The following is a 114,369-nucleotide window of genomic DNA, read 5'->3' on the forward strand; positions in this document are numbered from 1 at the left end:
GCCGACCGGGTCGATGCTCAGGTGGCGGCGCCGGCGGGCGTTTCGGGCGCGGCGCACCGCTTCGGGGTCGACGTCGACGATCATCCAGTCGATCAGATCGGCGATCCGTTCATCCGACAGCGCGTTCCAGGACGGGGTCTTGGTGGCGAGTTGGGTGTCGAGGACGGTGATGATGTCGGGGTCGATGATCAGGGCGGTGCGGGTGAGGATGAGCCGCAGCACCCGCAGATCCACGGTTCCGGTGGCGAACACCTCGGCGACGGCGGGCAGTCGGGTGAGTAGGTCGCGGCCCTGGGTGATCAGGGTGGTGGCCCGGCCGCGGCTGATGCCCAGCTCGGCAGCGGCCAGTTCCCAGTCATCGACGATCAGATCGTCGAAGGCGTGGCCGAGCTGGGCCATCCGGGCCAGGGCGAACCGTCCGGCGGCCAGCACCTTGGCGGCCACCGCCGCTCGTTCGGCGCGCAGTTGGTCGCGCGCGGTATCGAGGTGGGTCCCCACATCTCGACCATCGGACATACCCTGATCTTACGGTGGCCCACCGACAAGTACTGCCCTGTACGGCAACGGTTTACCTGCCGAAATACTCAGAAGAACCCGGTGTCCGGTAGGGCGGCGCCGTTGACCGCGATATCGCCCAGCACCCGCGCCTTGTACACGGTCGGGTTGTGCGAGAACAGGGTCCGTAGATTTCGCCAGTGCCGGTCCAGATGTGTCGATGCCCGGATCGCCGATGCACCTCCGGCATCGAACAACCGGGATGCGGCCCGCAGGGCCGGCTCCTCGATGCCGACCTTGACCCGCGCCGCGGCAATGGACGCCTTCGCTTCCAGCTCCGCATCGATCCCGCCGACGCGGCCGGCCTCCAGCGCCCGGCTCAATTCGTCTGCCGCGCTGAGCACCACAGCCTCGGTGGTGTAACTGATCGCATCGATCTCACCGACGATCTCCAGCAGCTGGGGATCCGCCGCCGGGGTGTCCGCGGCGGCGAAGGTGTACGTCCGGTGCCTACCGCGGACCAGTGCGGCAGCGTCCGTGGTGACCGAGCGCAGGATGCCGGCGGCGATGGCATGCAGATACAGCTGCACCAGCGCACCGCGCGCACGATCGACACCGATGGTGGTGCCCAACCGGATCACCTCGTCCTCGGCCACCGCCACATCCTCGAAGATGGTTGTGCCGCTGCCGGTATGGCGCTGACCGATACCGTCCCAGTCATCGGCATGCACGATCCCGGCCCGGTCGACGGGCACGATCACGCCGACCGGCGCACCGTTCTGATCCTCCGCGCCGACGCGGATGTAATCGGAGAACTGCGCTCCGGTGCTGTAGAACTTGCGCCCGGTCAACCGAAGATCGCCGGCGTCGCCGGTCAGTTTGGTGTCGTACTTCTGCGCCCCGACCGTGGCGCTGGACAGCTCGGAGTTGGTGCCCCCGATGATCTTCCCCTCGGCGATCAGACTCAACCAGCGTCCGGCGCCGTTACGCTGGGTCACCCGCTGCAATTCCTCGGTCAACGCGAAATGCACGCGCAGGATGTGCGTCAGGTCGGGGTCGGCCTCGGCCAGAGCGATCGCGAACGCGAAGAACTCGGGCACGGTGTAGCCGGCGCCACCGAGCTCGGCGGCCAGCCGGACCGCGCCGAGGCGGTGCTCACGAATCAATTGCAGGCCCAACGTCGGCGGCACGAGCCCGCCCTCGGCGAGTCGGCGTCGATGGTCGGCGGCGATGGTGTCGAGCACGTCTCGCAGTTCTGCGCTGTGCACCGGTGGGATTCGATCGATCACGAATTCGGTGGTCATGGTGGTCATTCCTCTCCGGAGGCGGGCACCGCTGAGTTGTCTATCCAGGTGTTGTAGAACCACGGCACCGAGTTGGCGGCGTTGGCGAAGCCCTGTACGCGCGGTGCCACCGCGAATATCTGGGTGTCCTCCAGCAGCGGTACCGAGTACGCGTTGTCGATGATGTAGTTGTTGTACTCCTTCAGCAATTCCAGGCGCTGTTGCGGGTCGGTGGCGCTGATCTGGGCTCGCAGCAGCCGGTCGATGGTCGGATCGGCACCGTCGAGGGCGTACAGGTCACCACCTTCACTGTCGTAGTTCTGCCACAACCGCACTGGGTCCGCGGTCGGCCAACCATTGCGCCGCAATCCCACCGAGTCTTCGATGCTCGCGGTCGGATAGTTGGCGAAGTCGGTCTGTCGGATCACCAGCCGGATGCCGACCCGTCCGAGTTGGCGTTGGATCAGCTCGTACATCGGCTTCGCTGTGTGGTCATACACATCGACGTAGATCTTCACGGCCAACTGCTCACCGTTCTTGACGCGGTATCCCTGATCGTCGACCTCGGTCCAGCCGGACTCCTCCAGGAGTCGGACCGCCTCGGCAGGGTCATAGCGCACCGCATCGCTGCGATCGACATAACCGGGGAAGTTCCTGGTCACGATGTTCTGCGCCGGTTTCCAGTTCTCGGTGTAGAGCGTGCTCAGGATCTCGTTGCGGTCGATACCGAAGCCGATGGCGCGGCGGACGTTGACATCACGCAGGAACGGTGCGCTCTGCCGGATGTCGAGGGTGTTGGCCAGCCCCGGTGTCCGCAGTCCACGGACATCGAAACCCTCACGGGCCAGCAGCTTCTCGTCCGGGGGTTGGGAATAGCGGATGGCATCGGCCTGTCCGGCGCGCAGCGCGCCGACGCGCACACTGTCCTCGGTCACCGGGATGACGGTGATGGTGTCCAGATAAGCCTCGCCCTGATGCGGGGCGGTCGCCGGTGCCCAGTCGTACCCGCGCCGCTTGGCCAGCACGATCTCCTTGTCGGGAATCTGCGACTGCGCGACGAAGGGGCCGGACCCGATCAGGTTCGTGATGATCGACTGCTCCTCCTTGGTGGCGTCGATGGTGGCGTCGGCCACCAGACCGGCGGTGTTCAGCGTCAGCACGGCGATGAACGGTGCGTACGGCTTCTCCAGCGTGACCCGGACGGTGCGCCGGTCGTTGTCGGCCTCGATGGATTGCACCTTCGGAAAATAGGTGTTGCGGGTGATGCCCTTGTCCTTGTCCCCGTTCGCCTGCCATTCCAGGTTGCGGCGCACCGACTCGGCATCCACCGGCTGGCCGTCGCTGTAGCTCACGCCGTCGCGAATGGTGAACTCGTACACCAGGTGCGGATCGTCCACCGTCCAGCTCTCGGCGATCCACGGTACGAACTCGAATGTCTCCGGATCCTGGTAGACCAGCCGGTCGAGCAGTTGATCCTTGAGCAGACTGTTCTGCCAGTAACTGACCTGGATCTGCAATGAGGCCGGTGCCTCGGCATCCAGATACGTCAGGTGGCCGCCCTTGGCGTTGGTGTCCGACACCGGTGCCGGGTCTGCGGTGCCGCAGGCGCTCACCAGCACGGCCAGCGCGACGGCAGCGATGCGACGCACGCGCATCATGCGGCCCGCACCGGTGTGCCGGGCACCGCGTCCAGCAGGCGCTGGGTGTAGCTGGCCGACGGCGCCGTGAACACCTCTGACACCGGCCCGGTTTCGACCAGTCTGCCGTGTTCGAGCACGCTGACCTCATCGGCGATCTGGCGCACCAGACTCAGGTCGTGCGAGATGAAGAGGTAGGTCAACGCCAGCTCACGCTGCAACTCGATCAGCAGGTCGACCACCTGGGCCTGCACCGTGACATCGAGAGCGGATGTCGGCTCGTCGAGCACCAGAACCGGGGGATTGAGCACCAGGCCGCGGGCCAGCACCACCCGCTGGCGCTGCCCGCCGGAGATCTCGTGGGGCTTGCGGTCGGTCAAGGCCGCGGGCAGCCCCACCTGATCGAGCGCGCGCAGCACCTCGCGGCGTCGGTCGGCACGCGAGCCGATGCGGTTGATCCGCAACGGCTCGGCGACGGCGTCTTCGATGCTGAACCGTGGATCCAGTGCCGCGGTCGGGTTCTGCTGCACCATCTGCAGGACGCGCGCCTGGGCGCGTTGGCGTGCCCGGCTCAGGATGTGGTGCGCACGCCCGACGGCGCCGTCGACGCGTACCTGTCCGGCGTCGAAATCGGTCAGCCCGGCCAGGATTCGGGCCACCGTGGTCTTGCCGGATCCGGACTCGCCGACGAGCGCGTGGATGCTGCCGGTGTGCACGCGCAGGGACACCTCGTCGAGCACGGTGTGCGGGCCGTACCGCTTCACCAGATCGGTCAGCTGCAGTATCGGCTCTGCCGTACGCGGTGCCGTCTCGGACCGGGCGTACTTGTCCGGGGTCAGCGCGGGTGCGTCGGCGATGAGCCGGCGGGTGTAATCATCTCGGGGGTCGATCAGGACGGCACCGGTGCGGCCGGCCTCGCGCACCTGACCGTCGTGCAACACCAGCACGCTGTCACTGTGGTGCTCGGCGAGCGCGAGATCATGGGTGATGAACACAACTCCCAGGCCGCGCTCGGCACGCAGTTCGTCGAGCAGGTCCAGGATGCGTTGCTGCACGGTCACATCGAGGGCTGAGGTGGGTTCGTCGGCCACCAGCAGCTGTGGGTCGCCCGCGATGGCGATGGCGATCAGGACGCGTTGCAGCTGTCCGCCGGAGAGTTGATGTGGATAGTCCCCGGCCCGACGCTGCGGGTCCGGGATGCCGACGCGGTCGAGCAGTTCCACCGCGCGACGGCGGGCGTCCTGGCGGGCGGCGATACCGTGCACCAGTAGGACCTCGGCCACCTGGTCGCCGACCTTCTTCAGCGGATCCAGCGAACCGAGCGGATCCTGCGGGACGAAGCCGACGGAGGCGCCGCGCAGGTTGCGCCACTCGCGCTGGGGCAGTGCGGTCACGTCCCGTCCGGCGATCCGGATCTCCCCGGCGGTGATGTGGCCGTTCTCGGGCAGCAGACCCTGCACCGCGCGGGCGATGGTGGATTTTCCCGAGCCGGACTGGCCGACCACCGCGACCACCTCGCCCGGTGATACGTCCAGTGCGACGTCACGGACGACGGGGCGCACTCCCGAACGCGTGGTGTATTCGATGTGCAGTCCGGAAACCGACAGCAGCGCAGCAGAACTCATGTCAACCGACCTTCTTTCGGATGAGCTGGGCGAGCCGGGACAGGCTCATGACGGTCAGCACGATGGCAATGGCCGGGAAGTACACCAGTCCGGGCGCGGAGTTGATGTAGTTGCGGCCCTCGGAGATCAGCAGGCCCCATTCCGGGTCTGGCGGCTGCGCGCCGTAACCGAGGAAGCTCAGCGATGCGATCGCAAGAATGGCCGTGCCGAACTGCAGGGCCGCCAGCGACAGCACGGCCGAGTAGGAGTTGGGCAGCACGTGCCGGAACAGCAGGGTCAGATGTCCCGCGCCCAGGTGCTCGCTGGCCTCCACGAAGGGCAGGTGCCGGGTGGCCAGCACCTCGGACCGGGCCAGCCGGGCGAAGACCGCGATGGAGGACACCCCGACGGCGATGGCGGCATTCACGGTCCCGAACCCGAGGGCGACGATGATCGTGATGGACAGCAGCAGGGTCGGGATGGACAGCAGCACATCGATGATGCGGCTGATGATGCTATCGGTGGCCCGTCCGAAATACGCGGCCAGCAGCCCGAGGATGGTGCCGGCCACCAAGCCGATCACGACGGCGATGAAGGATCCGGCGATGGTCGCCGCGGTGCCGGCAACCACCCGGCTCAGCAGATCCCGGCCGATGTAGTCGGTACCGAACGGATGAGCCAGACTGGGGCCGGCCAGTGCCAGGTCGGGATTCTCCTGCAGTGGGTCGTACGGCGCGATCAGCGTGGGCGCGATGATCATCGCCGTCACCAGCAGGAGAAACAGCACCGGGGGTGCATCCCACAGAGTGAGCGTGCGGCGGCGGGGCGCCCGTGCGGTGGCCGCCGGGGTGGGAGCCGCGTCGATGACGGTCATGCCGGGACCACCTCGGTATCGGGCGTGCTGCGGATGCGTGGATCGATGAGCGGGTAGAGCACATCGACGAGCAAGTTGATCACCACGAAGGTCACCGACACCGTGATGACGACGGCCTGGATGATCGGGGTGTCCTGGTTGCGGACCGCGGTCTCGGTGAGATAACCGATGCCGGTGCGGTTGAAGATGGTCTCGGTGATGACCGATCCGGCGAGCAGTTCACCGACGGTGATCGCCACGATCGTGACGGTGGGGATGGATCCGTTCTTCAACAGGTGGCCGAAGATGATCCGGTTCTCGCTCAGCCCTTTGGCGCGCAACACTTCGACGTACGGCTGACCGGCGGCATTGCTCAGTCCCTGAATCAGTACCTGGGCGATTGGCGCGGCCACCGGTAATGCCAGCGGCACCGCGGCCAGCAGTGTCGACCGCAGACCCTCGTCGCGGACCGCGGAGACCCACCCCAGGTTGAACGAGAACAACTGCAGGACAATGAGACCCGTGACGAATACCGGCAGTGACAGGAATGCCGGGGGCAGCGACCGGGCGGCCTCGCGGACCGGTGGCCAGGGCGCGAACACCGCGGCCAGCGCGATCACCAGGCCCAGGGCGGCGGCCAGCACGAAGGCGACCCCGGCCAGTGCCAGCGTGGAGGGCAGTGCATGGGCCAGCAGTTCGGATACGGGCTGGCCGCTGTTGAGTGAGAATCCGAGATCGCCGGTGAACAGCCGCTGTACCGAGATGCCGAACTGGACTATTGCGGGCTCGCTGAGCCGGTAGTAGTCGCGCAGGATGTCGGCGTCGGCATCGGAGATGGGGTTCTCCGGATTTGATATCTGCTGTTCGATCGGGTCGCCCGGGAGCACGTTCAGCACGAAGAAGACGGCCGTGTAGGCCAGGACGATCACGACGATCGACTGGGCAACCCGGCGCAGTGTGGAACTCAACACCCGGGCAAAGCTAGCGACACATCGCGCGGGACATAATGATTCGGCCCTTAAGGACTTTTAAGCCGATACTTCAGCTCAGCTTAACTGTTGGGCCCGCGGTCATTTCGGGTTGCGGTGATCGCAACCGTTGTGGGGGGACGGACATTCCGTAGCGTCGTGCCCATGGCCAAGCCATTGTCGTTGGGGGTGGAGGTGGTCGGTGACGGGATCGCCGACCGCAGGACAGCTGTCGAACAACCGAGCCGGGTGATCGCCGACCTGGTGCGCCGTCTGGAGGCCGCCGGGGTGGACTACTGGGTGATCGGGGCCGAACGGGGTGAAGCCGCCCAGTCCGGCACGGTGGCCCTGGACCCGTCGCTGATCGCGACGTTCGCCGCCCGTGCGAGCCGTCGGCTGGGTCTGGTGGTGGCCGCGGCCGGTCACCGTGATCATCCCTACAACCTGGCCAGGCGGCTGATCTCGGTGGATCACGCCGCCCGCGGACGGGTGGGCTGGCTGGCGCTCGACTTCGATCACGGCACCGCGTTGAACGCCGTCACCGATACCTGGACCGGTGCCGATCTCACCGCCGATCACACCGCGGACGCGGTGACCGCGGTGCGGACACTTTGGCGCACTTGGCCGTTGGAGTCGGTGGTCGGTGACACCGACGCCGGGGTGTTCGCCGATGTCACACGGATCCGGCGGGCCGACATCGCCCACGGCTATGCCATCGCCGGACCGCTGAACGTCCCGGGCTCGGTGCAGGGTGACCTGCCGATCTGGCGGCATGCCGACGCGCTGGGTGCCGACCTCGCCGTGATCGAGGACGGCGATCCGGTTCCCGGCGGGGCGCCGGTCGTGGTCCGGGTGCGCGCCGCCGAAGTGATCGACGCCGCCCTGGACCGGGTCGCACGCATCCCGTCGGCGACCGGTGTCCTGTTGCGCATCGCACCCGGGATCCTGGAGCGGGTGCTCGATCTCGTGGTGCCGGCGGCCCGGGCCCGCGGCGTGCTCGGCGAACCGGGCACCGGCACACTGCGCGAGCGGCTGGGGTTGCCGGTGCCGGCAGTACCGGACCTGTCGGCGCACCGCGCCGTCTTCGATTCCGTCGCGACACCGGGAGGCCGGCTGTGACACGACCGCTGCGCCGGCACGTCATCCTCAACGTCAATGTCCTCAACGTCGGGATCCACACCGGGTCCTGGCGGTTGACCAGCGAGCCGCCCACCTCGTTCGCCGATCCCGAGTACTACGTGCGGATGGGCCGCATCGCCGAGCGCGGCAAGCTCGACGCGCTGTTCCTGGCCGACGGCCCCGCCCTGCGTGAGCATCCGGCACTACGCCCGTCGCAGGCGCTGGAGCCCAGCGTCATCCTGGCCTCGGTCGCGTCGGCCACCGAGCGGTTGGGTCTGATCGGCACGCTCTCCTCGACGTTCAACGATCCGGTGGAGCTCGCACACCGGTTGCTCAGCCTGGATCAACTTTCCGGCGGGCGGCTCGGCTGGAATGTGGTGACCACCTACTCGGTGCCGGCGGGCGGCAACTTCGGGTTGGCCGACTATCCGGACCGGCCTACCCGCTACCGGCGGGCCGCCGAGTTCGTGGACGTGGTGCAGGCGCTGTGGCGCGATGCGGCCGACAACGGTGGCCGGGGCATCGACCATCAGGGTGAGTTCTTCACGGTGGTGGGGGCGCTACCGCAGCGCCAGTCACCGCAGGGCTACCCGCTGCTGGTGCAGGCCGGTGGCTCCCCGCAGGGCCGCGAGCTGGCCGGCCGCGCCGCCGATGCCGTGTTCAGTGCCGAGTTGGATCTGGCTGCCGGTATCGAGCACTACCGGCACGTCAAGGACGTCGCGGTCGCGCACGGCCGGCGTCGCGATGCCGTCAAGATCCTGCCCGGGCTGATCACCACCATCGGCAACAGCCCGGCCGAGGCGCAGCAACGATACGAGCGCCAGAACGCATTGCTGCCCGCCGGGCACGACCTGGACCGGCTGTCGCAGACCCTGGGGGAGGACCTCTCGGGCCTCCCGCTGGACGAGCCGCTGCCCGCGCGTTTGCTCGGTGAGGTCAGCGACCCCACCACCTTCGGCGCGTCGCTGGGATTCCGGGAATCGGTGGTGCGGCTGGCCCGCAACCGGCGGCTGACACTGCGGCAGACGCTGGTCGAGTTCAGCGGTTCCGGGCATCGGGTGATCGTCGGTACCCCGGTCGAGGTCGCCGACACCATCGAGGGATGGTTCCGAGCCGGTGCCGCCGACGGTTTCAATCTGATGCCCGATGTCTTCCCCGACGGCTTGGAGATCTTCGTCGACGAGGTGGTGCCACTACTGCAGGCCCGCGGCCTGTTCCGCACCGATTACGCCGAATCCACGCTGCGCGAACGGTTCACCGGCCATCGGCTACCGACCCACCGGGTCAGTGCGCCAGCAGCAGGATGAGCTGCAGTTGTAGCTCACCGCACAGGAAACCCAGCGCCGAACCGAGCACCACGATGATCCACTCGTCGTCCTTGAACGCCGGGCGCAGCAGGTTCTCATAGGACTGTGAGTCCAGGCCGTCCATCTTCTCGATCATCACGTTCTCCAGATCGAGCCGGCTGGCCGCGTACTCCTCGATGTAGGAGGACGTTTCGGGCAGTCGCTCGATGATCGAGTTGGCGATCTGAACCTTCATCTCCTGGTACTGGCGGCCGCCGAGGACGTTGATGACCCGGCCGGCGAAACCCATCTGACTGTCGATGGTGCGGCCGATCTCGGCCTGGATGATGTCGAAGAACTTGTCCGACATCGGCCCGGTGAGCAGGCTCTCCATGATGGCCTTGGGAGTGAAGATCTCCCGTGCCATCAACGCGGCGTAGCCCCGGATGACCTCCTTGCGGTGCGCCTGGAACACTCCCTGCCACTTGATGCCGAAGAACACGTTCTTGCGTTCCAGCGGCCGGAAGATCATCTGCAGTGCCACCCAGTCGGTCAGACCGCCGGTGATCAGACCGAACAGCGGCAGCGCCAGATGCCAACCGGTGACCCCGAACACCAGCATCTGCACCACGCCGATGATGAATCCGAAGTACAGGCCGGATTTGATCAGGAACTTGAAGGCCGGCCGGCCGATGTCCTGGAACACCGCGTTCAGGGTGGCCTTGTCGCGCACCAAGTTCGTCACGACCATGTGTTTGATGTCGAAGATCTGGTCGACCTGGCCGCGGAACTCCTCGAACATCCCGCGGGCGGCAGCCGGGATGCGGCCTTCGACGTTGGCGACGATCAGTTGCTTCACCTGGTCCGGGGTGGCACGCCAGACCTGCGGCTGGAACGACATCATCATCGTGTCGACGAGTTCCTCGGCGGCCTCGCGCAACGGTTCGCCGAGTTCGGCGACCAATTCGTCGGGATCGATCTTGTCGAACAGTTCCTCGGGTTTGAGGATGCCGGAGGTCAGCGAATCCACCGCGACGGCAGCCATTTTCGGCGCCCGCTTCGGAATCTGGCCCTGCCAGCCGAGATAGGGCTTGATGCCCTTGAACTCGACGGGATAGAACATCATCTTCAAACACAGGATCTTGGTGATCCAGCCGACGAACGCCGCGCCGAACGGGATGGTGAAGTACACCCATACCGGGTAGGCGAAGGCGTTGGCCCAGAAATCGCTCATTTGGCTGCCTCCCACAGCTCTTGGCCGAGATCGCTGATGCGCACCGTGCGCCGCACGACGCGCGCGGCACGCACGCCACGGCGCGCGGTGGCCACCGCGATGTTGACCGCCGAATCGGTCAGCAGCATCTCGTATTCGTCGTACATCGATGATGCCTCCGGTCCGAGACGGACCAGTCCGAGGCGCAGCATCCGGGTCAGATAGAGCGGTGTGTAGCGGGGCAACGACACCCCGGCCGACCGCCCGATGGTCGAGGCGTTCTTCAAGGCGAACGCCGGGGCGCCCCCGGTGCCGGGTTCGGCGATGTGGATCACCGGATACGCCGACCCGTCGGACAGGGCGGCCAGGATGCGGGCCTCATCGGGCACCAGCGCATTCAGCAAATCGAGATAGAGCGCATCGCGGCTCTTGTCGGGGCTGGTGTACATCGACCGGTCGAGCAGGGCCCGCAGCACGGCGTTCGGGGAGGCCGGGTCGTCATCCGGTGTGGCGGTGACCGCGGGCGGTTCCAGGTCGCTCAGGTGCCGGCGTGCGACCCGCACCACTGCACGTTCGGCGTCGGCGAGCAATGGCAGCACGTCGCCGGCGAACGGGGCACGTCTGGCGACGCCGCCCAGCAGGGTCAGCCCGCCGCCGATCAGACCTTCGAGGTCCATCGACCCGCCCGCGTTGCCCCCACCGTTTTTGCCACGGCTAGCACACTAATTGCACGCCGGCCCGATGGCGCAAAATTGCCGAATCAGTAAGCCTGTGTGCGGAATGCGCACACGTGCACGAGCAGGTGTCGATGTTGAACGATCGCGTGGGCAAACTCGGCAAGAGCGGATGATCACGTGCCGAGGCGGGCGGATCGCCGCTGAATCCGCGTCGCGACCGACTACCTGTTGGCCAGCAGCAGCACAATGGCGGCGATCGTGAGCAAGACGGATGTGACGATCGGCACAAGTACCCAATTGCGCATGGCATCGGGTCGGGTCGAGTTGTTCTTTGCCGGTGTCGGCATCACGGTATTCCTTTCGGTCGACCGGATGCAGTATCGGGTACCCGTACGACGCGGGAAGAAAACGTCAGTCCAGCCGCTCCCACGTCCACCCGGTGATGGCGGGATCGTCCTCGCCGTGTTCGCGGGTGTAGAGCCGGGCGGCCAACCGCGCGTCGACCATCTCCTGGCGCAGCCCGGCGGCGTTGCTGCCGAGCCCGGCGACCCGGTCGATCACATCGATCACCAGATGGAACCTGTCGAGGTCGTTGAGCATCACCATGTCGAACGGGGTGGTGGTGGTGCCGCGCTCCTTGAACCCGCGCACATGCAGTTGGTCGTGATTGGCATGGCGATAGGCCAGCCGGTGGATCAGCCAGGGGTAGCCGTGGTAGGCGAAGATGATCGGCTTGTCGGTGGTGAACAGCGCATCGAACTCGTGATCGGCCATCCCGTGCGGGTGCTCGGACTCCGGTTGCAGCCGCATGATGTCCACCACGTTGACCACCCGCACGGCAAGCTCCGGTAGCCTTCGGCGCAGGATGTCCGCCGCGGCAAGGGTTTCCAGCGTCGGGATGTCGCCGGCGCAGGCAAGGACCACATCGGGCGCCCCGAGGCCACCTTCGGTGCCCGCCCACTCCCAGATCCCGGCGCCGCGGGTACAGTGCGCGACCGCCTCATCCATCGTCAGGTAGTTCAGCGCCGGTTGCTTCCCGGCGACGATGACGTTGATGTACTGGCGGCTGCGCAGACAGTGGTCAGCCACCGAGAGCAGGGTGTTGGCGTCCGGCGGCAGGTACACCCGCACCACCTCGGGCCGCTTGTTGGCGATGTGATCGATGAATCCGGGGTCCTGGTGGGACGCGCCGTTGTGGTCCTGGCGCCAGACGTGGGACGTCAGAAGGTAGTTCAATGAGGCGATGGGCCTGCGCCAGTCCAGATGGTTGCTGCTGGACAGCCACTTGGCGTGTTGATTGGCCATCGAATCGATGATGTGCACGAACGCTTCGTAGCAGCTGAAGAAGCCGTGCCGGCCGGTCAGCAGATACCCCTCCAGCCAGCCCTGGCACATGTGCTCCGACAGCACCTCCATGACCCGCCCGTCCGGCGACAGGTGCTCGTCATCGGCGGACTGTTCTGCCTGCCAGGCCTTGTCGGTCTTGTCGAATACCGCGGCGAGCCGGTTGGAGGCGGTCTCGTCGGGACCCATCAGACGGAAATTGTCGGCGTTGCGCGCGATCACATCGCGCAGGTAGGTGCCCAGGACCCGGGTGGCCTCACCGGTGGCGCTGGCCGGGGCGGGCACGTCCACGGCATAGTCGGCGATGGGCGGCAGATCCAGGTCACGCAGTAGTGCCCCGCCGTTGGCATGCGGGTTGGCACTCATCCGCCGCGTACCGGTGGGAGCGAGCGCGCGGAGTTCGGGGCGCAGTGCCCCGGTCTCGTCGAACAGCTCCTCGGGCCGGTAGCTCTGCAGCCATTCCCGCAGCGCCTCCAGATGCTCGGCGTTGGTGCGGGTCTCCGACAGCGGCACCTGGTGGGAGCGCCAGGTGCCCTCGACCTTCTTGCCATCGACCTCGCGCGGCCCGGTCCACCCCTTCGGGGTGCGCAGGATGATCATCGGCCACAATGGCCGACCTCTCTGGCCGTCCTCGCGGGCAGCACGCTGGATGGCCGCGATCTGGTCGAAGGCGTCGTCCAGTGCGGCCGCCAGCGTGCGGTGCACCTCGGCGGGGTCGTCGCCGGCGACGGTGATCGGGGTGTAGCCGTAGCCGCGCATCAGGGCGTCGAGTTCCTCGGCCGGGATGCGGGCCAGCACCGTCGGGTTGGCGATCTTGTATCCGTTGAGGTGCAGGATCGGCAGCACGGCGCCGTCCCGGACCGGGTCGAGGAACTTGTTGGAATGCCAGCTTGCGGCCAGCGGCCCGGTCTCGGCCTCACCGTCGCCGACGACGGCGGCCACCACCAGGTCGGGGTTGTCGAAGGCGGCGCCGTAGGCGTGCACCAGCGCGTAGCCGAGCTCCCCGCCTTCGTGGATGGACCCAGGCGTCTCGGCGGCCACGTGACTGGGGATACCGCCAGGGAAAGAGAACTGCCGGAACAGCTTTCGCAGTCCGTCGATGTCCTCGCCGATGCCGGTGTACACCTCGGAGTAGGTTCCCTCCAGATAGGCGTTGGCAACCAGTCCGGGCCCGCCGTGTCCCGGGCCGGTGATGTAGATGACGTCGGCATCCCGTTGCCGGATCACCCGGTTCAGATGGGTGTAGAGCAGGTTGAGCCCCGGTGTGGTGCCCCAGTGCCCCAGCAGACGGGGCTTGACGTGCTCGGGGGACAGGCCGTCCCGGAGCAGGGGGTTGTCCAGCAGGTAGATCTGTCCGACGGACAGATAGTTGGCGGCGCGCCAGTACGCGTCGAGGAGCGTGACTTCATCATCGGTCAAGGGGGTGGATGCAGTCATCCCTCAGGCCTACCACGCCGCGGTGAACATAAACACTCGCGTCATTTCCCGTTGGTCACGGTGACCGCGTGCACGCCCCAGATATCGTCGCAGTATTCGGCGATGGCGCGGTCGGAGGAGAACTTGCCGCTGCGCGCGGTATTGCGGATCGACATCCGGGACCAGGCGTCGCGATCCTGCCAGGCGGCGCTGACCCGGTCCTGGCACTGCACGTAGGACGCGTAGTCGGCCAGCACCAGGAACGGGTCGTCGTGGATCAGATTGTCGATCAGTGGCCGGAACACCTCGGTGTCGCCGTGTGAAAAATGGCCGCCGGCAATGAGATCGAGGACCGATCGCAGTTCCGGGTCGGCGGCCACATAGGTCGCCGGCCGGTAACCGCTCCGCTTGAGTTCCTCCACCTCGTCGACGGTGAGACCGAACAGGAAGAAGTTCTCCGCGCCGGCCTCCTCCCGGATCTCGACGTTGGCGCCGTCGAGGGTGCCGATGGTCAGTGCGCCGTTCATCATGAATTTCATGTTGCCGGTGCCGGAGGCCTCTTTGCCCGCGGTCGAGATCTGCTCCGACAGGTTGGCTGCCGGATAGATCAGATGCGCGTTCTGCACGTTGAAGTTCGGCAGGAACACCACCTTCATGAACCGGTTGACCTCGGGGTCGAAATTGATCATGTCGCCGACCGCGGTGATCAGCTTGATGATCCGCTTCGCCAGGAAGTAACCGGGTGCGGCCTTGCCGCCGAAGATGTAGGCCCGCGGTGCCATGTCGATACCGGGGTTGTGCTTGATCCGCAGGTACTGGGTGACGATGTTGAGCACGTTGAGGTGCTGACGCTTGTACTCGTGGATACGTTTGACCTGGATGTCGAACAGCCAGGTCGGGTCCAGTTCCACGCCGGTCTCGGCGTAGACGAAGTCGGCGAGCCGCGATTTGTTGGCGCGCTTGACACCCCGCCACTCGGCTCGGAAACCGTCATCATCGATGAAGGCCTCCAGGCCGCGCAACCGGTCCAGGTGGGTCAGCCAGCCGTCACCGACGGTACGGTCCAGCAGTTGGCGTAGCCCCGGATTGGACAGCGCGACGAAGCGGCGCGGGGTGACGCCGTTGGTCTTGTTGGAGAACCGCTCGGGCCACAGCTCGTAGAAGTCCTTGAGCACACTGTCCTTGAGCAACTCCGAGTGCAGTGCGGCGACCCCGTTGACGGCATGGCTGCCCACGGTGGCCAGGTGGGCCATCCGCACGGACTTGGCGCCGTCCTCGCCGATCAGTGACATCCGGCGGACCCGGTCCTCGTCGCCGGGGAAGCGGGCGCGGACCTCGTCGAGGAAACGGCTGTTGATCTCGTAGATGATCTCCAGGTGGCGCGGCAGGCTCTCGCCGAAGATGCTCAGCGGCCATTTCTCCAGCGCCTCGGGCAGCAGCGTGTGGTTGGTGTAACCGAAGGTGGCCACGGTGATGCCCCAGGCGGTGTTCCAGTCCAGTCGGCGTTCGTCGACGAGCAGACGCATCAGCTCGGCGACCCCGATGGAGGGGTGGGTGTCGTTGAGCTGTAGGGCGAATTTCTTCGGCAGGTCGTGCACCGAGGCCTCGGCCAGGTCGTCCATGATGTGCAGCACATGCTGTAGCGAGCAGGACACGAAGAAGAACTGCTGCAGCAGTCGCAGTCGCTTGCCGACCTCGGGCTCGTCGTTGGGGTAGAGCACCTTGGTGACGGTCTCCGAGGTGACCTCTTCCTCGACGGCCTTGTAGTAGTCGCCGGTGTTGAAGGCCTCCAGCGCAAAGGACTGCACCGCCCGGGCGCTCCACAGGGTGAGCACGTTGCAGGTCTTGACGCCGTATCCCTGGATCGGAGTGTCATAGGCGACGCCCTGGATGACGCGGTGCGGTATCCAGCGAACCCGCAGCACGCCGGCGTCGTCGTGGTAGCGCTCGGTGTGCCCACCCCAGAGCACCGGGTAGTGCACATCGGGTTTGGCGATCTCCCAGGGGTTTCCGTTGAGCAGCCAATTGTCGGTCTTCTCGACCTGCCAGCCGTCCTGCAGCTCCTGGTCGAAGATGCCGAACTCGTAGCGGATGCCGTATCCGATGGCCGGGCGCTCCAGGGTGGCCAGCGAGTCGAGATAGCAGGCGGCCAGCCGGCCGAGGCCGCCGTTGCCCAGACCCGGTTCCTCCTCGCAGTCCAGTATTTCCTCCAGGTCCTGGCCCAGCTCGGCGAGCGCGGCGCGGGCGGCCTGCTCGATGCCCAGGTTGAGCAGGTTGGCACCCAGCTGTGGGCCCATCAGGAACTCGGCGGACAGATAGCAGGTGACCTTGCTGCCCAGGTCCAGCGAGGTCTGGGTGGAGGCCACCCGGTTGTCCTGCATGCGATCGCGGACGGCCAGGGCCAGCGCCCGGTAGTAGTGCTCCGGGCGCAGCGCCGCGGCGGGCCGGCCGATCGAATACCGGATGTGGTCGATGATGGCCCGTCGCAGGGCGTCGGCCGACAGTCCGGTGCGGCTGGGTTCATACGCTGGCGTGGGCGCGACGAGATCGGTCATGATCGAAGTCTTGCAGGATGGCGTGCACGGCGCTCGCTCAATGAGCGTCGGCCCGGTTAACGGATGTGAGACGCTGCCGGGATGTCCGGTGTACCCGAACTCGTCGACGTCCTGCCCCAGCACCGATTCGACGAGGACGCCCTGGTGCGGTACCTGGCGGGACACGGCATCGACGGTCCGGTGCGGATCCGGCAGTTCCAGGGCGGTCAGAGTAATCCGACCTTCCACCTGCACACTGCGGCAGGCGAATTCGTTTTGCGCAAGAAGCCACCGGGGGAGTTGCTGCCCAAGGCCCACGATGTCGGCCGCGAGTACCGGGTGATGTCCGCGCTGGCCGACACCGAGGTGCCGGTGCCCCGGATGCGGGTGATGTGTACCGACGAGTCGGTGCTGGGCACCCCGTTCTTCGTGATGGACCACGTGCCGGGCCGGATCTTCCCCGACCGGGTGCTGCGCGACGGCACACCGGCCGAACGTGCCGCGGTCTACCGCGATCTGGCCCGCGTGCTGGCTGGGCTGCACACGGTGGACTGGCAAGCGGTGGGCCTGTCGGACTACGGCCGCCCGGACGGTTATCTGGCCCGGCAGGTGGCGCTGTGGACGCGGACCTGGGCGGCCGTCAAGGTCGAGGAGTGCGCCGAAATGGAAGCCTTGGCGGCCTGGCTGCCCGCGCACCTGCCCGCCGATGACGACGCCTGTATCGCCCATGGTGACTACCGGCTGGGAAATGTGCTGCTGCATCCCACCGAGCCGCGCATCGTGGCGGTACTGGACTGGGAACTGTCGACCATCGGCCATCCGCTGGCCGATCTGGGCTATGCGGCCATGACCTATCACCTGCCCGGTGACGGTGACCCGTCGACCGGCGTGGCGGGCGAGGATCTGTCCGGAACCGGCATGCCCGACGAGGCGGAGTTCGTCGCCGAGTACTGCCGCGCGGCCGGCCGCGACATTCCCGGCGACCTGCCGATCTTCGTGGTCTTCTCGATGTTCCGGCTGGCCGCCATTGTCGCCGGGGTATGGCGGCGCGGATTGGACGGCAACGCCTCGGACTCGAGGGCGGGCACCGCTCTGTTCCGCGACCGGTACCGCAACCTGGCCCGGCGAGCCTGGGAGCTGGCCGGCGGGCTGTGACAAAAGCCCATCTGGTAGTAAAGTTCTGGCCATATGAGAATCGGATTCTCCAGAAAGGATAGGCTCCTCTCATGGATGTTCGGCTGACCAGTGAGCAGCAGCAACTGCGGGACGCGGCCGCCAAGCTCGCCGATGACCTCGGCCCGGGCGCCGTCGTTGAGCTCGAGGACGGCCAGCGCGTCGCCCGACTGGAGAAGACGGTGGCCTCGACCGGATGGCGGTCGCTGCGCTCGGACGGCGCCTCGGGCGTGGAGGTGGCGATCGTCGCCGAGGAGTTCGGCCGCGGCCTGGTCGACGTGCCGTTCCTCGGACCCGTCCTGGCCGATGACATCGGGCACACCGGCGCGACGATCGTCGTCGGCGACATCGCGCCCGACGCCCGGGGCATCACCGAGGGTGTGGCGCTCGACGGGCCCACCGTCGGGACCGTCGCGCTCGGTCCGGCGGCCCCCGGCGTCGACCTGACCCGCTGGCAGGCCGCCGCCGGCGAGCTGACCCCGGCCGGCGCGCTCGACGACGAGAAGGTCCTGCGCGCACAGGCGCTCGCGCTGGTGGTCACCGCGGCCGATATCCTCGGCGCCGCGCGCGGCGCCTTCGACCTGGCGACCGACTACGCCAAGATGCGCGAGCAATACGGCAAGGCCATCGGCTCCTATCAGGCCATCGCGCATATGCTCGCCGAGAGCCTGGTGCTGATCGAGGGCTCGATCAGCATCCTGCGGTACGCGGCCTGGGCCGTCGACGAAGAAGAGCCCGCCGTCGCGCTGGAAGCGGCCCGGGTGGCCAAGGTGTACTGCGCACGGTCCGCGCACACCGTCTGCGAGACGTCGATCCAGGTGCACGGGGGCATCGGCAACACCTGGGAATGCGCGGCGCACGTCTACCTGCGCCGGGTACTGGTCTCCACCGGGCTGTGGCCGGTGGCGTTGAAGGAGATCTCCGTTGGACTTTCGTGACTCCGAAGCCGAACTCGCCTTCCGCGAACGGCTGCGTGGCTGGCTGACCGAACAGGCGCCCAACTTCCCCAAATCCACCGAGGAGTACTGGGCCCGACAGGGCGAGTGGCACCAATCTCTGCACGCGGCAGGATTTTTCGGGGCGACGTGGCCGAAGAAGTTCGGTGGCCTGGAACTGCCCGCGGTGTACGACGTTATCGTCGACGAGGAATTGGCGCGCGCCGGCGCTCCGCCGCGACCGAGCCTGGGGTATCTGGTCACCGGGCTGGGCCGGCACGGCAGCGAGGAGATCCAGCAGCGCTTCCTACCCGGCATGATCGACGGCACCGAACGCTGGTGCCAGGGGTTCTCCGAACCCGGCGCCGGGTCGGATCTGGCCTCGCTGACCACCACCGCCACCCTCGATGGCGACGAGTACGTGATCAACGGGCACAAGATCTGGACCAGCTACTCCGATGTCGCCGACTGGTGTCTGCTGCTGGCACGCACCGACAAGGACGTCAAGCGGCACAAGGGCATTTCGGCATTCCTGGTCGACATGCACCAGCCCGGTATCGAACAGCGACCGCTGAAGATGATCAACGGTGTCAGCAACGAGTTCGGCCAGGTGCTGTTCGACGGGGCCCGGGTACCCGCAAGCCAGATGGTCGGCAATCCCGGTGACGGATGGGCACTGGCGATGACGGTGGTCGGTCACGAACGCGAACCGTCCACACTGGGATACGCCGCCCGCTACGAAAAGACGGTCAACCAGTTGGCGCGCAAGAGCGAACCCAGCGACGAACTGGCCTGGGCCACCGTGCAGGTGCAGGTGTTGCGTCAGCACGTCCGCCGCCGGCTCTCCGAGCAACTCGACGGGATATCGCACGGCCCTGAGGGTTCCATCGACAAACTGTTGATGACCTGGGTGGAGCAGTCCGTCGGTCATGCGGTGCTGGCGCAGACCGGCACCAGTGACCCCGACCTGTTCAGCACCTACCTCTACAGCCGGTCCCAGAGCGTCATGGGCGGCACCTCGCAGATCCAGAAGAACATCATCGCGGGCCGAATCCTGAGAATGGCGGTGTGACATGTACGACATGCCCGACGAAATCCAGGTCGAGGCCGACGGCCCGCTGCGGATCATCACGCTGAACCGGCCCGACGAGCTCAATGCCGTCAACGACGATCTGCATGTCGGCCTGGCCCGCATCTGGAGCCGGCTCAGCCAGGACCGCACCGCCCGCGCGGCGGTGATCACCGGTGCAGGCAAGGCGTTCTCGGCCGGCGGCGACTTCAACTACATCCAGCAGATCAGCCAGGATGCCGACCTGCGCGCCAAGACCATCGCCGACGGTCGCGAGATCGTGATGGGCATGGCGCGCTGCCGCATCCCGGTGATCGCCGCGGTCAACGGGCCGGCCGTCGGGCTGGGGTGCAGCGTGGTGGCGTTGAGCGACATCGTCTACATGGGGGAGCGGGCATTCCTGGCCGACCCGCACGTGCAGGTCGGTCTGGTCGCCGCCGACGGCGGCCCGCTGGTGTGGCCGATGCAGATGAGCATCCTGCAGGCCAAGGAGTACGCCCTCACCGGTGCTCGCATCCCCGCGCAGAAGGCGGTCGAACTGGGGCTGGCCAACCATGTGGTGGCCGATCCACTGGCCGAGGCGCTGACCGCGGCCAGGAAGATTCTGGAGTTACCGCAGAAGGCCGTCGAATCCACCAAGCGCATCCTGAACATGCAGCTGGAGCGTCAGGTGGCGATCACCCTCGACTACGCCACCACCGCCGAGGAGCTCACCTTCGGCACCGACGACCTGAAGAACAATGTCGCGAAGCTGTTGCAGGGCAACAAATAACGTCATACCGCGGTCAGGTAACGGCGGGTGATCACCCGCTGCGCCAGCCGGGTCACCGGCCCGCCCAGCTTGCTCCACCACGTCGCGTGCCGGGCGAACGCGGTCACCTCGGCGTGTACCGAGCCGTCGGCCGGGTCATAGCGCACGGCGAAGAGCTCCTCACCGGTCTCGGGGTGTCCCGGCAAGGTGCCGTAGGCGAACCCGCGCCGGTCCGGTTCGTCGAGCAGGTACACGACCCGGCACGGCGCGCGCAGCGGCCAGAAGCCGACGGTCAGCTCGGCGCCGACGGCGGCGGATGCGGCATCGGCGTGCACCAGCACCCCGGCGCCGCGTTGCATGCCCCAGTGCAGCACCGCGTCGGCGGCCTCCTCGAAGCGGGCGCGGCCGTGCCCGATCACCGCCGAGACGTGGACGTGCTGATAGCCGGCCGGCAGCGGGCCGTTCGTCGCACCCACTTCCGGATAGGTCAGGTCCACCGCTCCACTATGGCAGCGTCATGCATCCGGCGCGGGCGGCCGTGCAATAACGTTGCTGCCGTGACGACCGGCACCGCGCATCCCGGCGGCGGATTCAACCCGCCCGAGCCCACCGACAACGGCGGACCCGATTACGGACGGTTCATCGAGGCCGTCCGGACGTTGCAGGACCACGCCCGGGCCGCCGACGCGCCCGACGAGGTGATCAGCGAGGCCGCCGATCTGGTCGAGAAGGTGTCGGCCCTGCTGGCGCCGTATGAGGCCGACGAATGGCATTCGCCGTCCGGGCGCCGCCTCGATCTGCCCAACCGCGGCAACATCATGTCGGTGCCGATGGATCTGCGCGTCACCGATGACCGGGTCAGCGGCACCGTGCAGTTCCGGCGCTACCACCTGGGCCGTAACAGCGCCGTGCACGGCGGCGTGCTGGGTCTGCTGTTCGACTCACTGCTCGGCTACACCACCGCGAAGCTGACGAAGAGCATGTACCAGCGCACCGCGCACCTGGGCATCGACTACCGCAAGATCGTGCCGATCGGCAAGGTGCTGCAGGTCGACGCGGGCATCGACCGCATCGACGGCCGCAAGATGTTCGTCAGTGGCCGGTTGTCCGATGACGGCACGGTGCTCACCGAGGCCGATGCCCTGTTCGTGCGACTGAAGCCGGGGCAGCCATGAGTATCGACAACCGCGACAACCGCGACAACCGGGGCAAGCGCGACAAGCGGGCCTGGGCGCGCTGGCGCGACAAGCTGCGCGACCGTCCGATGGCGGACCTGACCTACCGCACCATCGTCGGTGTCGTCGGCACCCTGGTGCTCATCATCGGCATCGTCACCATCCCGTACCCGGGCCCGGGCTGGGCGATCGTCTTCCTCGGGCTGGGCATCCTGGCCACCGAGTTCCGCGCCGCGCAGGTGGTGCTGCACTGGGTGCGGGTCCGCTACGACAAGGTGATGGACTGGTTCGGCCGCCAGCACATCGCGGTGAAGGCGCTCAGCGCGCTGTTCACCGCCGTCGTGGTCATCGTGACGCTGTGGCTGTTCGGGGCGGTGGGCCTGGTCGCGGGCTGGGTCGGTATCGACTGGCCCTGGTTGACGAGCCCGATCGGCATCGGGTCGTAGGTATTGCGCTGGGGCAACCCCGATAGCATGGTCGCGATTCACTCGAGCCGCTAGGAGAACCACCGATGACCGCCGCCGCCAGTTCCGCCCCCGCAGCCCCGATCCGGGTCGCTGCCGGGACCACCGCCGGCGCGGCGGTGCGGGCGGCCGGGCTGCCCGAGCGTGGTGCCGCCGACGCCATCGTCGTGGTGCGCGATGCCGACGGCAGGCTGCGCGACCTGAACTGGGTGCCCGACGCCGACGCGCACGTCGAACCGGTGGCCGCCGACACCGAGGACGGCCGCAGCGTCATCCGGCACTCGTGCGCGCACGTGCTGGCCCAGGCGGTGCAGGAGCTGTTCCCGCAGGCCAAGCTCGGCATCGGCCCGCCCATCACCGACGGCTTCTATTACGACTTCGACGTCGCCGAGCCCTTCACGCCCGAGGATCTGGTCAAGTTGGAGAAGCGGATGGCCAAGATCATCAAGGACGGCCAGCTGTTCTCACGCCGGGTCTACGAATCCAAAGAGCAAGCCCGCCAGGAGCTTTCCGGCGAGCCGTACAAGCTCGAACTGGTCGACGACAAGTCCGGTGATCCCGATGTCATGGAGGTCGGCGGGGATGAGCTCACCGCCTACGACAACCTGAACCCGCGCACCAAGGAACGCATCTGGGGCGATCTGTGCCGGGGACCGCACATCCCGACCACCCGCTACATCCCCGCGTTCAAGCTCACCCGCAGCAGTGCGGCCTACTGGCGCGGGAACCAGAACAACGCCAGCCTGCAGCGCATCTACGGCACGGCCTGGGAGTCCCAGGAGGCCCTGGACCGCCACCTCGAACTCATCGAGGAGGCCCAGCGCCGCGATCATCGCAAGCTCGGTGTCGAGCTCGACCTGTTCAGCTTCCCCGACGAGCTCGGGTCGGGCCTGCCGGTGTTCCACCCCAAGGGCGGCATCGTGCGCAAGGAACTGGAGGACTATTCGCGCCGCAAGCACGAACAGGCCGGCTACCAGTTCGTCAACACGCCGCACATCACCAAGGAGAACCTGTACATCACCTCCGGTCACCTGGAGTGGTACGCCGACGGCATGTTCCCGCCGATGCAGATCGATGCCGAATACAACGAGGACGGGACGGTCCGCAAGCCCGGTCAGGACTATTACCTGAAGCCGATGAACTGCCCGATGCACCATTTGATCTACCGCTCCCGCGGACGGTCCTACCGGGAACTGCCGCTGCGGCTCTTCGAATTCGGATCGGTCTACCGGTACGAGAAGTCCGGCGTGGTGCACGGGCTGACCCGGGTGCGCGGGATGACCCAGGACGACGCGCACATCTACACCACCCGCGAGCAGATGCGCGAGGAGCTGACCTCGCTGCTGCAGTTCGTGCTCGACCTGCTGTCCGACTACGGCCTCGACGACTTCTACCTCGAACTGTCGACCAGGGACCCGGAGAAGTCCGTCGGCTCCGACGAGCTGTGGGAGGAGGCCACCGACACGCTGCGGGAGGTCGCCGAAGCCTCGGGGTTGGCACTGGTGCCGGATCCGGGCGGCGCCGCCTTCTACGGGCCGAAGATCTCGGTGCAGGTCAAGGATGCGCTCGGCCGGCACTGGCAGATGTCGACCATCCAGTTGGACTTCAACATGCCCGACCGGTTCGAGCTGGAGTACACCGCCGCCGACGGCAGCAGGCGGCGTCCCGTGCTGATCCACCGGGCGCTGTTCGGGTCCATCGAGCGGTTCTTCGGCGTGCTCACCGAGCATTACGCGGGCGCGTTCCCGGCCTGGCTGGCACCGGTGCAGGTGGTCGGGGTGCCGGTCGCGGACGCGCACCTGCCCTACCTGGAAGAGGTTGCCGCCCAACTGCGCAGCCGCGGGGTCCGGGTCGAGGTGGACGGCAGCGACGACCGGATGGCCAAGAAGATCGTCAACCACACCAACCAGCGGGTGCCGTTCATGCTGTTGGCCGGCGACAAGGATATCGAGGCGGGCGCGGTGTCCTTCCGGTTCACCGATCGCACCCAGGTCAACGGCATCGCCCGCGACGCCGCGGTGGACGCGATCGTGGATTGGATCGCCCGGCGTGAGAATGCCACTCCCACAGCGGATCTGCTGACGGTATCGACATGAGCGAAGACGAGGCGATCGTCGACACCGGGGTGGGGGAGCCGGACCACCTCCAGCGTCTGTGGACCCCGCACCGGATGAGCTACATCGCCGAATCGCCCATGAAGAAGGGCGCCGGGTCGGCGATGTCGAAGGAACCGTTCACCGACATCCCCGCCATGTCGGACGAGGACGGCCTGATGGTGGCGCGCGGGGACCTGGTCTATGCGGTACTCAACCTCTACCCCTACAACCCGGGCCACCTGATGGTCGTGCCGTACCGGCGGGTGTCCGAGCTGGAGGACCTCAGCACCGACGAGACCGCCGAACTGATGGCGTTCACCCAGAAGGCCATTCGGGTCATCAAGGCCGTCTCCCGCCCGCACGGGTTCAATGTCGGTCTGAACCTGGGTACCTCGGCGGGTGGCTCGCTGGCCGAACATCTACACATGCATGTGGTGCCGCGCTGGGGCGGGGACGCCAACTTCATCACCATCATCGGCGGCTCCAAGGTGATCCCGCAGCTGCTGGGCGAGACGCGGCGGCTGCTCGCCTCGGAATGGGCGGCCCAGCCCGGGCCGGGCGCAGCGACGGGGCACCCGGACAAATGAGCAACTTCTACCTGATGACCCGGGCGGCGTACACCAAGATCTCGCGCCCGGTCGCCAGGACGGCGCTGCGCGCCGGGCTCACCCCCGACAGCATCACGATCCTGGGCACCGCGGGTTCGATCGTCGCCGCGCTGACCCTCTTCCCGATCGGGCAGCTGTGGTGGGGTGGATTCGCCGTCTTCATCTTCGTGTTGGCCGACATGCTGGACGGCGCGATGGCCCGCGAACGGGGTGGCGGGACGCGGTTCGGCGCGGTGCTGGACGCGACCTGCGACCGGCTCAGCGACGGCGCCATCTTCTGCGGGCTGGCGTGGTGGGCCGCATTCGGCGCGCACAACACCGCGCTGGTGGTCGCCACCCTCATCTGCCTGGTCACCTCGCAGGTCATCTCCTATATCAAGGCCCGTGCCGAGGCCAGCGGTCTGCGCGGCGACGGCGGCATCATCGAACGCCCCGAGCGGTTGGTGATCGCGCTCACCGGTGCCGGGCTCTCGGGTCTGTTCGGGCTGCCGGTGCTGCTCGACATCGCCATGTGGGGTCTGGCGGTTGCCAGCCTGGTGACGCTGGCGCAGCGACTGCACGCGGTGCGGACCTCCCCGGGTGCGATGGACCCGTTGCCGATCGCGCCGGCCGGTCCCGCCGAGGACGGTCAGTGAGCACGCCGTCGGCCGGGCTGCCGAATGTGCGGGGCTTCCGGCTGCCGCTGGGCGGCCAGCTGTCCGACCTGGGATACGCCGCCGGCTGGCAACTGGTGCGCACCATGCCGGAGTTCGCCGCCCGCAACATGTTCGACGCCGGAGCGCTGTACGCCGCGCGTGGCGGCGGGCCCGAGCAACTGCGCAAGAACCTCGCGCGGGTCATCGGCGTGCCGCCGGCCCAGGTGCCCGGCAGCCTGGTGCGGGCGTCGTTGGCCTCCTATGCGCGGTACTGGCGGGAGGCCTTCCGGCTGCCGTCGATGAACCACGCGGCGATCGCCGCGCAGGTGCAGGACCGCGTCGAGGGCCACCACCACATCGAGGCCGCGCTGAACGCCGGCCGCGGTGTCGTCCTGGCGCTGCCGCACAGCGGCAACTGGGATATCGCCGGGGTGTGGCTGACCAACACCTACGGCAGGTTCGCCACCGTCGCCGAACGGCTGAAACCCGAGTCGCTGTATCAGCGTTTCGTCGACTACCGCGAGAGCCTGGGCTTCGAGGTGCTGCCGCTGACCGGTGGCGCCCGGCCGCCGGGCGAGGTGCTCGTCGACCGGCTGCGCGACAACGGACTGGTCTGTCTGATGTCCGACCGCGACCTCACCCGCTCCGGGGTGCAGGTGCAGTTCTTCGGTGAGGACACCCGGCTGCCTGCCGGCCCGGCCCGGCTCGCGGATGAGACCGGGGCCGCCCTGCTACCGGTGCACACCTGGTTCACCGATGACGGGTGGGGCCTGCGGATCCACCCGGCGCTGGACACCTCCACCGGCGATATCGGCACCATCACCCAGGCGCTGGCCGCCCATTTCGAGGCCGGCATCGCCGAACACCCCGCGGACTGGCACATGCTGCAGCCGCAGTGGATCGTCGACCTGTCGGCCGAACGCCGCGCCCGGCTCGAAGGAAGCTAGGGCGCCATGCGCATCGGGATGGTGTGCCCGTACTCCTTCGATGTGCACGGCGGCGTCCAGGCGCACGTCCTGCAGCTGGCCGAGGTCTTCCGGGGGCGCGGCCACGAGGTCAGCGTGCTTGCTCCGGCGTCCCCGCATGTCACGTTGCCCGAGTACGTGGTCTCCGGTGGCAAGGCCGTGCCGATCCCGTACAACGGGTCGGTGGCGCGTCTGCGATTCGGGCCCGCCACCCATCGCAAGGTCAAGCGGTGGCTCATCGACGGTGACTTCGACGTGCTGCACCTGCACGAGCCCAACGCGCCCAGCGTCTCGATGCTGGCGCTGATGATCGCCGAGGGGCCGATCGTCGCGACGTTTCACACCTCCACCACGAAGTCGTTGACGCTCAGCGTCTTCCAGGGGATGCTGCGGCCGCTCAACGAGAAGATCGTCGGCCGGATCGCGGTCTCTGACCTGGCCCGGCGCTGGCAGATGGAGGCGCTGGGTTCGGATGCGGTGGAGATTCCCAACGGGCTGAACGTCGCCGAGTTCGCCGAGGCGCCGCGGCTGCCGGGATATCCGCGGCCGGGCCGATCGGTGTTGTTCCTCGGCCGGTTCGACGAACCCCGTAAGGGGATGGCCGTGCTGCTCGGCGCGCTACCCCGACTGGTCGCGCGGTTCCCGGATGTCGAGGTGCTGATCGTCGGCCGCGGCGACAACGACGAATTATCGGAGCAGGCAGGCGAATTCGCGCGCAATCTACGTTTCCTCGGGGCGGTCGACGATGCCACCAAGGCCTCGGCGCTGCGCAGCGCCGACGTGTACTGCGCCCCCAACACCGGCGGTGAGAGCTTCGGCATCGTGCTGGTCGAGGCGATGGCCGCGGGGACGGCCGTGGTGGCCAGCGACCTAGACGCCTTCAGCCGGGTGCTCGACGGTGGCGCGGCCGGCCGGCTGGTACCGGTCGACGACGCCGACGCCCTGGCCGACAGCCTGATCGAACTGCTGGCCGATGATGACGCCCGTCGCCGCTATGTGCAGGCCGCTTCCGCCGCGGTGCGCCGCTACGACTGGTCGGTGGTGGCCGGCGAGATCATGCGGGTCTACGAGACGGTCAGCGGTTCCGGGGCCAAGGTGCAGGTGGCCGGCACCGCCGGCAGGAGCCTGGCGTGATGGTCTGGCTGATCGTCCTGCTGGTGCTGGTGGGGGCCGCGCTGTTGTTGCTGGGCAGCTGGGCCTATCTGACCGCCAACCGGCTCGACCGGTTGCATGTGCGCTACGACCTGTCCTGGCAGGCGCTCGACGGGGCGCTGGCCCGTCGCGCGGTGGTGGCCCGGGCGGTCGCCGTCGACGCCTATGGGCGGGGCCCGGAGGGCAAGCGACTCGCGGCGCTGGCCGATGCCGCCGAACGCGCCGACCGGCCGGCCCGCGAGGCCGCCGAGAACGCGCTGTCGGCGGCGCTGACGATGGTGGATCCGGTGGCCCTGCCGACCGCGCTGGTGGCCGAGCTCGCCGACGCCGAGGCCCGGGTGTTGCTGGCGCGGCGCTTCCACAACGATGCCGTGCGGGACACGCTCGCGCTGCGCGAACGCCCGATGGTGCGGCTGCTGCACCTGGGCGGCACGGCCGCGCTGCCCACCTACTTCGAGATCGCCGAACGGGCGGGGCCGGCGGCCCGCGACGCCGGGCAGGTCGGTAACCGCGTGTCGGCGCGCATCGTGCTGCTCGACGAGGACGGTCGGGTGCTGTTGTTCCGCGGATCGGACCCGGCCCGCGACGGCAGCCGACGCTGGTGGTTCACCGTCGGCGGGGCGGTCGAGGCGGGCGAGGAACTCGTCGACACGGCGGTCCGCGAATTGGTGGAGGAGACCGGTCTGCGGGTGAGCCCGGATGAGCTGGTCGGTCCGGTCTGGCGGCGTAATGCCCTGATCGACTTCAACGGGGCGGTCATGCGCAGCGAGGAGTACTTCTTCGTGCACCGCACGCGCCATTTCGAACCCACCGACGACGGCTACAACGACCTCGAGCGCCGCTACATTCACGGCCATCTCTGGTGCGATGCGACAATGATCGCCGAGCTGGTCGCCAACGGTGAGTCCGTGTACCCGCTGCAGCTCGGCGAACTGCTGGTCCAGGCCGGTGAGCTGGCCGATGTGCGGGGTGCCGGACCGGGTACGCAGCCTCAGCCCATTCGCTGAGACTGCGGATTCATTTGATTTGGCGCCACGTTTAGACTGTTTCAGTAGGTGAGTGAAGGAGATTGTGATGGATACCGTCGGGCAGAACGGCAGTAAGACCGGTACCGCGCGGGTCAAGCGTGGGATGGCCGAGATGCTCAAGGGCGGGGTCATCATGGACGTCGTCACCCCCGAGCAGGCGCGTATCGCCGAGGGCGCCGGTGCAGTGGCCGTGATGGCGCTGGAGCGGGTGCCCGCCGACATCCGTGCCCAGGGCGGGGTGTCGCGGATGAGCGATCCGGACATGATCGAGGGCATCATCGACGCGGTCACCATCCCGGTGATGGCCAAGGTGCGTATCGGGCACTTCGTCGAGGCGCAGATCCTGCAGTCGTTGGGTGTGGATTACATCGACGAGTCCGAGGTGCTGACCCCGGCCGACTACGCCAACCACATCGACAAGTGGCGCTTCACCGTGCCGTTCGTGTGCGGGGCGACCAACCTGGGTGAGGCGCTGCGCCGGATCACCGAGGGGGCGGCGATGATCCGCTCCAAGGGTGAGGCCGGCACCGGTGATGTCTCCAATGCCACCACCCACATGCGCAAGATCGGCGCTGAGATCCGCCGCCTGACCTCGCTGTCCGAGGACGAGTTGTTCGTCGCCGCCAAGGAACTGCAGGCGCCCTATGAGCTGGTGGCCGAGGTGGCCAAGGCCGGCAAGCTGCCGGTCACGCTGTTCACCGCCGGTGGTATCGCGACCCCGGCCGATGCGGCGATGATGATGCAACTCGGCGCCGAGGGCGTGTTCGTCGGCTCGGGCATCTTCAAGTCCGGTGACCCGGCCGCGCGTGCCGCAGCGATCGTGAAGGCGACCACCTTCTACGACGATCCCGATGTGCTGGCCAAGGTCTCGCGCGGACTGGGGGAGGCGATGGTCGGCATCAACGTCGACGACATCCCGCAGCCGCACCGACTCGCCGAGCGCGGCTGGTAACAGGTGTCCATCGAAGAGATCCTCGACCTCGAACAGCTCGAGGTCGACATCTACCGGGGCGGTGTGTTCAGTCCCGAATCCGGTTTCCTGCAACGCACTTTCGGTGGCCACGTCGCCGGGCAGTCACTGGTGTCGGCGGTCCGCACCGTCGACCCCAAGTTCCAGGTGCACTCGCTGCACGGATACTTCCTGCGCCCCGGTGACGCCCGGTCACCATCGGTCTACCTGGTCGAGCGCATCCGCGACGGCGGATCGTTCGCCACCCGGCGAGTCAGCGCCGTGCAGCACGGGCAGACGATCTTCAGCATGTCCGCGTCGTTCCAGACCGATCAGTCCGGTATCGAACATCAGGACGCCATGCCGTCGGCGCCGGGCCCCGACGAGGTCCCCGGCTTCAAGACCAACGCGAAGGTGTTCGACGACGCCAGCTTCCGCCAGTTCGACGAGTGGGACGTCCGCATCGTTCCCCGTGACCAGGTGAACAAGGTGGCGGGCAAGGCATCTCAGCAACAGGTGTGGTTCCGGCACCGCGACCCGCTGCCCGATGACCCGGTGCTGCACATCTGTGCGTTGGCCTATCTGAGTGACCTGACCCTGCTGGGGTCGGCGCAGGTGAACCACCCCGAGGAACGCAAGCACCTGATGATCGCCTCGCTGGATCACGCGATGTGGTTCATGCGGCCGTTCCGGGCCGACGAATGGCTGCTCTACGACCAGTCCTCGCCGTCGGCCTGCGGTGGGCGGGCGCTGACCCAGGGCAAGCTGTTCAACCAGTACGGCGAGATGGTCGCGGCCGTCATGCAGGAGGGGTTGACCCGCTACCAGCGCGACTTCGTCCCGCCCGCCACGTGACGGTCCGGGTCGGGGTTCTCGCGCTGCAGGGCGACACCCGCGAACACCTCGCGGCGTTGACCGAGGCGGGCGCCGACGCGTGCACCGTGCGCCGGCCGGCCGAGCTGGACGCGGTGGACGCCCTGGTGATCCCGGGCGGGGAATCGACCGCCATGAGTCACCTGCTGCGCGAGTTCGAGCTGCTGGAGCCGTTGCGCGCCCGGTTGGCCGACGGCATGCCCGCCTACGGATCGTGCGCGGGCATGATCTTGTTGGCCACCGAGATCCTGGACGCGGGTGTGCCGGGCCGGGAGGCGCTGCCGCTGGGCGGTATCGACATGACGGTGCGGCGCAACGCCTTCGGGCGCCAGGTGGACTCCTTCGAGGAGACCATCGCGTTCGCGGGTCTGGACGCGCACGTGCACGCCGTCTTCATCCGGGCGCCGTGGGTGGAGCGGGTCGGCCCGTCGGTCGAGGTATTGGCCAGCGCCGCAGGGCATCCCGTCGCGGTGCGGCAGGGGACGGTGCTGGCGACGTCCTTCCACCCGGAGGTGACCGGCGACCGCCGGGTGCACCGGATGTTCGTCGAGTCGCTTCAGGCCTGAGCCGGCAGCACGTGGTCGCCGACCTTGTCGGTGGACAGGCACAGCGAGCACACGAACGCGTCATGGGTGGCGCATTTCATCATGTCCGGCCGCTCATAATCGTGATGGCAGACATGACATTTGAGCTGCGCGTGCGACGGGTTCCCGTATTCGTCGTACATCGGCAGATCAATCCCGTCATCGGTGCGTCGTAGGTAGTACCTGCCCTTGGTGGCGACGGCGATGATGGGCGGCAACACCGCCCCCAGCACCATCGCGACCAGCGGTGAGTACGGCCGGATCGCCTCGCCGAGCAGGCCGAAGAACGTCAGCAGGGACACCCCTGCCGCAACGAGCAGCGAGACGAACCCGACCGGGTTGATCGCGTAGAGCATGCCGCGTCGGAACTCCGGCTGCATGGGCGAGATCTTGAGCAGGTATTTGTTGAAGACGATGTCGGAGGCCACCACCACAACCCAGGCGATACCGCAGTTGGCGTAGAAACCCAGGATCGAGTTCAGGAAGGCGAACATATCGGCCTCCATCAGAATCAACGCGATCAACAGGTTGAATCCGAGGAATACCAGACGGCCCGGATAGCGCTTGGTCACCCGGGTGAACGAGTTGGTCCACGCCAGGGACCCGGAGTAGGCGTTGGTGACGTTGATCTTCACCTGGCTGATCACGACGAGGATCACTGCCAGTGTCATCGCCAGCCAGGGCGGGAGGAAGTTGCGGTAGATCTCCAGGAACTGGTGCACGGGTTCGTTGGCGTTGGATACCGCGCCATCGAAGACGTTGGCTATCAGGTATACCGCCAGGAACAGGCCGACGACCTGTTTGATGGCGCCGAAGATCACCCAGCCCGGGCCGGCCAGGAACATCCACGTCCACCAGCTGCGGCTGTTCTCCGGCGTGCGCGGCGGCATGAACCGCAGATAGTCGATCTGCTCGGCGATCTGCACGATCAACGACAGGCACACCCCCGCCGCCAACAGGGTCATCCCCAGATCGAAGCCGGCGGTGCCACTTTCGCCCCGGAAGGCGAAGAAGTCCGATATCGATTCGGGGTGACTGACGACCAGGTAGCCGAACGGTGCGACCATCAGGACCAGCCACAGCGGGGTGGTCCACACCTGCAGCGTCGAGAGCACCTTCATGCCGTAGATGACCAGCGGGAAGATGATGATCGTCGATACTGCGTAGCCGACCCACAACGGGATGCCGAGTCCGAGTTCGAGCCCCTGCGCCATGATCGAGCCCTCGAGCGCGAAGAAAATGAAGGTGAACGTCGCAAAGATGACGTTGGTGACCACCGACCCGTAATAGCCGAAGCCGCTGCCGCGGGTGATCAGGTCGAGGTCGATGTTGTAGCGGGCGGCGTAGTAGGCCAACGGGAATCCGGTCACCATCACGACCACCGCGAATATCAAAATGCCCCACAGGGCATTTGTCGTGCCGTAGGCGATCCCTATGTTGGCTCCGATGGCGAAATCGGCCAGGTAGGCGATTCCGCCGAGCGCCGAGATGCCCACCACCCTGGTGGACCACTTTCGGTAGCTGCGCGGTGCGAAGCGCAGCGTGTAGTCCTCGAGGGTCTCCTTGGTGGCGGTCAACCGGTCAAGGTCGGTGTCGAGATCCGCGCCGCGTACCTCGTCGCCCAATTCTTGCGTCATGGGCAAAAGCTAGGCGCGCTGTGTTTCGCAGCGGTGAAGGTGGTGTTCCGGCCGAAAGTACCGCGTTACCGCGCCAAATTGACTAAGGCGTAAGTGACTTCGGATCGTCTAGCGGATCGCCAGGCCGGTCAGCGTGCGCGCCATCACCAGCCGCTGGATCTCGCTGGTGCCCTCGAAGATGGTGAAGATCTTGGCGTCGCGATGCATGCGCTCCACCGGGTACTCCCGGGTGTAGCCGTTGCCGCCGAGGATCTGGATCGCCTCGTCGGTGACGTAGGTGGCGGTCTCGCTGGCGACCAGCTTGGCCATCGACCCCTCGGCGGACTCGAAGGCCTTGCCGTTGCGCGCCATCCAGCCGGCCCGGTAGACCAGCAGTCGGGCGGCGTCAATGCGCGCCTTCATATCGGCCAGCTTGAACGCAACACCCTGGAATTCGCCGATCTTGCGGCCGAATTGTTCACGCTCGCAGGCGTAGTCGAGGGCGTACTCGTAGGCGGCGCGGGCCACCCCGACGGCCATCGCACCGACGGTGGGCCGGGTGCGCTCGAAGGTGGCCATCGCGGCCTGCCCGTTGGTCCGCTTGCCCTCGCGCACCCGCGCGATGCGCTCGTCGAACTTGTCCTTACCGCCGACGATCAACCGGCCCGGGATGCGCACGTCGTCGAGCACCACCTCGGCGGTGTGCGAGGCGCGGATGCCGTGCTTGAGGAACTTCTGGCCCTGGCTGAAACCCGGTGTCTGAGGCGGGATGATGAACGACGCCTGACCGCGACTGCCCAGTTCCGGATAGACCGAGGCGACCACGATGTGGACCTCGGCGATACCGCCGTTGGTGGCCCAGGTCTTGGTGCCGTTGAGCACCCACTCATCGGTGGCCTCGTCATAGCGGGCGCGGGTCAGGATGGCCCCGACATCGGAGCCGGCGCCAGGTTCCGACGAGCAGAATGCCGCCACCTTCGGGTCCTCCACCGTGCCGAACATCTGCGGCAGCCACTCGCCGATCTGCTCGGGGGTGCCGCTGCCGGCCAGTGACGCCGCGGCCAGACCTGTTCCCAGGATCGACAGCGCGATGCCCGCGTCACCCCAGAACATCTCCTCGAACGCCACGATCATGCCGAGGCCGGAGGGTTCGGCGGCCTGCTCGGCGAAGAACTCCATCGAGTACAGGCCGATCTTGGCGGCCTCGGCGATGACCGGCCACGGCGTTTCTTCGCGCTCGTCCCACTCGGGGGCGGCCGGCCGCACGACGTCGGCGGCGAACTCATGAACCCACTTCTGTACGTCGAGCAGGTCGGAGGACAACTCCAGGGAGAAGGTCATGTCCCGTACCTTACTTTGGAGTAAGTTAGCTGACCAGCGACTGTGGCTCAGTTAACATATGTTCATCGCCGATTGTCGGAGCGCTGCATTGACGGCCCCGGTACACCGGTCCGGGCTGGTGGTGCCCGTAGACTGGTCAACTGACGTTTCACCAGAAAGAGGGCGTATCTGCATGAGCGGCCATTCCAAGTGGGCCACCACCAAGCACAAGAAGGCGATCATCGACGCCCGTCGTGGCAAGAACTTCGCCAAGCTGATCAAGAACATCGAGGTCGCCGCGCGCACCGGTGGTGGTGACCCCGGTGGCAACCCGACCCTCTACGACGCCATCCAGAAGGCCAAGAAGAACTCCGTCCCCAACGACAACATCGAGCGCGCCCGCAAGCGCGGCGCCGGGGAAGAGGCCGGCGGCGCGGACTGGCAGACCATCACCTACGAGGGGTACGGCCCCAACGGGGTGGCCGTCCTCGTGGAGTGCCTGACCGACAACAAGAACCGGGCCGCCGGCGAGGTCCGGGTGGCGATGACCCGCAACGGCGGCAACATGGCCGACCCCGGATCGGTGTCCTACCTGTTCTCCCGCAAGGGCATCATCACGCTGGAGAAGAACGGTCTGTCCGAGGACGACGTGCTGGCCGCGGTCCTGGAGGCCGGCGCCGAGGAGATCAACGACCTGGGGGAGAGCTTCGAGGTCATCTCCGAGCCCACCGACCTCGTCGCCGTGCGCACCGCCCTGCAGGAAGCCGGTATCGACTACGACTCCGCCGAGGCCAGCTTCCAACCGTCGGTCAGCGTGCAGGTCGACCTGGAGGCCGCCCGCAAGGTGCTCAAGCTCGTCGACGCGCTCGAGGACAGCGACGACGTGCAGGACGTGTACACCAACGTCGACATCCCCGACGACGTCGCCGCCCAACTCGACGAGGACTGAGCCGCGCCTACAGCGCGTCGCTGATCGGGGTGTCCCCGCCGATCAGCTCGAAGGTGCGTCCGGCCGTACCCGGATCGTCGAGCACGGCCAGCAGCACCGCCGCCACGTCGGCGCGCGGGATCTCGCCCCGTCCGGTGGACTCGGCGATCTGCACCCGGCCGGTGCCGGCCTCGTCGGTCAGCCGGCCCGGGCGCACGATCGTGCTCCGCAGCCCGGCCCGCCCCCGCACGTCGGCGTCGGCCTCTGCTTTGGCGCGGATATATGCGCGGAACACCTCGTCGTAGGAATCGTCGAGGCTGCGGTCGTCGGCCGATATCGCCGACACCATCACGTAGCGATTCACCCCGGCGGCCTCGGCGGCATCGGCCAACAGGATCGCGGCGTCGCGGTCGACGGTCTGTTTACGCTCGACCCCGCTGCCCGGGCCGGCTCCGGCGGCGAACACCACCGCATCCGCCCCGCGCAGCACCTCGGCCACCTCGGCGACCGTACTGCGCTCCAGATCGAGCACCGCGGCCTGTGCCCCGATGGCCTGCAGATCCGGCACCTGCGCCGGGTTGCGCACCAGGCCGACCGCGGTGTCACCACGTTCGGCGAGCAACTTCTCCAGGATCAGCGCGATCTTTCCGTGTCCACCGGCAATGACGACTCGCATGTTGCCAGCCTGCCACGGCAAGATGTCCCGGTGGCTGTCGTGACGGATCCCAGCGGTGTGCAATGGTCGGTGCGCCGGCGCTGGTGGCCGTTCACAGATGTGGCCGACCTGGCCTTCGACGGGCTGCTCGGACTGCTGCTGGCCACGCCGCTGCTGCTGCTGTGGCCATTCTGGTTCGCTGCCAAGGGTCTCGGGGTGCGCTGGCGGATCATCGTCGAACGCGACGGCGTCGAAGTCGAGACCGTCCTGGTGCGCGGTTGGCGCCGGTCCGGGGCGCGCATCGAAGAATTGGCCCTGCAGGTGGCCCGCGGCTGGCGGTCCGGACACTTCGTCATCTGAGCGTGTCCCTGCCGCGCTGTGTCGGTGCGGGCCGCTAACCTATCGAACAGGTGTTCTGATGGTGAAGGGGTTGGCGTGCGGGTAATGGGAGTCGATCCCGGGTTGACGCGCTGCGGGCTGTCGATGATCGAGAGTGGGCGCGGCCGGCATGTCACCGCGCTCGATGTCGACGTCGTGCGTACTCCCGCCGACGAGCCGCTGCAGAAACGGTTGCTGACCATCAGCGACACGGTCGAGCACTGGATGGACACCCACGTCCCCGATGTCATCGCCATCGAGCGGGTGTTCGCCAACCACAATGCCAACACCGCGATGGGCACCGCCCAGGCCGGCGGAGTGATCGCGTTGGCCGCGGCGCGCCGCGGTATCGACGTGTACTTCCATACGCCCTCGGAGGTGAAGGCCGCGGTGACCGGCAACGGGCGTGCCGATAAGGCGCAGATCACCACCATGGTCACCAAAATCCTGGCGCTGCAACAGAAACCGACACCCGCCGATGCCGCCGACGCGCTGGCGCTGGCGATCTGTCACTGCTGGCGGGCGCCGATGATCGCCCGGATGGCCGAGGCGGAGGCGAAGGCGGCCGAACAGAAGAAGCGCTACCAGGCCCGACTGAAGGCGGTCCGCGCATGATCGCCTCGGTGCGCGGTGAGGTCATCGACATCGCCCTCGACCACGCGGTCATCGAAGCCGCGGGCGTCGGTTACAAGGTGATGGCCACCCCGTCGACGCTGTCCACGCTGCGTCGTGGTGAGGACGCCCGGCTCATCACCGCGATGATCGTGCGTGAGGACTCCATGACGCTCTACGGTTTCGCCGACGGTGCGGCCCGCGACCTGTTCACCACCCTGCTCGGGGTGTCCGGGGTCGGGCCCAAGATCGCGCTGGCCACCCTGGCGGTCTACGACGCCCAGGCGCTGCGCCAGGCGCTGGCCGACGGTGATGTCGCCGCGCTGACCCGGGTGCCCGGTATCGGCAAGCGCGGCGCCGAACGGATGGTGCTGGAGCTGCGCGACAAGATCGGCGCGGTGCCCGGCGCGGGCGGGACGGGCGCCGCCACCGGCCACGCCGTGCGTACGCCCGTCGTGGAAGCCCTTGTCGGCCTTGGTTTTGCGGCGAAGCAGGCCGAGGAGGCCACCGACAAGGTGCTCGCCGACGATCCGAACGCGACTACCTCCGGGGCGCTGCGGGCGGCGCTGTCGATGCTCGGTAAGAAGTAGGCATGGGCCGTTTCGACGACGAGGACGAACCGCAGGAGCGCGACGTCTCACCGGCGCTGACCGTCGGCGAAGGGGATATCGACGCCAGCCTGCGGCCGCGCTCGCTGAGTGAGTTCATCGGCCAGCACCGCGTCCGCGAGCAGCTGCAACTCGTGCTCGAGGGCGCCAAGAATCGTGGTGGCACACCGGATCACATCCTGCTGTCCGGCCCGCCCGGCCTGGGTAAGACCTCACTGGCGATGATCATCGCCGCCGAACTGGGGTCGGCGCTGCGGGTGACGTCCGGTCCGGCGCTGGAACGGGCCGGTGACCTGGCCGCCATGCTGTCCAATCTGGTCGAGGGTGATGTGCTCTTCATCGACGAGATCCACCGCATCGCCCGCCCGGCCGAAGAGATGCTCTATCTGGCCATGGAGGACTTCCGCGTCGACGTCGTGGTCGGCAAGGGCCCCGGGGCCACGTCGATTCCACTCGATGTCGCGCCGTTCACCCTGGTCGGTGCCACCACCCGCTCGGGCGCGCTGACCGGTCCGCTGCGGGACCGGTTCGGGTTCACCGCCCACATGGACTTCTACGACCCGTCCGACCTCGAGCGCGTGCTGCACCGTTCGGCCGGGATCCTGGGCATCGCGCTGGAGGCCACCGCGGGTGCCGAGGTCGCCCGCCGCTCGCGGGGCACCCCGCGCATCGCCAACCGGCTGCTGCGCCGGGTGCGTGACTACGCCGAGGTGCGCGCCGACGGGGTGATCACCCGCGATATCGCCAAGGCGGCGCTGGAGGTGTACGACGTCGACGAGCTCGGTCTGGACCGGCTGGACCGCGCAGTCCTCACCGCACTGACGAAGAGCTTCGGCGGCGGGCCGGTCGGGGTGTCCACGCTGGCCGTCGCGGTCGGGGAGGAGGCCACCACCGTCGAGGAGGTGTGTGAGCCGTTCCTGGTGCGGGCCGGGATGATCGCCCGCACCCCGCGTGGCCGGGTGGCCACCCCGCTGGCCTGGACACACCTCGGATTGCAGCCGCCGGTTCGCGGTCTAGGGCAGCAGACCGGCCTGTTTGAATGAGCGCCATGCTCGTCGCCGCTTCGATCATCGCCGGCCTGGCCGCGCTGCTGCACGTCTACATCTTCGTGATGGAGTCGCTGACCTGGACCTCGCCCCGCACCCGGGCGACGTTCGGACTCAGCGCCCAGGAGGCCGAGGCCACCAGGGAGATGGCGTTCAACCAGGGGTTCTACAACCTTTTCCTGGCCATCGTGTCGGGTGCGGGCATCGCCGCGGCGGCGCTCGGGCACACCGGCGTGGGGGTGGCGCTGATGCTGGCCGGTGTCGGCTCCATGCTGGCGGCGGCCGCGGTGCTGCTGGCGTCCTCCCCGGACAAGGCGCGCGCCGCGATCACCCAGGGCCTGCTGCCGCTCATCGCGGTCGTGCTGCTGGCGGTCCACCTGCTCGGATAGCGGTTTCGGGGCGGCCGGGCTGGGTAATCACACCGCGGCAGAGGAGGCCCACCATGACCGATAACCGAGTGACCGCCCGTGGCGGCAGGATGCACATCGCCCGCAGCCGCGGCGCACTGAGCGGCTTTCTGTTGATTGCCCTGGGCGTCTGGGGTGCGCTCATCCCGTTCGTGGGCCCGTACTTCGATTTCGCCTTCACCCCGGACTCGCCGTGGGCCTGGACGGCGGGGCGGGGCTGGCTGCAGGTGCTGCCGGGAGCGGTGGCCGTCCTGGGCGGGTTCCTGTTGCTGGTATCGCGTAACCGCGCCACCGCCATGCTCGGCGGCTGGCTCAGCGTCGCCGCCGGCGTCTGGTTCGTGGTGGGGCGCGCCCTCGCCGCGCCGCTGGGGCTGGGTACGCCCGGCAGCCCGGTGGCGGTGACCGAGGCCAAGAGCGTGGCGCTGGAACTCGCCTACTTCTCCGGACTGGGCGCGCTGATCGTCTTCCTGGGCGCCGCCGCGATCGGCCGCGTCTCGGTGCGCAGCGTGCGCGATGTGACCCTGCACGACCCGGCGGTCTACGACAGCACCCACGACGACACCCGCGAGGTCCGCACGCACGAGGTGCCGGCGCGGGCGGTGCCGCTGCGCGACGAGCCGGTGGACGCGCGGTCCACCACCGGACCGATCGTGGCCACCGAACCCGATCGCACCACGGTGCCGACCCGGCGGCGCGGTCTCAAGGACCGGCTGTTCCGGTCCTCGCGGACGCCGGTGGCGCACTAGCCGGTCGATCGGCGCCATGGCACACCCGATTGCCGCCCGCGCGCTTGGCGGTGTACATGGCCTGGTCGGCGGTTTCCAACAACTGTTCCAGGCCGGCCGCGGTCGCCGACACCCGTGCGGGCAGCGGTGAGGACGCGGTGCCGATGCTGGCCGTGACCGGATGGGGCAGATCGTCGATGGCCCGGCGCGCACGGTCGGCGAGGTGGCGCAGCTGCCGCTCGCTCATCATGCCGGCCACGCAGAATTCCTCACCGCCGATGCGGGCCACCACCGCGTCGCCACCGGCCACCCGGCGCAGCACCGCGGCCACCGCCCTGAGCACCTGATCGCCGGCGGCGTGGCCCTGGGTGTCATTGACCTTCTTGAACGCGTCCAGGTCGACCATCACCACCCCCAGCGCACCGCGCTCGCGCACCAGTCGGGTCGCCCGGTGGGCGACGGCCCGGTGGAAGCCGCGCCGGTTGTGCAGGCCGGTCAGGGCGTCGACGTCGGAGTTCACCGCGTCCCCGCCGAGCAGTTGCACCAGCACCTGGCCCATCAACGGCACCGTCAGCATGCTGGCCAGTACCAGCAGCAGGATGCTGATCATCAGCGGGGCGTCCCCCGAAACAGCCGCGCGCACACCGCTTGTCACCGCCGTGGTCACACCGATGCCGAGGATCACCGCCAGGAACGGGGTGGTGTGGGTGAAGGCGACCAGACCCGCGATCGCGGCGAAGATGACGCAGGTCACCAGCGCATGTTCGGGGCGCAGCGACACCAGGCAGGCCAGCGCCACACAGATCGCCGAGGACAGCGCGAAGAACCGGGAGGCACGCCGGGACGGCCAGCGGGTCAACCAGGTGAACGCCATGGCCCAGCACAGCGCACTGGCGGGTACGGCGACGGCCGCGGTCGCGGTCCGCGACGGCATGGACGGGCTGAACACCATCAGGATCGGCACGAATCCGACGAAGGCCACCGTGACGGCCATGATGAGCTGCAGCGGCCAGCGGAGTCGCTGCGACTCCAGGTAGGCCGAAAGCCACTCGTAGCGGTCGGGTTGCCGCCACCACCGGCGGATGGTGTCCATCGTCTGAGAATTTCCAGGGAAGTATCGGGCACTGTGGTCGCTGTCACCATACGGGTTGCGTGCAGGGCATTCAGTCGCGCGCCGTACCCGGCCCCGGGCCGGCGGGCCGCCCGCTGTGCCGAACCCGGTTGCCGCCGGACCGTTTGGCGTCGTACATCGCGTCATCGGCGGCGTCCACCAGGCGATCCAGGATGGGGCGAATCTCGGTGTCGGCAGCGCCGGCGACGGCCGAACCGGCGACGCCGATGCTGACGGTGAGGGCATCCGGCAGGGCCGCGACATCGGTGCGGACCCGTTCGGCGAGGTCGTCGGCGGCGGCGGTGTCGAGCGTGCCGAGAACGACGAATTCCTCGCCACCGAATCGCGCGGTGATGGCGTCCAGATCGGCGGCGCACCGCCGCAGCACATCGCTGACCGCCACCAGCAGGGCGTCACCGGCCGCGTGCCCTCGGGTGTCGTTGACGCGCTTGAATCCGTCGAGGTCGACCAGGATCAACCCGACAGCGGCAGCGTCATCACGCGCCCGCACCACCAGATCGTGTGCGCCACGGTAGAACCCGCGCCGGTTGTGGGCTCCGGTCAGTGAGTCGAGATCGGATTCCGCGGCATCGGATCCCAACAGCTGCACGAGTATCTGCACCGAGGAGGGGACGGCCAGCACGCCCACCAGGATCACCAGATACTTGCTGATCGCCGCGGCGGGGTCCCCGGCGAGCGCGATCCGGACCGCGTCGACGGTGGCGATGCTGACGGCGATGACGATCACCGCCACCAGGTGACGACTGCTGTGGAAGAAGGCCACGTATCCGGCGATCGCCGCAAAGACCGCGCAGCCCAGCAGGCCCGACCCGGGGTCGCGGTCCAACAGACAGGCCACGCCGATGCACACGGTGGCGGTCATCGCGAAGGCCACCGACTGCCGCCTGCTCGGCCAGCGCCATATCCACAGCATCGCCAGGCCCGCGGTGATGACGGCGATGATGATCGACACGATGGTGGGCAGACCGTCCGCGGGTCCGCCCGGACTCCAGTGCATGACCAGCGGCGCCACCCCGACCAGCACGATTACGGCAACCATCATCACCCGGGTCAGACCGCGCAGACGCTGGACCTTCAGATAGCTCGACAGCCAGTCGAAGTGGTCCGGTTGCCGCCACGACGAGCCGAGCACGGCCAGGAAGGACACCGGCCGATGTTAGCCAGCGTCGACCGGCTAGGTGCGAAGTTCGCCCAGTGCGGTGGCCAGGATGTCCAGTGCCTCGGTGAGCAACTCGTCGCTGATGGCCAGCGGCGGCAGGAACCGCAGCACGTTGCCGTACGTGCCGCAGGACAACACGATCACGCCCTTGGCGTGGGCGGCCGCGCACAACGCCTTGGTCAACTCGGCATCCGGTTCGGTGCTGCCGGGCTTGACCAGTTCGACGGCGATCATGGCGCCGCGACCGCGGACATCGCCGATGCGGTCGTCATCGGCCTGCATCTGGTGCAACCGATCCTTCATCAGCCGCTCGATGGCACCGGCGCGGTCGACCAGCCCGTCGGACTCGATGGTCTCGATGGTGGCCAGCGCGGCGGCACAGGCGATCGGGTTGCCACCGTAGGTGCCGCCCAGGCCGGAGACGTGCGGGGCGTCCATGATCTCGGCGCGCCCGGTCACCGCCGACAACGGCAGCCCGTCGGCGATCCCCTTGGCGGTGACGATCAAATCCGGCTCGATGCCCTCGTGTTCACAGGCGAACATGGCCCCGGTCCGGGCGAAGCCGGTCTGCACCTCGTCGGCGATGAACACCACGTTGTTCTCCCGGCACCAGGCCAGCAGCGCCGGCAGGAAGCCCGGCGCCGGCACGATGAAGCCACCCTCACCCTGGATCGGCTCGATGATGACGGCCGCCAGATTGTCGGCGCCGACCTGCTTGTCGATGACGCTGATGGCACGCTTGGCGGCCAGTTCGCCGTCGGTGGCCAGCTCCTTGCCGAACTCGGCATCCCGGAACGGGTACGACAGCGGCGCCCGGTAGATCTCGGGGGCGAACGGTCCGAAGCCGTGTTTGTAGGGCATCGACTTCGCCGTCAGTGCCATGGTCAGGTTGGTGCGGCCGTGGTAGGCGTGGTCGAAGGACACCACGGCTTGTTTGCGGGTGTACGAGCGGGCGATCTTGACCGCGTTCTCGACGGCTTCCGATCCGGTGTTGAACAGGGCCGAGCGCTTCTCACCGCCGCCGGGGGTCAACCTGTTGAGGTGTTCGGCCACCGCCACATAACCCTCGTACGGCGTCACCATGAAGCAGGTGTGGGTGAACTGATCGACCTGCTCGCGGACGGCCTCGACGACGCGTGGCGCGGCATTGCCGATCGTCGTGACGGCGATACCGGACCCGAGGTCGATGAGCCGGTTGCCGTCGATGTCCTCGAGGATGCCGCCGGCTGCGCGGGCCGCGTAGACGGGCATGGTCGTGCCGACGCCGCGCGAGACAGCGGCGTTCTTGCGCTCGATCAGGGCCGCGGACTTGGGCCCGGGGATGGCGGTGGCGAGGTGGCGGGTCTGTTCGACGGCAGTCACACTGACTCCTGGATACGGGGGAAAACAGCAGCTGACGCGCAATCCACTTGCGGATCGCGTGCATTGGTCGCCATTGTGCCACGATTTCCGTCGGTCCGGAGCGGGTTGGCGGGGTGACCGGCAAATCGTGGGGGTCGGTGATGGCACACTGGTGTGCCGTACCCGCTGAACAACCGCGAAGGACAGCAGTTTCATGGATCTCGTCGTTTTCCTGCCCCTTTTCATCATTTTGGGCGCCTTCATGTTCTTCGCGTCGCGTCGTCAGAAGAAGGCCATGCAGGCCACCATCGACCTGCACAACTCGCTGACGGTCGGCGACCGCGTGCACACCACATCCGGTCTGCAGGGCACCATCGCCGGGATCACCGACGACTACGTCGACCTGGAGATCGCTCCCGGTGTGGTGACGACCTGGATGAAGCTGGCCATCCGCGACCGCATCGAAGAGTCGGACTACGACGAGGACGATGACGAGCTGGATCTCGACGAAGAGTCGGGCGCCGTCGAACTCACCGACCGTCCGACACCCAAGACTGACAGCAACTGAACCAGGGTCACCGCGTACCCTCCCGGTAGCGCACCACCTGTCAACGCCGTCCTGATCGTTTCGAGGAGACCCTAGAACCGTGGCTTCGTCTTCGGCGCCGGTCCACCCTGCCCGCTATCTGTCGCTCTTCCTGGCGCTCCTCGTCGGTGTCTATCTGCTGGTCTTCCTGACCGGGGACAAGAAGCCCGAGCCCAAGCTCGGCATCGACCTGCAGGGCGGCACGCGTGTCACGCTGACCGCCCGCACCCCCGACGGCTCCCGCCCCACCCGGGATGCCTTGCTGCAGGCGCAGGAGATCATCAGCTCCCGCGTCGATGGTCTCGGCGTGTCGGGTTCCGAGGTCGTCATCGACGGCGACAACCTGGTCATCACGGTGCCGGGCAACGACGGCACCGAGGCGCGCAGCCTGGGACAGACGGCGCGTCTCTACATCCGCCCCGTCATCCACGCGATGCCCGCCCAGCCCGCCGGTGAACAGCCGCCGGCCGGGCAGGAGGGCGCACCGGGTCTGCCGCCGGGCGGTCAACTCCCGGGGATGCCACCCGGCATGGACCCGGGCCTGCCGCCACTGATCGCGCCGGCCGAGCCCGAGGCGCCGATCCGCACTCCCGGTCAGCCCGGTGATCCGGCCGCACCGCCGGCCGCTCAACCCAGGCCCTACCCCTTGGAGCCGCCGCCGTCTCCGACGCCGACCCCGGCACCGGCGCCCGGCGGACCCGAAGCGCCTGCCCCGGGCACCCCCGCGGCACCCGCTCCCGGCGCGCCCGAGGCGCCCGGCACCCCCGACGACGATGCCTCGCTGGCCCAGCGCATCGCCGACGAGAAGCAGCTGCGCCAGAGCACCGATCAGAGCATCCAGCTGCTGGCCCTGCAGTTCCAGGCGACCCGCTGCGACGAGGACGATGTGCTCGCCGGCAATGACGACCCGAACCTGCCCCTGGTCACCTGCTCGACCGACCACAACACCGTCTATCTGCTGGACAAGTCGATCATGAGCGGCGAGGAGATCCAGACCGCTGGGTCCGGGCTGGATCAGCAGCGCGGCGACTACGTCGTCGACGTCGAGTTCAAGAGCGGGGGATCCAAGACCTGGGCCGATTTCACCGCGGCCAACGTCGGCACCCAGACCGCATTCACCCTGGACTCGCAGGTGGTCAGTGCCCCCGAGATCCAGGAGGCCATCCCCGGCGGGCGTACCCAGATCACCGGGCAGTTCACCGACAGTTCGGCCCGTGAGCTGGCCAACGTGCTCAAGTACGGCTCACTGCCGCTGTCCTTCGAGTCGTCGGAAGCCGAAACTGTCTCGGCCACACTGGGTCTGACCTCGCTCAAGGCAGGTCTGATCGCCGGCGCGGTCGGGCTGGCGCTGGTGTTGCTGTACTCGCTGCTCTACTACCGGGTGCTCGGACTGCTGACCGCGCTGTCGCTGGTGCTGGCCGGCGCCATGGTCTACGCCCTGCTCGTGCTGCTCGGCAGATGGATCGGCTACACGCTGGACCTGGCCGGTATCGCCGGTCTGATCATCGGTATCGGCACCACGGCCGACTCGTTCGTGGTGTTCTTCGAACGCATCAAGGACGAGATCCGGGAGGGCCGCTCTTTCCGGTCGGCGGTACCGCGCGGTTGGGCACGTGCCCGCAAGACCATCCTGTCCGGCAACGCGGTCACCTTCCTGGCCGCCGCCGTGCTCTATGTGCTGGCCGTCGGCCAGGTGAAGGGCTTCGCGTTCACGCTGGGCCTGACCACCATTCTCGACGTGCTGGTCGTGTTCCTGGTGACCTGGCCGCTGGTCTACCTGTCATCGAAGTCCGCAACGCTGGCCAAGCCGTCCTACAACGGCCTCGGCGCGGTCCAGCAGATCGCCCGCGAACGGCGTGCCGCGCCCACGACAGGACGGGGTTAGTCAGATGTCGGCCAAGCATTCACCCGAAGCGACCCCGGCCGCCGGAGCCGGCCAGCCGTCGCACGGCTTCTTCGTCCGCCTCTACACCGGCACCGGGGCGTTCGAGGTCATCGGTAAGCGCAAGCTCTGGTACGCGGTCAGCGGCGTCATCGTCGCCATCTCGATCCTGGCCATGCTGATCCGCGGATTCTCCTTCGGTATCGACTTCGAGGGCGGCACCAAGGTCTCCATGCCGGTGGACGGCGCCAAGGGGCAGGCCACCTCCGAGCAGGTCGAGACCGTCTACAGCGAGGCCATGGGCCAGGCCCCCGAGACCGTCGTCATCGTCGGCAACGGTCCGTCGGCCACCGTGCAGATCCGCACCGAGACACTGAGCAACGAGGACACCGAGAAGCTGCGCGCCGCGCTGTTCGACGCGTTCGCACCGAAGGGCACCGACGGCCAGCCCAGCATCCAGGCCATCAGCGACTCGGCGGTGTCATCCACCTGGGGCGGCCAGATCACCCAGAAGGCGCTGATCGCGCTGGTGGTGTTCCTGGTGCTGGTCTCGATCTACATCACGGTGCGCTACGAGCGGTACATGGCGCTGGCGGCCCTGGCGGCCATGTTCTTCGACCTGATAGTCACCGCGGGCGTCTATGCGCTGGTCGGTTTCGAGGTCACCCCGGCCACCGTCATCGGACTGCTCACCATCCTGGGCTTCTCCATCTACGACACCGTCATCGTGTTCGACAAGGTGGAGGAGAACACCGACGGATTCGAGCACACCACCCGGCGGACCTTCGCCGAACAGGCCAACCTGGCGGTCAACCAGACCTTCATGCGGTCCATCAACACCAGCCTCATCTCGGCGCTGCCGATCATCGCGCTGATGGTGATCGCGGTGTGGCTGCTGGGTGTGGGCACGCTGCAGGACCTGGCGCTGGTGCAGCTGGTCGGCGTGCTGGTCGGAACCTACTCCTCGATCTACTTCGCCACCCCGCTGTTGGTCAGCCTGCGTGAGCGCACCGAGGTGGTGCGCAACCACACCCGCAAGGTGCAGCGGCGCCGAGCCGCGGTGGCGGCCAAGAGCGGCACCGACGCCGACGCCGATGTCGACGATGTCGAGGACAGCGCCGAGGATGTCGTCGAGGTAAGCACGCCCGCGGGTCCGGCACCGGACAAGCCCGCACCCGGTGCCAAGCCGCTGCGGCCCAATCGACCGTCGGGCAAACGGCGGCCGTAGTGCCCGGCAGCATGACCGTCCGGGCCGGCACGGTGGCAGCGTGCGTGTCGCTGGTGCTGGCCGGGTGTTCGGCGGGCTCCGACGACGTCATCGACTATGCCGTCGACGGCAGGCTCACCAGCTACAACACCAACACCGTCAGCGGTGCGGCCTCGGGTGGTCCGCAGGCCTTCGCCCGTGTGCTCACCGGCTTCACCTACCGCGGTCCGGACGGACAGACCGTCAGCGACCGCGACTACGGCACCGTGGCGGTGGTCGGCCGGGCCCCGTTGATCCTGGACTACGAGATCAACGCCAACGCGGTCTATTCCGATGGCAAGCCGATCACCTGTGACGACATGGTGCTCACCTGGGCCGCGCAGTCCGGGCGGTTCCCGGCCTTCGACGCGGCCAGCACCGCCGGCTACCGCGACATCGCCGGCGTCGACTGCGTACCCGGGCAGAAGAAGGCCCGGGTGACCTTCGCCCAGGACCGCGGGATCGTGGACTACGGCCAGCTTTTCGGAGCCACCGCGATGCTGCCCTCCCATGTGCTGGCCGACGAACTGGGCCTCGGCGAGGGCGGTGTGACCCGCGCGGTACAGACACCGGATCTGCCGGCGCTGGACCGTATCGCGGCGGCATGGAACACCACCTGGAACCTCGGTTCCGACGTCGACGTGAAGAAGCTGCCGTCCTCGGGCCCGTACAAGGTGGATTCGGTCGACGGCGACGGCGCAGTGGTGTTGGTCGCCAACGACAAGTGGTGGGGCGCCAAGCCGGTGACGCCGCGGGTGACGGTATGGGCGCGCGGTGCCGACATCCAGGACCGGATCAACAACGGCTCCTTCGACATCGTCGACATCTCCGCCGGGTCCTCGGGGACGCTGAACCTGCCCGCCGGATTCACCCGCACCGACACCGCATCGGCCGGTATCGAACAGCTGATCTTCTCGGCGCAGGGGGTGATGGCCGCGCCGCCGAACCGCCGCGCCCTGTCGTTGTGCACCCCGCGGGAGACCATCGCCCGCAACGCGCAGGTGCCTATCGCCAACGCCCGGCTCAGTCCGACCACCGAGGACGCCCTCTCGGCCGCCGAAAGTGCCGGTGCGGCAAACCAGTTCGTGGTGCCCGACATCGGGGGAGCGCGACTGGCGCTGAACAATCAGCCGCTGACGGTGCGGATCGGCTACCAGAGCCCGAACCCCCGCCTGGCCGCCACCGTCGGATCCATCGCCCAGGCCTGCGCGCCGGCCGGGATCACTGTCACCGACGCCGCCGGCGACGCGGTGGGCCCGCAGAGCCTGCGGGACAACACCGTCGATGTCCTGATCGCCAGCACCGGTGGTGCGGTCGGCAGCGGTTCGACCGGATCGTCCGCACTCGACGCCTATGACCTTCACACCGGCAACGGCAACAACCTGTCCGGTTACAGCAACGAGCGCATCGACGGCATCATCGACGCACTGGTGGTGACGGCCGATCCCAAGGAACTCGCGCGGCTGCTCGGCGAGAGCGGCCCCATCCTGTGGGCGGACTTACCGACGCTGCCGCTGTACCGTCAGCAGCGCACCCTGCTGACCGCCAAGGCGGTGGGAGCCGTCAGCAGCAATCCGACCCGATGGGGAGCAGGATGGAACATGGACCGTTGGACGCTCTCGTGAGTGATGCCGCCGCGCTGATCAATCGGCTCACCCGTGAGGTGGACGATTTCCCGAGCCCGGGGGTGCAGTTCAAGGACCTCACCCCGGTGCTGGCCGACCCGCAGGGACTGGCGGTGCTGACCGACGCGCTGGCCGAGGCGGCCGACGGCGCGGATCTGATCGCCGGCGTGGACGCCCGCGGCTTCCTGCTGGGCGCGGCCGTGGCGTTGCGCCGGGGCACCGGCGTGCTCGCGGTCCGCAAGGGCGGCAAGCTGCCGCCCCCGGTGCACACGGTGTCCTACGACCTGGAGTATGGCTCGGCCACCCTCGAGATCCCGGCCGACGGTATCGATCTGAGAGGCCGCAGCGTTCTGGTGATCGACGATGTGTTGGCCACCGGAGGGACACTGGTCGCCGCCGCCCAGGTGCTGGCGAAGGCCGGGGCCCGGGTGACCGGCGCCGCGGTGGTGCTGGAGCTGGTGGGGCTGAACGGACGGGCAGCGGTACAACCCCTGCCGGTCACCAGTCTCATCACGGGCTGAGGGATATCCTCGAAGTCCAGACGATGGCGAGGAGGTGAACGTGGCCGGCGAAGACAGCGTTGCGGGCGGCACCGGACAGGTGGTCCAGACCCCGCCGTCAGGTGAGGGTGCGGCCCCGGACACCGCGAAGGTCAGCGCCTCGCGCCGGGTGCGGGCCCGGCTCGCCCGCCGGATGACCGCTCAGCGCAGTCTGGTCAACCCGGTGCTGGAACCGCTGGTCGCGGTACACCGCCAGTTCCATCCGAAGGCGGATCTGGCGATCCTGCAGCGCGCCTACGATGTCGCCGAACAGCGGCACGCCGATCAGCTACGTCGCTCCGGTGACCCGTACATCACCCACCCGCTGGCGGTGGCCAACATCCTGGCCGAACTCGGCATGGACACCACGACCCTGGTGGCTGCCCTGCTACACGACACCGTCGAGGACACCGGCTATTCGCTGGAGGAACTGACCACCGACTTCGGCAGCGAGGTCGGCCATCTTGTCGACGGGGTGACCAAGCTGGACAAGGTCGCGCTCGGCAACGCCGCCGAGGGCGAGACCATCCGCAAGATGGTCATCGCGATGGCGCGCGACCCGCGGGTGTTGGTGATCAAGGTCGCCGACCGGCTGCACAACATGCGCACCATGCGTTTCCTACCGCCGGAGAAGCAGGCCCGCAAGGCCCGCGAGACGTTGGAAGTCATTGCCCCGCTTGCCCACCGCCTCGGTATGGCGACGGTGAAGTGGGAGCTGGAGGATCTGTCCTTCGCAATTCTGCATCCGAAGCGCTACGAGGAGATCGTCCGGTTGGTGGCCGACCGGGCACCCTCGCGGGACACCTACCTGGCCAGGGTGCGCGCCGAGATCGGCTCATCGCTGGCGGCCATGAAGATCAACGCCACGGTCGAGGGCCGCCCCAAGCACTATTGGTCGATCTATCAGAAGATGATCGTCAAGGGCCGCGACTTCGACGACATCCACGACCTGGTCGGCGTCCGGATCCTCTGCGACGACATGCGGGACTGCTATGCCGCCGTGGGTGTGGTGCATTCGCTGTGGCAACCGATGGCCGGCCGGTTCAAGGACTACATCGCCCAACCGCGCTACGGGGTGTACCAGTCGCTGCACACCACCGTCATCGGGCCGGAGGGCAAGCCGCTGGAGGTGCAGATCCGCACCAACGACATGCACGACACCGCCGAGTTCGGCATCGCCGCGCACTGGCGGTACAAGGAGGCCAAGGGTCGCAACGGGGTTCCTGGCGGGCACACCGCCGCCGAGATCGACGAGATGGCCTGGATGCGCCAGCTTCTCGATTGGCAGCGGGAGGCCGCCGACCCCGGTGAGTTCCTGGAGTCGCTGCGCTACGACCTTGCGGTGCAGGAGATCTTCGTGTTCACCCCGAAGGGGGATGTCGTCACGCTGCCCACCGGGTCCACCCCGGTCGACTTCGCGTACGCCGTGCACACCGAGGTCGGCCACCGCTGTATCGGAGCCCGGGTGAACCACCGGCTCGTCGCCCTGGAACGCAAGCTCGAAAACGGGGACCAGGTCGAGGTTTTCACCTCCAAGGCGGCCAATGCCGGGCCGTCGCGGGACTGGCAGACCTTTGTGGTCTCCCCGCGCGCGAAGGCCAAGATCCGGCAGTGGTTCGCCAAGGAGCGCCGCGAGGAGGCACTGGAGGCCGGCAAGGACGCGATCGTGCGGGAGGTCCGCCGCGGCGGACTTCCGTTGCAGCGCTTGATGAGTGCCGACTCGATGGCCACTCTGGCCCGCGAGCTGCACTACGCCGACGTCTCGGCGCTCTACACCGCCGTCGGCGAGGGCCACACCTCGGCTCGGCACGTGGTGCAACGGCTGCTGGCCCAGTTCGGTGGTGACGAGGAGGCCGAGGACGAGATCGCCGAGCGGTCGACCCCGGCCACCATGCCGGTGCGCCAGCGCACCAGCGATGATGTCGGTGTCTCGGTACCCGGCGCGGTCGGGGTGCTGACCAAGCTGGCCAAGTGCTGCACGCCGGTGCCCGGTGACACCATCATGGGCTTCGTCACCCGGGGTGGCGGTGTCAGCGTGCACCGCACCGACTGCACCAACGCGGCGTCACTGCAGGAGCAGTCCGAGCGCCTCATCGAGGTGAACTGGGCGCCGTCGCCGTCCTCGGTGTTCCTGGTGGCCATCCAGGTGGAGGCGCTGGATCGGCATCGGTTGCTCTCCGATGTGACCCGGGTGCTGGCCGATGAGAAGGTCAACATCCTGTCGGCGTCGGTGACCACCTCCAACGACCGGGTGGCCATCAGTCGCTTCACCTTCGAGATGGGCGACCCCAAGCATCTGGGTCACGTGCTCAATGTGGTGCGCAATGTGGAGGGCGTCTACGACGTGTACCGGGTGACGTCCGCGGCCTGACGGCATGCGGTTACTGCACCACGACCGATTCGATGGTCACCGTCGTCGCGGGTTCGCCGTCGTCGCTGCCGTCGGCCACGCCGGCGCCGGCGATCTCGTCGAGCACATCCAGGCCGGAGGCGTCGATGCTGCCGAACACCGTGTACGTCGGTGGCAGCTGGGAATCCTGGTAGACCAGGAAGAACTGGCTGCCGTTGGTGCCGGGGCCGGCATTGGCCATCGCCAGCGTGCCGCGCGGGTAGCGCAGCGGGGTGCGGATCGCGGGGTCGGTGAGCCGGAACTGGTTCGTCGGATACTCGTTGGGGAACTGGTAGCCCGGCCCCCCGGTACCGGTGCCGGACGGGTCACCGCACTGCAGTACCCCCAGTTCGGCGCTGGTGGTCAGCCGGTGGCAGGTGGTGCCGTCGAAGAAACCCTGCGCGGCCAGGCTGGCGAAATTGTTGACCGTGCACGGGGCCTGGGCGTTGTCGAGTTGCAGGCCGATGAAGCCCTGATCGGTGCTGATCTCCGCCTCGACGGTCGCCGGTGTCGTCGGGACCCGACCCATCCGCGGCGGGTCCACCGGCCGGGTGGCCTTCTCCGGGGTCTGCAGATACTGACAGTTGGACCCGAGGGTGGCCGGCGGCTTGAACTCCGGCAGCGGTTCGACCAGGGCCGGGTCGGCGGAATACCCGGGTGAGGACGGGTTGTAGTTGCGGATGTCCTCGACCACCGCACGGGTCGCGATGATCGCGATGATCAGGACCAGCACCCCGAACACCGTCAACAGATAGCCGAGCACCAGCCCGGCGATGGCCATGCCGCGGCCCTCGTCGCCGGTGCGCTTGATCTGGTGCAGCGAGATGTGCCCGAACACGATGCCCAGCGGGGCGACCAGGATGCCGCAGATCAGCGCCGCCACCGCCAGCGAGTTCGTCGGCCGGGCAGCCGGCGGATAGCCGTACTGCGGCGGCGGGTAGCCGTACGGCGGCGGGACGCTCATCGGGTCGGTCGGCGGCTCAGTCGACCGCGATGGTCTTCACCATCACCTTGGTCGCGGGCTCGCCGTCCTGACCACCGCCGGCGACCCCGCCCGCGGCAATCTTGTCCAGCGTGGCCAGACCGGTGTCGTCGATGGTGCCGAACACGGTGTACTCCGGCGGCAGCTGTGAATCCCTGTAGACCAGGAAGAACTGGCTGCCGTTGGTGCCGGCGCCGGCATTGGCCATCGCGATCGTGCCGCGCGGGTAGAGCACGGGCTGCTGCAGTGCCGGGTTGTCCGGCTGGTACTGGTTGGTCGGGTACTCGTTGGCGAACTGGTAGCCCGGGCCGCCGGTGCCCTGACCGGTCGGGTCACCGCACTGCAGCACCGACAGGCTGTCGCTGGTCGTCAGCCGGTGGCACGGGGTGTCGTTGAAGAAGCCCTGCTGGGCCAGGCTGGCGAAGCTGTTGACCGTGCACGGGGCCTGGGCATTGTTGAGCAGCAGGCCGATATTGCCCTGGTCGGTCGCCATGCTGATGCTGACCTCGGCCTCGTCCATCGGGATGGCGCCGGTGCGCGGCGGGTTGACCGGCTTGCTGGCCGTCCCGGCCGCCGGGTACTGGCAGTCCTGGCCGAGCCCGGCCGGTGCGGCGAACGCGGGCAGCTTGCCGTCGGCGACGGGCTGCGGGGCATTGGGATCGACGCTGCTGGTGGTGGAGGCCGAGGCGGTGGTGTCGGAGTCCTTGTTGGTGATGACGACGGTGGCCACCACCGCGCCGACCACCACGACCACCCCGGTCACCGAGGCGATGATGGTGAGCAGCCGCTGCCGCTTGGCTCGCGCTGCCCGGCGCTCGAGTTGCCGATCGAGCTTGCGCTTGGCCGCTGCCCGTCGCTGTTCGTTGGTCGGCACCGCCGTTGTCCTCCTGTTTAGCCGAACACGTCGGCAACGAGTGTGCCAGGCGTTTCTGAGTGTGGCCCGGGCGACCCGCGCGAGTACCGGTCGGTTGAGTGGACATGGGAAACTGGCCGGGTGCTGATCACCGGATTCCCGACGGGGGTGCTGGCGTGCAACTGCTATGTGCTGGCGCCGCATGCCGGGGCCGACGCCGTCATCGTCGACCCGGGGCAGTCCGCGTCGGCGCGGTTGCAGCGCATCCTCGACGAGCACCGGCTCACCCCGGCCGCGGTGCTGCTGACCCACGGTCACATCGACCACATCTGGTCGGCGCAGAAGGTGGCCGACCGCTACGGCTGCCCGGTGTACATCCACCCGGCGGACCGGGCGATGCTCAGCGACCCGGTCAAGGGACTCACCACGAAGGGGCTGTGGGGCACACTCGGCCGGCTGACGGTGGGTGCGGTGTTCGCCGAGCCGCGCCAGCTCGTCGAACTGGGCACCGACGGCGAGGTGCTCGATCTCGGTGCGCTGCGGGTGACTGTGGACCACACGCCGGGCCACACCCGCGGATCGGTATGTTTCCGGGTCCCGGGTCAGGTGTTCACCGGCGATACCCTCTTCCAGGGCTCGGTGGGCCGCACCGATCTGCCCGGGGGGAGCGGCAACTCCCTGATCGACTCGATCATGACGAAACTGATGGTGCTCGACGACGACACCGTGGTACTACCGGGGCACGGCCCGCGGTCCACGATCGGTGTCGAGCGCCGTACCAATCCATTTCTCGAAGGCCTGGTTCTGTGACTGATTTTCGCGCGCCCAAGGGCGTTCCCGACTATTTCCCGCCCGACTCCGCGGCGTTCGTCGCGGTGCGTGACGGTCTGCTGGGTGCTGCGCGGCGCGCCGGGTACGGCGATGTCGAGTTGCCGATCTTCGAGGACACCGCGTTGTTCGCCCGTGGTGTCGGGGAATCCACCGATGTGGTCAGCAAGGAGATGTACACCTTCGCCGACCGCGGCGAACGTTCGGTGACGCTGCGCCCCGAAGGCACCGCCGGTGTCATGCGCGCCGTCATCGAGCACGGCCTGGACCGCGGCGCGCTGCCGGTCAAGCTGTGCTATTCGGGTCCGTTCTTCCGCTACGAGCGTCCGCAGGCCGGCCGGTACCGGCAACTGCAGCAGGTCGGGGTGGAGGCCATCGGGATCGACGATCCCGCGCTGGATGCCGAGGTGATCGCCGTCGCCGACACCGGATTCCGGGCCCTGGGCCTGGACGGGTTCCGCCTGGAGATCACCTCCCTGGGGGACGACACCTGCCGACCGCAGTACCGGGAACTGTTGCAGGACTTCTTGTTCGGGCTGGACCTGGACGAAGACACCCGCCGTCGCGCGCAGATCAACCCGCTGCGGGTGCTCGATGACAAGCGCCCGCACGTGCGCGAGATGACCGCCGATGCCCCGCTGATGCTCGACCACCTGTCCGAGGTGGCCAAGGCGCATTTCGACACCGTGCTGGCGCACCTGGACGCCCTGGGCGTGCCGTATGTGGTGAACCCGCGGATGGTGCGTGGCCTGGACTACTACACCAAGACGACGTTCGAATTCGTGCACGACGGATTGGGCGCGCAGTCCGGGATCGGCGGCGGTGGACGCTACGACGGACTGATGCGTCAGCTCGGTGGACAGGATCTCTCCGGTATCGGATTCGGCCTCGGGGTGGATCGCACCCTGCTGGCGCTGCGGGCCGAGGGTAGGGCGGTCGGGGCTTCGAGCCGCGTCGACGTCTATGGCGTGCCGCTGGGGGAGACGGCCAAGCTCGAGCTGGCCAAAGTCGCGGCGACCCTGCGGGCCAACGGTGTCCGGGTCGACCTCGCCTACGGCGACCGCAGCCTCAAGGCCTCGATGAAGGGTGCCGACCGCTCCGGTGCGCGACTGGCGCTGGTGGCCGGTGACCGCGACATCGAGGCGGGCACGATCGGGGTGAAGGATCTGTCCAACGGTGAGCAGACCGATGTGGCGGCCGCCGACGTGGTGGCCGAGGTGCTCTCCCGGCTCAGCTGAGTTCCCGGCGAGCATTCTCCTAAGGTGCGCCGAACACCGCGTAGTTCAGCACCGTGTCGAGGTCGCCCATCCCGCCGCCGAACGGGTTGGCGCGCTTGAGCACATCGGTTCCGTGTGGGGTGGTGACGACAAGCTTCGGTGAGCTCGACGCCAGCTGCATCTGCCGGTGGATGCGGATCCGGTCCAGCGGTGTCAGCCGTCCGGTCACATCGCGATAGGTGCGCTGCTCGCGGTCGAACACCGCGACCGGCGTGCAGGTGTCCAGTGGGGCGTCGCGCGCGCCGCGGAGCTTGCGCAGGATCGCGTACAGGCTTGCACCGGTGGCCAATCCGACGGCCAACAGCGCGGCGCCGATGATGCCGGGCACACCGATCGGCGTCAGCAACACCAACGCGCCGAATCCGCCGAATACCAGGGTGACGATCAGCAGGACGAACGCGGTGATCTCGCCCGCGCCGTTGCCGCGGTCGATGACGATGACGTCCCAGCCGTCCTCGGCCACCACCAGACCGCCGTGCTCGGCGATGATGCGCATCATGGACACACTCTAGGGTCGGGGGATGCGAGTTCTGGTGCAACGGGTGAGTTCGGCACGGGTCACCGTGGACGGCGCGACGGTGGGGGAGATCAGCCCCGCCGGCCAGGGCCTGCTGGCATTGGTCGGCATCACCCACACCGATGATGCGGCGCTGGCCGCCAAGATGGCCGAGAAGCTCTGGCGCCTGCGCATTCTCGACGACGAGGTGGCCGCCGCCGATGTCGGTGCGCCGATCCTGGTGGTCAGTCAGTTCACGCTGTACGCCAACACCGTCAAGGGACGGCGGCCGTCCTGGAATGCCGCCGCCCCGCGGCCGGTGGCCGAACCGCTGGTCGACGCCTTCGCCGATGCGCTGCGCGGTCTCGGGGCTCTCGTGCAGACCGGGACGTTCGGCGCGCACATGCAGGTCGAGCTGGTCAACGACGGCCCGGTGACAGTACTGCTGGAGCTCTGACTAGATCGCCATCGCCGCGCGCACTTCGGCTTCCGACGATGAGCCACCGGTGCCGCTGGAGGTCACCCGGCCGGACTCCAGGATGTAGTAGCGCTGCGCGGATTCCAGCGCGAATCCGATGTGCTGTTCGACGAGCAGCACCCCCAGGTCGCCCCGTTGGGTCAGCGCGGTGATGGCCTCCTCGATCTCGTGCACCACCGAGGGCTGGATGCCCTCGGTCGGCTCGTCGAGGATGAGGCACTTGGGGGTGGTGATGAGCGCGCGGGCGATCGCGAGCTGCTGGCGCTGGCCGCCGGAGAGCAGACCGGCGCGCCGGGTGAGCAGTTCCTTGAGCGCGGGGAACAGGTCGAGCTGCTCATCGATGAGTGCCTTGCCGTTCTTCCGGCCGTCGGCGACCACCTGCAGGTTCTCCGCGGTGGTGAGCTGACCGAAGGACTGTTGGCCCTGCGGCACATAGGCGATGCCGCGGGCGACGCGGGCGCTGGGCCGCAGCTTGGTGATGTCCTCGCCGTCGAACAGCACGGTGCCGGCACTGCATTTCAGCAGACCCACCGCGGCGCGCAGCAGCGTGGTCTTGCCCGCACCGTTGTGCCCCATGACCGCGGCGACCCCGTCCGAGGGCACCTCGAGGCTGACGCCGTGGATGACCTCCGAGCGACCGTAGCCGCTGCGGACGTCGACGAGCTCGAGCATCAGGCCTCCTCTTTCAGTTCGTCGGGCACACCCTCGGTGCCGGCTGCCGCGGTACCGAGGTACACCTCCTGCACCTTGGGGTTGGCCTGGACCTCGGCCACCGAACCCTCGGCGATCACCTGACCGCGGGCGAGCACCGTCACCGAGGTGGCAAATGCCCGCATGAAGTCCATATCGTGTTCGACGACCACGACGGTGCGCTCACCGCCGATGCGCCGCAACAGATTTCCGGTCTCCTCACGCTCCTCGTGGCTCATCCCGGCGACCGGTTCGTCGAGCAGCAGCACGTCGGCGTTCTGCACCAGCAGCATGCCGATCTCCAGCCACTGCTTCTGCCCGTGCGCCAACACCCCGGCGGGCTTGTCGGCCAGCGCGGCCAGACCCGTCGTCTCCAGCGCCTCTTCGATCGAGGGCAGGATGCCCGCGCGCCGCCGCAGCAGCGTCCAGGCCGAGCGGCCGGCCCCGGCGGCGATGTCGAGGTTCTGCAGCACGGTCAGCTGCTCGAACACCGTCGCGGTCTGGAAGGTGCGCCCGACACCGTTGCGGGCGATCTGGTGCACCTTCTTGCCCAGCAGTTCCACTCCGGATTTGCTGACCGATCCGGTGGCGGGCACCAGGCCGGTGATCGCGTCGATGACGGTGGTCTTGCCGGCGCCATTGGGGCCGATGAGAAAGCGCAGGTCGCCCTGGAACAGCGTCAGATCGACATCGCTGACGGCCTTGAACCCGTCGAAATCGACGGTGAGACCGCGTACTTCGAGGTATTGGGTGCCCATACCGACGTTACCGCCCGCGGCCGGCTCCGGGTGGTTCTCGGTCAGAGTGCTCATGCGGTGGCTCCGGCCTTCTCGGGTTCCGGTTCGGGATCGGGGTCGGACTCCAGGACGGGCTCGGGCTCGTCATCCGGCTTGCCCTTGCGCTTGCGGCGCAGGAAGACCGCGAGTCCGGCGAGGCCGGCCGGGAAGAACCCGACGACCAGGATGAACAGCAGTCCCTGTCCGTAGATCCACCCGGAGGGGTACTGCTCGGAGAACAGCGTCTGTGCCCATGCCACGCCGATGGCCCCCAGCACCGGGCCCAGCAGCGTGGTGCGTCCGCCGATGGCCACCCCGATCAGGAAGGCGATCGAGGGCAGGATGCCGACCTGTGACGGGCTGATGAAACCGACGATGGGTGCGAACAAGGCTCCGGCGATGCTGGCGAACAACGCCGCCGTCGTGTAGGCGACGACCTTGATGTTGGCCGGGTCGTAGCCCAGGAACCGGACCCGCTCCTCACCGTCGCGCACCGCCACCAGCAGTTCGCCGTAGCGGCTCTGCATCAGCTGGCGCACCACCGCGACGACCACCAGCAGGGTGCCCGCGGCGATGAAGTACAGCATCTGCTTGTTCGCCGGGTCGGCGAGGCGGAATCCGAAGAACGTCCGGAATCCGTTGAGGCCGTTGGACCCGCCGAGGCTCATCTGGCCGACCAGCAGGATGGCCAGTGCCGCCGCGAGTGCCTGGGACAGGATCGCGAAATACGCCCCCTTGACGCGGCGTTTGAAGACGCCGAGGCCCAGCAGGGCCGCGATCGCGGTGGGAATCACCACGATCGACACCAGCGTCACCAATGGCGAGGCGAACGGCGCCCAGAAGCCGGGTAGTTCACGCACACCCTGGATCTGCATGAAGTCGGGCACGTCGTTGCCGGCGATCTGGGCGTCGGCGATCTTCAGGTGCATGCCCATGATGTAGCCGCCGATACCGAAGAACACGCCCTGGCCGAGCACCAGCATGCCGCCGCGGCCCCAGGCCAGTCCGATGCCCACCGCGACGATCGCGTAGCAGAGGAACTGGCCGAGCAGTCCGAGCCGGAAGGTGGACAACGCCGCCGGTGCCACACCGAACAGCAGCACCGCGGCGATGCCGAAACCGGCCCAGGTCTGCCAACGTCCGAGGATCGTTTTCACACCAGACTCCTTGTCCGGACGGTGAACAGGCCCTGCGGGCGGGCCTGCAGGAAGATCACGATGATCACGAACAGAATCACCTTGGCCAGCGACGCCGTGGTGTTGTACTCGATGACCGAGTTCAGGAAACCGATACCGAACGCGGCGATCACGGTGCCCTTGATCTGGCCGAGCCCGCCGACCACGACCACCAGGAAGGCATCGATCAGATAGGCCTGGCCGATGGTCGGGCTGGTGGAACCGATCAGCGTCAGCGCCACCCCGGCGACCCCGGCCAGACCGGAGCCGATGAAGAACGTCGTGATATCGGTCTTGCGCGACGAGATACCGCTGGTTTCGGCGAGATCGCGGCTCTGCACCACCGCCCTGATCCGCCGGCCCATCGGGCTGGCCTTGAGTGCGATGGCCAGCGCGGTGACGCAGGCGACCGCCAACACCAGGATGAAGATGCGGGTCTTGGGAACGACGGCGCCGAAGATCTCGAAGCCACCGGACAGCCAGGACGGGGCTATGACGTTGACCGCCGGCGCGCCGAAGATGTCACGGGCCAACTGCTGCAACACAAGTCCCACACCGAAGGTCACCAGCAGGGTGTCCAGCGGGCGGTGATACATCCGCTGGATCAGGGTGACCTCCAGCAGCACACCGAACAGGCCGCCGATGACGAAGCCGACGATCAGTGAGATCAGCAGCGAGGCACCGGCGTTGGAGATGATCTGCTGAACGACGAACGTCGTGTAGCAGCCGGCCATGATGAATTCGCCGTGCGCCATGTTGATGACGCCCATCTGACCGAACGTGAGGGACAGGCCGAGTGCAGCGAGCAACAGGATCGAGCCGAGGCTCAATCCCGTTGCCAGCTGTCCGATGAGGACATCCATACCGTCTAATTCCCCGTCGCTTCGCTCGCCCCGGTCAGCCGGACAGCCCGGCGGCCCACGGGTAGGACTTCAGGAACGGGTCCGGCTCGATCGGAGCCGGTGACTCCCAGACCGTGTAGATGAGGCCGTCGGGCTTGATCTCCCCGATGCGCGCGGTCTTGGTGATGTGGTTGTTCTCGCCGTCGATGGTCACCTTGCCCTCGGGGGCGTCGAAGCTGACGCCACCGGCGTTGTCCTGAATTGCCTTGACGTCGAACGACCCTGCCTTCTCGACGGTGTTCTTCCACAGGTAGACCGACACGTAGGCGGCCTCCATCGGATCCGAGGTGGGCTTGTTCTCGCCGTAGGCCTTCTTGTAGGCGGCCACGAACGCGTTGTTCACCGGGGTGTCGATGGTCTGGTAGTAGTTCCAGGCCGTCAGCTGGTCGGTGATGTTCTGCACACCGATGCCGCCGACCTCTTCCTCGGCGATGGACACCGAGACCACCGGCATCGCCTGCGGGGTGAGCCCGACGTTCTTGTACTCGCGGAAGAACGCGACATTCGAGTCACCGTTGAGGGTGTTGAACACCGCGTCGGCATCGGCGGTGCGGACCTTGTTGATGATGGTCGAGAAGTCCGTCGAGCCCAGCGGCGTGTAGTCCTCGCCCTTGATCTCCATGCCGTTGGCCTCGGCGTAGGCCTTGATGATCCGGTTGGCGGTCTGCGGGAAGACGTAGTCGCTGCCGACCAGATACAGGGATTTGGTGCCCTTCTCCTTGAGGTAGTCCAGCGCGGGGACAATCTGCTGGTTGGTGGTGGCGCCGGTGTAGAAGATGTTGGGGGAGGATTCCAGGCCCTCGTATTGCACGGGGTAGTAGAGCAGGGAGTTGTTGTCCTCGAACACCGGCAGCATCGCCTTGCGGCTCGAGGAGGTCCAGCCGCCGAAGACCGCTGCCACACAGTCGCTGTTGATCAGTTTCTGGGCCTTCTCCGCGAAGACGGTCGGCTCGGACGCGCCGTCCTCGCCGACCAGTTCGATCTGCTTGTCCAGCACCCCGCCGCCGGCATTGATCTCGTCGACGGCCAACTTGATGGCGTCACGGACGGTGACCTCGGAGATGGCCATGGTGCCCGACAGCGAGTTCAGCGAGCCGACCTTGATGGTGTCGCCGGAGGTGTCGACACAGGACGCCGCGGCGCTGCCGCCCTCGTCGGTGGCCTTGCTGCCACACGCGGAGAGCAGCATCGACGCCGTGACCACGACGCTTCCCGCTAGCAGAAACGATCGCTTGGACGTCGGGCGAGGAAGTGGCATCTACGGCCTTTCGTTCGAGTTCTGCTGTATGCGCGGAACTTTCGGACCCGTACGGGTGTCGAATCGGCACGTTAGGGGCACCAGGTTTCTGTGAAATTTCTCTATGTGACGAACAAATTAACCTGTTGCTCAATCCGTGTTTTCTGGCGATTCACCGGGTACGCGGGCCTGTTGTACGGGTCTGACGAGGCGGTTGTAACGATCCGGTAGCGTCCGGCGATGTGACGGTCATGCGAAAAGCTACGAGCAAAATCGGGGCAAACGTAGGTGCAGCAGCGGGCGCGGCCGCCCTCCTGGCGGGTGCCGCCCTCGCGTTCGGTCCGGCGACTGCCAACGCCGAGCCGGAGGGTCAGCTGGTCCGCTACACGCTTGCCACCGGAGCGCCCTACCAGTTCCAGGTGTTCTATCTGACGGCCCAGCCGCCCAGCATGGAGGCCTACAACGCCGATGCGTACGCCTACGCCAAGCGCGAGACGATCACCGTCTCACCCGGCGCGCCGTGGGTCTTCGAGACGACGCTCGCCGACCCGCAGTGGGCCATCCTGCAGGTCAGCAGCACCACGAAGGGCAGTGTGGGCCCGCCCAACGCGCACTGCGACATCGCCGTCGGTGATCAGGTCATCGCCGCCGCGGACAACCCGTACAGCGTCACCTGCCAGGGCACCCAGTGGTAGGTCGCTAGCTCCGTAAGGCTCCGGGACGACCGCTCCGCCAAATCGGCGGGGCGGTCGTTCGTCGTATCGGGACTTGACAGCGACGGTCGAACAATTGTTCGATGGAGCCATGCGATGGGACGGTCAGGGAGTACGAGTCGACGACGGCGCGCTGCCGGGTCTGGCCCGCCTCGGCTTCGTCCGCAGTGTGCGCACGCCGGAGTTCGACGGGATCACCTTCCACGAAATTTTGTGCAAGTCGGCGTTGAACAAGGTGCCCGATGCGTCGATGCTTCCGTTCAGGTACACCGTCAACGGGTATCGCGGTTGCTCGCACGCCTGCCGGTACTGTTTCGCCCGGCCCACCCACGAGTACCTGGACTTCGATCCCGGATCGGACTTCGACTCCGAGATCGTGGTGAAAACCAATGTGGCCGAAGTTCTCTCGCGGGAGTTGCGCCGGCGGTCGTGGACCCGGGAGACGGTGGCGCTGGGTACCAACACCGACCCATATCAGCGGGCCGAGGGGCGCTACCGGCTGATGCCGGGCATCCTGGGAGCGCTGGCCGAGTCCGGCACGCCGTTCTCGATCCTGACCAAGGGCACGTTGCTGCGCCGCGACCTGCCGCTGATCGCCGACGCGGCGCACCACGGGGCCGGAGCCGGCGTGTCGATCTCGCTGGCGATCGGCGACCCGGAACTGCAGCGGGTCATCGAGCCGGGCACACCGTCGCCGCAGGCGCGGCTCTCGCTGATCTCGGCGATTCGGGATGCGGGGCTCGACTGCCATGTGATGGTCGCCCCGGTGCTGCCCCGGCTGACCGACTCCGTGGAACACCTCGACGCGTTGTTGTGCCAGATTGCCGAGGCCGGCGCTACCAGCGCGACGGTGTTCGGGCTGCATCTGCGGGGGTCGACGCGCGGGTGGTTCATGCAGTGGCTGGAGCGCACCTATCCCGAGCACGTCTTCGAGTACCGGCGGTTGTACCGACGCGGCGCCTATCTGCCGCCGGACTATCGCGACGAACTTCGTACCAGGGCGGCCCCGTTGCTGGCCCGGTACGGCTTGACCGGGCGGTCGGCGCGTGTCGCCATGTCGGCACCGCCGCCGCCGGCCCGCGCCGGTGCCGTTTCCTCCGAAGTCACGCCACGGGCGCACCCCACCCTGTTCTGACATTCCCGCCCGCGCGGCGTTGACCAGCGGTTTTCGCGGCTGGAAGGACTTGTCGGGATCGCGAGTACCATAGAACACATGTTCGAACGTTCGTCGTTACGCGAGCTCAGTGACGAGGCGCTGACGTCCGCGATCACCGCCGAGACGCAGGCCGAGGCCGCGGCCGCGGCGCGCCGGTTGGCGTTGATCGCCGAGGCCACCGCCCGCTGGTGCGAGGACGAAGACGAACAGTCCGCCCTGAGATTGATCGACGGCTGGGCCCAGGCCAAGGCCCAGGTCGGCGCGGCCTGCAACCTCGGCCCCCACGCCGCCAACACCCAGATGCGCATTGGGGTGGCGTTGCGGGAACGGCTCCCGCAGACCGCGGCCGTCTTCGGCACCGGGGCGATCTCGGCCAAGGTGATCAGTGCGATCACCTGGCGCACCCATCTGGTCACCGATCCTGACGCGTTGGCCTCGATCGATGCCGGGATCGCCGAGAACGCCCACGGGTTCGGCATGCTGTCGGAGAACGCGCTGACCGCGGCCGTCGACTTCTGGGTCCACAAATACGATCCGCTGGCGGTCATCCGGTCCAAGGCTGCTGCCAAGGACCGCTACATCGAATTCGGTGACAAGGATGACCCCGACGGGATCGTGTCCTTCTGGGGACGGATGCGCACCACCGACGCCAAGATCACCGAGGCCCGCGCCGACGAGTTGGCCGACGGTGTCTGCGCCAATGATCCGCGCACGAAACGGGAGCGCCGCGCCGATGCCGTGGCCGCCGTCATGGCCGGCGGGACCCGGTTGACCTGCCTGTGCGGGGACCCCGCCTGCGCCGGGTCGGGCAAAGACCCACGTGCGGGTGCGGTCACCATCTACGTGCTCACCGGTCAGCGCCCCGACACCGGACAGGGCTCCGAGCCCGCGACGGGGCCCGGACCGGATGGCGGACCCCAGCCCGGACCGGTCGAACCCGATGGGGGGCCGGGCGATGAATCTGATGAGAGCCAGTCAGCCGAGAAACCGGCCGCGGCTCAACAGCCCCCGGCCGAAGAACCCGCTCCTGCCGACGACCCTGCAGCCGAGCCGAAATCACCCGCCGCGCCCGCGGCGCACGCACGGCCCGCCGCACCTGCGGCGCGGTCCACCAGGCCCGGCGCTGGGGCCGGCATCTCCCTGGACGGCGCCATCATCCCCGCCCACCTGCTCACCGAACTCATCACCACCGGCGCCACCATCCGGCCCATCAGCAGCCCGTCAGATCTCGGCGCCGAAAACCGCTACCGGCCCTCCGCCAAACTCAGCGCCTTCGTCCGGATGACTTCGATGACATGCGCCTTTCCCGGCTGCGGGCGCCCCGCCCACAAAGCCGATCTCGACCACCTCACCCCCTGGCCCGCCGGCGCCACCCATCCGGGGAACCTGCGACCGTACTGCCGCGAACATCACCTCATCAAGACCCTCAAAATCGGCTGGACCCCGACCGCCCACACGGACGGCTCAACGACCTGGACCGCACCCACCGGCCACACCTACACCACCAGACCCCTGGGGCCAGTCCTGTTTCCGCACAAGGCCTTTGCCACCGAGATCCCGAGAACCAGGCACATCAGCCTCCTCGACCACGACAACCGCGAACCCACCCTGCCCACCCGACAACGCACCCGACAACAGGACCGCGAATACCGCATCAACGCCGAACGCGTCCGCAACGCACTGGAGATCGCCCTCGACAGCGACCCGCCGCCCTATTGACGCAGTCCCTGCAACACCGCCCGGGCCACCGGGCTCGGCTCGTCGGCTTCCAGGTCGAGCTCGCCGGTGGGCTCCAGCGGCGGCTGCGCCATGAAGCGCGGCACGCTGCCGTGGTGCTCGGTCGCGGTGTGGACGAGGAATGGGTGGCACAGGTACACATCGCCGATGTGACCGGTGGCCTGGACGACTGGACACCCCTCGGTGGCCGGGACGACCTGCTCGCAGACCGACATCCACGGCGCGCCCTCGGGTCCGTAGCGGGCGAGCACCGAAGGGACCGCCAGATGCGAGCCGACCCGGATCTCGGTCGGTGCGTCGTCCGGGCCGACATCGGAGAACAGGAACAGCATCAGCAAGGCGCGGCCGCGAGAGCGCAGGCTCAGCCGCATGCCGTCCTCGGCGTAGAAGGATGCTTCGACATGCCATCCCGCCTCGCGGGCCGGTTCGGTGCTGGGAAAGCGCAGCGGAAAGGTGCCCAGTCCCAGTCGAGGCCGCCATCGGCCGGTGCCGACCAAGGCGTTGTAGGCGGCGTGCAGGGTGTCGGTGTTGGCGGCGGCGGTGAATTCCGGCGTGGCCATGCTGGTCACCCGCACCAGCGATTCGGTCCAAGCACTCGGGTCGGCCGGGGTCAACCCGATGGTCCGCCACAGCTGCTGCTGGCACTGCACGCCGAGATCGCGGTCGAAGGCCGACTCGATCTTGACGAAGCCGTCGGCGATGAACCGGTCGATATCAAGCATGTGGCCATGGTGACCGGACCGGCGCCGCCGTTACAAGCGGATTTCGGCTCAGTCGGCGAAAGGTGTTGCGCACGAGCGGATGTCTGAGGGTTGCAGCGGGCCGGCGCGACGCGGAATACACTTCCGGCATGCCGATGATCACCACATCCGACGGGACCGAGATCTTCTTCAAGGACTGGGGGAGCGGGCAGCCGATCGTCTTCAGCCACGGCTGGCCGCTGTCGGCCGACGACTGGGACACCCAGCTGCTGTTCTTCCTGTCGCACGGCTATCGCGTCGTCGCGCACGACCGGCGTGGCCATGGTCGCTCCGCGCAGGTGGCCGACGGCCACGACATGGATCACTATGCCGACGACCTGGCCGCCGTCGTCGAGCACCTCGACCTGCATGACGCCGTGCATGTCGGGCACTCCACCGGCGGCGGTGAGGTCGCGCACTACCTGGCGCGTCACGGTGAGAGTCGGGCGGCCAAGGCCGCGCTGATCGCCGCGGTGCCGCCGCTCATGGTCAAGACCGAGGCGAATCCGGGCGGACTTCCCAAGGAGGTGTTCGACGATCTGCAGGCACAGCTGGCGGCCAACCGCTCCGAGTTCTACCGGGCGTTGCCGTCGGGGCCGTTCTACGGGTACAACCGCGACGGCGTCGAGCCCTCGGAAGCCGTCATCGAGAACTGGTGGCGCCAGGGCATGATGGGCGGGGCCAAGGCGCACTACGACGGGATTGTGGCGTTCTCGCAGACCGACTTCACCGAGGACCTGAAGAAGATCACCATTCCGGTGCTCGTCATGCACGGCGACGACGATCAGATCGTGCCGTACGCCGACGCGGGCCCGCTGTCGGCTGAGCTGCTGCCCAACGGAATCCTCAAGACCTACGAGGGATTTCCGCACGGCATGCCCACCACGCACGCCGACGTGATCAACGCCGACCTGCTGGAGTTCATCCGGGGTTAGACGGACCATGCGGCTCAGCATCCTCGACCACGGCCACCGACGGCGCGCGAAGCTCTTCCTCGCCGTGACCGGCGGCCCGGACATCGTGCGGACGTTGCTGTACCGGCCGAGCTTTCTCACCCGCCCGCTACTGGCGATCACCGTGCCGGCGATGCGCGGGCCGTCGTTCTGGTCGGCCGCCGAGCGGGAGTACTTCGCCATGTCGACCGCGGAACTTCTGCAGTGCCCCTTCTGCATCGAGACGCACGCCGAGCTGACCAGGGTTGCCAGTGGTGGCGCGGTCGATCCCGCAGATCCGGCATCGTTTCGGCCGGAGGTCGTGGCGATGCGGGACTTCCTGCGTACGCAGAAGCTGACGCGCCCTCCGGGTCTGCCACCCGACGCCGTGATCGAAGCGCTGCGTGTCGACCTCGTCTTCAACATCATCGCGAGACTGGCCAATGCGTTCGGCTTCGTGCTGCGCGAAGGCGAATTGCGCAGCGGGACTCGCGCATTGCACCGCTTCGGATACCGGTTCCCCGGATTTCTGCTCGCCGACGGGCCGTCAGTGCGCCATGACGGCACAGCTGAGACGCTCCGAACCTGGGTGCTCGAAGCGCCGGCGGTGACAGGTCCGGCGCTGCGGACGGCAGCCGTCACCGGGGAGGGGCTGCCAACGGAGTGGTCCGACTACGGGGGCAAGGTCCGAAACACGTCGTACGCGATCGACGACGACGACGTCGGTCGGCTGCGTGCGGCGGGCCACAGCGAGGACGAGATTTTTGAGGTCACGGTCGCCGCGGCCGTAGGTGCGGCGACGAGTCGTTTCCGAGACGGGTGCCGGACCAGCCGTAGCCTTGACCCGTGACTCGACCCGCTCGGCGGCCGGACCGGCGCACCCTCGCGACCACCGCGACGATCCTGGAGGCCGCCCAGCGCCTGTTCGCCGAGCGCGGTTTCCACACGGTGACCATGGACGCCATCGCCGAGGAGGCCGCGGTGGCGGTCGGGTCGATCTATCACCACTTCGGCAACAAGGACACCTTGTATCTGGCCCTGGTCGAGCGCGCCCTGGAGATCAACGAACAGGTGATGGCGCAGGCGTACACCGAGGATCGCACCCCGGTCGAACAGCTGATCGCTGCGAGCGACGCCTACTGCCGGTTCAACCTGGAAAACCCGGGCCACTTCCGGATGGTTGCGCTGCGCGCGGTGGACATGCCGCCGGGAGAACTCGCCGGCGAGGTCGAACAGCGCATCGCCGACAAGGTCGAGGCACTGGTCGCCGATGTCGCCGACGCCCTGCGTCGCGCCGATGCCGCCGGTCAGATCGACTGTCCCGATCCGGGTCGCACCTCGGTGTTCCTGTGGTCGGCGTGGAACGGCGTGCTGGGCTCGCGCTGGCGGCCGGACCGGCTCGCCCTCGACGATGCCGAATTGGAGCGGGTGCTCGCGGTCGGGCGGGACATCGTGATCCGCGGGCTACGCACCGGATAAAGTTCTTGTAGTAGCGTTCAATTTAGTAGTACCGTTCAAAACATGGTGCTGGCGGCGGCGGTGCAACTGGATGCGGTGCCCGGTGATGTGGCGGCGAATCTGTCTGCGTGCGAACGGCTTGCCGACGAGGCAGGACGGTCCGGGGCCAAGGTCATCGCCCTGCCGGAGTTCTTCACCACCGGCATCGGCTTCCTGCGCGAGCTGGTCGACGCGGCGCTCCCGGCCGACGGCCCGGCGGCCGACCTGCTCTGCGAACTGGCGCGCCGGCATGGCGCGATGGTCGGTGGTTCATTCCTGTGCCGGGACGTCGACGGCCATATCCGCAACGCGTATCTGCTCGCCGACGCGACCGGCATCGTCGGCAGGCATGACAAGGACCTCCCGACGATGTGGGAGAACGCCATCTACACCGGCGGGAATGACGACGGGGTGCTGACCGCCGGTGGGTACCAGGTGGGTGCCGCCGTCTGCTGGGAGTTGATGCGTACCCAGACTGTTCGCCGGCTCACGGGCAGAATCGATCTCGCCATGACCGGCTCGGGCTGGTGGTCGATTCCGGCGTGGCCGCCGCGGCGCCTGTTCGAGCGTCTGGAAGCGTCCAATGCGGCCACCGCGCACCGGGCCGCAGCCGATTTCGCCCGCTATATCGGGGCGCCCGTGGTGCATGCCGCGCATGTCGGTGAGCTGGAGTGTCCGATGCCCTGGCTGCCGGTGCGCTATCGCGGGCACTTCGAGGGAAATGCGTTGATCACCGACGCCGCCGGCAACATACTCGCCCGGCGCTCCCGCGCCGACGGCGAAGGCGTGGTGCTGGCCGAGATCAGCCTCGGCCGACAGCACCCGGTGTACGTTGCGCCGCAACGGTTCTGGCTGCACCGGCGCGGCGCCCTCCCGGCGGCGGTATGGCATTACCAGCGGCTGCACGGCCGACGCTGGTATGAGAGGAACGCGGTGGCGCGATGAGCGTATTGGTCCAGGTGGGACTCTTCGAACTGGCCTTCGGGGCACTGCTGGGCTGGTTGGTCGCGGGCAATCTGTTGGCGCCGGATCTCATCACGCGGTGGGGGATCGTGGCCCCACGCCGGATCATGCAGGCGCACCTGGACTTCATCATGATGGGAGTCATCCTGATCGCGGTGGGCTTGGCGGTGCCCGGCTTGACCACCTGGATCGCCGTGCTCGTCATCGTGGGCACCCTGCTGAACCCGGCGCTGTTCCTGCCGATGGCATTCAGCGACACGGTATCCCGGACGCGCGGATTCCAGGCGGTGAGCCTGTTGTCGTTCGTGGCGACCAGTGTGGGACTGGTCGGGGCAGCGGTGAGTGCGCTCTAGCTCTTGTTCCGTTTCACCTGATTGAACGGCACCCCGCGGTCGGCGGCAGGCTCGCGCGGGAATCCCAGGATCCGCTCGCCGATCACATTGCGGGCCATCTCGGAGGTGCCGCCGCCCAGCGACCCGGTCTGGCGCGACAGGTAACGGACCCCGATGTCCAACATGCCGGACCCGTCGTCGACCACGCCGGCGGTCCCGGCGATCGCCAGCGCGGTGTCGATCTCCAGCTCGGTGGTCTCGGCGTGCATCAACCGGATCAGCGTCCCGGCGTTGGGCGGCAGCGATCCGTTGCCGATGGACTTCGTCACGTGCTCGATCAGCTGATCCTTGACGATGCGGCGGACCAGGGCCCGGCCGGCCAGATCCTGCACCCGCGGATCATCGGCCTGCCCCGTCGCCTCGGCGGTCGCGACATGGTTCGGCGGCATCTCGCTGGCGTTCTCGGCCCCAGTGCCACTGGCGAACTCGGACCCGCCGCCGACCGCGCGCCGCTCGTGATGCAGCTGCCGCGACGCCACGGTCCAGCCGTCGTTGACCGCGCCGACCACGGCATCGTCACCGAGTTCCAGCCCATCGAAGAACTCCTCGCAGAACTCCTCGTTGCCGTTCACCTCGGTGATGCGCCGCATCGTTATTCCGGGCGCATTCAGCGGCACCAGGAACATCGTCAGCCCCTCGTGCTTGGGCACGGTCCAGTCGGTACGGGCCAGCATCAACCCGTAGTCCGCGGCGAACGCACTGGTGCTCCAGGTCTTGGCGCCGTTGATGATCCATTTGTCGCCGACCTTCTCGGCCCGGGTGATCACCCCGGCCAGATCGGACCCGCCGCTGGGTTCGGAGAGCAACTGGCACAGGATCTCGTCCCCGCGGATGGCCGCCGAGATGCGGTCGCGCTTCTGTTCCTCGCTGCCGACGTCCAGGATGGTCGCCGAGCAGATGGTGAACGACGGTGTGTTCAGGATCAGCGGCATCTCGAAGAACCGGCACTCGGCGTTGAACGCCTTCTGATACGCGTAATCCAAACCCAGACCGCCGTATTCGCGCGGGAAGCAGATCCCGGCGAACCCACCCTCGTACAGCTTGCGCTGCAACTCCTTGGCGCGGTCCCAGGACTGCTGTTCGGCGCGCACCGAGAACGGCGGGTTCTCCGGATCAATGGGCGGCATGTTCTCGGTCAGCCAGCGGCGCGCCCGTGCCCCGAAGTCGGCGACGGTCTCGGTGGAGGTCACGGTCTCGGTCATGCGGGAACCTTCCGGCTCAGTTCGAAGACGGCACGGTGATGATCTTCCGGTGAACCGAACATCGCCCGGTTCAGCGTGGCCCGGCGCAGGAACAGATGCAGATCGTGCTCCCAGGTGACGCCGATCCCGCCGTGCAACTGCACGCAGTCCTGCAGCATCACCGGGGCGCGCTCGGCCACATAGGCTTTGGCGACGCTGACCAATTTCGGCGCGTCCTCCGACCGGTTGCCGACGGCCTCGACCGCGCCGGCGGTGGTGGCCCGGGCCGCCTCGAACCACAGCTTCATATCGGCGAAGCGATGCTTGAGTGCCTGGTAGGACGCCAGCGGCCGGCCGAAACTGTGCCGGTCCAACAGCCACTGGTGGGTCATGGCCAACACCGAATCCAGGATCCCGACGATCTCGGCGCACTGCAGCACCAGGGCAACCTGGCGCTGCCGTTCGATCACCGCGGGTGTCTGCTCAGCCGTTCCCACCACCGCAGTGGCGGGTACCTCGGCGCCGTCGAACGACACCCTGGCATACCGGCGCACCATGTCCACCGACTGCTGCGCCTCGATGGTCACCCCGGCGGTGTCGGTGGGCACCAGGAACTGTCGGGCGACCCCGTCGACCGCCGCGGTGACCAGCAGCACGGTGGCCGAATCCCCGGCCTCGACACGGTCCTTCACCCCGTCCAAGCGGTAGCCGTCCCCGACGGCGGTGGCGGACAGCCCCGGTTGCAGCGGTGACCACGGCCGTCCGGGTTCGTACACCGCCCAGCTGGCGATCGCCTCACCGGCAACCAGCGACTCGATGGTGTCCTCGTGATTCTCGGGAGCCTCGCACAGCCCGGCCAACACCACGCTGACCGGGTGCAGCGGCCCGGGTGCCACACTGCGTCCGGCCTGTTCGGCCAGCACCGCGAGATCGGCCACCCCGTCTCCGGACACGCTTCCCCCGCCGAGTTCCTCGGGAACCAGCAGGCTGGCCCATCCGAGTTCGGCGGCACGCTGCCACCAGGCGGGGTCGAACGACACACCGGCCGCCTGCATCTCCCGTACGCGGCTCAGCGGCGTTTCCTTCTCGAGGAAGGCCTGCGCCGTCGACGTGAACAGCATCTGCTCGGGGTTTGTCATATGCGTTTCCGTCTTCTGCGAGGCTGATTCTCCAAGACGGTAATGACGTTACCACGCGTCAGAGCTGGTGCGAAGGATCCGCCAGCACGCTGCGGGCGCAGAACTCGAAAATGTGCCTGCCCTCGATCGGGGTGCCGTTGAGTTCGGCGCCCAGGGTGCGCAGCCGCAGCGCACCCAGCACGGTCTGCATGATCAGTGCCGCCGTCGTGTCGGTGTCGGTCTCCGGCCCGCCGCGGAACACACCCTCGGCGATCCCGGCAGTGATGATGTCCCTGATGAGGGCGTGCAGCGGTGCCAGCACCCTGGCGTACTCCTGCGGCAGCGTCTCGGCGAGGTGATCGTTGAAGAAGGTCAGGCCGCGATTGATGCTGTCCTGCTTGCTCGACGCGGCCGGCGCGCTGATCCGCTCGACCAGCATCCGCAGGGCCGCCAGCGCGTCCAGATCCGCGATATCGGCGCGCCAGCGCGCGGTCGACTCGCTCAAGATCTTGTCGACCAGCGCCAGCAGCAATTCGTCTTTGCTCGAATAGTGCTGGTAGAAGGACCGCAGTGAGGTCTTGGAGCGCTCGACCACCTCCAGCACGGTGAAATCGGTGCGTCCGGTCTCGCCGAGGATGGCCAGCGCGCATTTCATGAACCGGACCTGCCGGGATTCGGACGCCTCGGCGTCAGCCATGGATGCCCCTGCCTCCTGGACCCGTTGTGCGAGCGGTGAGAATGACGTTACCGTTTTCGTAGAGTGCGCATCGCGGACTCGCCGACATGGAGAAAGGGACCCTATGACGACGTCGGAGCCGACGACCAGTCCGGTCGAATGGACGGTGCAGGGCCTGCTGGACCTGTTCGAACCGCAACCCGACGGGGACAACCGCTTCATCGCGCAGACCGGGCTTGCCGACGCCGACGATCGTCAGGTGGTCGAGGGCACGCAGGTGCTGGCCCAGGCGATCGTCGCCGCCGCGCGCCGCTTCCCGGACAAATCGGTGCGCTCGGTGTACGCGGTGTTCGCCAGGGTGGTGCTGGTCGGTCCGCCGGTCGAGTTGGACATCGACGTCATCTCCGAGGGACGCTCCACGGCGACCGCGGTGATCACCGCATCGCAGAACGGCAAGCGCTGCATCACCGTCACCGTGTTGGCCGACGTGCCCTCCGGCGACGTGATCCGCCATCACCTGCCCAAGGCGCAGGTCGTGGGACCGCAGGACGCCCAGCCGTCCATCATGCCGATGGACGGCCGTCAGGTGCGGCTGGTCGACGTCGTGGACGTCAACAGTCCCGATGAGGTCGGTCCGCCTGAACTGCACGCCTGGTTGCACTACGATCCCATTCCGGCGCGTGCTGAACTCGCCAAGGCCTTGATTGCGTATTTTACTGGACACCTGGGGATTTCGACGACCATGCGAGCACATGAGGGTATCGGTACGGCGCAGGCGCATCTGACGGTGTCGACCGCGCCGATGACCGTTTCGGTCAGTTTCCATGAGCCGGTGCAGTGGCAGGGCTGGCTGCTCTACGGGCACGAGAGTACCCAGGTGGGCGCCGGCATGTCCTATGTGCGGGGTACGGTGCACACCGAGGAGGGCGAGCTGTTGGCCTCGTTCACCCAGGACGGGCTGATCCGTCCGCTGCGCACCAGCGACACCGACATCAAGCATCAGTCCCGGCTGTAGCTGCCCGCGACCAGGCCGGGCCGGCCGGCTCACGCGGTCACCGCTTCGGTGGAACTTCCCGCGCGACATCCCAGGCGTGGTGCACGATATCGTGCAGGTGGTAGACGGCGATGGTGGCCACGGTGAATTCGCTTCCGTTGCTTCGTAACCCGCGCCGCGACCAGGCGTCCTCGGGCACCTGGTCATAGCGGTCGGCGACGACGGTCGCCGCATCGACGAGTTCACCGGCCACCACCGCGGGATCCTGGGACCCGTAGTCATCGGCGATGGCCGTGGCGTCCTGGTCCCAGTTCGGGAACTCTGGATCGGTCTCGGTCAGCATCAGCTGCACGCGGTGGTCGAAGATGCGGTGCACATCGCGGATGTGGCAACCGTATTCGAGGTTGGACCACACTCCCGGCGCCGGACGGGTCCGCACGCCGGGCTGGGCCAGCCGGGTCACCCAGGCCGCCGCATCGCGACGGATCCGCCCGGCCACGCCGGTCGGCTGCACCCGCGCCGGGTCGAAACCGCAGTCCGGACAGGCCCGGGACAGAACCCAGGTCCAGTCCTTCGTGTCGGGTTCGATATCGCTCACCGCAAGGCGCCGGGCGCGAAGGTGTCGCACTTGTTCGGGTCACCGGTCTGGTAACCGGTGGTGAACCACTGCTGTCGCTGCTCGGAGGAGCCGTGCGTCCAGGACTCCGGGCTGACCCGCCCGGTGGCCGCCTCCTGGATCCGGTCGTCGCCCACCGCCGAGGCCGCCGACAGCGCATCGGCGATGTCCTTGTCGCTCAACGGTTCCAGGAACGGGACGTCGGTGCCGTCCTGTTTGGTGATCGCCGCGTAGTGTGCCCACACCCCGGCGTAGCAGTCGGCCTGCAGTTCGGTACGCACGCCGCCACCGGTCGGTCCGGTCGGGTCCTGCTGGGCGCGACCGAGCACCCCGAGCAGGTTCTGCACATGGTGGCCGAATTCGTGGGCCACCACGTACTCCTGGGCGAACGGTCCACCGCTGGAACCGAATTGATCGCGCAGCACGTCGAAGAAGCTGACGTCGAAGTAGGCGGTCTGGTCATTCGGGCAGTAGAAGGGGCCGACGTTGCTGTCGGCGAAACCGCACCCCTGGGTCTCGATCCCGCCGCTGAACAGGTGCACCTTCGGCCGGGTGTACTCGGGCAGGAGTTGGGGCCACACGCTGTCGAGCGAGTTACCGGTCGCCACCACGCGGCACTCGGCCAGCTCGTTGGCATCGGCACCGGTCTTGCACTGGCTCAGATCGAACCCGGGGGAGGAGACCCCCTGGGTGTCCATGCCCGCCCCCTGATCCTGCGGCAGCACGCTGCCCGGGTCCACGCCGAGGAACAACGCCACCACCACCAGCAGCAGGCCACCGATCCCGCCGCCGACCGCGATGCGTCGGCCACCACCGCCGCCCCGTCCGCTGCTCGACGTGGTGCTCGTGTCGATCTGCATGCCTTCGTTGAAGGTCATCGTCCCCACCAACCCATCTGACGTGTCGGCGCCGTCTCCTGTTCAGGCCGGGCTCAGCTTTCCACACTACGATTCGGGGGTGCCCTCTGTCGCCGAACTGTCGACGATCGTGCCGACCACACACGGCCTGTTACGCGGAACCACCGAGGGCGGTGTCGGGGTGTGGCGCGGTGTCGCCTATGCCGAGCAACCGGTGGGGGATCTGCGGTTCCGCGGTCCACAACCCCTGCAGCCCTGGGCGGGTGTGCGCGACGCCATCGACCACGGGCCGCTGCCGCCGCAGGGCCGCTCCTTCGTCGGCGGCGGCCGCGACGACCCGAAGATCCGGGACGAGGCCTGTCTGACGGTGACCGTCTGGTCACCCGACGTCTCGGCGTCGCTACCTGTCATGGTGTGGATCCCCGGCGGCGCGTTCGTGTACGGCGCGGGCCAACTGCAGCTGTACAACGGTTCGCGACTGGCCGCCAACGGCAACGTCGTCGTCGTCAACGTGACCTATCGGCTCGGTGTCTTCGGCGGCTTCGAACTCGGCGACCTCGGACCGGGATTCGACGACAACCTGTGCCTGCGCGACCAGATCGCCGCGCTGCAGTGGATCCGGGAGAACATCGGCGCGTTCGGCGGGGACCCGCACCAGGTGACGGTGTTCGGCGAATCGGCCGGTGCGACCTCGGTGCTGGCGCTGCTGGCCAGCCCGGCCGCCACCGGGCTGTTCGACCGGGCCATCGCGCAGAGCCCGGCGTTGCCGCTGATCGCCGACCGGGAGTCGCGGGCCCGGCAGTCGCACGCTTTCCTGGCCGAACTCGGCGTCGAGGCCGACGAGGTCAAGGCGCTGCCGCAGCGCCGGTTGCGCCGCGCCGCCGGCACGCTGCAACTGGCGAGCGTCGCGCACACCCCGACGCTGGCCTACGGGCTGACCCACGGGGTCGACCTGCTGCCGCACCACCCGATCGAGGCGGCCCGCCGTGGCGCGGTCGAACCCGTCCCGCTGATCATCGGCACCAACAGCCACGAGGCCTCGATGTTCGCCTGGGGTAAGCCGCCGATGCTGCCCACCACCGTCGCCGGGGTCGACGGATTCTTCACCCGCTGGGCGCCGGATGCCCGCGACCGGGTGCTCGCCGGCTATCCCGGATTTCCACGCCGCCGGGCGCTGGTCGACTTCGGTTCCGACGCCATGTTCGGCGCACCCACCTGGGCCTTCGTCGACGCCTACAGTGCGGATGCGCCGACGCACATGTACCGGTTCGACCACACCACCTGGACGCTCAAGGCGCTGGGCCTCGGGGCCACCCACGGCAGTGAGATCGTGCACATCCAGCACAGTTACAGCTCATATCTGGGCCGCAAGCTGCACCCGCTCGGGCGCCGGGTGCAACCATCGGTGGGCAGGCGCATGCAGCGCACCTGGCTGGACTTCGCCACCGACGGACTCAGCGAGTGGCCCCGCTTCGACACCCGGACCCGGCAGACCAGGGTGATCCGGTCGGCGCGCGATGTCACCGTCGCCGATCCCGATGCGGTGCGCCGGGCGGCATGGGAGGGCGTCTACTAGTAGCGCGCGTCGGTGTAGCGCCGCAGGTTGTGCAGGAAGCGCTGGAACATCCAGGCCATCACCGGCCGGCCTGCGGTCATGCCGAGGCGGGCCGCGCTGCCATTGGGTTTCATCGCCATCACCCAGGTCAGGTGGCAACCCCGGTCGGTGGGCACGATCCAGTAGTCCTCGGCGAAAGCGGCGATGCTCTTGGTCGATGCCTGATTGAACCGAAACGCCATGTGGCTGTGCGGTTCCCAGGCCAGGAACTCCTCGTCACCGACGATACCGCCGCGCATGGTGACGGTGCGGGTGGTGCCGATGTCATACGGCTGCGGGCTGGTCCAGACCACCTTGGTGATCACCGAGGCCCACTGTGGCCAGGACTGCGAGTCGGAGAGCACCTCGAACACCTGCTCCGGCGTGATGGCCAGATCGACGGTGCTGACGAAGCGGAACGGCGCATCGGAGATGAAGTCCAGGTCGACACGCTCGCACGGATACATCGCCACCAGCCGACCTTAACCGGGACGGCGTCGACCCGGTGAGGGAGGCGTATCTAGACTGAGCAGTCGTCATCCCCACCCAGACATCAGGAGTTTTTCGTGCTGCGCAGTCACCCCGCCGGTTCGTTGCGGTCCACCGATGCCGGTCAGACCGTGACCTTGGCGGGCTGGGTGGCGCGCCGACGCGATCACGGTGGCGTCATCTTCATCGACCTGCGCGATGCGTCCGGGGTGTCGCAGGTGGTGTTCCGGGAGGCCACCGTTCTGGAGCAGGCGCACCGGCTGCGCGCGGAGTACTGCGTGTCGGTCACCGGGGTCGTCGAGGTGCGGCCGGAGGGTAACGCCAACGCCGAGATCCCGACCGGGGACATCGAGGTCAACGCCACCGAGCTGACGGTGCTGGGCGAGAGTGCACCGCTGCCGTTCCAGCTCGACGAGACCGCCGGCGAGGAGGCCCGTCTCAAGTACCGCTATCTGGACCTGCGCCGCGAAGGCCCGGGCAACGCAATCCGGTTGCGCTCCAAGGTCAATGCTGCCGCGCGCGGCGTGCTGGCCGAGCACGATTTCGTCGAGATCGAGACCCCGACGCTGACCCGGTCCACCCCGGAGGGCGCCCGCGACTTCCTGGTCCCCGCGCGGCTGCAGCCCGGCAGCTTCTATGCGCTGCCGCAGAGCCCCCAGCTGTTCAAGCAGCTGCTCATGGTCGCGGGCATGGAGCGCTACTACCAGATCGCGCGCTGCTACCGCGACGAGGACTTCCGCGCCGACCGGCAGCCCGAGTTCACCCAGCTCGACATGGAGCTCAGCTTCGTCGAGGCCGATGACGTCATCGCGATCTCCGAGCAGGTGCTGCGGGCGGTGTGGGCGACGATCGGCTACGACCTGCCGGTGCCGTTGCCGCGGATCACCTATGCCGACGCGATGCGGCGGTTCGGTTCCGACAAGCCGGACCTGCGCTTCGGTGTCGAGCTGGTCGAGTGCACGGAGTACTTCGCCGACACCAGCTTCCGGGTGTTCCAGGCGCCGTATGTCGGTGCGGTGGTGATGACCGGCGGTGCCGGCCAACCGCGTCGCACGCTGGACGGCTGGCAGGAGTTCGCCAAGCAGCGCGGTCACAAGGGCCTGGCCTACGTATTGATCGGCGAGGACGGCACGCTGAGCGGTCCGGTTGCCAAGAACCTCTCCGACGCCGAGCGGGACGGGTTGGCCGCCCACGTCGGCGCCCAGCCCGGTGACTGTGTCTTCTTCGCCGCAGGTTCCCCCAAGGGGGCCCGCGCGCTGCTGGGTGCCACCCGCATCGAGATCGCCAAGCGCCTCGACCTGATCGATCCCGCGGCGTGGGCGTTCACCTGGGTGGTGGACTGGCCGCTGTTCGAGCCGGCCGATGACGCCACCGCCTCCGGCGATGTCGCGGTGGGCTCGGGCGCCTGGACCGCCGTGCACCACGCCTTCACCGCACCGCAGCCCGGCTCGGTGGACACCTTCGACTCCGACCCCGGCTCGGCACTGGCCAACGCCTACGACATCGTCTGCAACGGCAACGAGATCGGCGGCGGGTCGATCCGTATCCACCGCCGCGACGTGCAGGAGCGGGTGTTCGCGATGATGGGCATCGACCACGATGAGGCCGCCGACAAGTTCGGATTCCTGTTGGACGCGTTCACCTTCGGTGCCCCGCCGCACGGCGGCATCGCCTTCGGCTGGGACCGCATCGTGGCGCTGCTGGCCGGGACCGACTCGATCCGCGAGGTCATCGCGTTCCCGAAGTCCGGCGGCGGTGTCGACCCGCTGACCGACGCGCCCGCGCCGATCACCGCGCTGCAGCGCAAGGAAGCGGGAATAGACGCCAAGCCGGAGAAGCTGGACCCGAAATGACAGACGACATCGACAAGGACAAACTGGTCGCCGACGCGTCCGCGCTCGACGATTTCAACCGCCAGATCGTCGAGGAGTTCCGGGCCAACGGGGGCAAGGTCGGCGGTCCGTTCGAGGGCGGCACCCTGGTGCTGCTGCACACGGTCGGTGCGAAGTCGGGTCAGCCGCGGCTCTCGCCGTTGGCCTACCTGGAGATCGACGGCAAGGTGCTCATCGTCGGCTCGTACGCGGGTGCGCCGAAGCATCCCGCCTGGGTGCACAACCTACGGGCCAACCCGAAGGCGCACATCGAGATCGGCACCGACGCCTATGACGTCACCGCCCGGGAACTGCCCGACGACGAGCGGGACGCGACGTATCCGAAGATCGTCGAGAGGGCCCCGGTCTTCGCCGAGTACCAGGCCAAGACGTCGCGGGCGATACCGCTTTTCGAGCTCGTACGCACGTAGCGCGGCCGCCGGCCCGGGCGCTGTCTTTGCCAAAGACGCGCGCCGACGGGTAGCCGGCCGTACTCTCACCCCCGATACGTCACCGGATGGGGGTTGTGGTGGGCACGTCGGAATCGAACACGGTCGACTACATGGACCACGCGTCCTATGTCGCGCTCCGGGCGCTGCGACGCGGACCGGTCGGCCAGTCGGTGTGGATCTACGAGCGTGGCGTCGACATGGACGGGTTACGGCGTTTCCAGCGCAATCTCGGGCGCACCCTGCTGGGCAGGCGGATCGAACGTTCGCCGTTGCCGTTCGGCAGGCACCGCTGGGTGTCCTGGCCCGGGCCTGACGGGATCACCGTGGCGGCAACCGAACGCACCCGCGCCGAGGTCTGGAACTGGGCCGACGAACGCGCGAAGGTACCGGTCGATCCCGAGACCGGGCCGGCCTGGCATCTGTCGGTGCAACCGCTGGTCGGCGGCGGCGCCGCGGTATCGCTGGTGTTCTCGCACACCATCGCCGACGGTGCCGCCTCGACCCTGTCGATCGTCTCCGCGGTCGACGGTACCGATTGGGGGCTCGGATACCCGGCGTCCGGGACGCGGACCCGAGGGCAGGCGTTGCGCGCCGACCTGCGCACCACGGCCCGTGAGCTGCTGGGGATACCGGCGGCGCTGGCCGGGACCGCGCGCCTGCATAAGCAGCAGAGCGCCGGCAAGCCCAGACCGCCCAGGCGGCGGGTACCCGCGTCCGCGGGATCCACCGAACCGGTGACGGTGCCGATGGTCGCCGCGAGCATCGACGTGGCGACGTTCGACGAGCGGGTCGCCGCGCTCGGCGGCACCCGCAACGCGATGGTCGCCGCGCTGGCGGCTCGGCTGGGCCTGGAGTTGGGCCGCGTCGACGCCGACGGGAATGTGATGCTGACCTTCCCGGTGAGCGAGCGGACCGAGGGTGACACCCGCGGCAATGCGCTCAACGTCATCACCGTGACGGTGGACCCGAAAACCGTGGTCGCCGATCTCGGACCGCTGCGCAAGGCGGTCAAGGACGCCCTGGTCGAGATGCAGGCCACCCGCGAGGCGATGATGGCCCCGCTCCCGCTGATCCCGTTCGTGCCGAAGTTCCTGATGGCCACCGTCGAGAAGGCGGTGTTGCAGGAGGGCCTGCCGATCGGCTGCTCGAATGCCGGTGAGATGCCGCCGTCGCTGAGCCGGATCGACGGTAACGAGGCGGATTTCTTCATCGGCCGGATGATCGAGAACGGGGTCACCGAGGCGGCCTTCGCCCGCCGCGGCGGGCATCTGGCGCTCGGCGTGACGATCACCAACGGAACCGCCGCCATCAGTATCGCGTCGTGGAAGGTCGGCGGACCCAATTCGGCGCCGGCCCTGGCCGAGGCCGTCACAACGGCCTTCGCCGACTTCGGGCTGACGCCGGAGGTCGAATGGTGAACGTCCGCCGTCAGAGTTCAGAGCCGTTCGATGATGGTGGCGTTGGCCATGCCGCCGCCCTCACACATCGTCTGTAGGCCGTAGCGTCCGCCCCGCTGTCCCAGCGCGTTGACCAGGGTGGTCATGATGCGCGCGCCGCTGGCGCCGAGCGGGTGCCCGATGGCGATCGCGCCACCGTTGACGTTCACCTTCGCCAGGTCGGCTCCGGTGTCGGCCGCCCAGCTGAGCACGACCGGCGCGAACGCCTCGTTGACCTCGAACAGGTCGATATCCGAGATGGCCAGGCCGGCCTTGTGCAGCACCTTCTCGGTGGCCGGGATGACGCCGGTCAGCATGTAGAGCGGGTCGGACCCGACGACGACCGCGGTGTGGATGCGGGCCAGCGGCGTGAGCCCGAGTCGCCGTGCGGTGGCACCGCTGGTGATCATCACCGCGGCACTGCCGTCGGACAGCGGTGACGAGTTGCCCGGGGTGATCTCCCAGGAGATCTGCGGGAAGCGGGCCGCGTACGCCTCGGTGAAGAACGCCGGCCGCAGACCGGCCAGCGTCTGCACGCTGGTGCCGGGGCGGATGATCTCATCGGAGTGCAGCCCGGCGATCGGGGCCAGTTCGTTGTCGAAGGACCCGTCCTTGGTCGCCCGGGCGGCCTTCTCGTGGCTGGCCGCGGAGAACTCGTCGAGCTGGGTGCGTGAGAGCTGCCATTTCGCGGCGATCAGTTCCGCGCTGATACCCTGCGGCACAAGCCCTTCGGGGTAGCGGGCGGCCATGTCGTGGCCGAACGGGTCGCTGCCGGGCAGGACCGAGGAGCCCATCGGCACCCGCGACATGGATTCCACGCCTGCGGCGATCACGATGTCGTAGGCGCCGGCCAGCACACCCTGGGCGGCGAAGCTGATGGCCTGCTGGCTGCTGCCGCACTGCCGGTCCACCGTGGTGCCGGGCACCGACTCCGGAAATCCCGCACCGAGCAGGGCGTTGCGGGCGATGTTGACGGCCTGGTCGCCGACCTGGGTGACGGCGCCGGCGATGACATCGTCGACCAGCGCGGGGTCGACCCCGGTGCGGGTGATGAGTTCGCGCAGGCTGTGCGCCAACAGATCCGCGGGGAGTACCCCGTGTAGTGCGCCGCCCGGCTTGCCCTTGCCGACCGGGGTGCGCACCGCACCGACGATGACCGCGTCGCGATCCGAGTATCCGGACATGTCTCCTCCTGCTCACTCACCGCTGAGTACTGCTTCCTATACTCAGATGTAACACCTGAGTATGGTTCTAACAACCCAGCGCCTAGGGTGATGTACATGACAGTTCTGGAGGGTCCGCTCGGTGACCGCGATGCGTGGTCGGCCATCGGTGAATGCCCGATCGAGAAGACGATGTCGCTCGCCGGGCAGAAGTCGACGATGTTGATCATGCGGGAGGCCTACTACGGCACCACCCGATTCGACGATTTCGCCCGTCGGGTCGGTCTGACCAAGGCGGCCACCTCGGCCAGGCTGGGGGAGTTGGTGGCGGCGGGGTTGCTGAGCAAGCGCCCCTACCGGGAGCCCGGGCAGCGAACCCGGCACGAATACGTGCTGACCCAGGCCGGTGTCGATTTCACCCCGGTGGTCTGGGCGATGTTCGAGTGGGGTCGCACCCATCTGCCGAACAACGGCAGGCTGCGGTTGGGGCATCGCGGCTGTGGTGCCGACGCGCATGTCGAAATCGTCTGCGACAAGGGTCATTCGGTTCCGTTCGACGAACTGGGCATGCGATTGGTCCCACGCCGACACGACGACGCGGACGCCGTGACGTAACAGCCCGCGGTGTGCGGTTTCGGGGTACGGTCTGACGACCCGGGGCATCTTCGCCCGAAATATTGACCTATCCGTTAAAATTTCGCCCGGGTCAGCAGCAACCTGCTGAGGGCCCGCTCAGCGTCGGTGCGTGCAGGGGGGCCCACACGTGCCGACGACAGACCGTGGCGAGAAAGGGCCCTGGGGCGTATGAACCACCCAGCCGACAACACGCTGGCCTATATGGATCAGGGTTCCTATCTGGCGCTGCGCGCGCTGGGCCGCGGGCCGGTCATCCAGTACATCTGGATCTACGAACGCGGCGTCGACATGGACGGCCTGCGACGCTTCCAGCGCAACCTGGCCGACGGTCTGCTCGGCCGCCGCCTGGAACGCTCGTCGGTTCCGCTCGGTCGTCACCACTGGGTGTCCTGCGGTGATTCGGCGGGCATCGACATCTCGGCGGTCGAACGGCATCGCGGCGAGGTGTGGGAGTACGTCGAGGAACGCGCCGCGGTGCCGGTGGATCCCGAACACGGACCGCCCTGGCATCTGGGGGTGCAACCGCTGGCCGAGGGCGGATCCGTGGTCACCCTGGTGGTCTCGCACACCGTGGCCGACGCCGCGGCGCTCATCGAGTCCATCACCCACGCCGTCGACGGCACCGGACGTCACCTGAACTATCCGCAGGCCGGTGCGCGGTCCAGGCGCGCGGCGCTGCGCCGCGATCTGGCGATCACCGCCCGCGCGGTGCGTGAGGTGCCCGCCGCGGTGATCGGTGCGGCTCGGCTGGCCCGCGATCAGTCCGCCGAGCTCTCCGAATCGGCCAGGGCGGTGCCGGTGACGCGCAGTCGCGCGACCTCGGGCGGGCCCGTGAACCTGCCGACGGTCTCGGTGCGCGTCGACGCCGCGGAATGGGACGCCCGCGCCAAAGCCCTCGGCGGCACCAGCAATGCGCTGCTGGCCGGCATCGCGGCCCGTGTCGGGGCCATCACCGGACGTGTCGACGCCGACGGCCGGGCGATGCTGTCGCTACCGGTCAGTGAGCGGGTGCCGGGGGACACCCGCGGCAATGCGCTCAACACGATCACCGTGATGGCCGATCCGAAGGTGGCCCCTGAGGATCTGGGTCCGATCCGCGGCGGTATCAAGGCCGCGCTGATCGAGCTGGCCGACACCCGTGAGCAGATGCTGGCGCCGCTGCCGCTGGCGCCCTACACACCGAAGTTCCTGTTACGCCGGTTGGAGAAGCTGGTCCTCAAGGTCGGCAAACCGATCGGCTCATCCAACAGCGGTCCGCTGCCCGAGCAGGTGAACCGGCCCGATGGGACACCGGCGGACATCTTCGTCGCCCATTCTCCCGAGCCGGGCATCACCGCAACGGATCTGGAGCGCATGGGTGGGCGGATGCTGTTGGCGGCCGGGACGGTCGGCGGGGCGGTGTGCATCTCGGTGGCGGCCTGGGAGCCAGGGGCGCCCAACACCAAAGAGGCACTGATGCAAGCGGTGAAGGAAGCCTTCTACGATTTCGACCTCACGGCGGTCATGGAATAAGCCGCGCTGCGGTGGCTCCGATCCTGTGGTGGGATTCGGTGCATGGGCATCAAAGTGGCGCTGGAACACCGGACCAGCTACACCTTCGACCGGCTGGTGGAGTTACATCCACACGTGGTCCGGCTGCGCCCCGCGCCGCACTCGCGCACCCCGATCGAGGCGTATTCGCTGCAGGTCGAGCCGGCCGACCATTTCATCAACTGGCAACAGGATGCCTTCGGAAACTTTCTGGCGCGGTTGGTGTTTCCCGATCGAGCCCGCAGCCTGACCATCACCGTCGGATTGATCGCCGACCTGAAGGTCATCAACCCGTTCGACTTCTTCATCGAGGAGTGGGCCGAGTATTTCCCGTTCCGCTATCCCAGAGAACTGCTCGCCGACCTGGAGCCCTATCTCCGTCCGGTCGACGAGGGTGAAGACGGTTCGGGCCCCGGCGAACTCGTCCAGCAGTGGGTGCGGGACTTCGCCGTCGGCGAGGGCACCCGCACGATCGACTTCCTGGTCAAGCTCAACGCCGCGGTGCGCGCCGACGTCGGCTACAGCGTCCGGATGGAACCCGGCGTGCAGACACCGGATGTCACGTTGCGTTCCCGGATCGGGTCCTGCCGGGACTCGGCCTGGCTGCTGGTGTCGATCCTGCGACAGCTCGGCCTGGCCGCCCGGTTCGTCTCGGGGTACCTGGTGCAGCTGGCATCCGATGTCGCGGCCCTCGACGGGCCGTCGGGCCCGGCCGCCGACTTCACCGACCTGCATGCCTGGACCGAGGTCTTCATCCCGGGCGCCGGCTGGATAGGCCTGGATCCGACCTCGGCCCTGTTCGCCGGGGAGGGGCACATCCCGCTCTCGGCGACCCCACACCCGGAGTCCGCGGCGCCCATCACCGGAGCCACCGGCCGCGCCGAGGCGACGCTGGACTTCAGCAATGTGGTCACCCGTATCCACGAGGATCCGCGCGTCACACTGCCCTACACCGAGCAGACCTGGACGGCGATCAACACCCTCGGTGCACAGGTCGACGCCCGGCTGGCCGCCGGCGACGTGCGCCTGACCGTCGGCGGCGAACCGACGTTCGTGTCCGTCGACAATCAGACCGACCCGGAGTGGACGACCGCGGCCGACGGTCCACACAAGCGCGAGCGGGCCTCGGTGTTGGTCGAGCGGCTGCGCCAGGTGTGGGCGCCGCATGGTCTGGTACAGCGCAGCCAGGGCAAGTGGTATCCGGGGGAACCGTTGCCGCGCTGGCAGATCGGGCTCTTCTGGCGTACCGACGGGGAGCAGCTGTGGAATGATCCGGCGCTGCTGGCCGACCCCTGGGCGGTGGATCCAGCCCCGCCCGTCGCCGACGGGGTGGACGCCGAGTTGCTGGCGGCCGTCGCCGACGGGCTGACCCTGCCGGTCACCCAGGTCCGCCCGGCCTTCGAGGACGCGCTGGGTCGGCTGGCCGGCGCGGTCCGCCGGCCCGCCGGGGAACCGGTTGCCGCGGCCGACGACCTGGCCGCCGATGGTGTCCGACAGCGGGCGGCGCTGTTGGCCCGGCTCGACGAGCCCGTCGTCGAACCGGCTGCCCATGTGCTGCCGCTGCACCGCCGCGACGACGATTCGGGGTGGGCCAGCGCCGACTGGACGCTGCGGCGCGGCCGGATCGTGCTGCTGGAGGGCGATTCCCCGGCCGGCCTGCGGTTGCCGTTGAACTCGATCAGCTGGCACGCCCCGCCGCCCACCTACGAGTCGGATCCGCTGACCCAGCACGGCACCCTGGCCTCCGGACCCGCCCGGCAGGCGCAGGCCGAGGTGCAGGACGCCGAGGACGCACCGCCGACCGCGCTCGTCGCCGAGATCCGCGACGGACTGCTGTATGTGTTCCTGCCGCCCACCGACACGCTGGAGGCCTTCGTCGACCTGGTGTCCCGGGTGGAGGCGGCCGCCGCGGCCATCGGCACCCCGGTCGTCGTCGAGGGATACGGTCCGCCGCACGACAGCAGGCTCACCTCGATGACGGTCACCCCGGACCCCGGCGTGATCGAGGTGAACGTCGCTCCGACGGCCAGTTTCGCCGAACAGCGGGCGCAACTGGAGACGCTCTACGCCCAGGCGCGGCTGGCGCGGCTGTCCACCGAGCAGTTCGACTACGACGGCAGCCACGGCGGGACGGGCGGGGGCAACCACATCACCCTGGGCGGCATCACCCCGGCCGACTCACCGCTGCTGCGCAGGCCCGACCTGCTGGTGTCGCTACTGACCTACTGGCAGCGCCACCCGTCGCTGTCCTACCTGTTCGCCGGTCGCTTCATCGGCACCACCTCACAGGCCCCGCGCGTCGACGAGGGGCGCACCGAAGCGCTCTACGAGCTGGAGATCGCCTTCGCCGAGATCGACCGGCTGGCACGGATCGGCGCGGCACAGCCCTGGGTCACCGACCGGGCCCTGCGGCATCTGCTCACCGACATCACCGGCAACACCCACCGCGCCGAATTCTGCATCGACAAGCTCTACAGCCCGGACAGTCCGCGGGGCCGGCTGGGGCTGCTGGAGCTCCGCGGATTCGAGATGCCGCCGCACCACCAGATGGCGATGGTGCAGTCACTGCTGGTGCGCGCCCTGGTCGCGCGGTTCTGGGATGAACCGCTGCGCGCCCCGTTGATCCGGCACGGAGCCAACCTGCACGGTCGATACCTGCTGCCGCACTTCCTGATCCAGGATATCGCCGCCGTGGCGGCCGATCTGCGCGAGCACGGTATCGACTTCGACACCAGCTGGTTGGACCCGTTCACCGAGTTCCGGTTCCCGCGGATCGGCACCGCCGTGTTCGACGGGGTGGAGATCGAGCTGCGCGGTGCGATCGAGCCGTGGAATGTGCTCGGTGAGGAGGCGACCGCGGGCGGCACCGCGCGTTACGTGGACTCCTCGGTGGAACGTGTCCAGGTCCGGCTGGTCGGCGCCGACCGCAACCGCTACATCGTCACTGTCAACGGGCACCCCGTTCCGCTGCTGGCTACCGACAAGACCGACATCCAGGTGGGTGGGGTGCGCTACCGCGCCTGGCAGCCGCCCAGTGCGCTGCACCCCACCATCACGGTCGACGGGCCGCTGCGGTTCGAACTCGTCGACGCCGCCACCGGTGTCTCCCGGGGTGGCTGTACCTACCACGTCGCGCACCCCGGCGGCCGCTCCTATGACACCCCGCCGGTCAACGCGGTGGAGGCCGAGTCGCGCCGCGGCCGACGGTTCGAGGCGACCGGGTTCACGCCCGGCCGGGTCGATCTGGCCGATCTGGCCGAGAAGCAGGCCCGCCAATCCACCGATATGGGCGCGCCCGGGATATTGGATCTGCGCCGGGTGCGTACCGTTCTGCGGTGATGGTTGTACGTACAGACATGACGGCACGCGCCGAGGACGTGCTCTCCGGGTACCGGAGTCGCCGCGCCCAGCAGGCGTTGTTCGACGTCCGCGGCACGGTCGGCAACGGCTACGACGAGTTCGTCGACGCCGCGGGCGATGTCCGGCCGGCCTGGCACGAGCTGGCCGAATGCGTCGGCGACCGGGGCCGCGACGGGCTGAACCGGCTGCGCGAGACGGTGCGCAGTCTCGTCGACGACGACGGCATCACCTATGTCCGTTACGACCACCGCACCCCTGCCGACGGCACCGCCCACGAGACCGGTGTCGCCGAGCCCTGGCACCTGGATGCCCTGCCGCTGCTGATCTCCAGCGCCGACTGGGACATCCTGGAAGCCGGTCTGGTGCAACGTTCCCGGCTGCTCGACGCCGTGCTGACCGATCTGTACGGCGCGCGTCGCAGCCTCACCAGCGGGGTGTTGCCCCCGCAGCTGCTGTTCGCCCACCCCGCCTACGTGCGTGCCGCGCACGGCATCGTGGTGCCGGGTCGGCATCAGCTGTTCCTGCACGGCTGCGATGTCAGCCGGGCCGCCGACGGTGCCTTCCGGGTGAACGCGGACTGGACCCAGGCACCGTCGGGTGCCGGGTACGCACTGGCCGGCCGCCGCGTCATCGCGCATGCCGCCCCCGACCTGTACGAACGCATCGCCCCGCGACCGGCCTCACCGTGGGCGCAGACGCTGCGGTTGGCGCTCATCGATGCCGCGCCCGAGACCGCCGAGGAGCCGGTGGTGGTGGTGCTGAGCCCGGGCACCCATTCCGAGACGGCCTTCGACCAGGCCTACCTGGCCAGCGTGCTGGGTTTCCCATTGGTCGAGAGCGCCGATCTGGTGGTGCGCGACGGCCGATTGTGGATGCGCTCGCTGGGCACCCTGAAACGTGTCGACGTGGTGCTGCGCCGGGTCGACGCCGACTACGTCGACCCGCTGGAGCTGCGCGCCGATTCCCGGCTCGGCGTCGTCGGTCTGGTCGAGGTGCTGCGCCGCGGAGCGGCCACGGTGGTCAACACGCTCGGGTCCGGGATCCTGGAAAGCCCCGGCCTGCAACGCTTCCTGCCGGAGCTGACCGACCTGCTGGTGGGCGAGACGCCGGAGTTGGCGTCCCCGCAGATGTACTGGGGCGGCATCGATGTGGAGCGTTCGCATCTGCTGGCGCACCTGTCGGGGCTGTTGATCAAACCGGTCACCGGTGGCACGACGATCGTCGGGCCCGCGCTGTCGGTGTCGGCGCGGGCGGAGTTGGCGGCCCGCATCGGCGCCGCCCCGTGGCAATGGGTCGGCCAGGAACTGCCGCAATTCTCCTCGGCCCCCACCGATTTCCTGCCCGGCGGGGTGTCGGCGGCCGATGTCGGCATGCGGCTGTTCACGGTGGCCCAGCGCGGCGGGTACGCGCCGATGACCGGTGGCCTGGGGTTCCTGCCGGCGCCCGGTAATGCCGCCTACACGCTGGACACCGTTGCGGCCAAGGATGTCTGGATCCGCACGCCGGATCGCGCCCAGGCGGTGCCGACGCCGGCGGTGGACCTGGCCCCGCTGGAGCTCGCCGTCGGGGCGGCTCCGGCCGTGACCCGGTCGGCTACCGCGGCCGTCAGCTCGCCGCGTGTGCTGTCGGATCTGTTCTGGCTGGGCCGGTACGCCGAACGCGCCGAGAACATGGCCCGGCTGCTGACCGTCACCCGGGAGCGCTACCACGAGTTCCGCTACCGCCAGGACATGGTCGAAAGTCAGTGTGTGCCCGTACTGCTGGACGCCATCGGGGCGATCACCGGCACCGACACCGCGGTGGGCAGCGATGACCTGGAGGCCATTGCGACAGCGCCGAGCACCCTGTGGTCACTGACCGCCGACCGGCGCCGGCCCGGCTCGCTGGCGCAATCGGTCGAACGGCTGGGGATGGCTGCCCGCGGTGTGCGCGACCAGATGTCCAACGACACCTGGATGGTGCTGGCCGCCGTCGAGCGGGCGGTCGGGTCGCGGGCCGGCCAACCCGAGTCGCAGGCGGCCGGCGACGCCTATCTGTTGACCGCGCACACCCAGACCCTGGCCGGCATGCTGGCGCTGTCGGGGATGGCCGCCGAGTCGATGGTGCAGGACATTGGCTGGACGATGATGGACATCGGTAAACGCATCGAGCGGGGACTGGGGTTGACCGCGCTGCTGCGCGCCACGGTGACGACGGCGCGCCGGCCGGGCGCCGAGCAGACCGTCACCGAGTCCATGTTGGTGGCCTGTGAGTCGTCGGTCATCTACCGGCGCCGGATGCTGGGCAAGGTGAGCATCTCGGCGGTGGCGGACCTGGTGCTGTTCGACGCCGAGAATCCGCGGTCGTTGGTGTACCAGTTCGACCGGTTGCACCAGGGGTTGCGCCGGCTGCCGTCCGCATCGGGCTCGTCGCGCCCGGAACGGTTGGCCGACGAGATCACCGCCCGGCTGCGCCGGGTCGATCCCGACGATCTGGAGATCGTCGGGTCGGACGGCATCCGGCGGGAACTGACCGACCTGCTCGACGGGTTGCACGCCGACCTGCGCGAGCTGTCGAACCTGATCACCGCCGCCCACCTGTCGCTGCCCACCGGCATGCAGCCGCTGTGGGGACCCGATGAGCGGAGGTTGCTGCCGTGACCCGCAGCTATGAGATCACCCATCGGACCACCTACCGGTACTCCGCCGACGTCACCAGCTCCTACGGCCGCGGATTCCTGACCCCGCGGGAATCGGCGGGCCAGCGCAGGCTGTCCCACGAGTTGGTGATCGAACCCGAGGCATCGGACCGGTCGACCAGCCGCGACGGCTACGGCAATCTGAGTTCCTACTTCCACGTCACCGAGCGGCACCGCATGCTCAGCGTCACCAGTCGTTCGGTGGTGGAGGTCGATCCGCCGGGGTCCGAGCTCTACGACGGTGCAGCTGCGCGCGCCCCGTGGGAGATCTCCCGGCCGGTCGGCCCGGACGGTGCGCTGGCCTGCGAGTTCACCCTCGACCTCGCCCCGCCGGAAATCACCGATGAGGTGCGCGCCTATGCGGCACCGAGTTTCGTCCCGGGGCGACCGTTGATCGAGGTACTGCGCGACCTCAACGCGCGCATCTTCGCCGATTTCACCTACCGGTCCGGTTCGACGACCATCTCCACCGGGGTCGCCGAGGTACTCGCGGCCCGGGAGGGCGTGTGTCAGGACTTCGCCCGACTGGCCATCGCCTGTCTGCGCGCCAACGGGTTGGCGGCCAGCTATGTGTCCGGGTACCTGGCCACGGATCCGCCGCCGGGCAAGGAGCGGATGGTCGGCGTCGACGCGACCCACGCCTGGGCCTCGGTGTGGACGCCACAGAACCACTGGCTGGGCCTGGACCCCACCAACGACCAGATGGTCGACGAGCGGTACATCGTGGTGGGATTCGGGCGCGATTACGCCGATGTGCCGCCCCTGCGCGGGATCATCTACACCGAATCGGAGCGTAGCGTCATCGAGGTCTCGGTCGACGTTGCGCCGAACTGAGCCATCCGAGGTTTGGGCGCGGGCCGCAACGGGCACCTGCTAGCGGCCGTGCGAATCAGGGAGAACAAGAATGCGGGACTTCAACTGCCCGAACTGTGGTCAACGACTGGCTTTCGAGAATTCGAAGTGCCTGTCCTGTGGGTCTGCGTTGGGCTTCTCGCTCGACGATATGGCGCTGCTGGTCATCGCAAGCTCCGAGGAGAGCGACCACGCCGGCGCCGTCGATGAGAAGACCTACGAGCTGTGTGCCAATCTCTATGCCGCCGAATGCAACTGGCTGGTCAGGGTGGGCGACGGGGATGGCCTGTGCGCCTCGTGCTCGTTGACCCGGACCCGGCCCGCCGATACCGACACCGCGGCGATGGCGGCGTTCGCCGCCGCCGAACGCTCCAAGCGGCGGCTGATCGCCGAGTTGACCGAACTGAAACTGCCGGTGGTCAGCCGCGAGGAGGATCCCGAGTACGGGCTGGCCTTCGATCTGCTCTCCAGTGAGTTCGAGAAGGTCTTCACCGGGCACGCCAACGGTGTGATCACCCTCGACCTGGCCGAGGGCGATGACGTGCACCGCGAGCAGTTGCGGGTGTCGATGGAGGAGCCCTACCGCACGCTGCTCGGCCACTTCCGGCACGAGATCGGGCACTACTACTTCTACCGGCTGGTCAGTCCGATGCCGGAGTATCTCGAGCAGTTCAACGAGTTGTTCGGCGATCCCGACCTGGACTATCAGGTCGCGCTGGACCGGCACTACAGCGAGGGTGCCCCGGAGGGCTGGAAGGAAGAGTTCGTATCGTCCTACGCCACCATGCACCCGGCCGAGGACTGGGCCGAGACCTTCGCCCACTACCTGCACATCCGGGACACCCTGGACACATCGGCCGCGTTCGGTCTCGCACCGGCCGGGGCCACCTTCGACCGAAGGGTGCTGGGGCCCAGCGGTTTCGACACGATCATCGAGATGTGGCTGCCGTTGACCTGGGCCCTGAACATGGTCAACCGCTCGATGGGCCGCGATGACCTGTACCCGTTCGTGCTGCCGCCGGCGGTGCTGGAGAAGATGCGGTTCATCCACACCGTGATCGACGAGATCACCTCGTCACCCGAGAAGCTCGCGGCGGTCGGCGGTTAGCAGACTGCGGGCCGTCGCCGTCACCGCCTCGGCAGCCGGGCGGGGGCGCCAGCCCAGCTGCGCGACGGCCTTGGCATTGGACACCGCGCGCGGGGTGCCCAACAGGTCGACGAAGGCGGCCAGCTCCGGCCGATGTGCGGCCAGCGCGCGGATCTCGTCGTCATCGGCATCGCGCACCGGGACCGCCTCGGCGTCGGCGCCGAGGCGCTCGCGCAGGATCGCGGCGATCTGCGGCAGGGTCACCGGCGCGCCGGCGACGGCCAGATAGCGCTGGCCGGCGGCTGCCGGGCTGCGCATCGCGCGGATGTGCAGATCCGCCACGTCGCGCACATCGACCACCGAGAACGACGCCCGCGGCAGTGGTGACGGTTGACCGCGTAACAAGAGCGCGATGATGCCCACCGAGCTCGACAAACTCGGCCCGAGCGCCGGTCCGAACACGCCGACCGGGTTGACGACGGTCAGCTCCGGGCCGTCGGGGTGGGCGGCGGCGAAGTCCCAGGCGGCTCGTTCGGCCAGCGTCTTGGAACGGACATACGGGGTGTTGTCATCGTCCGGGTCGGTCCAATCGGTCTCGTCGAAGGGTCCCGACGGTTTCGGGCTGTATCCGACGGCAGCGAACGACGATGTCACCACCACCCGGCGCACATCATGGCGGGCGGCGGCGCGCAGCACCCGCAACGTTCCGTCGCGGGCAGGCCCGATCAGCTCCTGGGGATCGGCGGGCTGCTGCGGCGGGAACGGTGAGGCCATGTGCAGCACCTGGGGTACACCGCGGACGGCATCGTCCCAGCCGTCGTCGGCACCCAGATCGGCGATCGCAAAGCTCAGTGCGGTGGTGTCCACACCGGCACCGGCCAGTGCGTCGGTGAGCCCGGCGCGCCGTGCGGCGGAGCGGACCGTCGTGCGCACCGGGCGGCCCGCGGCCAGCAGTTGCGCGATGGTGTGGGTGGCGATGAATCCGGATCCTCCGGTGACGAGCACGGTCTCAGCGCTCATGTGCGCCCTCCTGTTCCAGCAATCGGTCACCCAGTTCGATGACGGTGGGGATGATCTGCTGCTCGGCCGCGGTGTCGCCGTCGGCGCGGGCACCCCACATCCGGGCCTTGGCCGCCACGTATCGCCGGCGTAGCTCCAGCCGTGCGATCTGCTCGCCGAGGCGTCGTTCGTGTTCGGCGAACAGCCGCTGTTGCTCGGCGGCCGCATCGGGCCCGCGCTGCATCAGGTCCACATAGCGCCGCATGTCCTGCACCGACATCCCGGTGCCGCGCAGGCAGGCCAGCGACTCGACGGCGGCGACCAGGTCGGGTGGGAACCGGCGGTGGCCGCTGCTCTGATCGCGGGGCACCGGTTCGATCAACCCGATGCGCTCGTAGTAGCGCAGTGCCGATTCGTTGAGTCCGGTGCGCCGCGCCACCTGCTGGATGGTCAGATCCTCGGCGAGTTCGGTGGTCATGGCACCACTCTGCCGAACTTGAAGCGCTTCAAGTCAAGCGCACATCTCGATGCTGTGACGGCGGCATGTCGCAGCACCCCCTCGGTCGGCGCCGTTCCTAGGATCGCCCGCGTGACTGATCGATACGGCTCCGACATCCTGTCCCGAAACCCGCACACGCCGAAACGTGTTCGCTCGGTGGAACACCCGGCGGAGCGGGGCCTGGTGGTCGAGGACCCGTCCAGCGGGTTCGTCGGCGCGGTGGTGCGCACCGCGAACAACCGGGTGGAGCTGGAGGACCGCGCGGGGCGGGTGCGCTCGTTTCCGCTCGGTCCGGGCTTCCTGGTGGAGGGCAAGCCGGTCATCCTGACCGTGCCCAAGGTCGCCAAGGTTGCCGCCCGCACCGCATCGGGGTCGGTGGCGGTGACCGGTGCCAAGGCACGGGTCGCGCTGGCCAGCCGGATCTACGTGGAGGGCCGCCACGATGCCGAACTCGTCGAACAGGTGTGGGGTGCGGATCTGCGGATCGAGGGGGTCGTCGTCGAATACCTGGGCGGCGTGGATGACCTGGCCGGCATCGTCGCCGATTTCCGGCCGGGGCCGGGACGCAAGCTCGGCGTGCTGGTCGACCACCTGGTGGCCGGATCCAAGGAGTCCAGGATCGCGGCCGACGCCATGAAGGCCGGCTCGGCGGAGCATGTGCTGGTCGTGGGGCACCCCTATATCGACATCTGGCAGGCCGTCAAACCAGAACGGTTGGGTCTGCGGCAGTGGCCGGTCATCCCGCGCGGAACGGACTGGAAGCACGGCATCTGCGAGGCGCTGGGCTGGCCGCATGCCAGCCAGGCCGATATCGCCGGGGCCTGGCAGCGCATCCGCGGGCGGGTGCGGGACTGGAACGATCTGGAACCGGCCCTGATCGGGCGGGTCGAGGAGCTGATCGACTTCGTGACCGCATAGCGTTGCAGGGTGGCCGACAGTCTGTTCGACATGCCCGGGGATCCCTCCCCGGGCGATGCGCTGCCCGCGACCGCCAGCCCGCTGGCCGTCCGGATGCGTCCGGCCACCCTCGACGATGTGGTGGGTCAACAGCACCTGCTCAAACCGGGGTCGCCGCTGCGGCGCCTGGTCGAGGGATCCGGCGCGGCCAGCGTCATCCTCTACGGCCCGCCCGGTACCGGTAAGACCACGCTGGCCTCGCTGATCTCCGGGGCGACCGGCCGTCGGTTCGAGGCGTTGTCGGCGCTGTCCGCCGGGGTCAAGGAGGTGCGCGCCGTCATCGAGGAGGCCCGCCGCGCCGCGATCCGCGGACAGCAGACCGTGCTGTTCATCGACGAGGTGCACCGGTTCTCCAAGACCCAGCAGGACGCGCTGCTGGCGGCGGTGGAGAACCGGGTGGTGCTGCTGGTGGCGGCGACCACCGAAAACCCGTCCTTCTCGGTGGTTGCCCCGCTGCTGTCGCGATCGCTGATCCTGCAGTTGCAACCGCTGGGCGCCGACGACATCCGCACGGTATTGCAGCGGGCGGCCACCGACGAGCGCGGACTGGCCGGCAAGGTCGCACTCGACGAGGATGCGCTGGAGTTGCTGGTCAAACTGTCCGCCGGGGATGCCCGCCGCGCCTTGACGGCGTTGGAGGTGGCCGCCGAGGCCGGCGACCGGATCACCGTGGATGTGGTGGAACAGTCGCTGGACCAGGCCGCGGTGCGCTACGACCGTGACGGTGACCAGCACTATGACGTCATCAGTGCCTTCATCAAATCCGTGCGCGGCTCCGATGTGGACGCCGCGCTGCACTATCTGGCCCGGATGCTGACCGCGGGGGAGGACCCACGCTTCATTGCCCGCCGACTGATGATCCTGGCCAGCGAGGACATCGGCATGGCCGATCCGACGGCGCTGCCGATCGCGGTCGCGGCGGCGCAGACCGTGGCCCTGATCGGGATGCCCGAGGGTCAGCTGACGCTGGCGCACGCCACCGTGCACCTGGCCACCGCACCGAAGTCCAATGCGGTGACGCTGGCCATCGGCGCGGCGATGGGGGACATCCGGGCCGGCAAGGCCGGACTGGTGCCACCGCATCTGCGCGACGGGCACTACTCGGGGGCGCAGAAGCTCGGCAACGCGGTGGGCTACAAGTACGCCCACGATGCGCCGGGTGGCGTTGCGGCGCAACAATATCCACCCGATGAGCTGGTGGGTGTGGACTATTACCACCCCACCGGTTACGGCGCCGAGCGGGAGATCTCGACCCGGCTGGAGAAGTTGCGGGCCATCCTTCGGAGGAAACGCGGATGACGACGTTCGGCGATGACGAGATGAAGGCGATGCTCGATACCGCCAAGACCTACAGTCTGATGTTGCTCAAGGACGGGCCGAATGCGGCGGACGCCGAGGCCCCGCAGCTCGTGTGGGAGCACGGCCGGCGCAACTTCGGGCTGCGCGACGAGGGCAGGCTCCTGATCGTGCTGCCGGTCGTGGACGATTCCGAGGTATGTGGCGTCGGGGTGTTCGCGGCCTCGGTGGAGGAGACCGTCGAGATCATGAACGGTGACCCCGGTGTGCAGGCGGGGGTGTTCACCTTCGAGGTGCACCCCTGCCTGGGTTTCCCGGGCGACGCCCTGCGCTGACGTCACGACCGGTGTTGACGCCGGGGTGCGCCGCACCGTACCGTTGTAGTCAACCAATTGGTTGCACAACTGAAAGGTTGACAATGGGGGCGCTCGACGACGACCTGGACCGCGCGTTCCTGGCGCTGGCCGATCCCGTCCGGGGCGCCATGGTGGCGCGCCTGGCCCGCGGACCGGCCACGGTCAACGAGCTGGCCGCTCCGTTCGACATCACCAAACAGGCGGTGTCCAAGCACATCGGAGTACTCGAGAAGGCCGGACTGGTCACCCGCAGCCGGGACGCCCAGCGTCGGCCGGTGCACCTGGACGCCGCCGCACTGGAACAACTCACCGAATGGATCGACACGTACCGATTGGTCGCCGAACGCAACTACCGCCGGCTGGACACCCTGCTGGCCGCACTCACCGACAAGGAGACACCATGACGAAAGCACTCGACCTCACCGCGCCGGTGGACACCCTGGCCATGGAGTTCACCCGCGACTTCGATGCGCCGGTCGAGGCCCTGTACCGCGCGCATGCCGAACCCGAGCTGCTCGCGCAGTGGCTGGGTCCGCACGGGCTGGAGATGGAGATCAGTGAGTGGGAGTTCCGCAGCCACGGCGGGTACCGCTACTCGCACCGCGACGCCGGCGGCACCTACGCGTTCAACGGCACCTTCCACACCGTGCGCGAGAACGAATTCATCCTGCAGACCTTCGAATTCGAGGGCGCACCCGACATGGTCAACATCGAGTACCTGTGGTTCGACGACCTCGGCGACGGTCGGTCGCGGCTGCGCGGCCGGTCGATCTGCCCGAACACCGAGGCCCGCGATGCCCTGTTGTCCTCGGGGATGGAGGGCGGGATGACCGAGGGTTACGACAAGCTCGACGCGGTGTTGCGCACGCTGCAGTCCTGACATCGGGGCGACATGAGAACGGCTGCCGACGAACATCGTCGACAGCCGTCTCGCGGGGCTGGAATCAGCGCAGGATGCCGGACCGGCGACGGCCCAGCAGCGGGGTGCGGCGGCGGTCCACCAGCGCGGCCACCAGGGCGACCCCGGCCGCCGCGACGAGAACCTGGACCAGCAGCTCCAGCCAATCGACGCCACCGGTGGCGGTCGGGACGCCGATCGCCCGCGCCAAAGCGGTGCCGATCAGCGCGGAGACGATGCCGACCAGGATGGTCAGCAACATCCCGATCTTCTGCTTACCCGGTAGGACCAGGCGGCCGAGCGCACCGACCACGATGCCGATGAGAATTGCGGTGAAGATTCCGGTGACGGTCATCATTCCTCCGTGTGGAGTGGGCTGTTCGGTTGTCGCAGAGATACCCTCGGCACACAGCCGATAAACGCCGGTGTCAATTCCGCGACCTGCTCGTAGGCTCGCTTGCATGAAGACCCGTCTGCTCGACCTGGACACCTCCCGACGCCGGATCGTCGATCTCACCGGCGAGGTGGCGCAGTTCTGCGCCGGCAGGGGCGACGGCCTGTGCAATGTCTTCGTCCCGCACGCCACCGCCGGCGTGGCCGTCATCGAAACCGGCGCCGGCTCCGACGACGACCTGATCGACACGCTGGAACGGCTGCTACCGCGCGACGACCGTTACCGCCATGCGCACGGCTCGCCGGGCCACGGCGCCGACCATGTCCTCCCGGGACTGGTGTCGCCATCGGTGACGGTGCCGGTGGGCGACGGCACACCGCTGTTGGGCACCTGGCAGAGCATCGTGCTGGTGGACCTGAACAGGGACAACCCGCAGCGTTCGGTGCGGCTGAGCTTCGTGTCGGGCTGAAGATTCCGACCGGTAACCAAACGGTACTGTGGTGCGGTCGTTGTATTCGCAGGTTGGACCAAAGGACAGCAGCACGTGCAGACACACGAGATCAGGAAACGCTTCCTCGATCACTTCGTGAAAGCGGGACATACCGAGGTGCCCAGCGCCTCGGTGATCCTCGACGATCCGAACCTGCTGTTCGTCAACGCCGGCATGGTGCAGTTCGTGCCCTTCTTCCTGGGCGCCCGCACCCCGCCGTACGAGCGCGCCACCAGCGTGCAGAAGTGCATCCGCACCCCGGACATCGAAGAAGTCGGTATCACCACCCGGCACAACACCTTCTTCCAGATGGCGGGCAACTTCAGCTTCGGCGACTACTTCAAGAAGGGCGCCATCGAGCTGGCCTGGACGCTGCTGACCAACCCGGTCTCCGAGGGCGGTTACGGCTTCGATCCGGAGCGGCTGTGGGCGACGGTCTACCTCGACGACGACGAGGCCATCGAACTCTGGCAGGAGGTCGCCGGTCTGCCGCTGGAGCGCATCCAGCGTCGCGGCATGGCCGACAACTACTGGTCGATGGGCATCCCCGGGCCCTGCGGCCCGTGCTCGGAGATCTACTACGACCGCGGACCCGAGTACGGCATCGACGGCGGGCCGGAGGCCAACGAGGACCGCTACATCGAGATCTGGAATCTCGTCTTCATGCAGAACGAGCGCGGTGAGGGCACCAGCAAGGACGACTTCGAGATCCTGGGGCCGTTGCCGCGCAAGAACATCGATACCGGCATGGGTGTCGAACGCATCGCCTGCCTGCTGCAGGGCGTGGACAACGTCTACGAGACCGACCTGGTGCGCCCGGTGATCGACACGGTGGCGCGGTACGCGCCCCGCGGTTACGGCCAGGGTAATCACACCGACGACGTCCGCTACCGCATCATCGGTGACCACAGCCGCACCGCGGCCATCATCATCGGCGACGGTGTCAGCCCCGGCAACGAGGGCCGCGGTTACGTGCTGCGCCGGCTGCTGCGCCGGATCATCCGCGCGGCCAAGCTGCTCGGTGTCGAGCAGCCCATCATGAGCGAGCTGATGGTCACCGTGCGCGACGAGATGGGCCCGTCCTATCCCGAACTGGTCACCGACTTCGACCGCATCCACCGCATCGCGGTCGCCGAGGAGACCGCGTTCAACCGCACCCTGGCGTCGGGGTCGAAGCTCTTCGAGGACGCGGCGCAGGCCACCCGGTCCGCCGGCGCCACGGTGGTGTCCGGGTCGGATGCGTTCACCTTGCACGACACCTACGGATTCCCGATCGAGCTGACCCTGGAGATGGCCGCCGAGGCCGGCCTGTCCGTCGACGAGGAGGGATTCCGCGGCCTGATGGCCGAGCAGCGTCGCCGCGCCAAGGCCGACGCCGCCGCCCGCAAGCAGGCCCACACCGACCTGTCGGCCTACCGGGACCTGGTCGACGGCGGGCCCACCGAGTTCACCGGCTTCGACGAATTGTCCACCGAGGCACGTATTCTCGGTATCTTCGTCGATGGCGCGCGGGTCCCCGTCGTCAGTCACGGTGGCGCGGACGGCACCGTCGAACTGATCCTGGACCGCACCCCCTTCTACGCCGAGTCCGGTGGTCAGATCGCCGACGAGGGCACCATCACCGGCACCGGATCCTCGGCGACGGCCAAGGCCACCGTCACCGATGTGCAGAAGATCGCCAAGACCCTGTGGGCGCACCGGGTCCGGGTCGAATCCGGCGAGTTCGTCGAGGGCGACACCGTCACCGCCGAGGTCGATCCGTCCTGGCGGCACGGCGCCACCCAGGGCCACTCCGGAACGCACATGGTGCATGCGGCGCTGCGAGAGGTGTTGGGGCCCAACGCCGTGCAGGCCGGCTCGCTGAACCGGCCCGGTTACCTGCGCTTCGACTTCAACTGGCAGGGGTCGCTGTCGGAGGATCAGCGCACCCAGATCGAAGAGGTCGCCAACGAGGCGGTGCAGGCCGACTACGCCGTCAACACCTTCAACACCGGACTCGACCAGGCCAAGGCGATGGGCGCGATGGCGCTGTTCGGCGAGAACTACCCCGACGAGGTGCGGGTGGTCGAGATCGGCGGCCCGTTCTCCCTGGAACTGTGCGGCGGCACGCACGTCGGCAGTTCGGCCCAGATCGGGCCGGTGACCCTGTTGGGCGAATCCTCGGTGGGTTCCGGCGTGCGCCGCGTCGAGGCCTACGTCGGGCTGGAATCGTTCCGGCACCTCTCCAAGGAACGCGCACTGATGGCGGGGCTGGCGTCCTCGCTGAAGGTGCCTTCGGAGGAGGTTCCGGCCCGGGTGGCCAACCTCGTCGAGAGACTCCGCGCCGCCGAGAAGGAACTCGACAAGGTGCGACTTGCCAACGCCCGTGCCGCTGCGGCAAATGCCGCCGCCGGTGCCGAGGTGGTCGGTAAAGTCCGTCTGGTGGCACAGCGGATGGCCGGTGGAGTCTCGGCCGCAGACCTGCGCAGTCTGGTCGGCGACATCAAGGGCAAGCTCGGCTCCGAGCCCGGCGTCGTCGCCCTGATCGCCGAGGGGGAGGGTGACAGCGTGCCGTTCGTGGTCGCGGTCAACGCTGGCGCGCAGGACCTGGGACTCAACGCGGGTGATCTGGTCAAGGTGCTGGGCGGTCCGGTCAACGGCCGCGGGGGTGGAAAGGCCGATCTGGCCCAGGGTTCCGGTAAGGGGGCGGCGGGTATCGACGCGGCGTTGGCCGCGCTACACGCAGAGATCTCCCGGAGCTAGCCGGTGCCACTGGACGTAGACCGCAGCCCGGACCGGCCCGGCCCCGACGACCCGGGGCGGGGCCGACGGCTGGGCGTCGACGTCGGCACCGTGCGCATCGGCGTGGCCGCCAGCGACCCCGACGGGATCCTGGCCACCCCGCTGGAGACCGTGAAACGGGAACGCACCGGGCGGCACCTGCGGCGGCTGGCGACGCTGGTCGAGGACCACGGCGCGGTGGAGGTGATCGTCGGCCTGCCGCGCACACTGGCCGACCGCTCGGGCTCCTCGGCACAGGACGCTGTCGAGGTGGCCGACAAGCTGGCCGAGCTGATCGCGCCGGTGCCGGTGCGGTTGGCCGACGAACGACTGACCACGGTGAGTGCACAACGGGCGCTGCGGGATGCCGGAGTACGCGCTAAGAACCAGCGGGCCATGGTCGATCAGGTTGCGGCAGTGGGAATTCTGCAGACCTGGTTGGACCAGCGCCGGTCCGCATTAAGGGTGACCGATGAGTGACCAGTGGGACTCGGAGTGGAGTACCGATCGCCATGAGCCGATCGCCGTGGGGCCCCCGCGGCGACGGATGAACCGGGCCGACCGGGCGCGCGCCCGGCGGATGGCCCGGCGCCGCCGGCTCTACACCGGACTGGCGGTGGCCACCCTGGTCATCGTCGTGGTCGGTGCCGTCTTCGTCGGCTCCCGGCTGTGGCACAACATGTTCGGGTCGAGTGAGGACTTCGCCGGCGACGGTGTCGACGATGTCGTCATCGAGGTCCACACCGGAGACACCACCACCGCGATCGGGCAGACCCTGCAGCAGCAGAACGTGGTGTCCTCGTCGAAGGTGTTCGTCGACGCCGCCGCCACCAATCCGGCCATCGCCGCGATCCAGCCCGGCTTCTACAAGGTGCGCACCGAGATCCCGGCGGCCAGCGCAGTCGAACGCCTGGCCGACCCGGCCAACCGGGTGGGCCAACTCGTCATCCCGGAGGGCCGCCAGCTCGATGACGTCGCCGATGTCAAGACCAATGCGGTGACCGAGGGCATCCTGACGCTGATCTCCAACGCCTCCTGCGTCGACCTCAACGGCAACCGCGAATGCGTGTCCGCCGACGACCTCAAGCAGGCCGCCGGCACCGCCGATCCCAGCGCACTCGCCGTACCGGCTTGGGCCGCACCGGGATTGGATGCGATGGGCGACGACCACCGCCGCCTCGAGGGGCTGATCGCCGCGGGCAGCTGGAATGTCGACCCGTCCGGCACCCCGCAGGACATCCTGGCCGGCCTGATCGGTGCCAGCACCGCGATGTACGAGGCCAACGGTCTGCTCGACGCGGCCACCGCGGCGAACATCACCCCCTACGAGGTGCTGGTGGTCGCGTCGCTGGTGCAACGCGAGTCCAAGCCGCAGGACTTCTCCAAGGTCGCCCGGGTGATCTACAACCGGCTCGCCGAGAACCGCAAGCTCGAGTTCGACTCGACGGTCAACTACTCGCTGGACCGCACCGAGGTGGCCACCACCGATGCCGACCGCGCCCGGGTCACACCGTGGAACACCTATGCCTCGCTCGGGCTGCCCAAGACGCCGATCTGTTCACCGGGTGCTCCGGCGGTGGTCGCCGCGGAGAACCCGGCGATCGGGGACTGGCTGTACTTCGTGACGATCGACCTGCAGGGCACCACGAACTTCACCCGCGATTACGAGGAGCACCTGGCCAACATCGAGCTGGCCCGCGCCAACGGAGTCCTCGACAGTGCCCGATAGGCGGCCTGACAGGCGCGCCGCCGTCCTGGGTTCACCCATCTCGCACTCCCGGTCACCCGATGTGCACCTGGCCGCCTACCGTGCACTCGGGCTCACCGCGTGGACCTACGACCGCATCGAGTGCACGGCCGAACAACTGCCCGGGCTGGTCGCCGGGCTGGGGCCGGAATGGGTCGGCCTGTCGGTCACCAAACCGGGCAAGTTCGCCGCGTTGGAGGTGGCCGCCGAACGGACCGACCGCGCCGGGCTCGTCGGCTCGGCGAACACCCTGGTGCGCACCGACTCCGGGTGGCGGGCCGACAACACCGATATCGACGGCGTCATCGGCGCACTGGCCCCGCACGTCGACGCACCCCGGCGAGCCGCCGTGCTGGGTTCCGGCGGCACCGCGCCGGCGGCCGTCGCCGGCCTGGTCGCCCTCGGCGTGCAGCACATCTCGGTGATGGCCCGCGACCAAGCCAAGGCGCAGTCACTACTGGGCGTCGGCCGCGCGCTGGGCGCCGAGATCGACTGGGTCCCGCTCGGCACCCCGGTGCCCGGACTGGACATCGCCGTCAGCACGCTGCCCGCAGATGTCGCCGTGCACCACGGCGAGGCCATCGCGACCGTGCCCGTGCTGCTCGACGCGATCTACGATCCGTGGCCCACCCCGCTGGCGGCGGCCATCGGCGCGGCCGGCGGCCGGGTCGTGAGCGGGCTGCAGATGCTGCTGCACCAGGCCGTCGCCCAGGTCGAGCAGTTCACCGGCATGACCGCCCCGCAAGAGGTGATGAGAGCGGCCCTGCAGGAGCCCTAGCCTCGTTGCATGGGGGTGGTGGCCGTCGCGCTGTGGCTGGCCGCCTTGAGCATCCACGACCTACGCACGCGCCGGCTCCCCAATGCGCTGACATTGCCCGGTGCGTTGGCCGTGCTGTGCTGGGCGGCGTGGTCGGGCCACGGCTGGTCGGCGCTCGCCGGTGCCGCGGCGCTGTTCGGCCTGCACCTGCTCGTCCATCTGATCGCGCCCGCCGACCTGGGCGCCGGCGATGTCAAGCTGGCACTGGGGCTCGGCGCGCTGACCGGTGCGTACGGGGTCGACGTCTGGACGCTGGCGGCGCTGGGCGCGCCGCTGCTCACCGCGGTGTGGGCGGTGACGGCCCGGCTGTTCGGGCGGACCGGTGCAGTGCCGCACGGGCCGTCGATGTGTGTGAGCACGGCCGCTGCGCTCGCCCTCGCCCGGTTCGGGTCCTAGGTTCGGACGATATGCCCGTGCGCACCGCCACCGCCCAGGACCTGCCGGCGATCGCCGACATCTACGCCCACTACGTCCGGCACAGCGTCGCCACGTTCGAGACCGACCCGCCCGACCCCGCCGAATGGGCCCGCCGGTTCACCGCGATCGTCGATGCCGGACTGCCGTTCGTCGTCACCGAACGCTCCGGTGTGGTGGCCGGATACGCCTACTGCGCCCCGTGGAAGACGCGGCCCGCCTACCGGAGCACCGTCGAGGACTCGGTGTACGTCGCGCCGTCGGCGGTCGGCACCGGCTGCGGTGCCGAACTACTGACCGCCCTGCTGGACCGGTGCACCGCCACAGGTCTGCGCGAAGTGATCGCGGTGATCGCCGATTCTGGGGATGCGGCATCGGTCCACCTGCACCGCCGGCACGGTTTCCGGGACGCCGGCCGGCTGACGCAGGTCGGTCACAAACACGGTCGCTGGATCGACACCGTGCTGCTGCAGTGGAGCGCGCCCCGCCCGGCCTGCTGACGGATTCGGTTGTCCCGACGGCGCATGAAAGAATGTCCAACGTGTTGCGATGGACTACCGCAGGTGAATCCCATGGTCGCGCGCTGGTCGCGATGCTCGAAGGGATGGTCGCCGGGCTGTCGGTGACCTCTGAGGACATCGCCGCCCAGCTGCAGCGGCGCCGGCTCGGTTACGGCCGCGGCGCGCGGATGAAATTCGAGAAGGACCAGGTCACGGTGTTGGCCGGGGTGCGGCACGGGGTGACCCTCGGCGGGCCCATCGCCGTTGAGATCGGCAACACCGAATGGCCCAAGTGGGAGACCGTGATGGCCTCCGACCCGGTGCCCGCCGAACAGCTCGACAGCGATGCCGCGCGCAACGCCCCGCTGACCCGGCCGCGTCCCGGCCACGCCGACTACGCGGGCATGCTCAAGTACGGTTTCGACGACGCCCGGCCGGTGCTGGAGCGGGCCAGTGCCCGCGAGACCGCCGCGCGGGTGGCTGCGGGCACCATCGCCCGGGCCTTCCTGCAGCAGGCGCTCGGCGTCGAGGTCGTCTCGCACGTCATCTCCATCGGCGCCTCCAAGCCCTACGACGGTCCGCCGCCGCAGCCCCAGGATCTGGCGGCCATCGACGACAGCCCGGTCCGCGCGTTCGACAAGGACGCCGAGGAGGCCATGATCGCCGAGATCGAGGCCGCCAAGAAGGACGGTGACACCCTCGGCGGCGTCGTCGAGGTGGTCGTCAGCGGACTGCCGGTGGGGCTGGGCTCGTTCACCAGCGGCGACAACCGCCTCGACAGCCAGCTGGCCGCCGCCGTGATGGGTATCCAGGCCATCAAGGGCGTCGAGATCGGCGACGGTTTCGAGACCGCACGGCGCCGCGGCAGCGTCGCCCACGACGAGATCTACCCCGGTCCCGACGGCATCATCCGGTCCACCAACCGGGCCGGCGGCCTGGAGGGCGGCATGACCAACGGACAACCGCTGCGGGTGCGGGCCGCGATGAAGCCCATTTCCACGGTGCCGCGGGCGCTGGCGACCGTCGATATGGCCACCGGTGAAGAGGCCGTCGCGATCCATCAGCGCTCCGATGTCTGCGCCGTGCCGGCCGCCGGGGTGGTCGTCGAGACCATGGTCGCCCTCGTGCTGGCCCGCGCCGCCCTGGCGAAGTTCGGCGGCGACTCGCTGGCCGAGACCCAGGCAAATGTGCAGAGCTACCTGGCGGCCGTCGCAGCGCGGTCCGGCGGGCTGGAGCGTGGCGACTCGGGAAACGACTCCGCTGTACAGGCGGGATAGTCATGGCGCCCAAGGCTGTTCTGGTGGGTATGCCGGGCTCCGGCAAGTCCACCATCGGGCGGCGGCTGGCCAAGGCGCTGGGAGTTCCCCTGCTGGACACCGACGTTGCAATCGTCGAGACCACCGGTCGCAGCATCGCCGACATCTTCACCGAGGGTGAGCCGGCGTTTCGCGCCATCGAGGCCGACGTGGTCCGCACGGCGCTCGCCGAGCACGAGGGTGTGGTGTCGCTCGGCGGCGGCGCGGTGACCACCCCCGCGGTGCGTGAGGCTTTGGCCGGGCACACCGTCATCTACCTGGAAATCAGTGCCGCAGAGGGGGTTCGGCGCACCACCGGGAGTGCGCGACCGCTGCTGGCCGGCGATGACCCTGCCGACAAGTACCGCGCCCTGATGGAGGCCCGGGTACCGCTGTTCCGTGAGGTGGCCACCATGCGGGTGAACACCAACCGACGCAATCCCGGTGCCGTGGTGCGCCATATCGTCACCCGGCTGCAGGGCTGCGGATCGTCGCGGCCGCGGCGCCGACGCCGCCCGGCCTGGCGGCGGCTCCCGACCGTCCTGAACCCGGCACCCACCACCGAGGCTCCGCCCACTCCGGCGGCGCTGGCCAAACGAGCAGAGGCACGCAATGAGTGAACCCGTCACCGTCGATGTTCTGGTGGATCGGCCGTACCCGGTGATCATCGGCACCGGCTTGCTGGAGGATCTGGGCCGCACGTTGACCGGCCGGCACAAGGTCGCCATCCTGCACCAGCCCACGCTGGCCCAGACCGCCGAGGCCATCCGCGAACACCTGGCCGGCCTCGGCATCGATGCGCACCGCATCGAGATTCCGGACGCCGAGGCGGGCAAGGAACTGCCGGTCGTCGGGTTCATCTGGGAAGTGTTGGGCCGCATCGGTATCGGTCGCAAGGACGCCGTCGTCAGCCTGGGCGGGGGAGCGGCCACCGACGTGGCCGGTTTCGCCGCGGCCACCTGGCTGCGCGGGGTCGACATCGTGCACGTGCCGACCACACTGCTGGGCATGGTCGACGCCGCCGTCGGCGGCAAGACCGGTATCAACACCGACGCCGGCAAGAACCTGGTGGGCGCGTTCCACCAGCCACTGGCGGTGCTCGTCGATCTGGCGACGCTGCAGTCGTTGCCGCGCAACGAGATCATCGCCGGCATGGCCGAGATCGTGAAGGCCGGCTTCATCTCCGACCCGGTGATCCTGGACCTCATCGAGGCCGATCCGCAGGCCGCGCTGGACCCGGCCGGGACGGTGCTGCCGGAGCTGATCCGGCGGGCCATCGCGGTCAAGGCCGAGGTCGTCGCCGCCGATGAGAAGGAGTCGGCGCTGCGCGAAATCCTCAACTACGGACACACTCTGGCCCACGCCATCGAACGCCTGGAGCGTTACAAGTGGCGCCACGGTGCCGCCGTGTCGGTGGGCCTGGTATTCGCCGCCGAACTCGGCCGGCTGGCCGGGCGGCTCGATGACGACACCGCCGACCGGCACGCCCGGGTGCTGACGGCGCTGGGTCTGCCGGTCACCTACGACGCCGACGCCCTGCCGCAGCTGCTGGAGTACATGGCCGGGGACAAGAAGAACCGCTCCGGAGTGCTGCGGTTCGTGGTCCTCGACGGGTTGGCCAAGCCCGGCCGCCTGGAGGGGCCGGACCCGACGCTGCTGGCCGCCGCCTACTCGGTGGTGGGATCGCGCTAGGAGCGCGCGGTCTCGTCCGGCCCGGGCTGCACCGCGGCGAAGACATCGGTGTCGGCCCGCTCCTCGTCACCCTCGCGGCGACGCTGGAACGGCGGAGCCTTGCGGTCCACCGACCACCGGCCGATGGTCACCGCGACGACACCGGCCACGAAGACCAGCAACGCGGTGAACGCCGCGAACGAGGTCAGCTCGGAGAGCAGGTTGCCGGTGTAGAGCGCCGGGTAGAACAGCCCGATGAACCAGCAGACCAGATCGCCGAGCAGTCCGGCGATGAGGCCGGCGACCAGCCACACCATCGCCAGATCCTGGCGGCGGTCCGGGTCGTTCTGCGCGCGCGCGTCGGCCCGGCCGTCGGCGTAGGCCCACAGCAACACCGGAATCGCGAGGAAAAGACCCAGCGTGGGGCTGATCCAGCCGGCCTGCGTCGGGAACGAATCCACCAGCACACCCTGGATCAATCTCAGCACCACCACGAGTGCGGCGAACACGAGTCCGCGCAGCAACCACTTGCTCATGAGGGGACAGCCTAGCGAGTAGCGTCATCGACCGTGACGATTTCTCAGCGCCGCGACCGGTTGCGGCACCGGTTGGTTGCCGCGGACCTGGACGCCATGCTGGTAACCGACCTGGTCAACGTGCGTTATCTGTCCGGATTCACCGGCTCGAATGCGGCGTTGCTGGTGCGCGCCGACCAGGACACGCCGGTGTTGGCAACCGACGGCCGGTATGTAACGCAGGCCGCGGCGCAGGCACCGGACGCCGAACTCGTCATCGAACGGGCGGTGGGCCCCAGTCTGGCCGGGCGGGCGGCCGCCGGCGGGGTGCGCCGGCTCGGCTTCGAGAGTCATGTGGTGACCGTCGACGGCTTCAGTGTCCTGGAGCGGGCCGGGACGGGCCTGGAGTTCGTCCGCGCCGCCGGGATGGTGGAGCGACTGCGCGAGGTCAAGGACGTCGGCGAGATCGCGATCCTGCGGTTGGCGTGCGAGGCGGCCGACGCGGCGCTGCACGATCTGGTGGCCCGCGGTGGGCTGCGGCCCGGCCGTACCGAGAAGGAGGTCGGCCGCGAGTTGGAGTCGCTGATGCTCGATCACGGCGCCGACGGGGTGTCGTTCGAGACCATCGTGGCCACCGGATCGAATTCGGCGATTCCCCACCACCGGCCCACCGACGCGGTGCTGACCGCCGGTGACTTCGTCAAGATCGATTTCGGGGCATTGGTGGCGGGCTACCACTCGGACATGACGCGCACGTTCGTGCTGGGCAGCGCGGCGGACTGGCAGCGCGACCTCTACGAGCTGGTGGCGTCCGCCCAGGCCGCCGGTCGGGCCGCGGTGTCGCCCGGTGCCGACCTGCCGGGTGTCGATGCCGCCGCACGCCAGGTGATCGCCGCTGCGGGCTACGCCGGGAACTTCGGGCACGGGCTCGGGCACGGTGTCGGACTGCAGATACACGAAGCGCCGGGAATCAGCGCGTCGGCCGTCGGTACACTGCTTGCTGGCGCTGCGGTCACCGTGGAGCCCGGCGTCTATCTGCCCGGCCGGGGCGGTGTCCGAATCGAGGACACCCTGGTCGTCGGCAGCGAGGACGCACCCGAACCCGAGTTGCTCACCCGGTTCCCCAAGGAACTGGCCGTCATCACCTGATCTAGGAGCTGTACACACCGTGGCATCAACCGCCGACTTCAAGAATGGTCTCGTTCTGCAAATCGAGGGCCAGCTCTGGCAGATCACCGAATTCCAGCACGTCAAGCCCGGTAAGGGACCGGCCTTCGTGCGCACCAAGCTGAAGAACATCCTGTCGGGCAAGGTCGTCGACAAGACGTTCAACGCCGGTGTGAAGGTGGAGACCGCCACCGTGGACCGTCGTGACGCCACCTACCTGTACCGCGACGGAAGCGATTTCGTCTTCATGGATTCCGAGGACTACGAGCAGAACCCGCTCTCGGAGGCGCTGGTCGGTCGGCTGGCCGACTTCCTGCTCGAGGGCATGGCCGTGCAGATCGCCTTCCACGAGGGTTCCCCGCTGTACCTGGAGCTCCCGGTCACCGTGGAACTCGTCGTCACCCACACCGAGCCCGGCCTGCAGGGTGACCGCTCCAATGCCGGCACCAAGCCGGCCACCGTGGAGACCGGTGCCGAGCTGCAGGTGCCGCTGTTCATCAACACCGGCGACAAGCTGAAGGTCGACTCGCGCGACGGTTCGTACCTGGGCCGCGTCAACGCCTGAGCGTGATGTCTGACCGTAAGGGCGACAAGGGTCGTCACCAGGCTCGCAAGCGCGCCGTCGACCTGCTCTTCGAAGCCGAGGCGCGGGGCATCACCGCGGCGGAGGCCGCCGACAAGCGCAACGCGCTCTCGCACACCCAGTCCGACATCGCCGCGCTGAATCCGTACACCGTCTCGGTGACGCGCGGTGTCACCGAGCATGCCGCGCACGTCGACGATCTGATCTCGTCGCATCTGCAGGGGTGGACGCTGGACCGGCTGCCGGCCGTGGACCGGGCCATCCTGCGGGTTGCGGTATGGGAGCTGCTGCACGCCGAGGACGTCCCGGAGCCGGTTGCCGTCGACGAGGCGGTCGAACTGGCCAAGGAACTGTCCACCGATGACTCGCCCGGGTTCGTCAACGGCGTGCTGGGCCAGGTCATGCTGGTGACCCCGCAGATCCGGGCCGCCGCGGCGGCGCTGCGTCCGTCGGACGGCACGGAGTAGGACCGTGCCGCAGGACTGGGCACCGTACATGAGCCTGCAGGACGCTGCGACGGTATACCTGCGCGATCCCGATCTGGCTCTGGAACAGCTACGCTCGGTCGTCGAGTTTCCGGGCATCGCGGCGTTCATCATGTCGCGCGGGGAATCCGACGAGCGCTGGGGCACCGCGGTGTGGCAGGAGGTGGTGGCCACCGACGGGTTGCGACTCATCCTGTGGCGCGCCGATGACGAGTTCGAAGACGACCGGCGGCAGCTGACCTCGTCGGTGCGCACCATCCTGCTCTCGACGATCAGCGACCACATCCTGAGCACCCAATTCGACGTGCTCTCCGACGGGACACGGCGGTTGGCGGAAGTGCGGCTGCGGATGTACACCCAGCTGGTCACCCGGGCCCGCCGGACGTCGGCCACCGACAGTGATCTCTACTGCGAGTCCTTCCGCTACACGAAGACGGTCGACAACGGGGGACTGGCCCAGATGGAGCGGCTGTTGCAGTTCGGGCGGGTGCTGTCCCGCTCGCTGTAGTCGCGAAAGCGTGTTCCCGACAGGCTTTTTCGTCGATTTCTGGTCTCGGTTTTTTCTTTGGTCTCGTTGGTTTCTACTGTCACATCCTGCCGTATTTTGTCGGTGGTCGCACGTATGTTCGATTCATGATCGGTGATGTGGTGGGCAGTGGGGCCGCGGTCGATGCCGCGATGTCCGATCGCGCCGCCTCGACCAAGGCGCTGCTGGACGCCGATTTCACCGCCTTTGACACCGCGGAGCTGCTGGCGTTGCAGTCCGCCCGCGAAGCCCACTCCCGCCAAGATGAGGCGATCGATCATCGCCTGCTGGCGGAGTTGATGGGCCGGGCGACCCCGCACGAGATCGGCGGCAATACCTGGGCCGATGTGCTGGCCACCCGGATGCGGCTGTCCGCCCAGGAAGCCGCCCGCCGGGTACGCCGCGCCAAGGAACTGGCTCCCCGGCAGTCGATCACCGGGGAGACGCTGGACCCGGCGCTCGGGCTGTGCGCGCACGCGCTGGCCGAGGGCCAGATCGGTGAGGGGCATGTCGCGGTCATCGCCGAGGCGGTGCGCCTGGCCGCCAAGTATGTCGATGCCTCCAAGTGCGCCGAGTTGGAGGCCACTCTGGTGCCGCTGGCCCGGGTCAGTTCCCCCGAGACGGTGCATGCCGCGGCGGTGACGGCGCTGTATCTGATGAATCAGGACGGCCACGGCCCCGACATCGTGCGCCACAAACGGGGTATCACGGTGGGCAAGCAGGATGCCGACGGGTTGACCCGGATCTCGGGCTGGGTCGATCCGGAACTGGCCGCCTATCTGGGCACCGTCAATGACACCTGGGCCCGCCCCGGAGTCAACAACCCTGAAGACCCCGACTCACCCGCCAACCCCGACAGCGCAGACGCCGACACCGCCGTGGATTCTCAAGCTGACGCTGAGACGGGTGCTCAGGCCGGAATCGGTTCGGAGCCGAAAGACACTGCTGCGCAGCCTGACCCGACCACGGCATCCGGGCAACCCGATTCGACGACGCCGTCCGGAGCATCGGCAACGTCCGGCGCGGAACCCGAAACGCCGGCGAGCAACCCGGCAGCCGAGCCTGAAACCCCTGGCGCACAACCCCCACCGGATCCGTCCGCGCTTTGGGAACAGCTGCCCCTTCCCACCACTCTGGACGAACTCGCCGACCGCATCACCGCCGTGGAAGCCGCCGCCGCGGCCGCGGCCACCCCGGCACCAAAACTGCCCCCGCTGACCGGGCCCGCCGCCCGCGACACCCGCAGCCTGGCCCAACGGCAGCACGACGCGCTCAAAGCCGTCCTACGCGACACCATCGCCTCCGGACGCCTCGGCCAACACAACGGGCTGCCGGTCACCGTCGTGGTCTCCACCACCCTGGCCGAACTCGAAGCCGCCGCCGGCATCGCGGTCACCGGCACCGGCACCCTCATGCCCATGCCGGACCTGATCCGACTCGCCGAACACGCCCACCACTATCTGGTCGTCTACCGCCACCACACCGCCGAACCGCTCTACCTGGGCCGCACCAAACGCCTGGCCACCAGAGCTCAACGCCTGCTGCTCCACAACCGCGACCGTGGCTGCACCCGGCCCGGCTGCACCCGATGCGCCAACCGTTGCCAAGCCCACCACGCCGACCCCAGCTGGAAGAACGGCGGCCGTACCGACGCCCCCACCCTCGCCCTGGGGTGCCCACCGGATAACCAACTCGCCGAACTGGGCTGGACCACCAAAATCGACCCCACCACCGGCCGCGTCCACTGGCACCCGCCTCCACTGATGGACACCGGCGGCGACACCATCAACCACCACTTCCATCCGGAAGAACTATTGAGCCACCCGGAAGAACTACTCGAACGGCACAAGCCGAGCGAGGACGAACCCGAAGACGGGGGCGATGGTGGCTGACTCCGATGCGGACATACCTGAATATTTCGATTCACCGCGATTGAAACATCGGGCTGCTCCGAGCAGGTGGCGCAATACCACAAGGCCCGCGAATTGTGGCTGGTCCCTGCGCCGTGAAGGCGGCGCAATGCCGGGCTACACCCTATCCGGGCTGTTCAGCGGTCGGGCACCCGCCGAGATCGGTTCTACGGTGATCGGGTGGCAGCCTCAGATCCGACACCGATTCGCCGCGCGCGGGCCGACCAGGCCCGTCCGGTCGCCGATGTGCTGCGCCATCAGATCCACGCCGGCGGCTATCCCGACGGGCTACCCAGCGAGTCAGATCTTGCCGCCGAATTCTCGGTCTCCCGCAACACCGTCCGCGAGGCGCTGGGAGTGCTCAAGGATGAGGGGCTCATCGATCGCGGTACCCGGGTGGGCACCCACGTCGCAGTGCGCAAGCTCGACCACGGCCTGGACGCCCTGGTCGGGCTGAAGGAGACCTTCAAGCATTACGGCGAGGTGCGCAACGAGGTCCGAGCCGTCCTGACGATGGCTGCCCCGCCTGCGGTGGCCCGCAAGCTCGAACTGGCCCCCGCCACCCCGGTGGTCTATATCGAACGGTTGCGCTACCTCGGCGACCTGCCGCTGTCACTCGATCTCACCTACCTGGCCCCCGATATCGGCGAACAGGTGATCAGACACCCGTTGGAAACCAACGATGTGTTTGCGCTCATCGAGCAGGTCAGCGGGCGGCAACTCGGTTCGGCGGCACTCGCCCTGGAGGCCATCGCGGCCGACCGGCACTCCGCGGACACCCTGCAGGTACCCGACGGCGCGGCCCTGCTGATGCTGGAACGCCTCACCTGCCTGGACGACGGCCGACCCGTCGACCTCGAATACATCCGGATGCGCGGTGATCGGATCACCATGCGCGGCAACCTTTCCCGAAACCAGCCCGGAAGGAGCTCAGAATGACCTTGGTGAACAACCGCGTCGACGTCCCGGTGACCATCGACGAGTCGCTGTGTATCGAGGGCTGCACGCTGTGCGTCGAGATCTGTCCGCTGGATTCGCTGGCCATCAACCCCGAGAACGGCAAAGCCTTCATGCATGTCGACGAATGCTGGTACTGCGGACCGTGTGCCGCCCGCTGTCCCACCGGCGCCGTGACCGTGAACATGCCCTTCCTGATCCGCTGATACCCAGCCCCAGACCAGCCCCCACGATAAGGCCCGATGTGAAAAAACCACTCGTTGCGCTGCTTGCTGCCCTCACCGCGTCCGTCACCGGCTGCTCACTGGATTCCACCGCGTCCTCCGACGACGTCGTCAACGTGGTCATCGGCTACCAGTCCAAGACCATCAACACTGTCACCGCCGGAACCCTGTTGCGAGCCAAGGGATTCCTGGAGCAACGGTTGGCTGACGTCACTGCCGAGAACGGCACCAGATACAACGTCACCTGGCAGGACTACGACACCGGCGCACCGATCACCGCGCAGATGGTGGCCGAGAAGATCGACATCGGGTCCATGGGCGACTACCCGATGCTCATCAACGGCTCCAAGACCCAATCCAACGAACGCGCCCGCACCGATATCGTCTCGGTCACCGGCTACCACCCCAAGGGTGCGCTGAACATGGTGGTCGTCGACCCCGCCTCGCCGGCGCAGACGCTGACCGACCTGGCCGGGCAGAAGGTGTCGGCGAGCGTCGGATCCGCCGGCCACGGCACCCTGGTGCGCGCCCTCGAGCGTGCCGGACTGGACCCCAAGACCGGTGTCGAGGTGCTCAACCAACAGCCGCAGGTCGGCGCGTCGGCGCTGGAATCGGGTCAGGTGGAGGGTCTTTCGCAATTCGTCGCATGGCCGGGACTACTGGTTTTCCAGGACAAGGCGCGCCTGCTGTACGACGGCGCCGAACTGGACTACCCGACGCTGCACGGGGTAGTGGTCCGCGAGGATTACGCCGCCCGCAACCCCGAGGTGCTCGACGCCTTCCTGCAATCACAGCTCGACGCCACCGAATTCCTCAACGACGAGCCGCTGGAGGCCGCACGCATCGTCGCCGAGGGCAGTGGTCTGCCGCAGGAGGTGGTCTACCTCTACAACGGACCCGGTGGAACCTCCTTCGACACCACGCTCAAACCGTCCCTCGTCGACGCTCTCGAAGGCGACGTCCCCTACCTCAAGTCGATCGGTGACTTCGCCGAACTCGACGTCCCCGGCTTCGTCAACGACGGCCCGCTGCGCAAGGCCTTCCAGGAACGCGGACAGGATTACGAGTCGGCACTGAACGCAACGAGCACACCTGCGGCGGGTGAACTCTGGCTGCAGGGATCCGATACCACCCAGGCCGTCGCCAACCCGACCGAGTTGTTGCGCGCGGTGCGCGCTGCGCAGGCTCGCGGTGCGACCGTGCGCGCCGCCTACGTCCCCGACACCGAACTGGGCACCCGCTGGTTCGCCGACAAGGCGGTCTGGGTCAGGGACGGGCAGAACTATCTGCCGTTCGGCACCCAGGCGGGCGCCCAGCGCCATATCGCCGCCCACCCGGGCGCCGCCGTCGTCACTTACCGCGAGGCCCTGGTAGGTGTCGAGTGACCGCGCTGCTGGACCCACCCACGACGGCGGC

Annotated in this window: 113 protein-coding genes (1 of these 113 only partly in view); 76 read left to right on the forward strand and 37 right to left on the reverse strand. The window is 68.3% G+C overall.

Going from position 1 to position 114,369, the window contains the following annotated elements:
* The 6 genes from BST17_RS17245 to BST17_RS17270 all read right to left on the reverse strand — a co-directional run.
* A partial coding sequence (locus BST17_RS17245; protein ID WP_133053552.1) for a DUF222 domain-containing protein occupies positions 1-516 on the reverse strand: 516 nt, incomplete at its 3' end.
* Positions 517-584: 68 nt separating this feature from the next.
* Positions 585-1,799 (reverse strand): acyl-CoA dehydrogenase family protein, encoded by a 1,215-nt coding sequence (locus BST17_RS17250; protein WP_083060239.1) that lies wholly within the window; start codon positions 1,797-1,799, stop codon positions 585-587.
* Positions 1,800-1,804: 5 nt separating this feature from the next.
* Positions 1,805-3,433, reverse strand: coding sequence for an ABC transporter substrate-binding protein (locus BST17_RS17255; RefSeq protein ID WP_407937753.1), 1,629 nt, complete (start codon positions 3,431-3,433; stop codon positions 1,805-1,807).
* Positions 3,433-5,040 carry a dipeptide ABC transporter ATP-binding protein gene (locus BST17_RS17260; protein WP_083060121.1) on the reverse strand — a complete coding sequence of 536 codons (1,608 nt, stop codon included), beginning with the start codon at positions 5,038-5,040 and terminating at the stop codon, positions 3,433-3,435. The genes BST17_RS17255 and BST17_RS17260 overlap by 1 nt, the downstream gene beginning before the upstream one ends.
* A 1-nt stretch (position 5,041) precedes the next feature.
* Complete coding sequence (locus BST17_RS17265) at positions 5,042-5,893, reverse strand: ABC transporter permease (protein ID WP_083060122.1); 852 nt, start codon at positions 5,891-5,893, stop codon at positions 5,042-5,044.
* Complete coding sequence (locus tag BST17_RS17270; protein WP_234807712.1) at positions 5,890-6,843, reverse strand: ABC transporter permease; 954 nt, start codon at positions 6,841-6,843, stop codon at positions 5,890-5,892. Before BST17_RS17270 ends, BST17_RS17265 begins: the two co-directional genes overlap by 4 nt.
* Before the next feature lie 162 nt (positions 6,844-7,005).
* Here BST17_RS17270 and BST17_RS17275 point away from each other — a divergent pair, with 162 nt between their 5' ends.
* Complete coding sequence (locus BST17_RS17275) at positions 7,006-7,959, forward strand: LLM class oxidoreductase (protein WP_083060123.1); 954 nt, start codon at positions 7,006-7,008, stop codon at positions 7,957-7,959.
* On the forward strand, positions 7,956-9,266 hold the full coding sequence (locus BST17_RS17280; protein WP_165762294.1) for an NtaA/DmoA family FMN-dependent monooxygenase: 1,311 nt from the start codon (positions 7,956-7,958) through the stop codon (positions 9,264-9,266). Before BST17_RS17275 ends, BST17_RS17280 begins: the two co-directional genes overlap by 4 nt.
* Here BST17_RS17280 and BST17_RS17285 read toward each other — a convergent pair.
* The 4 genes from BST17_RS17285 to BST17_RS17300 form a co-directional block, all read right to left on the reverse strand.
* Positions 9,244-10,479: a DUF445 domain-containing protein gene (locus BST17_RS17285; protein WP_083060124.1), complete on the reverse strand. Its 1,236-nt coding sequence runs from the start codon at positions 10,477-10,479 to the stop codon at positions 9,244-9,246. The two genes, BST17_RS17280 and BST17_RS17285, sit on opposite strands and share 23 nt — an antisense overlap.
* On the reverse strand, positions 10,476-11,135 hold the full coding sequence (locus BST17_RS17290) for an Abi-alpha family protein (RefSeq protein ID WP_083060125.1): 660 nt from the start codon (positions 11,133-11,135) through the stop codon (positions 10,476-10,478). Before BST17_RS17290 ends, BST17_RS17285 begins: the two co-directional genes overlap by 4 nt.
* A gap of 411 nt (positions 11,136-11,546) precedes the next feature.
* Positions 11,547-13,916, reverse strand: coding sequence for a phosphoketolase family protein (locus tag BST17_RS17295; RefSeq protein WP_083060126.1), 2,370 nt, complete (start codon positions 13,914-13,916; stop codon positions 11,547-11,549).
* Between the two features lie 41 nt (positions 13,917-13,957).
* Complete coding sequence (locus tag BST17_RS17300) at positions 13,958-16,450, reverse strand: glycogen/starch/alpha-glucan phosphorylase (protein WP_083060127.1); 2,493 nt, start codon at positions 16,448-16,450, stop codon at positions 13,958-13,960.
* Between the two features lie 81 nt (positions 16,451-16,531).
* Between BST17_RS17300 and BST17_RS17305 the strand changes: the two genes are divergently transcribed.
* The 4 genes from BST17_RS17305 to BST17_RS17320 all read left to right on the forward strand — a co-directional run bounded on the left by BST17_RS17305 (position 16,532) and on the right by BST17_RS17320 (position 20,378).
* On the forward strand, positions 16,532-17,584 hold the full coding sequence (locus BST17_RS17305; RefSeq protein ID WP_083060128.1) for a phosphotransferase family protein: 1,053 nt from the start codon (positions 16,532-16,534) through the stop codon (positions 17,582-17,584).
* A gap of 71 nt (positions 17,585-17,655) precedes the next feature.
* A complete protein-coding gene (locus tag BST17_RS17310; protein WP_083060129.1) occupies positions 17,656-18,540 on the forward strand; it encodes an acyl-CoA dehydrogenase family protein in 885 nt (294 codons plus the stop codon).
* Positions 18,527-19,609 carry an acyl-CoA dehydrogenase family protein gene (locus BST17_RS17315; protein ID WP_083060130.1) on the forward strand — a complete coding sequence of 361 codons (1,083 nt, stop codon included), beginning with the start codon at positions 18,527-18,529 and terminating at the stop codon, positions 19,607-19,609. Before BST17_RS17310 ends, BST17_RS17315 begins: the two co-directional genes overlap by 14 nt.
* A 1-nt stretch (position 19,610) precedes the next feature.
* Positions 19,611-20,378 carry an enoyl-CoA hydratase/isomerase family protein gene (locus tag BST17_RS17320; RefSeq protein WP_083060131.1) on the forward strand — a complete coding sequence of 256 codons (768 nt, stop codon included), beginning with the start codon at positions 19,611-19,613 and terminating at the stop codon, positions 20,376-20,378.
* Between the two features lie 2 nt (positions 20,379-20,380).
* Here the strand turns inward: BST17_RS17320 and BST17_RS17325 are convergent, their stop codons facing one another.
* Positions 20,381-20,854 carry a DUF1990 domain-containing protein gene (locus BST17_RS17325; protein WP_083060132.1) on the reverse strand — a complete coding sequence of 158 codons (474 nt, stop codon included), beginning with the start codon at positions 20,852-20,854 and terminating at the stop codon, positions 20,381-20,383.
* A 60-nt stretch (positions 20,855-20,914) separates the two neighbouring features.
* Between BST17_RS17325 and BST17_RS17330 the strand changes: the two genes are divergently transcribed.
* The 11 genes from BST17_RS17330 (at position 20,915) to pdxT (ending at position 30,868) form a co-directional block, all read left to right on the forward strand.
* Positions 20,915-21,532 (forward strand): PaaI family thioesterase, encoded by a 618-nt coding sequence (locus tag BST17_RS17330; protein WP_083060133.1) that lies wholly within the window; start codon positions 20,915-20,917, stop codon positions 21,530-21,532.
* Positions 21,529-21,978: a TIGR02611 family protein gene (locus BST17_RS17335; protein WP_083060134.1), complete on the forward strand. Its 450-nt coding sequence runs from the start codon at positions 21,529-21,531 to the stop codon at positions 21,976-21,978. The genes BST17_RS17330 and BST17_RS17335 overlap by 4 nt, the downstream gene beginning before the upstream one ends.
* Before the next feature lie 65 nt (positions 21,979-22,043).
* Positions 22,044-24,092: a threonine--tRNA ligase gene (gene thrS, locus BST17_RS17340; protein ID WP_083060135.1), complete on the forward strand. Its 2,049-nt coding sequence runs from the start codon at positions 22,044-22,046 to the stop codon at positions 24,090-24,092.
* The gene (locus BST17_RS17345; protein WP_083060136.1) at positions 24,089-24,679 is read left to right on the forward strand and encodes an ATP adenylyltransferase; all 591 of its coding nucleotides are present in this window, start codon (positions 24,089-24,091) and stop codon (positions 24,677-24,679) included. Before thrS ends, BST17_RS17345 begins: the two co-directional genes overlap by 4 nt.
* Positions 24,676-25,335: a phosphatidylinositol phosphate synthase gene (gene pgsA, locus BST17_RS17350; protein ID WP_083060137.1), complete on the forward strand. Its 660-nt coding sequence runs from the start codon at positions 24,676-24,678 to the stop codon at positions 25,333-25,335. Before BST17_RS17345 ends, pgsA begins: the two co-directional genes overlap by 4 nt.
* Entirely contained in the window at positions 25,332-26,282 is a 951-nt protein-coding gene (locus BST17_RS17355; protein ID WP_083060138.1) for a phosphatidylinositol mannoside acyltransferase, read from the forward strand. Before pgsA ends, BST17_RS17355 begins: the two co-directional genes overlap by 4 nt.
* Positions 26,283-26,288: 6 nt before the next feature.
* Entirely contained in the window at positions 26,289-27,434 is a 1,146-nt protein-coding gene (locus BST17_RS17360) for a glycosyltransferase family 4 protein (RefSeq protein ID WP_083060139.1), read from the forward strand.
* Positions 27,431-28,459, forward strand: a complete 1,029-nt coding sequence (locus BST17_RS17365) for an NUDIX hydrolase (protein WP_109750188.1) — start codon at positions 27,431-27,433, stop codon at positions 28,457-28,459. The genes BST17_RS17360 and BST17_RS17365 overlap by 4 nt, the downstream gene beginning before the upstream one ends.
* 67 nt (positions 28,460-28,526) lie before the next feature.
* Positions 28,527-29,432, forward strand: a complete 906-nt coding sequence (gene pdxS / locus BST17_RS17370) for a pyridoxal 5'-phosphate synthase lyase subunit PdxS (protein ID WP_083060242.1) — start codon at positions 28,527-28,529, stop codon at positions 29,430-29,432.
* Between the two features lie 3 nt (positions 29,433-29,435).
* Positions 29,436-30,284, forward strand: coding sequence for an acyl-CoA thioesterase II (gene tesB / locus BST17_RS17375; protein ID WP_083060141.1), 849 nt, complete (start codon positions 29,436-29,438; stop codon positions 30,282-30,284).
* A complete protein-coding gene (gene pdxT, locus BST17_RS17380) occupies positions 30,281-30,868 on the forward strand; it encodes a pyridoxal 5'-phosphate synthase glutaminase subunit PdxT (protein ID WP_083060142.1) in 588 nt (195 codons plus the stop codon). The genes tesB and pdxT overlap by 4 nt, the downstream gene beginning before the upstream one ends.
* On the opposite strand, the gene BST17_RS17385 is transcribed toward pdxT, so the two are convergent.
* Positions 30,859-32,523 (reverse strand): purine-cytosine permease family protein, encoded by a 1,665-nt coding sequence (locus BST17_RS17385; protein ID WP_083060143.1) that lies wholly within the window; start codon positions 32,521-32,523, stop codon positions 30,859-30,861. The two genes, pdxT and BST17_RS17385, sit on opposite strands and share 10 nt — an antisense overlap.
* Before the next feature lie 108 nt (positions 32,524-32,631).
* Positions 32,632-33,843: an acyl-CoA dehydrogenase family protein gene (locus BST17_RS17390; protein WP_083060144.1), complete on the reverse strand. Its 1,212-nt coding sequence runs from the start codon at positions 33,841-33,843 to the stop codon at positions 32,632-32,634.
* 172 nt (positions 33,844-34,015) lie between these two features.
* On the opposite strand from BST17_RS17390, the gene BST17_RS17395 reads away from it, so the two are divergent.
* Complete coding sequence (locus BST17_RS17395; protein ID WP_083060145.1) at positions 34,016-34,771, forward strand: YebC/PmpR family DNA-binding transcriptional regulator; 756 nt, start codon at positions 34,016-34,018, stop codon at positions 34,769-34,771.
* A 7-nt stretch (positions 34,772-34,778) separates the two neighbouring features.
* Here the strand turns inward: BST17_RS17395 and BST17_RS17400 are convergent, their stop codons facing one another.
* Positions 34,779-35,426 (reverse strand): SDR family oxidoreductase, encoded by a 648-nt coding sequence (locus BST17_RS17400; RefSeq protein WP_083060146.1) that lies wholly within the window; start codon positions 35,424-35,426, stop codon positions 34,779-34,781.
* 30 nt (positions 35,427-35,456) lie between these two features.
* Here BST17_RS17400 and BST17_RS17405 point away from each other — a divergent pair, with 30 nt between their 5' ends.
* The 6 genes from BST17_RS17405 to BST17_RS17430 all read left to right on the forward strand — a co-directional run bounded on the left by BST17_RS17405 (position 35,457) and on the right by BST17_RS17430 (position 39,202).
* Positions 35,457-35,765: a hypothetical protein gene (locus BST17_RS17405; RefSeq protein ID WP_083060147.1), complete on the forward strand. Its 309-nt coding sequence runs from the start codon at positions 35,457-35,459 to the stop codon at positions 35,763-35,765.
* 75 nt (positions 35,766-35,840) lie between these two features.
* Entirely contained in the window at positions 35,841-36,398 is a 558-nt protein-coding gene (gene ruvC / locus BST17_RS17410) for a crossover junction endodeoxyribonuclease RuvC (protein ID WP_030135185.1), read from the forward strand.
* Complete coding sequence (gene ruvA, locus BST17_RS17415; RefSeq protein ID WP_083060148.1) at positions 36,395-36,985, forward strand: Holliday junction branch migration protein RuvA; 591 nt, start codon at positions 36,395-36,397, stop codon at positions 36,983-36,985. The genes ruvC and ruvA overlap by 4 nt, the downstream gene beginning before the upstream one ends.
* 2 nt (positions 36,986-36,987) lie before the next feature.
* The gene (ruvB, locus tag BST17_RS17420) at positions 36,988-38,046 is read left to right on the forward strand and encodes a Holliday junction branch migration DNA helicase RuvB (RefSeq protein ID WP_083060149.1); all 1,059 of its coding nucleotides are present in this window, start codon (positions 36,988-36,990) and stop codon (positions 38,044-38,046) included.
* A 5-nt stretch (positions 38,047-38,051) separates the two neighbouring features.
* Complete coding sequence (locus BST17_RS17425; protein WP_083060243.1) at positions 38,052-38,438, forward strand: DUF1304 domain-containing protein; 387 nt, start codon at positions 38,052-38,054, stop codon at positions 38,436-38,438.
* Between the two features lie 53 nt (positions 38,439-38,491).
* Positions 38,492-39,202, forward strand: a complete 711-nt coding sequence (locus BST17_RS17430; protein WP_083060150.1) for a hypothetical protein — start codon at positions 38,492-38,494, stop codon at positions 39,200-39,202.
* On the opposite strand, the gene BST17_RS17435 is transcribed toward BST17_RS17430, so the two are convergent.
* The 3 genes from BST17_RS17435 to gabT form a co-directional block, all read right to left on the reverse strand.
* Positions 39,156-40,274, reverse strand: a complete 1,119-nt coding sequence (locus BST17_RS17435; protein WP_165762295.1) for a GGDEF domain-containing protein — start codon at positions 40,272-40,274, stop codon at positions 39,156-39,158. The genes BST17_RS17430 and BST17_RS17435 overlap by 47 nt on opposite strands.
* 70 nt (positions 40,275-40,344) lie before the next feature.
* Positions 40,345-41,460, reverse strand: coding sequence for a GGDEF domain-containing protein (locus BST17_RS17440; RefSeq protein WP_234807713.1), 1,116 nt, complete (start codon positions 41,458-41,460; stop codon positions 40,345-40,347).
* Positions 41,461-41,487: 27 nt separating this feature from the next.
* Positions 41,488-42,834: a 4-aminobutyrate--2-oxoglutarate transaminase gene (gene gabT, locus BST17_RS17445; protein WP_083060152.1), complete on the reverse strand. Its 1,347-nt coding sequence runs from the start codon at positions 42,832-42,834 to the stop codon at positions 41,488-41,490.
* Between the two features lie 193 nt (positions 42,835-43,027).
* Here gabT and yajC point away from each other — a divergent pair, with 193 nt between their 5' ends.
* The 6 genes from yajC (at position 43,028) to BST17_RS17475 (ending at position 51,062) form a co-directional block, all read left to right on the forward strand.
* Complete coding sequence (gene yajC / locus BST17_RS17450; RefSeq protein ID WP_083060153.1) at positions 43,028-43,381, forward strand: preprotein translocase subunit YajC; 354 nt, start codon at positions 43,028-43,030, stop codon at positions 43,379-43,381.
* Positions 43,382-43,460: 79 nt separating this feature from the next.
* Positions 43,461-45,284, forward strand: a complete 1,824-nt coding sequence (gene secD / locus BST17_RS17455) for a protein translocase subunit SecD (RefSeq protein WP_083060154.1) — start codon at positions 43,461-43,463, stop codon at positions 45,282-45,284.
* Between the two features lie 4 nt (positions 45,285-45,288).
* Positions 45,289-46,509 carry a protein translocase subunit SecF gene (gene secF / locus BST17_RS17460; RefSeq protein WP_083060155.1) on the forward strand — a complete coding sequence of 407 codons (1,221 nt, stop codon included), beginning with the start codon at positions 45,289-45,291 and terminating at the stop codon, positions 46,507-46,509.
* An 11-nt stretch (positions 46,510-46,520) separates the two neighbouring features.
* Positions 46,521-48,152 carry an ABC transporter substrate-binding protein gene (locus tag BST17_RS17465; protein ID WP_083060245.1) on the forward strand — a complete coding sequence of 544 codons (1,632 nt, stop codon included), beginning with the start codon at positions 46,521-46,523 and terminating at the stop codon, positions 48,150-48,152.
* Positions 48,122-48,673: an adenine phosphoribosyltransferase gene (locus BST17_RS17470; RefSeq protein ID WP_083060156.1), complete on the forward strand. Its 552-nt coding sequence runs from the start codon at positions 48,122-48,124 to the stop codon at positions 48,671-48,673. The genes BST17_RS17465 and BST17_RS17470 overlap by 31 nt, the downstream gene beginning before the upstream one ends.
* Positions 48,674-48,707: 34 nt before the next feature.
* The gene (locus BST17_RS17475) at positions 48,708-51,062 is read left to right on the forward strand and encodes a RelA/SpoT family protein (protein WP_083060157.1); all 2,355 of its coding nucleotides are present in this window, start codon (positions 48,708-48,710) and stop codon (positions 51,060-51,062) included.
* A gap of 10 nt (positions 51,063-51,072) precedes the next feature.
* Here the strand turns inward: BST17_RS17475 and BST17_RS17480 are convergent, their stop codons facing one another.
* Both BST17_RS17480 and BST17_RS17485 read right to left on the reverse strand, forming a co-directional pair.
* The gene (locus BST17_RS17480; protein WP_083060158.1) at positions 51,073-52,044 is read right to left on the reverse strand and encodes a peptidylprolyl isomerase; all 972 of its coding nucleotides are present in this window, start codon (positions 52,042-52,044) and stop codon (positions 51,073-51,075) included.
* A gap of 16 nt (positions 52,045-52,060) precedes the next feature.
* Positions 52,061-52,936, reverse strand: a complete 876-nt coding sequence (locus BST17_RS17485; protein WP_083060159.1) for a peptidylprolyl isomerase — start codon at positions 52,934-52,936, stop codon at positions 52,061-52,063.
* 120 nt (positions 52,937-53,056) lie between these two features.
* Here BST17_RS17485 and BST17_RS17490 point away from each other — a divergent pair, with 120 nt between their 5' ends.
* The gene (locus BST17_RS17490) at positions 53,057-53,725 is read left to right on the forward strand and encodes an MBL fold metallo-hydrolase (RefSeq protein ID WP_083060160.1); all 669 of its coding nucleotides are present in this window, start codon (positions 53,057-53,059) and stop codon (positions 53,723-53,725) included.
* Positions 53,722-54,981, forward strand: a complete 1,260-nt coding sequence (gene hisS, locus BST17_RS17495; RefSeq protein WP_083060161.1) for a histidine--tRNA ligase — start codon at positions 53,722-53,724, stop codon at positions 54,979-54,981. Before BST17_RS17490 ends, hisS begins: the two co-directional genes overlap by 4 nt.
* Before the next feature lie 19 nt (positions 54,982-55,000).
* Here the strand turns inward: hisS and BST17_RS29680 are convergent, their stop codons facing one another.
* The gene (locus BST17_RS29680) at positions 55,001-55,519 is read right to left on the reverse strand and encodes a hypothetical protein (protein ID WP_234807714.1); all 519 of its coding nucleotides are present in this window, start codon (positions 55,517-55,519) and stop codon (positions 55,001-55,003) included.
* Positions 55,520-55,541: 22 nt separating this feature from the next.
* Here BST17_RS29680 and dtd point away from each other — a divergent pair, with 22 nt between their 5' ends.
* Positions 55,542-55,973 carry a D-aminoacyl-tRNA deacylase gene (gene dtd / locus BST17_RS17505; RefSeq protein ID WP_083060162.1) on the forward strand — a complete coding sequence of 144 codons (432 nt, stop codon included), beginning with the start codon at positions 55,542-55,544 and terminating at the stop codon, positions 55,971-55,973.
* On the opposite strand, the gene urtE is transcribed toward dtd, so the two are convergent.
* The 5 genes from urtE to urtA are packed head-to-tail and all read right to left on the reverse strand — an operon-like array spanning position 55,974 to position 60,795.
* A complete protein-coding gene (urtE, locus tag BST17_RS17510; protein WP_083060163.1) occupies positions 55,974-56,666 on the reverse strand; it encodes an urea ABC transporter ATP-binding subunit UrtE in 693 nt (230 codons plus the stop codon).
* Positions 56,666-57,496: an urea ABC transporter ATP-binding protein UrtD gene (gene urtD, locus BST17_RS17515; protein WP_083060164.1), complete on the reverse strand. Its 831-nt coding sequence runs from the start codon at positions 57,494-57,496 to the stop codon at positions 56,666-56,668. The genes urtE and urtD overlap by 1 nt, the downstream gene beginning before the upstream one ends.
* Positions 57,493-58,617: an urea ABC transporter permease subunit UrtC gene (gene urtC / locus BST17_RS17520; protein ID WP_083060165.1), complete on the reverse strand. Its 1,125-nt coding sequence runs from the start codon at positions 58,615-58,617 to the stop codon at positions 57,493-57,495. Before urtC ends, urtD begins: the two co-directional genes overlap by 4 nt.
* Entirely contained in the window at positions 58,614-59,498 is an 885-nt protein-coding gene (gene urtB, locus BST17_RS17525; protein WP_083060166.1) for an urea ABC transporter permease subunit UrtB, read from the reverse strand. Before urtB ends, urtC begins: the two co-directional genes overlap by 4 nt.
* Before the next feature lie 34 nt (positions 59,499-59,532).
* On the reverse strand, positions 59,533-60,795 hold the full coding sequence (urtA, locus tag BST17_RS17530) for an urea ABC transporter substrate-binding protein (RefSeq protein WP_083060167.1): 1,263 nt from the start codon (positions 60,793-60,795) through the stop codon (positions 59,533-59,535).
* Between the two features lie 230 nt (positions 60,796-61,025).
* Between urtA and BST17_RS17535 the strand changes: the two genes are divergently transcribed.
* From BST17_RS17535 to BST17_RS17545, 3 genes are all read left to right on the forward strand, one after another.
* Entirely contained in the window at positions 61,026-61,469 is a 444-nt protein-coding gene (locus BST17_RS17535) for an Rv2576c family protein (RefSeq protein WP_207573663.1), read from the forward strand.
* A 109-nt stretch (positions 61,470-61,578) separates the two neighbouring features.
* Complete coding sequence (locus tag BST17_RS17540; RefSeq protein WP_083060169.1) at positions 61,579-62,622, forward strand: Rv2578c family radical SAM protein; 1,044 nt, start codon at positions 61,579-61,581, stop codon at positions 62,620-62,622.
* Positions 62,623-62,700: 78 nt separating this feature from the next.
* Positions 62,701-64,362: an HNH endonuclease signature motif containing protein gene (locus BST17_RS17545; RefSeq protein ID WP_083060170.1), complete on the forward strand. Its 1,662-nt coding sequence runs from the start codon at positions 62,701-62,703 to the stop codon at positions 64,360-64,362.
* On the opposite strand, the gene BST17_RS17550 is transcribed toward BST17_RS17545, so the two are convergent.
* Positions 64,356-65,102, reverse strand: coding sequence for a phytanoyl-CoA dioxygenase family protein (locus BST17_RS17550; RefSeq protein ID WP_083060171.1), 747 nt, complete (start codon positions 65,100-65,102; stop codon positions 64,356-64,358). The genes BST17_RS17545 and BST17_RS17550 overlap by 7 nt on opposite strands.
* A gap of 128 nt (positions 65,103-65,230) precedes the next feature.
* On the opposite strand from BST17_RS17550, the gene BST17_RS17555 reads away from it, so the two are divergent.
* Genes BST17_RS17555 through BST17_RS17575 form a run of 5 tightly spaced genes read left to right on the forward strand, consistent with a single transcriptional unit; the run spans position 65,231 to position 68,865 of the window.
* Complete coding sequence (locus BST17_RS17555) at positions 65,231-66,055, forward strand: alpha/beta fold hydrolase (RefSeq protein WP_083060172.1); 825 nt, start codon at positions 65,231-65,233, stop codon at positions 66,053-66,055.
* Between the two features lie 7 nt (positions 66,056-66,062).
* Positions 66,063-66,902 carry a carboxymuconolactone decarboxylase family protein gene (locus BST17_RS17560; RefSeq protein ID WP_083060173.1) on the forward strand — a complete coding sequence of 280 codons (840 nt, stop codon included), beginning with the start codon at positions 66,063-66,065 and terminating at the stop codon, positions 66,900-66,902.
* Positions 66,899-67,531, forward strand: coding sequence for a TetR/AcrR family transcriptional regulator (locus BST17_RS17565; RefSeq protein ID WP_083060174.1), 633 nt, complete (start codon positions 66,899-66,901; stop codon positions 67,529-67,531). The genes BST17_RS17560 and BST17_RS17565 overlap by 4 nt, the downstream gene beginning before the upstream one ends.
* Before the next feature lie 42 nt (positions 67,532-67,573).
* Positions 67,574-68,494, forward strand: coding sequence for a carbon-nitrogen hydrolase family protein (locus BST17_RS17570; protein WP_083060175.1), 921 nt, complete (start codon positions 67,574-67,576; stop codon positions 68,492-68,494).
* Entirely contained in the window at positions 68,491-68,865 is a 375-nt protein-coding gene (locus BST17_RS17575) for a hypothetical protein (protein ID WP_083060176.1), read from the forward strand. The genes BST17_RS17570 and BST17_RS17575 overlap by 4 nt, the downstream gene beginning before the upstream one ends.
* Here the strand turns inward: BST17_RS17575 and BST17_RS17580 are convergent.
* The 3 genes from BST17_RS17580 to BST17_RS17590 are packed head-to-tail and all read right to left on the reverse strand — an operon-like array spanning position 68,862 to position 71,900.
* On the reverse strand, positions 68,862-70,106 hold the full coding sequence (locus tag BST17_RS17580; RefSeq protein WP_083060177.1) for an acyl-CoA dehydrogenase family protein: 1,245 nt from the start codon (positions 70,104-70,106) through the stop codon (positions 68,862-68,864). The genes BST17_RS17575 and BST17_RS17580 overlap by 4 nt on opposite strands.
* Entirely contained in the window at positions 70,103-71,224 is a 1,122-nt protein-coding gene (locus BST17_RS17585; protein ID WP_083060178.1) for an acyl-CoA dehydrogenase family protein, read from the reverse strand. The genes BST17_RS17580 and BST17_RS17585 overlap by 4 nt, the downstream gene beginning before the upstream one ends.
* Before the next feature lie 58 nt (positions 71,225-71,282).
* The gene (locus tag BST17_RS17590) at positions 71,283-71,900 is read right to left on the reverse strand and encodes a TetR/AcrR family transcriptional regulator (RefSeq protein WP_083060179.1); all 618 of its coding nucleotides are present in this window, start codon (positions 71,898-71,900) and stop codon (positions 71,283-71,285) included.
* 103 nt (positions 71,901-72,003) lie between these two features.
* Here BST17_RS17590 and BST17_RS17595 point away from each other — a divergent pair, with 103 nt between their 5' ends.
* Positions 72,004-72,894, forward strand: a complete 891-nt coding sequence (locus tag BST17_RS17595) for an acyl-CoA thioesterase (RefSeq protein ID WP_083060180.1) — start codon at positions 72,004-72,006, stop codon at positions 72,892-72,894.
* 37 nt (positions 72,895-72,931) lie between these two features.
* Here BST17_RS17595 and BST17_RS17600 read toward each other — a convergent pair whose 3' ends face one another.
* Both BST17_RS17600 and ypfJ read right to left on the reverse strand, forming a co-directional pair.
* Positions 72,932-73,471 carry a DinB family protein gene (locus BST17_RS17600; RefSeq protein ID WP_083060181.1) on the reverse strand — a complete coding sequence of 180 codons (540 nt, stop codon included), beginning with the start codon at positions 73,469-73,471 and terminating at the stop codon, positions 72,932-72,934.
* Complete coding sequence (gene ypfJ, locus BST17_RS17605) at positions 73,468-74,367, reverse strand: KPN_02809 family neutral zinc metallopeptidase (RefSeq protein ID WP_083060182.1); 900 nt, start codon at positions 74,365-74,367, stop codon at positions 73,468-73,470. The genes BST17_RS17600 and ypfJ overlap by 4 nt, the downstream gene beginning before the upstream one ends.
* 79 nt (positions 74,368-74,446) lie before the next feature.
* On the opposite strand from ypfJ, the gene BST17_RS17610 reads away from it, so the two are divergent.
* Positions 74,447-75,922: a carboxylesterase/lipase family protein gene (locus BST17_RS17610; RefSeq protein ID WP_083060183.1), complete on the forward strand. Its 1,476-nt coding sequence runs from the start codon at positions 74,447-74,449 to the stop codon at positions 75,920-75,922.
* On the opposite strand, the gene BST17_RS17615 is transcribed toward BST17_RS17610, so the two are convergent.
* Complete coding sequence (locus tag BST17_RS17615; protein ID WP_207573665.1) at positions 75,919-76,407, reverse strand: SRPBCC family protein; 489 nt, start codon at positions 76,405-76,407, stop codon at positions 75,919-75,921. The two genes, BST17_RS17610 and BST17_RS17615, sit on opposite strands and share 4 nt — an antisense overlap.
* Positions 76,408-76,506: 99 nt before the next feature.
* Between BST17_RS17615 and aspS the strand changes: the two genes are divergently transcribed.
* The 3 genes from aspS (at position 76,507) to BST17_RS17630 (ending at position 80,170) form a co-directional block, all read left to right on the forward strand.
* Entirely contained in the window at positions 76,507-78,282 is a 1,776-nt protein-coding gene (gene aspS, locus BST17_RS17620; RefSeq protein WP_083060185.1) for an aspartate--tRNA ligase, read from the forward strand.
* Complete coding sequence (locus BST17_RS17625) at positions 78,279-78,731, forward strand: nitroreductase family deazaflavin-dependent oxidoreductase (protein ID WP_083060186.1); 453 nt, start codon at positions 78,279-78,281, stop codon at positions 78,729-78,731. The genes aspS and BST17_RS17625 overlap by 4 nt, the downstream gene beginning before the upstream one ends.
* A 98-nt stretch (positions 78,732-78,829) precedes the next feature.
* On the forward strand, positions 78,830-80,170 hold the full coding sequence (locus tag BST17_RS17630; RefSeq protein ID WP_133053553.1) for a hypothetical protein: 1,341 nt from the start codon (positions 78,830-78,832) through the stop codon (positions 80,168-80,170).
* A gap of 17 nt (positions 80,171-80,187) precedes the next feature.
* On the opposite strand, the gene BST17_RS17635 is transcribed toward BST17_RS17630, so the two are convergent.
* On the reverse strand, positions 80,188-81,372 hold the full coding sequence (locus BST17_RS17635) for a thiolase family protein (RefSeq protein WP_083060188.1): 1,185 nt from the start codon (positions 81,370-81,372) through the stop codon (positions 80,188-80,190).
* A gap of 96 nt (positions 81,373-81,468) precedes the next feature.
* Between BST17_RS17635 and BST17_RS17640 the strand changes: the two genes are divergently transcribed.
* The 6 genes from BST17_RS17640 (at position 81,469) to BST17_RS17665 (ending at position 91,514) form a co-directional block, all read left to right on the forward strand.
* Positions 81,469-81,966 (forward strand): winged helix-turn-helix transcriptional regulator, encoded by a 498-nt coding sequence (locus tag BST17_RS17640; protein WP_083060247.1) that lies wholly within the window; start codon positions 81,469-81,471, stop codon positions 81,964-81,966.
* 189 nt (positions 81,967-82,155) lie between these two features.
* On the forward strand, positions 82,156-83,499 hold the full coding sequence (locus BST17_RS17645) for a hypothetical protein (RefSeq protein WP_083060189.1): 1,344 nt from the start codon (positions 82,156-82,158) through the stop codon (positions 83,497-83,499).
* A 42-nt stretch (positions 83,500-83,541) separates the two neighbouring features.
* Entirely contained in the window at positions 83,542-86,856 is a 3,315-nt protein-coding gene (locus BST17_RS17650; RefSeq protein ID WP_083060190.1) for a transglutaminase family protein, read from the forward strand.
* Positions 86,856-89,516, forward strand: coding sequence for a circularly permuted type 2 ATP-grasp protein (locus BST17_RS17655; protein ID WP_083060191.1), 2,661 nt, complete (start codon positions 86,856-86,858; stop codon positions 89,514-89,516). Before BST17_RS17650 ends, BST17_RS17655 begins: the two co-directional genes overlap by 1 nt.
* Positions 89,513-90,388, forward strand: a complete 876-nt coding sequence (locus tag BST17_RS17660) for a transglutaminase family protein (protein ID WP_083060192.1) — start codon at positions 89,513-89,515, stop codon at positions 90,386-90,388. The genes BST17_RS17655 and BST17_RS17660 overlap by 4 nt, the downstream gene beginning before the upstream one ends.
* 70 nt (positions 90,389-90,458) lie before the next feature.
* A complete protein-coding gene (locus BST17_RS17665; protein ID WP_083060193.1) occupies positions 90,459-91,514 on the forward strand; it encodes a zinc-binding metallopeptidase family protein in 1,056 nt (351 codons plus the stop codon).
* Here BST17_RS17665 and BST17_RS17670 read toward each other — a convergent pair.
* The gene (locus tag BST17_RS17670) at positions 91,482-92,513 is read right to left on the reverse strand and encodes an SDR family oxidoreductase (protein WP_083060194.1); all 1,032 of its coding nucleotides are present in this window, start codon (positions 92,511-92,513) and stop codon (positions 91,482-91,484) included. The two genes, BST17_RS17665 and BST17_RS17670, sit on opposite strands and share 33 nt — an antisense overlap.
* Positions 92,503-92,970, reverse strand: a complete 468-nt coding sequence (locus BST17_RS17675; RefSeq protein ID WP_083060195.1) for a MerR family transcriptional regulator — start codon at positions 92,968-92,970, stop codon at positions 92,503-92,505. The genes BST17_RS17670 and BST17_RS17675 overlap by 11 nt, the downstream gene beginning before the upstream one ends.
* A gap of 111 nt (positions 92,971-93,081) precedes the next feature.
* Here BST17_RS17675 and BST17_RS17680 point away from each other — a divergent pair, with 111 nt between their 5' ends.
* The 5 genes from BST17_RS17680 to BST17_RS17700 all read left to right on the forward strand — a co-directional run bounded on the left by BST17_RS17680 (position 93,082) and on the right by BST17_RS17700 (position 96,480).
* Complete coding sequence (locus BST17_RS17680) at positions 93,082-93,909, forward strand: DUF3097 domain-containing protein (protein ID WP_083060196.1); 828 nt, start codon at positions 93,082-93,084, stop codon at positions 93,907-93,909.
* A 9-nt stretch (positions 93,910-93,918) separates the two neighbouring features.
* Positions 93,919-95,247, forward strand: a complete 1,329-nt coding sequence (locus BST17_RS17685; protein ID WP_083060197.1) for a replication-associated recombination protein A — start codon at positions 93,919-93,921, stop codon at positions 95,245-95,247.
* On the forward strand, positions 95,244-95,579 hold the full coding sequence (locus BST17_RS17690) for a YciI family protein (RefSeq protein ID WP_083060198.1): 336 nt from the start codon (positions 95,244-95,246) through the stop codon (positions 95,577-95,579). Before BST17_RS17685 ends, BST17_RS17690 begins: the two co-directional genes overlap by 4 nt.
* Before the next feature lie 83 nt (positions 95,580-95,662).
* Positions 95,663-96,004, forward strand: a complete 342-nt coding sequence (locus BST17_RS17695; RefSeq protein ID WP_083060199.1) for an ArsR/SmtB family transcription factor — start codon at positions 95,663-95,665, stop codon at positions 96,002-96,004.
* On the forward strand, positions 96,001-96,480 hold the full coding sequence (locus BST17_RS17700; protein WP_083060200.1) for an SRPBCC family protein: 480 nt from the start codon (positions 96,001-96,003) through the stop codon (positions 96,478-96,480). Before BST17_RS17695 ends, BST17_RS17700 begins: the two co-directional genes overlap by 4 nt.
* Before the next feature lie 64 nt (positions 96,481-96,544).
* Here BST17_RS17700 and BST17_RS17705 read toward each other — a convergent pair whose 3' ends face one another.
* Positions 96,545-96,853 (reverse strand): GlsB/YeaQ/YmgE family stress response membrane protein, encoded by a 309-nt coding sequence (locus tag BST17_RS17705; protein WP_083060248.1) that lies wholly within the window; start codon positions 96,851-96,853, stop codon positions 96,545-96,547.
* Positions 96,854-96,959: 106 nt separating this feature from the next.
* Between BST17_RS17705 and BST17_RS17710 the strand changes: the two genes are divergently transcribed.
* The 10 genes from BST17_RS17710 to aroB all read left to right on the forward strand — a co-directional run bounded on the left by BST17_RS17710 (position 96,960) and on the right by aroB (position 106,607).
* Positions 96,960-97,361: a secondary thiamine-phosphate synthase enzyme YjbQ gene (locus tag BST17_RS17710; protein WP_083060201.1), complete on the forward strand. Its 402-nt coding sequence runs from the start codon at positions 96,960-96,962 to the stop codon at positions 97,359-97,361.
* A gap of 75 nt (positions 97,362-97,436) precedes the next feature.
* Positions 97,437-100,124 (forward strand): alanine--tRNA ligase, encoded by a 2,688-nt coding sequence (gene alaS / locus BST17_RS17715; protein WP_083060202.1) that lies wholly within the window; start codon positions 97,437-97,439, stop codon positions 100,122-100,124.
* Positions 100,125-100,127: 3 nt separating this feature from the next.
* On the forward strand, positions 100,128-100,622 hold the full coding sequence (gene ruvX, locus BST17_RS17720) for a Holliday junction resolvase RuvX (RefSeq protein ID WP_083060203.1): 495 nt from the start codon (positions 100,128-100,130) through the stop codon (positions 100,620-100,622).
* Positions 100,615-101,871 (forward strand): endolytic transglycosylase MltG, encoded by a 1,257-nt coding sequence (locus tag BST17_RS17725; RefSeq protein ID WP_083060204.1) that lies wholly within the window; start codon positions 100,615-100,617, stop codon positions 101,869-101,871. Before ruvX ends, BST17_RS17725 begins: the two co-directional genes overlap by 8 nt.
* A complete protein-coding gene (locus tag BST17_RS17730) occupies positions 101,861-102,667 on the forward strand; it encodes a shikimate dehydrogenase (protein WP_083060205.1) in 807 nt (268 codons plus the stop codon). The genes BST17_RS17725 and BST17_RS17730 overlap by 11 nt, the downstream gene beginning before the upstream one ends.
* Before the next feature lie 9 nt (positions 102,668-102,676).
* Positions 102,677-103,102, forward strand: a complete 426-nt coding sequence (locus BST17_RS17735; protein WP_083060206.1) for a prepilin peptidase — start codon at positions 102,677-102,679, stop codon at positions 103,100-103,102.
* An 11-nt stretch (positions 103,103-103,113) separates the two neighbouring features.
* Positions 103,114-103,620, forward strand: coding sequence for a GNAT family N-acetyltransferase (locus tag BST17_RS17740; protein WP_083060207.1), 507 nt, complete (start codon positions 103,114-103,116; stop codon positions 103,618-103,620).
* Between the two features lie 41 nt (positions 103,621-103,661).
* Positions 103,662-104,897 (forward strand): chorismate synthase, encoded by a 1,236-nt coding sequence (gene aroC, locus BST17_RS17745; protein WP_083060249.1) that lies wholly within the window; start codon positions 103,662-103,664, stop codon positions 104,895-104,897.
* 2 nt (positions 104,898-104,899) lie between these two features.
* Complete coding sequence (locus BST17_RS17750; RefSeq protein WP_083060208.1) at positions 104,900-105,535, forward strand: shikimate kinase; 636 nt, start codon at positions 104,900-104,902, stop codon at positions 105,533-105,535.
* Entirely contained in the window at positions 105,528-106,607 is a 1,080-nt protein-coding gene (gene aroB, locus BST17_RS17755; RefSeq protein WP_083060209.1) for a 3-dehydroquinate synthase, read from the forward strand. Before BST17_RS17750 ends, aroB begins: the two co-directional genes overlap by 8 nt.
* Here aroB and BST17_RS17760 read toward each other — a convergent pair.
* A complete protein-coding gene (locus BST17_RS17760; RefSeq protein ID WP_083060210.1) occupies positions 106,604-107,122 on the reverse strand; it encodes a B-4DMT family transporter in 519 nt (172 codons plus the stop codon). The genes aroB and BST17_RS17760 overlap by 4 nt on opposite strands.
* Before the next feature lie 33 nt (positions 107,123-107,155).
* Between BST17_RS17760 and BST17_RS17765 the strand changes: the two genes are divergently transcribed.
* The 9 genes from BST17_RS17765 to BST17_RS17805 all read left to right on the forward strand — a co-directional run.
* Positions 107,156-108,250 (forward strand): M24 family metallopeptidase, encoded by a 1,095-nt coding sequence (locus BST17_RS17765; protein WP_083060211.1) that lies wholly within the window; start codon positions 107,156-107,158, stop codon positions 108,248-108,250.
* Between the two features lie 19 nt (positions 108,251-108,269).
* Complete coding sequence (gene efp, locus BST17_RS17770) at positions 108,270-108,833, forward strand: elongation factor P (RefSeq protein WP_083060212.1); 564 nt, start codon at positions 108,270-108,272, stop codon at positions 108,831-108,833.
* Between the two features lie 5 nt (positions 108,834-108,838).
* On the forward strand, positions 108,839-109,318 hold the full coding sequence (nusB, locus tag BST17_RS17775; RefSeq protein WP_083060250.1) for a transcription antitermination factor NusB: 480 nt from the start codon (positions 108,839-108,841) through the stop codon (positions 109,316-109,318).
* 28 nt (positions 109,319-109,346) lie between these two features.
* Positions 109,347-109,844, forward strand: a complete 498-nt coding sequence (locus tag BST17_RS17780; RefSeq protein WP_083060251.1) for a hypothetical protein — start codon at positions 109,347-109,349, stop codon at positions 109,842-109,844.
* Between the two features lie 125 nt (positions 109,845-109,969).
* Positions 109,970-111,754 carry a DUF222 domain-containing protein gene (locus BST17_RS29685; protein WP_083060213.1) on the forward strand — a complete coding sequence of 595 codons (1,785 nt, stop codon included), beginning with the start codon at positions 109,970-109,972 and terminating at the stop codon, positions 111,752-111,754.
* 198 nt (positions 111,755-111,952) lie between these two features.
* Positions 111,953-112,711, forward strand: a complete 759-nt coding sequence (locus BST17_RS17790) for a GntR family transcriptional regulator (protein ID WP_083060214.1) — start codon at positions 111,953-111,955, stop codon at positions 112,709-112,711.
* On the forward strand, positions 112,708-112,935 hold the full coding sequence (locus tag BST17_RS17795) for a 4Fe-4S dicluster domain-containing protein (protein ID WP_019514073.1): 228 nt from the start codon (positions 112,708-112,710) through the stop codon (positions 112,933-112,935). The genes BST17_RS17790 and BST17_RS17795 overlap by 4 nt, the downstream gene beginning before the upstream one ends.
* A gap of 38 nt (positions 112,936-112,973) precedes the next feature.
* Complete coding sequence (locus BST17_RS17800; protein WP_083060215.1) at positions 112,974-114,338, forward strand: ABC transporter substrate-binding protein; 1,365 nt, start codon at positions 112,974-112,976, stop codon at positions 114,336-114,338.
* Positions 114,335-114,369, forward strand: partial view of an ABC transporter permease gene (locus tag BST17_RS17805; RefSeq protein ID WP_083060216.1) — the 5' portion only. Its footprint extends 808 nt past the window's final position; only the first 35 of its 843 coding nucleotides appear in the window; its start codon is at positions 114,335-114,337; the stop codon falls past the right edge of the window. Before BST17_RS17800 ends, BST17_RS17805 begins: the two co-directional genes overlap by 4 nt.

Origin of the sequence: Mycolicibacterium bacteremicum, from assembly GCF_002086115.1 — a bacterium.
In the GTDB taxonomy this organism is placed as follows: domain Bacteria; phylum Actinomycetota; class Actinomycetes; order Mycobacteriales; family Mycobacteriaceae; genus Mycobacterium; species Mycobacterium bacteremicum.

Coding starts and splice junctions, on each gene's coding strand:
- BST17_RS17555 (WP_083060172.1), top strand. CDS start 65,231: ATGCCGATGATCACCACATCCGACGGGACCGAGATCTTCTTCAAGGAC.
- BST17_RS17480 (WP_083060158.1), bottom strand. CDS start 52,044: ATGAGCGTCCCGCCGCCGTACGGCTACCCGCCGCCGCAGTACGGCTAT.
- BST17_RS29680 (WP_234807714.1), bottom strand. CDS start 55,519: ATGATGCGCATCATCGCCGAGCACGGCGGTCTGGTGGTGGCCGAGGAC.
- BST17_RS17705 (WP_083060248.1), bottom strand. CDS start 96,853: ATGACCGTCACCGGAATCTTCACCGCAATTCTCATCGGCATCGTGGTC.
- BST17_RS17655 (WP_083060191.1), top strand. CDS start 86,856: ATGGTTGTACGTACAGACATGACGGCACGCGCCGAGGACGTGCTCTCC.
- BST17_RS17435 (WP_165762295.1), bottom strand. CDS start 40,274: ATGGACACCATCCGCCGGTGGTGGCGGCAACCCGACCGCTACGAGTGG.
- BST17_RS17640 (WP_083060247.1), top strand. CDS start 81,469: ATGACAGTTCTGGAGGGTCCGCTCGGTGACCGCGATGCGTGGTCGGCC.
- BST17_RS17390 (WP_083060144.1), bottom strand. CDS start 33,843: ATGACCTTCTCCCTGGAGTTGTCCTCCGACCTGCTCGACGTACAGAAG.
- BST17_RS17585 (WP_083060178.1), bottom strand. CDS start 71,224: ATGACAAACCCCGAGCAGATGCTGTTCACGTCGACGGCGCAGGCCTTC.
- BST17_RS17320 (WP_083060131.1), top strand. CDS start 19,611: ATGTACGACATGCCCGACGAAATCCAGGTCGAGGCCGACGGCCCGCTG.
- BST17_RS17690 (WP_083060198.1), top strand. CDS start 95,244: ATGACGACGTTCGGCGATGACGAGATGAAGGCGATGCTCGATACCGCC.
- dtd (WP_083060162.1), top strand. CDS start 55,542: ATGCGAGTTCTGGTGCAACGGGTGAGTTCGGCACGGGTCACCGTGGAC.
- BST17_RS17580 (WP_083060177.1), bottom strand. CDS start 70,106: ATGACCGAGACCGTGACCTCCACCGAGACCGTCGCCGACTTCGGGGCA.
- BST17_RS17700 (WP_083060200.1), top strand. CDS start 96,001: ATGACGAAAGCACTCGACCTCACCGCGCCGGTGGACACCCTGGCCATG.
- BST17_RS17590 (WP_083060179.1), bottom strand. CDS start 71,900: ATGGCTGACGCCGAGGCGTCCGAATCCCGGCAGGTCCGGTTCATGAAA.
- urtE (WP_083060163.1), bottom strand. CDS start 56,666: ATGCTCGAGCTCGTCGACGTCCGCAGCGGCTACGGTCGCTCGGAGGTC.
- BST17_RS17545 (WP_083060170.1), top strand. CDS start 62,701: ATGTTCGAACGTTCGTCGTTACGCGAGCTCAGTGACGAGGCGCTGACG.
- BST17_RS17300 (WP_083060127.1), bottom strand. CDS start 16,450: ATGACCGATCTCGTCGCGCCCACGCCAGCGTATGAACCCAGCCGCACC.
- BST17_RS17285 (WP_083060124.1), bottom strand. CDS start 10,479: ATGAGCGATTTCTGGGCCAACGCCTTCGCCTACCCGGTATGGGTGTAC.
- BST17_RS17260 (WP_083060121.1), bottom strand. CDS start 5,040: ATGAGTTCTGCTGCGCTGCTGTCGGTTTCCGGACTGCACATCGAATAC.
- BST17_RS17575 (WP_083060176.1), top strand. CDS start 68,491: ATGAGCGTATTGGTCCAGGTGGGACTCTTCGAACTGGCCTTCGGGGCA.
- BST17_RS17675 (WP_083060195.1), bottom strand. CDS start 92,970: ATGACCACCGAACTCGCCGAGGATCTGACCATCCAGCAGGTGGCGCGG.
- BST17_RS17735 (WP_083060206.1), top strand. CDS start 102,677: ATGGGGGTGGTGGCCGTCGCGCTGTGGCTGGCCGCCTTGAGCATCCAC.
- BST17_RS17625 (WP_083060186.1), top strand. CDS start 78,279: ATGACAGACGACATCGACAAGGACAAACTGGTCGCCGACGCGTCCGCG.
- pgsA (WP_083060137.1), top strand. CDS start 24,676: ATGAGCAACTTCTACCTGATGACCCGGGCGGCGTACACCAAGATCTCG.
- BST17_RS17740 (WP_083060207.1), top strand. CDS start 103,114: ATGCCCGTGCGCACCGCCACCGCCCAGGACCTGCCGGCGATCGCCGAC.
- BST17_RS17665 (WP_083060193.1), top strand. CDS start 90,459: ATGCGGGACTTCAACTGCCCGAACTGTGGTCAACGACTGGCTTTCGAG.
- BST17_RS29685 (WP_083060213.1), top strand. CDS start 109,970: ATGATCGGTGATGTGGTGGGCAGTGGGGCCGCGGTCGATGCCGCGATG.
- ruvB (WP_083060149.1), top strand. CDS start 36,988: ATGGGCCGTTTCGACGACGAGGACGAACCGCAGGAGCGCGACGTCTCA.
- BST17_RS17540 (WP_083060169.1), top strand. CDS start 61,579: ATGCGATGGGACGGTCAGGGAGTACGAGTCGACGACGGCGCGCTGCCG.
- BST17_RS17345 (WP_083060136.1), top strand. CDS start 24,089: ATGAGCGAAGACGAGGCGATCGTCGACACCGGGGTGGGGGAGCCGGAC.
- BST17_RS17430 (WP_083060150.1), top strand. CDS start 38,492: ATGACCGATAACCGAGTGACCGCCCGTGGCGGCAGGATGCACATCGCC.
- BST17_RS17760 (WP_083060210.1), bottom strand. CDS start 107,122: ATGAGCAAGTGGTTGCTGCGCGGACTCGTGTTCGCCGCACTCGTGGTG.
- BST17_RS17275 (WP_083060123.1), top strand. CDS start 7,006: ATGGCCAAGCCATTGTCGTTGGGGGTGGAGGTGGTCGGTGACGGGATC.
- BST17_RS17695 (WP_083060199.1), top strand. CDS start 95,663: ATGGGGGCGCTCGACGACGACCTGGACCGCGCGTTCCTGGCGCTGGCC.
- BST17_RS17290 (WP_083060125.1), bottom strand. CDS start 11,135: ATGGACCTCGAAGGTCTGATCGGCGGCGGGCTGACCCTGCTGGGCGGC.
- thrS (WP_083060135.1), top strand. CDS start 22,044: ATGACCGCCGCCGCCAGTTCCGCCCCCGCAGCCCCGATCCGGGTCGCT.
- BST17_RS17255 (WP_407937753.1), bottom strand. CDS start 3,433: ATGCGCGTGCGTCGCATCGCTGCCGTCGCGCTGGCCGTGCTGGTGAGC.
- yajC (WP_083060153.1), top strand. CDS start 43,028: ATGGATCTCGTCGTTTTCCTGCCCCTTTTCATCATTTTGGGCGCCTTC.
- BST17_RS17265 (WP_083060122.1), bottom strand. CDS start 5,893: ATGACCGTCATCGACGCGGCTCCCACCCCGGCGGCCACCGCACGGGCG.
- pdxS (WP_083060242.1), top strand. CDS start 28,527: ATGGATACCGTCGGGCAGAACGGCAGTAAGACCGGTACCGCGCGGGTC.
- BST17_RS17360 (WP_083060139.1), top strand. CDS start 26,289: ATGCGCATCGGGATGGTGTGCCCGTACTCCTTCGATGTGCACGGCGGC.
- BST17_RS17250 (WP_083060239.1), bottom strand. CDS start 1,799: ATGACCACCGAATTCGTGATCGATCGAATCCCACCGGTGCACAGCGCA.
- BST17_RS17615 (WP_207573665.1), bottom strand. CDS start 76,407: ATGTATCCGTGCGAGCGTGTCGACCTGGACTTCATCTCCGATGCGCCG.
- BST17_RS17795 (WP_019514073.1), top strand. CDS start 112,708: ATGACCTTGGTGAACAACCGCGTCGACGTCCCGGTGACCATCGACGAG.
- urtB (WP_083060166.1), bottom strand. CDS start 59,498: ATGGATGTCCTCATCGGACAGCTGGCAACGGGATTGAGCCTCGGCTCG.
- BST17_RS17295 (WP_083060126.1), bottom strand. CDS start 13,916: ATGACTGCATCCACCCCCTTGACCGATGATGAAGTCACGCTCCTCGAC.
- BST17_RS17425 (WP_083060243.1), top strand. CDS start 38,052: ATGCTCGTCGCCGCTTCGATCATCGCCGGCCTGGCCGCGCTGCTGCAC.
- BST17_RS17395 (WP_083060145.1), top strand. CDS start 34,016: ATGAGCGGCCATTCCAAGTGGGCCACCACCAAGCACAAGAAGGCGATC.
- BST17_RS17560 (WP_083060173.1), top strand. CDS start 66,063: ATGCGGCTCAGCATCCTCGACCACGGCCACCGACGGCGCGCGAAGCTC.
- BST17_RS17385 (WP_083060143.1), bottom strand. CDS start 32,523: ATGACGCAAGAATTGGGCGACGAGGTACGCGGCGCGGATCTCGACACC.
- BST17_RS17645 (WP_083060189.1), top strand. CDS start 82,156: ATGAACCACCCAGCCGACAACACGCTGGCCTATATGGATCAGGGTTCC.
- BST17_RS17535 (WP_207573663.1), top strand. CDS start 61,026: ATGCGAAAAGCTACGAGCAAAATCGGGGCAAACGTAGGTGCAGCAGCG.
- BST17_RS17670 (WP_083060194.1), bottom strand. CDS start 92,513: ATGAGCGCTGAGACCGTGCTCGTCACCGGAGGATCCGGATTCATCGCC.
- ruvA (WP_083060148.1), top strand. CDS start 36,395: ATGATCGCCTCGGTGCGCGGTGAGGTCATCGACATCGCCCTCGACCAC.
- secF (WP_083060155.1), top strand. CDS start 45,289: ATGTCGGCCAAGCATTCACCCGAAGCGACCCCGGCCGCCGGAGCCGGC.
- BST17_RS17635 (WP_083060188.1), bottom strand. CDS start 81,372: ATGTCCGGATACTCGGATCGCGACGCGGTCATCGTCGGTGCGGTGCGC.
- urtD (WP_083060164.1), bottom strand. CDS start 57,496: ATGAGCACTCTGACCGAGAACCACCCGGAGCCGGCCGCGGGCGGTAAC.
- BST17_RS17780 (WP_083060251.1), top strand. CDS start 109,347: ATGAGCCTGCAGGACGCTGCGACGGTATACCTGCGCGATCCCGATCTG.
- ypfJ (WP_083060182.1), bottom strand. CDS start 74,367: ATGACCTTCAACGAAGGCATGCAGATCGACACGAGCACCACGTCGAGC.
- BST17_RS17650 (WP_083060190.1), top strand. CDS start 83,542: ATGGGCATCAAAGTGGCGCTGGAACACCGGACCAGCTACACCTTCGAC.
- aroB (WP_083060209.1), top strand. CDS start 105,528: ATGAGTGAACCCGTCACCGTCGATGTTCTGGTGGATCGGCCGTACCCG.
- BST17_RS17550 (WP_083060171.1), bottom strand. CDS start 65,102: ATGCTTGATATCGACCGGTTCATCGCCGACGGCTTCGTCAAGATCGAG.
- BST17_RS17465 (WP_083060245.1), top strand. CDS start 46,521: ATGACCGTCCGGGCCGGCACGGTGGCAGCGTGCGTGTCGCTGGTGCTG.
- BST17_RS17335 (WP_083060134.1), top strand. CDS start 21,529: ATGAGTATCGACAACCGCGACAACCGCGACAACCGGGGCAAGCGCGAC.
- urtA (WP_083060167.1), bottom strand. CDS start 60,795: ATGCCACTTCCTCGCCCGACGTCCAAGCGATCGTTTCTGCTAGCGGGA.
- BST17_RS17305 (WP_083060128.1), top strand. CDS start 16,532: ATGTCCGGTGTACCCGAACTCGTCGACGTCCTGCCCCAGCACCGATTC.
- BST17_RS17750 (WP_083060208.1), top strand. CDS start 104,900: ATGGCGCCCAAGGCTGTTCTGGTGGGTATGCCGGGCTCCGGCAAGTCC.
- BST17_RS17710 (WP_083060201.1), top strand. CDS start 96,960: ATGAAGACCCGTCTGCTCGACCTGGACACCTCCCGACGCCGGATCGTC.
- BST17_RS17310 (WP_083060129.1), top strand. CDS start 17,656: ATGGATGTTCGGCTGACCAGTGAGCAGCAGCAACTGCGGGACGCGGCC.
- BST17_RS17725 (WP_083060204.1), top strand. CDS start 100,615: ATGAGTGACCAGTGGGACTCGGAGTGGAGTACCGATCGCCATGAGCCG.
- BST17_RS17470 (WP_083060156.1), top strand. CDS start 48,122: ATGGAACATGGACCGTTGGACGCTCTCGTGAGTGATGCCGCCGCGCTG.
- BST17_RS17595 (WP_083060180.1), top strand. CDS start 72,004: ATGACGACGTCGGAGCCGACGACCAGTCCGGTCGAATGGACGGTGCAG.
- BST17_RS17400 (WP_083060146.1), bottom strand. CDS start 35,426: ATGCGAGTCGTCATTGCCGGTGGACACGGAAAGATCGCGCTGATCCTG.
- nusB (WP_083060250.1), top strand. CDS start 108,839: ATGTCTGACCGTAAGGGCGACAAGGGTCGTCACCAGGCTCGCAAGCGC.
- BST17_RS17570 (WP_083060175.1), top strand. CDS start 67,574: ATGGTGCTGGCGGCGGCGGTGCAACTGGATGCGGTGCCCGGTGATGTG.